General features: G+C 41.5%; 98 protein-coding genes, 1 other RNA gene, 2 pseudogenes and 1 other annotated feature (2 of these 102 only partly in view). Of the genes and pseudogenes, 84 read left to right on the forward strand and 17 right to left on the reverse strand.

Annotated elements, in window-relative coordinates:
- The 4 genes from aspS to NSS77_RS12925 form a co-directional block, all read left to right on the forward strand.
- On the forward strand, nucleotides 1-1,760 hold the 3' portion of the coding sequence (aspS, locus tag NSS77_RS12910) for an aspartate--tRNA ligase (RefSeq protein WP_342469107.1). 7 nt of this gene lie to the left of the window's left edge; the window shows 1,760 of its 1,767 coding nt (coding positions 8-1,767); the start codon falls outside the window, past its left edge; its stop codon occupies nucleotides 1,758-1,760.
- Nucleotides 1,761-2,223: 463 nt separating this feature from the next.
- A non-coding RNA gene (gene ssrS / locus NSS77_RS12915) (6S RNA) lies at nucleotides 2,224-2,427 on the forward strand.
- Nucleotides 2,428-2,599: 172 nt separating this feature from the next.
- On the forward strand, nucleotides 2,600-3,361 hold the full coding sequence (locus NSS77_RS12920; protein ID WP_342469108.1) for a tRNA threonylcarbamoyladenosine dehydratase: 762 nt from the start codon (nucleotides 2,600-2,602) through the stop codon (nucleotides 3,359-3,361).
- 228 nt (nucleotides 3,362-3,589) lie between these two features.
- Nucleotides 3,590-4,102: a hypothetical protein gene (locus NSS77_RS12925; RefSeq protein WP_342469109.1), complete on the forward strand. Its 513-nt coding sequence runs from the start codon at nucleotides 3,590-3,592 to the stop codon at nucleotides 4,100-4,102.
- A 162-nt stretch (nucleotides 4,103-4,264) separates the two neighbouring features.
- Here NSS77_RS12925 and NSS77_RS12930 read toward each other — a convergent pair whose 3' ends face one another.
- Complete coding sequence (locus NSS77_RS12930; RefSeq protein WP_342469110.1) at nucleotides 4,265-5,539, reverse strand: ISL3 family transposase; 1,275 nt, start codon at nucleotides 5,537-5,539, stop codon at nucleotides 4,265-4,267.
- Nucleotides 5,540-5,795: 256 nt separating this feature from the next.
- Entirely contained in the window at nucleotides 5,796-7,091 is a 1,296-nt protein-coding gene (locus tag NSS77_RS12935) for a replication-associated recombination protein A (protein ID WP_342469111.1), read from the reverse strand.
- A 129-nt stretch (nucleotides 7,092-7,220) separates the two neighbouring features.
- Here NSS77_RS12935 and NSS77_RS12940 point away from each other — a divergent pair, with 129 nt between their 5' ends.
- From NSS77_RS12940 to NSS77_RS12955, 4 genes are read left to right on the forward strand one after another with little or no spacing between them, the layout of a single operon-like run.
- Nucleotides 7,221-7,640: an Rrf2 family transcriptional regulator gene (locus tag NSS77_RS12940; protein ID WP_342469112.1), complete on the forward strand. Its 420-nt coding sequence runs from the start codon at nucleotides 7,221-7,223 to the stop codon at nucleotides 7,638-7,640.
- Between the two features lie 17 nt (nucleotides 7,641-7,657).
- Complete coding sequence (locus NSS77_RS12945) at nucleotides 7,658-8,809, forward strand: cysteine desulfurase family protein (RefSeq protein WP_342469113.1); 1,152 nt, start codon at nucleotides 7,658-7,660, stop codon at nucleotides 8,807-8,809.
- 17 nt (nucleotides 8,810-8,826) lie between these two features.
- Complete coding sequence (mnmA, locus tag NSS77_RS12950; protein WP_342469114.1) at nucleotides 8,827-9,948, forward strand: tRNA 2-thiouridine(34) synthase MnmA; 1,122 nt, start codon at nucleotides 8,827-8,829, stop codon at nucleotides 9,946-9,948.
- 44 nt (nucleotides 9,949-9,992) lie between these two features.
- A complete protein-coding gene (locus NSS77_RS12955; protein ID WP_342469115.1) occupies nucleotides 9,993-10,661 on the forward strand; it encodes a tetratricopeptide repeat protein in 669 nt (222 codons plus the stop codon).
- Nucleotides 10,662-10,857: 196 nt separating this feature from the next.
- Here NSS77_RS12955 and hisA read toward each other — a convergent pair whose 3' ends face one another.
- Nucleotides 10,858-11,604, reverse strand: a complete 747-nt coding sequence (gene hisA, locus NSS77_RS12960; RefSeq protein ID WP_342471280.1) for a phosphoribosylformimino-5-aminoimidazole carboxamide ribotide isomerase — start codon at nucleotides 11,602-11,604, stop codon at nucleotides 10,858-10,860.
- Between the two features lie 148 nt (nucleotides 11,605-11,752).
- On the opposite strand from hisA, the gene NSS77_RS12965 reads away from it, so the two are divergent.
- The gene (locus NSS77_RS12965; protein WP_342469116.1) at nucleotides 11,753-14,233 is read left to right on the forward strand and encodes an ATP-dependent RecD-like DNA helicase; all 2,481 of its coding nucleotides are present in this window, start codon (nucleotides 11,753-11,755) and stop codon (nucleotides 14,231-14,233) included.
- 110 nt (nucleotides 14,234-14,343) lie between these two features.
- On the opposite strand, the gene NSS77_RS12970 is transcribed toward NSS77_RS12965, so the two are convergent.
- Nucleotides 14,344-15,522 (reverse strand): MFS transporter, encoded by a 1,179-nt coding sequence (locus NSS77_RS12970; RefSeq protein WP_342469117.1) that lies wholly within the window; start codon nucleotides 15,520-15,522, stop codon nucleotides 14,344-14,346.
- Nucleotides 15,519-15,947 carry a MarR family transcriptional regulator gene (locus tag NSS77_RS12975; RefSeq protein ID WP_342469118.1) on the reverse strand — a complete coding sequence of 143 codons (429 nt, stop codon included), beginning with the start codon at nucleotides 15,945-15,947 and terminating at the stop codon, nucleotides 15,519-15,521. The genes NSS77_RS12970 and NSS77_RS12975 overlap by 4 nt, the downstream gene beginning before the upstream one ends.
- A 433-nt stretch (nucleotides 15,948-16,380) precedes the next feature.
- Here NSS77_RS12975 and asnB point away from each other — a divergent pair, with 433 nt between their 5' ends.
- From asnB to NSS77_RS13020, 9 genes are all read left to right on the forward strand, one after another.
- A complete protein-coding gene (asnB, locus tag NSS77_RS12980) occupies nucleotides 16,381-18,231 on the forward strand; it encodes an asparagine synthase (glutamine-hydrolyzing) (protein WP_342469119.1) in 1,851 nt (616 codons plus the stop codon).
- A 99-nt stretch (nucleotides 18,232-18,330) separates the two neighbouring features.
- Entirely contained in the window at nucleotides 18,331-19,191 is an 861-nt protein-coding gene (locus NSS77_RS12985; RefSeq protein WP_342469120.1) for an AraC family transcriptional regulator, read from the forward strand.
- 483 nt (nucleotides 19,192-19,674) lie between these two features.
- Nucleotides 19,675-24,153 (forward strand): glutamate synthase large subunit, encoded by a 4,479-nt coding sequence (gltB, locus tag NSS77_RS12990; RefSeq protein WP_342469121.1) that lies wholly within the window; start codon nucleotides 19,675-19,677, stop codon nucleotides 24,151-24,153.
- Nucleotides 24,154-24,169: 16 nt separating this feature from the next.
- Complete coding sequence (locus NSS77_RS12995; protein WP_342469122.1) at nucleotides 24,170-25,645, forward strand: glutamate synthase subunit beta; 1,476 nt, start codon at nucleotides 24,170-24,172, stop codon at nucleotides 25,643-25,645.
- A 10-nt stretch (nucleotides 25,646-25,655) separates the two neighbouring features.
- On the forward strand, nucleotides 25,656-26,906 hold the full coding sequence (locus NSS77_RS13000; RefSeq protein ID WP_342469123.1) for an LL-diaminopimelate aminotransferase: 1,251 nt from the start codon (nucleotides 25,656-25,658) through the stop codon (nucleotides 26,904-26,906).
- A 4-nt stretch (nucleotides 26,907-26,910) separates the two neighbouring features.
- Nucleotides 26,911-27,798: a diaminopimelate epimerase gene (dapF, locus tag NSS77_RS13005; RefSeq protein WP_342469124.1), complete on the forward strand. Its 888-nt coding sequence runs from the start codon at nucleotides 26,911-26,913 to the stop codon at nucleotides 27,796-27,798.
- Nucleotides 27,799-27,830: 32 nt separating this feature from the next.
- On the forward strand, nucleotides 27,831-29,168 hold the full coding sequence (glnA, locus tag NSS77_RS13010) for a type I glutamate--ammonia ligase (RefSeq protein ID WP_342469125.1): 1,338 nt from the start codon (nucleotides 27,831-27,833) through the stop codon (nucleotides 29,166-29,168).
- A gap of 12 nt (nucleotides 29,169-29,180) precedes the next feature.
- A complete protein-coding gene (locus tag NSS77_RS13015; RefSeq protein WP_342469126.1) occupies nucleotides 29,181-29,522 on the forward strand; it encodes a P-II family nitrogen regulator in 342 nt (113 codons plus the stop codon).
- A 21-nt stretch (nucleotides 29,523-29,543) separates the two neighbouring features.
- On the forward strand, nucleotides 29,544-30,929 hold the full coding sequence (locus NSS77_RS13020) for an ammonium transporter (RefSeq protein WP_342469127.1): 1,386 nt from the start codon (nucleotides 29,544-29,546) through the stop codon (nucleotides 30,927-30,929).
- A gap of 216 nt (nucleotides 30,930-31,145) precedes the next feature.
- Here the strand turns inward: NSS77_RS13020 and NSS77_RS13025 are convergent, their stop codons facing one another.
- Nucleotides 31,146-33,125, reverse strand: coding sequence for an acetoacetate--CoA ligase (locus tag NSS77_RS13025; protein ID WP_342469128.1), 1,980 nt, complete (start codon nucleotides 33,123-33,125; stop codon nucleotides 31,146-31,148).
- A 279-nt stretch (nucleotides 33,126-33,404) separates the two neighbouring features.
- On the opposite strand from NSS77_RS13025, the gene NSS77_RS13030 reads away from it, so the two are divergent.
- The 3 genes from NSS77_RS13030 to NSS77_RS13040 all read left to right on the forward strand — a co-directional run bounded on the left by NSS77_RS13030 (nucleotide 33,405) and on the right by NSS77_RS13040 (nucleotide 37,226).
- On the forward strand, nucleotides 33,405-34,598 hold the full coding sequence (locus tag NSS77_RS13030; protein ID WP_342469129.1) for an amidohydrolase: 1,194 nt from the start codon (nucleotides 33,405-33,407) through the stop codon (nucleotides 34,596-34,598).
- Between the two features lie 194 nt (nucleotides 34,599-34,792).
- Nucleotides 34,793-36,529 (forward strand): ABC transporter ATP-binding protein, encoded by a 1,737-nt coding sequence (locus NSS77_RS13035; protein WP_342469130.1) that lies wholly within the window; start codon nucleotides 34,793-34,795, stop codon nucleotides 36,527-36,529.
- A gap of 553 nt (nucleotides 36,530-37,082) precedes the next feature.
- Nucleotides 37,083-37,226, forward strand: a complete 144-nt coding sequence (locus tag NSS77_RS13040) for a hypothetical protein (RefSeq protein WP_342469131.1) — start codon at nucleotides 37,083-37,085, stop codon at nucleotides 37,224-37,226.
- A 411-nt stretch (nucleotides 37,227-37,637) separates the two neighbouring features.
- On the opposite strand, the gene sspO is transcribed toward NSS77_RS13040, so the two are convergent.
- Nucleotides 37,638-37,793, reverse strand: a complete 156-nt coding sequence (gene sspO / locus NSS77_RS13045) for a small acid-soluble spore protein O (RefSeq protein WP_342469132.1) — start codon at nucleotides 37,791-37,793, stop codon at nucleotides 37,638-37,640.
- 350 nt (nucleotides 37,794-38,143) lie between these two features.
- Here sspO and NSS77_RS13050 point away from each other — a divergent pair, with 350 nt between their 5' ends.
- The 12 genes from NSS77_RS13050 to NSS77_RS13105 all read left to right on the forward strand — a co-directional run bounded on the left by NSS77_RS13050 (nucleotide 38,144) and on the right by NSS77_RS13105 (nucleotide 51,086).
- A complete protein-coding gene (locus NSS77_RS13050; protein WP_342469133.1) occupies nucleotides 38,144-39,811 on the forward strand; it encodes a urocanate hydratase in 1,668 nt (555 codons plus the stop codon).
- A 14-nt stretch (nucleotides 39,812-39,825) separates the two neighbouring features.
- Nucleotides 39,826-40,926, forward strand: coding sequence for a DUF917 domain-containing protein (locus tag NSS77_RS13055; RefSeq protein WP_342469134.1), 1,101 nt, complete (start codon nucleotides 39,826-39,828; stop codon nucleotides 40,924-40,926).
- A 22-nt stretch (nucleotides 40,927-40,948) separates the two neighbouring features.
- Entirely contained in the window at nucleotides 40,949-41,692 is a 744-nt protein-coding gene (locus NSS77_RS13060) for an IclR family transcriptional regulator (RefSeq protein ID WP_342469135.1), read from the forward strand.
- 29 nt (nucleotides 41,693-41,721) lie between these two features.
- On the forward strand, nucleotides 41,722-43,080 hold the full coding sequence (locus NSS77_RS13065; protein ID WP_342469136.1) for a dihydroorotase family protein: 1,359 nt from the start codon (nucleotides 41,722-41,724) through the stop codon (nucleotides 43,078-43,080).
- A gap of 30 nt (nucleotides 43,081-43,110) precedes the next feature.
- On the forward strand, nucleotides 43,111-44,361 hold the full coding sequence (locus NSS77_RS13070; RefSeq protein ID WP_342469137.1) for a Zn-dependent hydrolase: 1,251 nt from the start codon (nucleotides 43,111-43,113) through the stop codon (nucleotides 44,359-44,361).
- Nucleotides 44,362-44,531: 170 nt separating this feature from the next.
- Nucleotides 44,532-44,834, forward strand: a complete 303-nt coding sequence (locus NSS77_RS13075; RefSeq protein ID WP_342469138.1) for a hypothetical protein — start codon at nucleotides 44,532-44,534, stop codon at nucleotides 44,832-44,834.
- A gap of 98 nt (nucleotides 44,835-44,932) precedes the next feature.
- Nucleotides 44,933-46,213 carry an IS4 family transposase gene (locus NSS77_RS13080; protein ID WP_340715701.1) on the forward strand — a complete coding sequence of 427 codons (1,281 nt, stop codon included), beginning with the start codon at nucleotides 44,933-44,935 and terminating at the stop codon, nucleotides 46,211-46,213.
- A 232-nt stretch (nucleotides 46,214-46,445) separates the two neighbouring features.
- Nucleotides 46,446-46,829: an ABC transporter permease gene (locus tag NSS77_RS13085; protein ID WP_342471281.1), complete on the forward strand. Its 384-nt coding sequence runs from the start codon at nucleotides 46,446-46,448 to the stop codon at nucleotides 46,827-46,829.
- 18 nt (nucleotides 46,830-46,847) lie between these two features.
- Nucleotides 46,848-47,774: a glycine betaine ABC transporter substrate-binding protein gene (locus tag NSS77_RS13090; RefSeq protein ID WP_342469139.1), complete on the forward strand. Its 927-nt coding sequence runs from the start codon at nucleotides 46,848-46,850 to the stop codon at nucleotides 47,772-47,774.
- 151 nt (nucleotides 47,775-47,925) lie between these two features.
- Nucleotides 47,926-48,906, forward strand: coding sequence for an ABC transporter ATP-binding protein (locus NSS77_RS13095; protein WP_342469140.1), 981 nt, complete (start codon nucleotides 47,926-47,928; stop codon nucleotides 48,904-48,906).
- Entirely contained in the window at nucleotides 48,903-49,538 is a 636-nt protein-coding gene (locus NSS77_RS13100) for an ABC transporter permease (protein ID WP_342469141.1), read from the forward strand. The genes NSS77_RS13095 and NSS77_RS13100 overlap by 4 nt, the downstream gene beginning before the upstream one ends.
- Before the next feature lie 27 nt (nucleotides 49,539-49,565).
- Nucleotides 49,566-51,086, forward strand: a complete 1,521-nt coding sequence (locus NSS77_RS13105) for an aromatic amino acid ammonia-lyase (protein ID WP_342469142.1) — start codon at nucleotides 49,566-49,568, stop codon at nucleotides 51,084-51,086.
- Here the strand turns inward: NSS77_RS13105 and NSS77_RS13110 are convergent.
- Nucleotides 51,042-51,368 (reverse strand): hypothetical protein, encoded by a 327-nt coding sequence (locus NSS77_RS13110; RefSeq protein WP_342471325.1) that lies wholly within the window; start codon nucleotides 51,366-51,368, stop codon nucleotides 51,042-51,044. The genes NSS77_RS13105 and NSS77_RS13110 overlap by 45 nt on opposite strands.
- Entirely contained in the window at nucleotides 51,307-51,669 is a 363-nt protein-coding gene (locus NSS77_RS13115; protein WP_342469143.1) for a DUF2500 domain-containing protein, read from the reverse strand. The genes NSS77_RS13110 and NSS77_RS13115 overlap by 62 nt, the downstream gene beginning before the upstream one ends.
- 405 nt (nucleotides 51,670-52,074) lie before the next feature.
- Between NSS77_RS13115 and NSS77_RS13120 the strand changes: the two genes are divergently transcribed.
- The gene (locus NSS77_RS13120; RefSeq protein WP_342469144.1) at nucleotides 52,075-54,756 is read left to right on the forward strand and encodes a cation-translocating P-type ATPase; all 2,682 of its coding nucleotides are present in this window, start codon (nucleotides 52,075-52,077) and stop codon (nucleotides 54,754-54,756) included.
- Nucleotides 54,757-55,094: 338 nt separating this feature from the next.
- Here NSS77_RS13120 and NSS77_RS13125 read toward each other — a convergent pair whose 3' ends face one another.
- Complete coding sequence (locus NSS77_RS13125) at nucleotides 55,095-56,219, reverse strand: IS4 family transposase (RefSeq protein WP_096550083.1); 1,125 nt, start codon at nucleotides 56,217-56,219, stop codon at nucleotides 55,095-55,097.
- Nucleotides 56,220-56,446: 227 nt separating this feature from the next.
- Here NSS77_RS13125 and arcA point away from each other — a divergent pair, with 227 nt between their 5' ends.
- From arcA to NSS77_RS13170, 9 genes are all read left to right on the forward strand, one after another.
- Complete coding sequence (arcA, locus tag NSS77_RS13130) at nucleotides 56,447-57,682, forward strand: arginine deiminase (protein WP_342469145.1); 1,236 nt, start codon at nucleotides 56,447-56,449, stop codon at nucleotides 57,680-57,682.
- Between the two features lie 19 nt (nucleotides 57,683-57,701).
- Nucleotides 57,702-58,718 (forward strand): ornithine carbamoyltransferase, encoded by a 1,017-nt coding sequence (argF, locus tag NSS77_RS13135; protein WP_342469146.1) that lies wholly within the window; start codon nucleotides 57,702-57,704, stop codon nucleotides 58,716-58,718.
- A 56-nt stretch (nucleotides 58,719-58,774) separates the two neighbouring features.
- On the forward strand, nucleotides 58,775-60,178 hold the full coding sequence (gene arcD / locus NSS77_RS13140) for an arginine-ornithine antiporter (RefSeq protein ID WP_342471282.1): 1,404 nt from the start codon (nucleotides 58,775-58,777) through the stop codon (nucleotides 60,176-60,178).
- A 25-nt stretch (nucleotides 60,179-60,203) separates the two neighbouring features.
- Nucleotides 60,204-61,145, forward strand: coding sequence for a carbamate kinase (gene arcC / locus NSS77_RS13145; RefSeq protein ID WP_342469147.1), 942 nt, complete (start codon nucleotides 60,204-60,206; stop codon nucleotides 61,143-61,145).
- 220 nt (nucleotides 61,146-61,365) lie between these two features.
- The gene (locus NSS77_RS13150; RefSeq protein ID WP_342469148.1) at nucleotides 61,366-61,752 is read left to right on the forward strand and encodes a MerR family transcriptional regulator; all 387 of its coding nucleotides are present in this window, start codon (nucleotides 61,366-61,368) and stop codon (nucleotides 61,750-61,752) included.
- A complete protein-coding gene (locus tag NSS77_RS13155; protein WP_342469149.1) occupies nucleotides 61,749-63,254 on the forward strand; it encodes a long-chain-fatty-acid--CoA ligase in 1,506 nt (501 codons plus the stop codon). Before NSS77_RS13150 ends, NSS77_RS13155 begins: the two co-directional genes overlap by 4 nt.
- Nucleotides 63,251-64,921, forward strand: coding sequence for an acyl-CoA dehydrogenase family protein (locus NSS77_RS13160; RefSeq protein WP_342469150.1), 1,671 nt, complete (start codon nucleotides 63,251-63,253; stop codon nucleotides 64,919-64,921). Before NSS77_RS13155 ends, NSS77_RS13160 begins: the two co-directional genes overlap by 4 nt.
- A 287-nt stretch (nucleotides 64,922-65,208) precedes the next feature.
- Entirely contained in the window at nucleotides 65,209-66,699 is a 1,491-nt protein-coding gene (locus tag NSS77_RS13165; protein ID WP_342469151.1) for a long-chain fatty acid--CoA ligase, read from the forward strand.
- 14 nt (nucleotides 66,700-66,713) lie between these two features.
- Nucleotides 66,714-67,895: an acetyl-CoA C-acetyltransferase gene (locus NSS77_RS13170; RefSeq protein ID WP_342469152.1), complete on the forward strand. Its 1,182-nt coding sequence runs from the start codon at nucleotides 66,714-66,716 to the stop codon at nucleotides 67,893-67,895.
- 134 nt (nucleotides 67,896-68,029) lie between these two features.
- Here the strand turns inward: NSS77_RS13170 and NSS77_RS13175 are convergent.
- A pseudogene (locus tag NSS77_RS13175) lies at nucleotides 68,030-69,385 on the reverse strand (transposase).
- A 399-nt stretch (nucleotides 69,386-69,784) separates the two neighbouring features.
- Here NSS77_RS13175 and NSS77_RS13180 point away from each other — a divergent pair.
- The 5 genes from NSS77_RS13180 (at nucleotide 69,785) to NSS77_RS13200 (ending at nucleotide 74,311) form a co-directional block, all read left to right on the forward strand.
- Nucleotides 69,785-71,812 carry a DUF262 domain-containing protein gene (locus tag NSS77_RS13180; RefSeq protein WP_342469153.1) on the forward strand — a complete coding sequence of 676 codons (2,028 nt, stop codon included), beginning with the start codon at nucleotides 69,785-69,787 and terminating at the stop codon, nucleotides 71,810-71,812.
- Between the two features lie 400 nt (nucleotides 71,813-72,212).
- Entirely contained in the window at nucleotides 72,213-72,776 is a 564-nt protein-coding gene (locus tag NSS77_RS13185; protein WP_208650013.1) for a GNAT family N-acetyltransferase, read from the forward strand.
- Between the two features lie 130 nt (nucleotides 72,777-72,906).
- Nucleotides 72,907-73,188: a TetR/AcrR family transcriptional regulator gene (locus NSS77_RS13190; RefSeq protein WP_342469154.1), complete on the forward strand. Its 282-nt coding sequence runs from the start codon at nucleotides 72,907-72,909 to the stop codon at nucleotides 73,186-73,188.
- Between the two features lie 162 nt (nucleotides 73,189-73,350).
- Nucleotides 73,351-73,467: a TetR-like C-terminal domain-containing protein gene (locus NSS77_RS13195; protein ID WP_342471283.1), complete on the forward strand. Its 117-nt coding sequence runs from the start codon at nucleotides 73,351-73,353 to the stop codon at nucleotides 73,465-73,467.
- Between the two features lie 73 nt (nucleotides 73,468-73,540).
- The gene (locus NSS77_RS13200; RefSeq protein WP_342469155.1) at nucleotides 73,541-74,311 is read left to right on the forward strand and encodes a sporulation protein; all 771 of its coding nucleotides are present in this window, start codon (nucleotides 73,541-73,543) and stop codon (nucleotides 74,309-74,311) included.
- A gap of 483 nt (nucleotides 74,312-74,794) precedes the next feature.
- Here NSS77_RS13200 and NSS77_RS13205 read toward each other — a convergent pair whose 3' ends face one another.
- Together NSS77_RS13205 and NSS77_RS13210 are read right to left on the reverse strand one after the other, a co-directional pair.
- On the reverse strand, nucleotides 74,795-75,190 hold the full coding sequence (locus tag NSS77_RS13205) for a retropepsin-like aspartic protease (RefSeq protein ID WP_208650011.1): 396 nt from the start codon (nucleotides 75,188-75,190) through the stop codon (nucleotides 74,795-74,797).
- A gap of 50 nt (nucleotides 75,191-75,240) precedes the next feature.
- Nucleotides 75,241-75,924 carry a TerC family protein gene (locus NSS77_RS13210; protein ID WP_342469156.1) on the reverse strand — a complete coding sequence of 228 codons (684 nt, stop codon included), beginning with the start codon at nucleotides 75,922-75,924 and terminating at the stop codon, nucleotides 75,241-75,243.
- Nucleotides 75,925-76,091: 167 nt separating this feature from the next.
- Here NSS77_RS13210 and NSS77_RS13215 point away from each other — a divergent pair, with 167 nt between their 5' ends.
- From NSS77_RS13215 to mtnN, 13 genes are all read left to right on the forward strand, one after another.
- Complete coding sequence (locus tag NSS77_RS13215) at nucleotides 76,092-77,528, forward strand: DDE-type integrase/transposase/recombinase (RefSeq protein WP_340714312.1); 1,437 nt, start codon at nucleotides 76,092-76,094, stop codon at nucleotides 77,526-77,528.
- Between the two features lie 377 nt (nucleotides 77,529-77,905).
- Nucleotides 77,906-78,151 (forward strand) — a binding site (T-box leader).
- Between the two features lie 58 nt (nucleotides 78,152-78,209).
- Nucleotides 78,210-80,870, forward strand: a complete 2,661-nt coding sequence (gene alaS, locus NSS77_RS13220; protein WP_342469157.1) for an alanine--tRNA ligase — start codon at nucleotides 78,210-78,212, stop codon at nucleotides 80,868-80,870.
- Between the two features lie 102 nt (nucleotides 80,871-80,972).
- On the forward strand, nucleotides 80,973-81,239 hold the full coding sequence (locus NSS77_RS13225; protein WP_342469158.1) for an IreB family regulatory phosphoprotein: 267 nt from the start codon (nucleotides 80,973-80,975) through the stop codon (nucleotides 81,237-81,239).
- Between the two features lie 3 nt (nucleotides 81,240-81,242).
- On the forward strand, nucleotides 81,243-81,668 hold the full coding sequence (gene ruvX / locus NSS77_RS13230; RefSeq protein ID WP_342469159.1) for a Holliday junction resolvase RuvX: 426 nt from the start codon (nucleotides 81,243-81,245) through the stop codon (nucleotides 81,666-81,668).
- Between the two features lie 107 nt (nucleotides 81,669-81,775).
- On the forward strand, nucleotides 81,776-82,084 hold the full coding sequence (locus NSS77_RS13235) for a DUF1292 domain-containing protein (RefSeq protein WP_342469160.1): 309 nt from the start codon (nucleotides 81,776-81,778) through the stop codon (nucleotides 82,082-82,084).
- Between the two features lie 128 nt (nucleotides 82,085-82,212).
- Nucleotides 82,213-82,731, forward strand: coding sequence for a DUF1292 domain-containing protein (locus tag NSS77_RS13240; RefSeq protein WP_342469161.1), 519 nt, complete (start codon nucleotides 82,213-82,215; stop codon nucleotides 82,729-82,731).
- Between the two features lie 226 nt (nucleotides 82,732-82,957).
- Nucleotides 82,958-84,085: an endolytic transglycosylase MltG gene (mltG, locus tag NSS77_RS13245; RefSeq protein ID WP_342469162.1), complete on the forward strand. Its 1,128-nt coding sequence runs from the start codon at nucleotides 82,958-82,960 to the stop codon at nucleotides 84,083-84,085.
- 246 nt (nucleotides 84,086-84,331) lie between these two features.
- On the forward strand, nucleotides 84,332-84,964 hold the full coding sequence (locus NSS77_RS13250) for an O-methyltransferase (protein WP_342469163.1): 633 nt from the start codon (nucleotides 84,332-84,334) through the stop codon (nucleotides 84,962-84,964).
- 6 nt (nucleotides 84,965-84,970) lie between these two features.
- A complete protein-coding gene (locus NSS77_RS13255) occupies nucleotides 84,971-85,903 on the forward strand; it encodes a peptidase U32 family protein (RefSeq protein ID WP_342469164.1) in 933 nt (310 codons plus the stop codon).
- A gap of 27 nt (nucleotides 85,904-85,930) precedes the next feature.
- Nucleotides 85,931-87,202: a U32 family peptidase gene (locus NSS77_RS13260; protein ID WP_342471284.1), complete on the forward strand. Its 1,272-nt coding sequence runs from the start codon at nucleotides 85,931-85,933 to the stop codon at nucleotides 87,200-87,202.
- 252 nt (nucleotides 87,203-87,454) lie between these two features.
- Nucleotides 87,455-87,943 (forward strand): transcription elongation factor GreA, encoded by a 489-nt coding sequence (gene greA / locus NSS77_RS13265; RefSeq protein WP_342469165.1) that lies wholly within the window; start codon nucleotides 87,455-87,457, stop codon nucleotides 87,941-87,943.
- A 163-nt stretch (nucleotides 87,944-88,106) separates the two neighbouring features.
- Entirely contained in the window at nucleotides 88,107-88,763 is a 657-nt protein-coding gene (locus tag NSS77_RS13270; RefSeq protein WP_342469166.1) for a YrrS family protein, read from the forward strand.
- Nucleotides 88,764-88,819: 56 nt separating this feature from the next.
- The gene (mtnN, locus tag NSS77_RS13275) at nucleotides 88,820-89,512 is read left to right on the forward strand and encodes a 5'-methylthioadenosine/S-adenosylhomocysteine nucleosidase (RefSeq protein ID WP_342469167.1); all 693 of its coding nucleotides are present in this window, start codon (nucleotides 88,820-88,822) and stop codon (nucleotides 89,510-89,512) included.
- Between the two features lie 530 nt (nucleotides 89,513-90,042).
- Here the strand turns inward: mtnN and NSS77_RS13280 are convergent.
- The gene (locus tag NSS77_RS13280) at nucleotides 90,043-91,314 is read right to left on the reverse strand and encodes an IS4 family transposase (protein ID WP_208650901.1); all 1,272 of its coding nucleotides are present in this window, start codon (nucleotides 91,312-91,314) and stop codon (nucleotides 90,043-90,045) included.
- A gap of 388 nt (nucleotides 91,315-91,702) precedes the next feature.
- On the reverse strand, nucleotides 91,703-92,437 hold the full coding sequence (gene sigK, locus NSS77_RS13285; protein WP_342469168.1) for an RNA polymerase sporulation sigma factor SigK: 735 nt from the start codon (nucleotides 92,435-92,437) through the stop codon (nucleotides 91,703-91,705).
- 267 nt (nucleotides 92,438-92,704) lie between these two features.
- Between sigK and NSS77_RS13290 the strand changes: the two genes are divergently transcribed.
- From NSS77_RS13290 to NSS77_RS13345, 12 genes and pseudogenes are all read left to right on the forward strand, one after another.
- Nucleotides 92,705-93,223, forward strand: coding sequence for a YqeG family HAD IIIA-type phosphatase (locus NSS77_RS13290; protein ID WP_342469169.1), 519 nt, complete (start codon nucleotides 92,705-92,707; stop codon nucleotides 93,221-93,223).
- Nucleotides 93,223-94,326, forward strand: a complete 1,104-nt coding sequence (gene yqeH / locus NSS77_RS13295) for a ribosome biogenesis GTPase YqeH (protein ID WP_342469170.1) — start codon at nucleotides 93,223-93,225, stop codon at nucleotides 94,324-94,326. Before NSS77_RS13290 ends, yqeH begins: the two co-directional genes overlap by 1 nt.
- Nucleotides 94,327-94,346: 20 nt before the next feature.
- Entirely contained in the window at nucleotides 94,347-95,168 is an 822-nt protein-coding gene (gene aroE, locus NSS77_RS13300) for a shikimate dehydrogenase (RefSeq protein WP_342469171.1), read from the forward strand.
- Nucleotides 95,169-95,185: 17 nt separating this feature from the next.
- Complete coding sequence (gene yhbY / locus NSS77_RS13305; protein WP_342469172.1) at nucleotides 95,186-95,479, forward strand: ribosome assembly RNA-binding protein YhbY; 294 nt, start codon at nucleotides 95,186-95,188, stop codon at nucleotides 95,477-95,479.
- Between the two features lie 23 nt (nucleotides 95,480-95,502).
- Entirely contained in the window at nucleotides 95,503-96,075 is a 573-nt protein-coding gene (locus NSS77_RS13310) for a nicotinate-nucleotide adenylyltransferase (protein WP_342469173.1), read from the forward strand.
- Nucleotides 96,062-96,616 (forward strand): bis(5'-nucleosyl)-tetraphosphatase (symmetrical) YqeK, encoded by a 555-nt coding sequence (yqeK, locus tag NSS77_RS13315; protein WP_342469174.1) that lies wholly within the window; start codon nucleotides 96,062-96,064, stop codon nucleotides 96,614-96,616. The genes NSS77_RS13310 and yqeK overlap by 14 nt, the downstream gene beginning before the upstream one ends.
- A gap of 63 nt (nucleotides 96,617-96,679) precedes the next feature.
- Entirely contained in the window at nucleotides 96,680-97,027 is a 348-nt protein-coding gene (gene rsfS, locus NSS77_RS13320) for a ribosome silencing factor (protein ID WP_342469175.1), read from the forward strand.
- Nucleotides 97,020-97,760 carry a class I SAM-dependent methyltransferase gene (locus NSS77_RS13325; protein WP_342469176.1) on the forward strand — a complete coding sequence of 247 codons (741 nt, stop codon included), beginning with the start codon at nucleotides 97,020-97,022 and terminating at the stop codon, nucleotides 97,758-97,760. Before rsfS ends, NSS77_RS13325 begins: the two co-directional genes overlap by 8 nt.
- Before the next feature lie 112 nt (nucleotides 97,761-97,872).
- On the forward strand, nucleotides 97,873-98,478 hold the full coding sequence (locus NSS77_RS13330; RefSeq protein ID WP_342469177.1) for a helix-hairpin-helix domain-containing protein: 606 nt from the start codon (nucleotides 97,873-97,875) through the stop codon (nucleotides 98,476-98,478).
- A gap of 34 nt (nucleotides 98,479-98,512) precedes the next feature.
- The gene (locus tag NSS77_RS13335; protein WP_342469178.1) at nucleotides 98,513-99,082 is read left to right on the forward strand and encodes a ComE operon protein 2; all 570 of its coding nucleotides are present in this window, start codon (nucleotides 98,513-98,515) and stop codon (nucleotides 99,080-99,082) included.
- Entirely contained in the window at nucleotides 99,066-101,351 is a 2,286-nt protein-coding gene (locus NSS77_RS13340; protein ID WP_342469179.1) for a DNA internalization-related competence protein ComEC/Rec2, read from the forward strand. The genes NSS77_RS13335 and NSS77_RS13340 overlap by 17 nt, the downstream gene beginning before the upstream one ends.
- Nucleotides 101,352-101,459: 108 nt before the next feature.
- Nucleotides 101,460-101,648, forward strand: a pseudogene (locus tag NSS77_RS13345) (hypothetical protein); the annotation flags it as partial.
- Nucleotides 101,649-101,651: 3 nt separating this feature from the next.
- Here the strand turns inward: NSS77_RS13345 and NSS77_RS13350 are convergent.
- Entirely contained in the window at nucleotides 101,652-101,816 is a 165-nt protein-coding gene (locus NSS77_RS13350; protein WP_342469180.1) for a YqzM family protein, read from the reverse strand.
- Nucleotides 101,817-101,990: 174 nt separating this feature from the next.
- On the opposite strand from NSS77_RS13350, the gene holA reads away from it, so the two are divergent.
- Nucleotides 101,991-103,001, forward strand: a complete 1,011-nt coding sequence (holA, locus tag NSS77_RS13355; RefSeq protein WP_342469181.1) for a DNA polymerase III subunit delta — start codon at nucleotides 101,991-101,993, stop codon at nucleotides 102,999-103,001.
- 105 nt (nucleotides 103,002-103,106) lie between these two features.
- Here holA and rpsT read toward each other — a convergent pair whose 3' ends face one another.
- Nucleotides 103,107-103,367 (reverse strand): 30S ribosomal protein S20, encoded by a 261-nt coding sequence (gene rpsT / locus NSS77_RS13360; RefSeq protein WP_342469183.1) that lies wholly within the window; start codon nucleotides 103,365-103,367, stop codon nucleotides 103,107-103,109.
- A 157-nt stretch (nucleotides 103,368-103,524) separates the two neighbouring features.
- Here rpsT and gpr point away from each other — a divergent pair, with 157 nt between their 5' ends.
- The 10 genes from gpr to prmA all read left to right on the forward strand — a co-directional run.
- Nucleotides 103,525-104,556 (forward strand): GPR endopeptidase, encoded by a 1,032-nt coding sequence (gene gpr, locus NSS77_RS13365; protein WP_342469185.1) that lies wholly within the window; start codon nucleotides 103,525-103,527, stop codon nucleotides 104,554-104,556.
- 51 nt (nucleotides 104,557-104,607) lie between these two features.
- Nucleotides 104,608-105,408, forward strand: coding sequence for a stage II sporulation protein P (gene spoIIP / locus NSS77_RS13370; RefSeq protein ID WP_342469186.1), 801 nt, complete (start codon nucleotides 104,608-104,610; stop codon nucleotides 105,406-105,408).
- Between the two features lie 273 nt (nucleotides 105,409-105,681).
- Nucleotides 105,682-107,511, forward strand: coding sequence for a translation elongation factor 4 (gene lepA / locus NSS77_RS13375; RefSeq protein ID WP_342469187.1), 1,830 nt, complete (start codon nucleotides 105,682-105,684; stop codon nucleotides 107,509-107,511).
- Between the two features lie 162 nt (nucleotides 107,512-107,673).
- Nucleotides 107,674-108,207: an Ltp family lipoprotein gene (locus NSS77_RS13380; protein ID WP_342469188.1), complete on the forward strand. Its 534-nt coding sequence runs from the start codon at nucleotides 107,674-107,676 to the stop codon at nucleotides 108,205-108,207.
- A 106-nt stretch (nucleotides 108,208-108,313) separates the two neighbouring features.
- Nucleotides 108,314-109,456, forward strand: coding sequence for a radical SAM family heme chaperone HemW (hemW, locus tag NSS77_RS13385; RefSeq protein ID WP_342469189.1), 1,143 nt, complete (start codon nucleotides 108,314-108,316; stop codon nucleotides 109,454-109,456).
- Nucleotides 109,457-109,546: 90 nt separating this feature from the next.
- The gene (hrcA, locus tag NSS77_RS13390) at nucleotides 109,547-110,581 is read left to right on the forward strand and encodes a heat-inducible transcriptional repressor HrcA (protein WP_342469190.1); all 1,035 of its coding nucleotides are present in this window, start codon (nucleotides 109,547-109,549) and stop codon (nucleotides 110,579-110,581) included.
- A 12-nt stretch (nucleotides 110,582-110,593) separates the two neighbouring features.
- The gene (gene grpE, locus NSS77_RS13395) at nucleotides 110,594-111,223 is read left to right on the forward strand and encodes a nucleotide exchange factor GrpE (protein ID WP_342469191.1); all 630 of its coding nucleotides are present in this window, start codon (nucleotides 110,594-110,596) and stop codon (nucleotides 111,221-111,223) included.
- A 36-nt stretch (nucleotides 111,224-111,259) separates the two neighbouring features.
- The gene (gene dnaK / locus NSS77_RS13400) at nucleotides 111,260-113,086 is read left to right on the forward strand and encodes a molecular chaperone DnaK (protein WP_342469192.1); all 1,827 of its coding nucleotides are present in this window, start codon (nucleotides 111,260-111,262) and stop codon (nucleotides 113,084-113,086) included.
- Between the two features lie 336 nt (nucleotides 113,087-113,422).
- The gene (dnaJ, locus tag NSS77_RS13405; RefSeq protein ID WP_342469193.1) at nucleotides 113,423-114,562 is read left to right on the forward strand and encodes a molecular chaperone DnaJ; all 1,140 of its coding nucleotides are present in this window, start codon (nucleotides 113,423-113,425) and stop codon (nucleotides 114,560-114,562) included.
- 34 nt (nucleotides 114,563-114,596) lie between these two features.
- On the forward strand, nucleotides 114,597-115,343 hold the 5' portion of the coding sequence (gene prmA / locus NSS77_RS13410; RefSeq protein ID WP_342469194.1) for a 50S ribosomal protein L11 methyltransferase. The gene runs 189 nt beyond the window's last position; 747 of the gene's 936 nt are visible here — the first part of the coding sequence; it begins with the start codon at nucleotides 114,597-114,599; its stop codon lies beyond the right edge, outside the window.

Below are 115,343 nucleotides of genomic sequence, written 5' to 3' on the forward strand. Positions count from 1 at the left end.
AAAGAACACATTATTGTGGAGAATTGAGAGAAGAACATCATGGACAGCAGGTGGTTTTAAAAGGTTGGGTACAACGCCGCAGAGATTTGGGAAGCCTGATTTTCGTTGATGTTCGCGACCGTACGGGCATCGTGCAAGTGGTATTTGGCGATGAAGCCCCTGAAGCCCGTGAAATTGCGGATAAAATCAGAAATGAATATGTAGTGGAAATAGAAGGACAAGTTGTGCTTCGCGACCCAAGCCAAGTCAACCCAAACATTAAAACAGGAAATATCGAAGTCGTTGCATCAAACATCCATATCATCAACACGTCAAAAACTCCTCCATTTGCCATTGAGGATTACGTGGATATCAACGAAGATGTCCGTTTAAAATACCGTTATTTGGATTTAAGAAGACCTGTGATGTACAACACATTCAAATTGCGTTCGGATGTAACCCGTACAATCCGCAACTTCTTGCAAAATGACGGATTCTTGGAAGTGGAAACACCGATTTTGACAAAATCCACTCCTGAAGGCGCACGTGACTATTTAGTTCCATCCCGTGTGCATGAAGGGGAATTTTACGCCCTTCCACAATCACCGCAATTATTCAAACAATTATTGATGGTGGCAGGATTTGAAAAATATTTCCAAATCGCCCGCTGTTTCCGTGATGAAGACTTGCGTGCAGACCGTCAACCGGAATTTACCCAAGTGGATATCGAAACTTCTTTCATGTCCATGGATGAGATTATCGATATGACGGAACGCATGCTGGCTGCGGTGATGAAAGAAGTAAAAGGCATTGAAGTGCAAACGCCATTCCCGCGCATGACTTACCAAGAAGCGATGGATCGTTTCGGTTCCGACAAACCGGATGTTCGCTTTGGCTTGGAATTAATCAACCTCACTGACATTGTAAAAGATTGCAACTTTAAAGTATTTACAAGTGCGGTTGAAAAAGGCGGCGTTGTCAAAGCCATTAACGTCAAAGGTGCAAATGACAAGTTTACCCGCAAAGATATCGATGCGTTGACTGAATTTGTTGCGATTTACGGTGCCAAAGGATTGGCTTGGATCAAAGTGACGGAAGAAGGATTTACTGGCCCTATCGCTAAATTCTTTGAAGGCCAAATTGTAGAAGATATTAAGAAAGCAACAGATGCAGAACCTGGAGACTTATTATTGTTCGGAGCAGATGATGCTTCCATCGTTGCCGCTTCTCTTGGCGCATTGCGCAACAAACTAGGAAAAGAGTTAGGCTTAATCGATGAATCCCAATTTGCCTTCCTTTGGGTGACAGATTGGCCATTGCTTGAATGGGATGAAGAGGAAAAACGTTATACAGCGGCCCACCATCCATTCACTCGTCCATTTGATGAAGATATCGAATTGATGGATACGGATCCTGGAAAAGTACGCGCCCAAGCTTACGATATCGTGTTGAACGGGTACGAATTGGGCGGAGGTTCATTGCGGATTTTCGAAAGAGACTTGCAAGAAAAAATGTTCCAACTATTAGGATTTACGAAAGAACAAGCCCAAGAACAATTCGGATTCTTGCTTGAAGCCTTTGAATACGGCGTGCCTCCTCATGGCGGAATCGCAATGGGCCTTGACCGTTTAGTGATGATTCTGGCAGGCCGCAACAACTTGAGAGATACGATTGCCTTCCCGAAAACAGCCACAGCCAGCTGCTTGTTGACGGAAGCGCCAAGCCCGGTATCGCCAAAACAATTGAAAGAATTGCACATCAAAGTCGATCTTCCAGAATAAATGAAGATAAAGAGGCTGGGACATAACTAATAAAATGAACGAGCTGCAAAAAGGTTTTTTTGTAAAAAATCGATACCATAGAAAATTGATTGAAGTGACGGGGCGAGTTTCTGTCGCGCACGCTTAGTCGCAAAGCGGAGCAAGTTCAAGGAAGTAAATTCAAAGCTTTCCTGCGACGAGCCCTCTCGAGACCCCGCAGGAGCGAAGGATTGAGCTCCGAGGAGGCTCGAGCCGGGCCCGCGGAAAGCGTCCCCGGAACGGAAATCAATTTTCTTCAATTATCAAAAAAACACCATTTTCTCACGGGAGAAAATGGTGTTTTTTATCTTTTGTCCCAGCCTCTTTTATATGGCAATAATAATCAAAAAAATAATCAGATTATTAACAATAGTAGCAAAAAAATAATGTATTCCATTTCATATTCATTGCAATATTGGTTAATGGATGTTATCATAAAATCAAACGAATCCTGAAGTGTGCGTGAATGCGCTACATTAACAGTTTTGACCGAACACCTATAAATAGGGAGCCCAAATCCTGGCTTGGCAAACATGCCCCATTTGAACGCCATACAGGGGACGTTTAAAGAGTCAGTGAGGGCACCCACCTGCCGAGCTGCGGGTTCAAAACAGTGTTAATTACGCACTACGGCACTTTCGGGATTCGTCCGTTTTTTTGGGATTCTCTTGAAAAAATCGAATCGGGAATATGACTCCTCCATGTAGATGGGGGAGTTTTTATTTTGAACAAAATCAATTGGAAATAGAAACGTATACCCTATTAACATTATGTTATGTTATAATTCCGATGAGAAAAATTAGAATGAGAGGCAGAAAGGTATGTTACATCAATTTTCAAGAAATGAATTGGCTATAGGTAAAGAAGGATTGGAAAAGTTGAAAAATACAACCGTTGCCATTTTGGGAATTGGCGGAGTAGGTTCCTTTGCTGCGGAAGCATGCGCCCGCAGCGGTATCGGCCGCATTATTCTAGTGGATAAAGATGTGGTCGACATCACCAATATTAACCGCCAGTTGGTCGCTTATTTATCGACGATTGGAAGACCGAAAGCGGAAGTGATGAAAGAACGGATTGCGGACATCAATCCGGATTGTGAAGTCATCCACCTGCATATGTTTTATAACGAAGAAACTTATGAAAAACTGTTTGAATATGACATTGATTATGTCATCGATGCTTCTGACACCATCAGTTATAAAATTCATTTAATGAAAGAATGTTTAAAACGGAATATTCCGATCATTTCCAGCATGGGAGCCGCAAATAAAACGGATCCGACAAGATTCCGTATTGCAGACATTTCAAAAACCCATACAGATCCAATGGCAAAAGTGATCCGTACGAAATTGAGAAAAGAAGGCATCAAAAAAGGGATTACGGTTGTCTTTTCCGATGAATCCCCAATTGTGATCAGATCTGATGTTGTGGAAGAAGTGGGGAATCCCGATGCGCCAATCCGAAAAGCCAAAATGCCCCCTTCATCCAATGCTTATTGTCCGTCCGTTTGTGGTCTGATTTGTGCAAGCTGGGTAATCAATTCTATTTTAAAAGATATTCCAATTAAGCGGGTAAATCAATAAGCTGCCAAAGTGCCGTTTTTTCAAGCGCAATTTTTGAATTTCAGATTCAAATCCAATGCTTCTTGATGCATTTTTTTGAAATACCCCCAAATTCCGAAAATTGTTACTAATGAAGATAAAAGACCAGACTTAATACATTTTTTTCACGTTTTATTATTTCAGCAAATAAAAGAAGAGTTTTATTGTTATATTTATAATAGCTTCAACCACAAACAAAGGGGGTATTTTATGCCAAGAATTCAGGTGACGAATGGCATCTTAAATTTATTCCAGCTTCAAGAGGAATTGGATGGGATACTTTTCAATTATATCGATACGTCACAAAAATGGGATAAAGCGTATGAGGAGTTAAAAGAACTGCTGGATGAACTCACCGCTTATTTCAAAAATTATCTTCAAGAACACGATGGAAGATTGCCGGACAATGAAATGTACTGGTCATTGTTCATAGACAATGTCAGCAGGATCTTGTATTTTAAAACCGTTGCATATATGAATCTCCAAAAAGACATGACCGAAGAACAAAAAGAACTGATCAAAAGTGCATTGCATGATGCGGCAGGCTGCCTTCCTCATGTGCAAGGGCGCAATTTCGAATTTTTGCAGGAAATCAGTCAAACTTACGATTTATTATTCAATGAAAATGCTCATTTTGAAAAATATTATTTTGATAAAAATAATGGATTGGCTGATTGTTTGGAAAATTTCAAAGCATATTGCGTTCAAAAAGTACTAAATTGATTGACGTGTAACAATGACGGTTAATGAGTTTGAAGTCTTATGAGAAGAATAGAAGATTACCCGAAAAAAATGGTTCTTTGTCAAATGGTGTTGGTGAATAAATTTTAGTGACATTATTTGGTAATATGTAATCGGATGGCTTAGGGGAAATTCGAGGTTCCCCTAAGCTGTTTTTATTTTCGCTAAGTTTTGGGTAATGAATATTCGGTTTCTAAAGTGATAGAAGGATCGATAACCGAAAGAAATGCGTTTAATCACTTTGATTTTGTTATTAATCCCCTCTAAAATGCCGTTGTTATAATCATATTTCAACGTATTCTCCACGTAATTGATGTATTTGTTGATTGTCTTGATGGCGGTTTTCATATAGCTGGAAACGATATTTTGTTTATTCTCTAATGTTTTCTTTAGGAGCTCAAAGTCTTTGATTTTTATGCAATGTTGCACGTATTGATATAACTCATAGGACGCTTTTAATTCAGAATCTAAATCAATGAGATCGTGGAGAATCTCCACCTCACACATATGCTTTTTAAAGCAACGATGATATTTATAGTTCTTATAATCAAGTTTTGTTTGATCTTTCAGAAGGAGCTTCCAGTATTTTTTTAATTTATTGTAATTCTTTTTATCCCGATTCATGACGTTGATGCGCGTTTTGTTTAAAGCTCTGCTAAATAGTTGGAGGATATGGAATTTGTCGAGTACGATTTCCGCTTTAGGGAAAACTTCGTGGATTAAGGAAATATAAGGGCTGTACATATCGATGACAATCGTTTTTACCGCATCTCTCGCCTTCTTGGAATACCGTAAGAAATACTCTTTGAGGACATGTAATCTCCGGTCCTCCACGATATCCACCATCTCCCCCGTTTCAGAGTCGCAGAAAATAAAGGACATCGCTCCAGCTGCGGATTTCACTGATTTAAACTCATCAAAACACAAATGCTTTGGAAGGTAGTGAACATTTGGTTGATAATAGCTATAAAAGCTGTCAATGACACGACTGACAGTGGCATGAGAAACATTATGTTTCATCGCAATATCTTTTTCGGATATTTTATCTTTGGCGTTTAAAGCAATCGATACTTTAGTATTGTTGGAAATACAACAGTTTTTAGCCACGACGCTCGTTTTTAAAGTAAACGTGGAATGACAATGTTTACAGAAATAACGCTGTTTACGCAATTTTAAGTAGGTATGAAAACCTGAAATGCTAGGCATTTTAATGAGAGACGTTTTAAAACCGTGTTTAATGATTTGATCATCAAAGACATGTCCACAAGCATAGCACGCTTTTGGTTGGTAAGTTAATTGGCCATAAAAGACTTTTGATTGGACCCCTTTAATGAGTTCTTCTGCACAAAAATTTTCATCAAATGTGATATTTTTGTCTTTTATATTGAGTAGGTTTCGTATAGAATGATGGTGAGACATGTGACACAACTCCTTTGGAAAATGTGTTTTGGCGATTACATTTTACCAGAGTTTTGTCACTGTCTCATTTTTTTTTGTTCAAAAAAATTGGTGCTGGTTTATACTCACCAACACCAAATATTATAGAGCCAAAAAAATTCCCCTAATTGGTAGATGAATGAGAGAAAATCCATTTACCAAATTAGGGGCTTTTTTTGTGGGGAAATAAAACCATCTTGCGGCAATGGGGCACTTTTCATCGGAATGAACGGAGGCATCACTTTTCTTCATTCGATTTTTTTAATGCCTTCAATTTTTCATAGATTGACGCCATCCGCTTCTCTTCACCGGCAATCACCGGGTGATAAAATTCCGCATTCTGAAGATTGTCAGGCAAATATTGCTGGTTGACCCATCCGCCAAAAGTGCCGATAGGGTGGTCGTGGGGATACTGATAACCGACATGGCCGAGCGTTTTCGCCCCCGCGTAATGGGCATCCCTCAAATGCATCGGAATGTCGCCGGTTTTTCCTTCATGGATTGCTTGAATGGCTGCGTCCAACGCTTTGTATGCCGAATTGGATTTTTCCGACAGGCACATTTCAATCACTGCATTGGCCAGCGGAATTCTTGCTTCAGGCAAACCGAGCACTTTTGCCGCTTCCGTTGCGGCATAGACATGGGCCCCCACGTGGGGATTTGCCAGTCCGATATCTTCATAGGCCATCACAAGCAATCTCCTGCATACTGCGATCAAATCCCCCGACTCAAGCAGATTAGCCAAATAGTATAAGCTGGCATTTACATCGCTGCCCCTGACCGATTTTTGCAAAGCGGACAATAGATTATAAAAATGGGAACCGGCTTTATCCCCATATACTCCTATGCGTTTTGACAATTGTTCAATTATGCGGTCTTCCACTTTCACCGTACCGTCCATTTCTTCGGAAGCATGAAAGACCGATTCCAATAGGGTCAGGGCTTTCCGGGCATCACCATTGGAAGCGATCGCAATGTCCGTCAATTGTTCATCCGAAATGTCGATGGAATATTTTCCTAAACCCCGCTCTTCATCTGCCAGTGCCCTTTTTAATAATTGCACCAATTCTTCAGGGGTCAGCCGTTTTAATTGAAAAATCTCCCCGCAACGGGAACGGATGGCCGGATTCACATCATGGTAAGGATTTTCCGTTGTAGCCCCAATCAAAATGATTGACCCGTTTTCTACATGGGGTAATAATGTATCTTGTTGCAGTTTATTGAACCTATGGATCTCATCTAAAAATAATAGGACTTTTCCACTGAGCCTTGCTTCTGATACAATTTGTTCGACATCCTTTTTTCCGGCAATTGTCGCGTTGAGTGGAAAAAAAGGGAGTTTTGTGCTTCCCGCAATTGCATAAGCGATGGAAGTTTTCCCGGTTCCCGGTTCACCGTATAATAACATTGATGGCACATAGCCGTTTTGAACCATTTTATATAAAACGGTATCTTTTCCGACGATATGCTGTTGTCCAACCACTTCGTCCAAATTTCTTGGTCGCATTCGGAAAGCTAAAGGTTCGTTATGCATGGTATATCCTCCGATGAACTAATAAAAAGTTTTCATATAAAATTATAATAGACCTTTTCCAAGTGGAATAAAAGGTGTTATGGTATACTTGACTAAGAATATCGGAAATAGAAATTTGAGGTGTATAAGATGAGAATATCAACAAAAGGCAGATATGGGTTAACAATTATGATTGAGTTGGCAAAACATTATGGGGATGGACCTCTTCCGCTGCGCAAAATTGCGGAAGAAAAAAATCTTTCAGAGGCATACTTGGAGCAGTTGGTATCACCTTTGCGTATCGCCGGTTTGGTGAAAAGTGTCCGCGGTGCTTATGGGGGCTATTTACTTGCCATACCGCCCAGCAAAATTTCCGCGGCGGATGTGATCCGCGTGTTGGAAGGACCAATCCAGCCGGTTGAGGGGATAGAAGATGAAGAGCCGCCTCAACAACAACTTTGGATCCGAATCCGCGACGCAGTAAAACAAGTGCTTGATACAACAACCATTGAGGATTTGGCAAATTACAGCGAAGATACCGAATATGACGGATATATGTTTTACATTTAATAAAGGAGTTTATCGGAATGCAAACCTTTTATTTAGATCACGCAGCAACTTCACCAGTGCACCCGGAAGTGATTGAAAAAATGACGGAAGCGATGACGAATGTTTACGGCAATCCATCAAGCATCCATGCGGCAGGCCGCTATGCAAGAAAGGTTTTGGATGAAGCGAGAAGCATATTGGCTCGATCCATCGGTGCGAAAGATACGGAAATCATTTTCACAAGCGGAGGAACAGAAGGGGACAACACGGCCATCTTTGGGGTGGCACAAGCTTTAAAATCGAAAGGAAAACATATTATTACGACAGCAGTGGAGCATCATGCAGTACTACACAGTTGTGAACAGCTTGAAAAAGCGGGGTTTGAAGTAACCTATTTGCCCGTGGATGAAACCGGTCGCATTTCGGTGGAATCGGTAAAAGAGGCTTTGCGTGAAGATACGATTTTAGTGACCATCATGTTTGGAAACAATGAAGTGGGTACCATTCAACCAATCAAAGAAATCGGGGAATTACTGAAAAACCATCAGGCGGTTTTCCATACGGATGCGGTACAGGCATATGGACTGGAAAAAATCGATGTGAATGAACTGCATGTTGATCTTTTAAGCGTTTCCAGCCATAAAATCAATGGGCCTAAGGGAATCGGCTTTCTATATCAACGGGAAAAAACGCCTTTCACCGCCACTTTTTACGGAGGTTCCCAGGAAAGAAAACGGAGAGCGGGAACGGAAAATGTCCATGCTGCCGTCGGTTTTGCAAAAGCCGTTGAAATTGCACAACGGGAAATGGAAACAAAACGGCAAACCTATCTCCAATTCCGAAAAATCTTTTTGGAGGTTTTGGAACAGGAACAAATTTCTTATAAAGTGAATGGACATGAGGAATATTTCCTTAAACATATCTTGAACATCAGTTTTCCAGGTATGGATGTTGAATCATTCCTTGTGAATTTGGACATGGATGGAGTTTATGCTTCCAGCGGATCTGCTTGTACGGCAGGTTCCATCGACCCGTCTCACGTGCTTGTCGCAATGTACGGAAAAGGTGCTCCGGAACTTCGCAATTCCATTCGATTCAGTTTCGGGTTGGGATTGACAGAGGCAGACATTCAACAAGCTGCGGAAAGAACAGCAAGAATAGTAAAAAGAATGACGAATTCATTGAATTAGAAAAGGTGAAGGAATAAATGACAGAAACTCGAGACCCATCACAAATTCGTGTCGTTGTTGGAATGAGCGGTGGGGTGGATTCATCTGTTGCTGCCTATTTATTGAAGCAGCAAGGTTATGATGTGATCGGCATCTTCATGAAAAACTGGGATGATACAGATGAAAACGGTGTTTGCACCGCAACGGAAGATTATGAAGATGTCATCAAAGTATGCAACCAAATCGGAATCCCTTATTATGCGGTGAATTTTGAGAAAGAATATTGGGATAAAGTGTTTACTTACTTTTTGGAAGAATACAAAGCCGGACGGACACCGAATCCGGATGTGATGTGCAACAAGGAAATCAAATTCAAAGCTTTCCTTGAACATGCATTGAAACTTGGGGCGGATTATTTGGCAACGGGGCATTATGCCCGTGTGGAAGAGCGTGACGGTGAAGTTGTTTTATTGCGTGGCGTCGATCGAAATAAAGACCAAACCTATTTTTTAAATCAATTGACGCAGGAACAATTGAAAAAGGTCATGTTTCCAATCGGCCATCTGGAGAAAAAGAAAGTCCGGGAAATTGCGGAAGAAGCGGGGCTGGCAACAGCGAAGAAAAAAGACTCAACGGGCATTTGTTTTATTGGTGAACGAAACTTCAAAGAATTCTTGAGCAATTACTTGCCGGCTCAACCCGGCAACATGGAAACGCTGGATGGAAAAGTGATGGGAAAACATGACGGATTAATGTATTATACGATTGGCCAGCGACATGGACTTGGAATTGGAGGAGCAGGGGAACCTTGGTTTGTGGTCGGAAAAGATTTAAAACGGAATGTGTTGTATGTCGGACAAGGTTTCCACAATGAAGCCCTGTACTCCACTTCTTTAAAGGCGATCAATATGAGCTTTACATCCAATAAACCGAAACCGAAGAAATTCGCTTGCACGGCAAAATTCCGTTACCGTCAGGAAGATTCGCCGGTGGAAGTGGAGTTGTTGGATGATCATCGCGCAGTCATTACGTTCCAGGTGCCACAGCGGGCCATTACGCCTGGACAAGCCGTCGTTCTATATGATGGAGAGGTATGTTTAGGCGGCGGAACGATCGACGAAGTGTTTAAAAACGGAGAAAAATTGACGTATGTAGGATAACGGGCGACTGATTTGGTCGCCTCTTTTCATGAGAGGTGAAGACGATGAACTATAATGAAGAAGGAATCAAAGCGCTGCAAGAAAAACGCTATGAAGATGCCGTAAAAGCCTTTACAGAAGCCATCGAACAAAATCCGGAAGATCCGGTCGGCTACATCAACTTTGGAAATGTATTGGCTGCCATGAATGAGATTGAACGGGCGGAACGGTTTTTCCAAAAAGCCATCACCCTTGATGAAAAAGCGGCAACGGCTTATTATGGTCTCGCCAATTTGTATTATAATTCGGAATGCTTTTTGGAGGCGGCCAAACTTTATCAGAAGTCGATCGAGTATGGAATTGAAGGTGCCGACAGCTACTACATGCTGGGAAAATGTTTTGAGAAGGAAAACCAGGTGAAATTGGCCCTTCCATATATGCAGCGGGCGGCGGAACTTGCGCCGGACGATCTGCAAATCCGTTTAAGCTACGGCATTATTTTATGCAAGTTGGAAATGTTTGATTTGGCAAAAACAGAGTTGGAATATGTATTGGCGCAAGATGAAAAGAACGCGGATGCCCATTATAATTTGGGGGTGCTTTACGCCCTTTCGACAGACGATGCGGAAAAGGCCCTCCATCATTTGGAGCAGGCCTTCACCATCCAGCCGGAGCATGATCAGGCAAGGTATATATATGATATGATAAGTCTGCGTTTAAATAATGAAAAATAGGATGAGAATGAAAAAAAGCTGTATAGAAAGCGGGGACTTTCTATACGGCTTTTTTGATCATGCAAAAATAACGATCGGCCAATAAATTGTCCGCTTTGGCCATTATGGATTATTCCATTTGCATGGGAAGGAAGATACATATAAAAAAGCGAATGGAAATTTCCCGCATTTCCATTCGCCATTTTTGCAATCCCATTTATTTGCAATATTCCACAACATCCCGATATGGCAGGCTTCCTCCAAAAATATCCAACGCACTGCCGATCGTAACGTGCAGTTTCCCTCCGGATAATTCTTTAAATCGTTCCAAATCCTCCAAGGAACGGACTCCTCCGGCATAAGTGGTCGGAATGTTTGTCCATTTCGCCAAATCTTGAACCAATTCTTCCTGCATGCCGCTTTTTTTCCCTTCCACATCGACAGCGTGGATCAAAAATTCATCGCAATATTGTTCCAGGAAGGAGATGTTTGCCTGATTCACTTCAAAATCGCTGAATTTTGTCCATTTATCTGTCACGACAAACCATTTCCCGTCGCGTTTCCGGCAGCTTAAGTCAAGGACGATATGTTCCTTTCCAATCGCTTCAACAAGACGCTCCAATCGTTCCATATCCAGTTTTCCATCGTGGAATATGTAAGAGGTCACGATGACATGGCTGGCCCCCATGTCAATCCATTTCTTTGCATTGTCCGCATGGATGCCCCCGCCGATTTGAAGGCCGCCAGGGTAGGCAGTTAAAGCAAGTTTCGCCTGCTCTTCATTACCAGGACCCAACATGATGACATGTCCGCCCTTCAAGCCATCTCGTTTAAAAAGCTCGGCATAATAGGAAGCATCTTTTTCCGAAATGAAGTTTTCAACCACGTCCTTTTGACCCAAAGTGCTTCCGACAATTTGCTTCACTTTTCCTTCGTGTAAATCAATGCAAGGTCTAAATTCCATTCCATTCACGAATCCCTTCAACTGTTCTTTTTTATTACAATGATAACATTGGTCTCTCATTTTATCGAGAAGGGGAAGTTTCTATTTTATCAAAGTCCTTAAAAATGATATGATATTAAGAGATTTTACCGGAGAGGAGCGTATGAAAATGGAGGATTACCATGCTCATCAATATTCAGAGAAAACCTTTGTTTTAGGCCGTCCCATCGTTTCCATTTTTCATAACGCCTCCAACATGTATTCCATTGTGAAAGTGAAAATTAAAGAAACAAATTTGCAATATCAGGAAAAGGAAATTATTGTAGTCGGTTATTTTCCGGCCTTGGATGAAGAGCTTCACTATCGTTTTATCGGCAATTTGACGAATCATCCAAGATACGGGTTGCAATTTCAAGTGGAAACCTTTGAAAGGGAAGTTCCTGAGACAGAACAAGGGATCATCCACTATTTATCAAGCGATTTGTTTCCTGGGGTCGGCCCCAAAACGGCTGAGCTCATTGTAAAAACATTGGGGACCGATGCATTGAAAAAAATCATGGAAAATCCGTTTGTTCTGGATGAAGTGCCAAGGCTTTCCGAAGATAAAAAAATGACGATCCGAAGCACCCTGGAGAAAAATTTGGGTTTGGACCGGATTATGATTCAATTGAACGAATGGGGATTCGGGCCTCAATTGGGAATGAAAATCTATCAAACCTATAGGGAAGAAACGATTGAGCTGTTAACTCAAAATCCTTATCGGCTGATTGAAGAAGTGGAAGGGGTCGGTTTTGCGAAAGCCGATGAATTGGGAAGAAGACTGGGCATTACAGGGGCTCACCCTGACCGCATGAAAGCGGCGGTATTGCATGTGTTGAATCAAGCGGCTTTATCGGAAGGGCACGTTTATTTGGAGGCGGAACTCCTGTTGCCGGAAGTCAAAGGGATTTTGGAACAGAGCCAACCGGAGGAAATTCCGTATGAATCTTTATCGAAAGCGGTTATTGAGTTGGAGGAAGAAGGGAAAATTTGCGGGGAAGAAACGCGGATTTATTTGCCTTCCCTCTATTACAGTGAAGTGGGCATCGCAACAAAAATTCTCCAATTTGCCAAAAACAATGATTACGCTGAAAAGTTTTCAAAGGACGAGATTCGGAAAGCGATCGGGGAAGCAGAGGAACGCTTGGAAGTGACTTATGCGGAAACTCAGGCAAAGGCCATTGAACAAGCATTAAATTCTTCCATCATGATTTTGACTGGAGGGCCGGGAACAGGGAAAACGACGGTCATTCGGGGAATTGTGGAAGTCTTTGCGGAGCTTCATGGCCTTTCATTAAATCCAATGGAATATGCGAAGAAGGAAGAGCCTTTTCCGATTGTGTTGGCAGCACCAACCGGAAGAGCCGCAAAACGCTTGTCCGAATCGACGGGTCTGCCTGCCATGACCATTCACCGTTTGTTGGGGTTTAACGGCCAGGAGAAGGAAGAGGAGTCGGAGCGTGAAATCCAAGGCCGCCTCATCATCATTGATGAAATGTCGATGGTGGATACATGGTTAAGCCACCAATTATTAAAAAGCATTTCGCCTGATGCCCAAGTGGTGCTCGTGGGGGACCAGGATCAATTGCCACCTGTGGGTCCTGGACAAGTGTTGAAGGATTTATTGGCGTCAGAAATCGTGCCGACCATCGAGCTGACGGAAGTGTACCGGCAAGCGGAAGGCTCAACGATTATCGAGATGGCCCACCAAATCAAAAAAGGGCAAATCCCCGATAATATCACGGGAAAAACTGGCGATCGCTCGTTTATTAAAGCGTCGGCCGATCAAATTGCAAGCGTCGTCACACAAGTGGTGAGAAGTGCCATTGCAAAGGGCCAATCCATCCGTGATATTCAGGTATTGGCGCCGATGTATAAAGGCCCGGCAGGCATTGATCGATTGAATAAAGAAATCCAGGAACTGGTGAATCCAAACGTGGATGGTACTCGAAAAGAAGTGAAATTTGGCGACACGGTTTTCCGCATCGGCGATAAAGTGTTGCAGCTGGTGAATCAGCCGGAGAGCAATGTGTTTAATGGCGATATTGGGGAAATCGTGTCGATTTTTCAAGCGAAAGAAACGGTGGAAAAACAGGATAAGGTCGTTGTTTCTTATGACGGCAATGAAGTGGTGTATGACAGAGGCGACTTGAATCAGATAACCCTCGCCTATTGCTGTTCCATTCATAAAGCGCAGGGTAGCGAATTCCAGACGGTGATCATGCCGATTGTCCGCAGCTATTCAAAAATGCTCCGAAGAAACCTGCTTTATACGGGAATCACCCGAGCAAAAAACTTTTTGATTTTATGCGGGGAGCCGGAAGAATTCGTCAAAGGGATCCAGCGCACGGACGATTTGAAACGTTTTACCACTTTGAGGGCCCGATTGAATCCCGCAAAGAAGAATGATGATCGAAATCAGGTAACGAAAATGGAAGGGGAGAAGCAGGATGAACAAATCGTGCCTCTTTCACCGGATGATGGCAATGAACAGCAGACGGCAGGCGATACTACTTCCCTTCCTCCAGTCCTGAATGCGGAAACAGCGCCCAAAATCCATCCGATGATAGGGATGGACGGTATCACCCCTTATGATTTTTTGGATGAATAAAAGGTGATAAAAAAACCGAACGATTGCCTGAATCTCTGATTTTGAGAGTCAGCAACGTTCGGTTTTTCTATTTATATCGATATTAAATGGCCAATTCCGGTTTCCGTTTGTTATTGAAAATTCTTCACTTTACGGCCATGAAGGAAAAAGTAAAGGATCACGGTTGCCAAAACGACAAAACTTAAACTGAAATACAATTGGCTGTAAGTCGTATACGGCTCAATAAATCCCAACAGATATGGGCCAAAGCCCAGACCCGCATCAAGGAAAATGAAGAATGTGGATGTGGCAAGTCCCATTCGATGGATGGTCGTCACTTTCACTGCAACGGCTTGAATGCAGGATTGCATGTTGCCATAACCCAGACCGATCAAAACCCCTGAAAACAGCAGTACAAAACTGTTATGTGCCGCACTTAAAACAATCAGTCCGATGGAAAAAAGAATAAACGCAGGATACATCACGTAGTTTGGGCCTTTCACATCCAACAGACGCCCGGAGAAAGGACGTGAACACAAAATAGCGATGGAGTAAACAAAGAAGAAGAAACTGGAGGCTTCCACCAAGCCAATTTCCTGCGCATAAAAATTCATGAAAGATAAAACCCCGGAATAGCATAATGCGGCAATGAGCATGATGAAAGAAATCGGGATGGCTTTCGGTTCAATAAAATTCGAAAGTTTGAATCCTTTAACGTCTTTTTCCGCCTTTTTCACCTCTTCAGGCTCTGTTACTTGGATAAAGAATGAGGTGATGAATGCGATGATTCCTAATAAAGTACATAATCCAAATACGATCAAGAAGCTTACATGCTGGCTCAAAAGCAACCCGATAAATGGACCGATGGCTGTCGCCAAAGTGGAACTCATACTGTAATACCCGATCCCTTCGCCTTTGCGGCTGTTGGGAATGACTTGGGCGACAATGGTTCCGGTTGCCGTCCCCGCAATACCGAGAGTCAAACCGTGCAAAAATCGCACAACTAAAAAGAACCAGATATTTAATTGAATAAAATATAAGAAGCTTGATAATGCAAAAAGGCAAGTGCCAATCAGCAATGTCCTTTTATAACCGATCGAATTGATGCCCCGGCCAATAAACAGTCTTCCGATTAATGTGGCGATGATGAAAATGCCTGTTGCAAGACCAGCTTGACTCGTGGTTGCGTGAAATTCCGTTTTAGCATAAACGGCTACTATGACAACTAATAGATAAAAGACAGATGTTAATAAAAAATTAATGGTTGACGTGATAATAAAATCTTTCGTCCATAGTTTTGTTTCATTCATTGATGTTTCCCTTCTTTTCTGTCAAATTGCTGCTGAATTTTCGAAAGTGTATGGAAAAAGTTTTGCAGTTCATCATCTGTAAGGTGTTCTAACATTTTTCTTTCGAAGCCCGATATTTTTTTACGGCAGGATGCATAAATTTCTTCTCCCAACGGTGTCAAATGAATCACCTTTTCTCTCCGATCCCGGCTTTCCCTTTTTTCGATTAATCGAAGTTCTTCCAAAGCGTTCACCCTGCGAGTGATGGACGGCTTTTCCACATTGTATCGTTTGGCGATTTCCACGAGTGTTGACGGACCGTTATGCTTTATGAAATAGATGACTTGCCATAAAGAATAGGACAGATTGTATTCGCCTAAAAGTTCATTCAATGCATTGATCAGTGGCCGATACAAGCGTAAATAATGTTGAAAAAATCCTTCCAAAGGATTTCACCTCCGATAAAATAGTTACCCTAGGTAACTATATCATTAAACTATTATATGTCAATAAAATGTTCCATTCCAATCATCCATTTTTCACCTTTCCGACTTAATGGCCGCTGTTCTTTCCCATTATCTGAATTGCGATGTATCTATGCCGGATCATCACCTATGTGCAATGTTATATATCAAATCGAGAATATTTATTAGCGATTTGAGAACGGAAAAGGGTTTAAATGATATAAAAATATAGATTTTGTGAAAATTTTTTGTTTTTGTTTGATATGTATTGGGGATAAAATGCTGATTTTTATATCTTTTCGAGGTTTTTCATCTGGATATTAGATAGGTTTTATATAAAAATGAAATTGTTCTTTATATACAAAAAATCATAAAATGAATTACAAGAAAAAATTATACTACGAAAGAGTGATGGATGATGTGTGGAATAACTGGCTGGATTCAATGGGATCAAGATTTGAAGCATCACGAAGTCACGGTCAAAAAAATGGCCCAAACATTATCGAAAAGAGGGCCTGATACATCAAGCAATTTTTGTGACACACATGCAGCTCTAGGTCATACAAGACTAATCGTAGTAGATCCTGTCGGAGGCGTACAGCCGATGACCAAAACAAAAGGTGCGAATTCCTATACCATCGTTTATAATGGTGAGTTATACAATACTGAAGAACTGCGGGAAGCACTGATAAAACGGGGATACCAATTTCAGTCCCACTCGGATACGGAAGTGTTGTTAACGGCATATATGGAATGGAAAGAGGATTGTGTCAACTTTCTCAATGGAATATATGCTTTCGCTGTTTGGGACGCTTCTTGTGAAAAACTGTACATGGCCCGCGACAGGCTGGGTGTGAAACCTTTATTTTATAAACATGACGGAAACAGGTTGCTTTTTGGTTCGGAGTTGAAGGCGATTTTGGCTCATCCCCAAGTAAAAGCGGAAATTGACCGGGAAGGGTTGCGGGAAATCTTTGGTTTAGGCCCATCCAGAACTCCTGGTCACGGTATATTCAAAGGAATCAATGAATTAAGACCCGCCCACTTTTTGACATTCGATCGTCACGGTCTCCGCATTCAACGATATTGGAATGTAAAGAGTGAAACCCATGAACATTCGTTGGATGAAACCATCGAACATGTCCGATTTCTCATCAAAGATGCAGTGGAAAGACAACTGGTTGCGGATGTTCCTGTTTGCACCTTTTTGTCAGGAGGGTTGGATTCCAGCGCCATAACAACCATTGCTTCAAATTACTTCAATAAGAATGGCAGAGGACCCCTTAGCACCTATTCGATAGATTATGAAGAAAACAGTGCCTACTTTCAAAAAAGTTTGTTTCAACCGGATGAAGATCGTCCATGGATTGAAAAAGTCGTTCAGCATTTGGGCGTGAAACACCACTCGATTATCCTGACCCACGAACAGCTTGCTGACACATTGGAGGAGGCGGTGATTGCCAAAGATTTGCCAGGCATGGCGGATATTGATTCTTCTTTGCTTTTATTTTCAAAGGAGATCAAAAAGCAGTTTACCGTCGCGCTTTCCGGTGAATGTGCCGATGAAATTTTCGGCGGATATCCATGGTTTTATAAAGAAGAATTGTTGCAAGGCGACAGCTTCCCTTGGATGCAATCGCAAACGTTAAGGCAAAATCTTTTATTGCCCTATTGGAAGGAAAAATTGAAATTGACGGACTACGTTCACCAAAGATATAAGGAAACCATTCAGGAAGTGCCGAAGCTTGAAGGCGAAGATCCTGTCGAAGCAAGACGCAGGGAAATGTTTTATATGAACATGGTATGGTTTATGTCGACCCTGCTGGATCGGAAAGATCGAATGAGCATGGCAGCCAGTCTTGAGGTGCGTGTCCCTTTTGCAGACCATCGGATCGTTGAATATGCATGGAATATACCTTGGGAAATGAAAATGTTGGACGGAAGGGAGAAAGGATTATTACGGAAAGCATTGGAGGGAATCCTTCCAAATGAAATCATTTACCGTAAAAAAAGCCCTTATCCAAAAACACATCATCCAAAATATACAAAGCTGGTAAAAGAGTTGTTGCAGCAAATCATTGATAAGAAAAATCCTCCAATTTTTCAGCTGCTTTCAAAGGAAAAAATAAAAGAAATACTGGCTCTCGATGGGGCGACGAAATTGCCGTGGTTCGGGCAATTGATGACAGGCCCTCAACTTCTCGCACATTTAGTGCAAGTGAATATGTGGTTTGACAAATACAATGTAAATCTCGTTGACGCATAGTTCCGTTTTAAATTTCTCCCGTCACCAAAGTGCCGACCTTTGGCAAGGGGCGGGAGAATCCCAAAAGCTTGACCAATCATGGAAAGGAAGGCGATTCAAATGTTAAATTTAAGCCCTGAACAATTCGTCATTAAACCGGCATTGGCGACAATCAATTGTGAACCGAATTGGCAATGGAAAAGAAAAGCGCCAATACCGAATTTTGATTTGTTATATATTTGGAGCGGCAAAGGCAATTTAAGATTGAACGGAAAAGATTATCCATTGCAAAGAGGCACTTGTTTTCTGTTCAGACCAGGCGATTGGACGACAGCTACCCAAGATCCGGCTAATCCGCTGGTGATTACGTATATTCACTTTGATGTCACTGGTGAACCCGAGATCATTCCAAATCATCATCGCATTTTGCAAGACCGCATCCATTTTGAATCATTATTGAGCCAATATGTCCGATTATTCCTGGTGGATACTTATGGCGCCGAAATGGAAGGAAAACTGATTCTAAAACAATTGATGATTCATTTGTTGCGGGCAGATCAACAGGAAGAGACTCAACAAAAAGAAGAAGGCGAAGAATTGCAAAGCCAAATTCTTTATACGATCAGGGAAGTGGCCAATTATGTGCAGCAGCATCCCGGAGAAAATCATACAGTCGAAAGTTTGGCTGCGCGCGCAAACTTTTCACCTCGTTATTTCTCAAAAAAATTCAAAGAAATCATGGGACAAACCATCCAATCGTATATTGTGGAAACCCGCATCAAAAGAGCAGAGCATTTATTGCATTATACAGGGATGTCAGTAACGGAAGTGGCCGATGCCCTGGGGTATAACAATATTCACTTTTTCAGCCGCCAATTCAAAGCTTATACGGGTAAAAGCCCGTCGGAAATTCGTATGATTTCAGGGATCCGAAAACCCAGTATAACGAAAATGCCATCAAAAAGGAAAAAAAATGCGTAAGTTTAACACCAATGGTTTTATATAGGAAAGCCGACATTTTCCGAAATGAAAATGTCGGTTTTTTTATTTCTTTTCAAACATTTGAAGATTTCCGCCATAATGGCCGGTTTTGTTCCGGAGATATTCCTTCTTCCGTGGCTGCCTGTCGTTCTTTGGAAGCCGGGGAAAATTCTGATTCAAAATGGGCGGTGAAAACATGTCTATTTACTGCATTCTTAAAAACGTCCGGTTTTGCCGGCAGCGCAATACGATGGTCCTTTTCTGATGGAAAGGAAGATAGGCGGTTTGTCATGGATTGGTTTAAGGGAGATAAATGCCAATTTAAGAATAATGTTTGTCCTTTTTATGGACAATGTTCGGTTTTTCTTTCAAAAAGTAGTGCAAAATAGTGCAAATATTCGACTCAATAGTCTAAATATTTTTATTTCTCCTCTTGGTAGGATGTATATATAAGAAAACAGGAAGAATTAAGGGGTGCAGAAAATGAAAGAACTACTCAACCAAGGCTTATACAATCCACAACTGGAACATGACTCGTGTGGAATCGCCTTATTAGCAAATATAAAAGGAGAAAAATCACATTCTCTTGTATCCCAAGCGCTAATTGCCCTTGAGAGGTTGACGCATCGCGGGGGACGGGATGATAAGGAAACGTTGGGTGATGGATCCGGCATTTTGACGGATATCCCTCATGAGTTATTTTCCAAAGAGTGGGAAAAGCAAGGAAAACAACTTCCTCCATCCGGACGTTACGGGGTTATGATGATTTTTCTTCCTAATGAAGAATCAAAATTGCTTGAATATAAAGCAAGAATCGAAGAAATCGTTGAAAAGAACAGTTTGGAGCTGTTTGGATGGCGTACGGTGCCAACGAACGAAGAAGCTCTGCAAAAGGAAGCAATCGAGTCAGCCCCTTCAATTCACCAATTATTTGTGTTACCTGCAACTGAGCTTGAACAAGACGATTTTGAAAGACGTTTATATGTAACTCGTCGCAGAATCGAAAAGACATTCAGCGAGTTTGAAAAGAATAAAGATGCATGTTATATCTCCAGTTTCTCATCGAGAACGATTGTATATAAAGGGCTGCTATTACCGAAACAATTAAGCAGTTTCTATTTGGATTTGCTCAATGAAAATTTCAAATCGAAAATGGCGATGGTTCATAACCGTTTCAGTACGAACACTTTCCCAAGCTGGAGCAGAGCCCAGCCGAACCGTATGATCATGCATAATGGGGAAATCAATACAATCAACGGCAATGTGAATTGGATTTTCGCCAGGGAAGCATCCATGCATTCAGATGCATTCGGTGTGGATCAAAAAGAACTTCATCCAATTGTGAACTTGGATGGCAGCGACTCGGCAATGTTTGACAATGTGCTGGAACATTTGGTGTTGTCCGGATGGTCTTTGCCACAGGCGATGATGATGATGATTCCGGAACCTTGGCAAAATAATACATTGCTTTCAAAGAAACAAAAGGCTTTCTACCAATATCATAGCTTGTTGATGGAGCCTTGGGACGGTCCTGCCGCAATGGGATTCTCTAACGGAAAACAGGTGGGCGCTTGCCTAGACCGCAACGGTTTGCGGCCAGCGAGATTTGTTTTGACAGACGACGACTTTTTCTATTTATCTTCGGAAGTGGGCGTTGTCGATATTCCAGAGGAAAAAATCATCCAAAAAGGCCGCCTAAAACCTGGCCAAATGTTATTAGTTGATTTTGAGAAAAAAGCGCTATTGTTCGATGAAGAATTGAAACATCAACTCATCAACGAACACCCATATGATCAATGGGCAGCTGAAATGATCATTCCTTTGGAGAATATTCCTTCTCTGAATCTGGAAAAATCGAGAAAGATTAATAAAAAACAATTGGTCCGCCTTCAAAAAGCGTTTGGTTATACATTTGAAGAGTGGGAGAAATATATCAAACCCCTGGCAACCCGCGGGGACGATCCGGTCGGTTCCATGGGCTACGATGGTCCACTTGCCGTTTTATCAAAAAGACCGCAATTGTTGTTCAACTACTTTAAACAACGGTTTGCGCAAGTAACCAATCCTCCGATTGATGCCATCCGGGAAGAGTACGTGACATCCATGGAAGTGTATTTGGGGGGAGAAGGCAATCTATTAAATCCGAAAAGGGAAGAATATCAAAAAATTAAACTGAAAACGCCAATCTTAACTAATAACGATTGGGTGAAACTGATCGGTTTGCATTTGAACGGATGGAGAGTAAAAAAACTGTCATCCTTATTCCCTGCAAAACAGCCGGAACTGATGGAAGAATATTTGGAGAAATTACTTAAAAAAGCTGAAAAAGCGGCAAAGGACGGATACCAGTTGCTTGTCGTAAGCGACCGCGGCACAAACAAAGAAAATGCGGCCATTCCATCATTGCTCGCCGTATCCAGCATCCATCATCATTTAATCAAGCAAGGTCTCCGCAACAAAGTGAGCATTATTGTTGAATCGGGAGAACCGAGAGAAGTTCATCATTTTGCGGCACTGCTCGGCTATGGAGCAAATGCGATATACCCTTACCTGGTATGCGCATCCCTTTCCCAATTGGAAGAAAGCGCGGAATACGATTTCATTGGAAAATACGTAAAAGGGATTACAAAAGGCATATTGAAAGTCATGTCCAAAATGGGAATTTCTACGGTCCAAAGCTATATCGGCGCTCAAATATTCGAAGCGGTCGGCATCAGCAAAGAAGTCATAGATCGTTATTTCCCGCGGACGATTTCACAAATCGGCGGTCTTGACATAGCGGACATTGCCAAGGAAACCGTTGCCCGCCACAACAAGGCCTGGGAAGATGAAAAACCTTTATTGGAAGAAGGCTCCGATTTCCAATGGCGCAAAAACGGGGAAGAACACCTCTATCGTCCGGAAACAATTCATACGTTGCAGCTTGCCTGCCGCACAGGAAAATATGAGCTTTATAAAAAATACAGCGAGATGCTGTCAAAAGAAAGCAATACGACTTTAAGGGCATTGTTTGAATTGAAAAGCGACCGGACACCGATCCCGATTGACGAAGTGGAACCAATCGAATCGATTTTTAAACGATTCAAAACGGGTGCGATGTCTTTCGGATCCATCAGCAAAGAAGCCCATGAAGCCATTGCCATTGCCATGAACCGGATCGGCGCAAAAAGCAACTCTGGTGAGGGCGGGGAAGATCCAAACCGCTATATTCCACTGCCAAACGGCGATTCAAAATTAAGCCGCATTAAACAAGTGGCTTCCGGACGATTTGGCGTCACAAGTCATTATTTAGTGAACTGCGACGAAATCCAAATCAAAATGGCACAAGGGGCAAAGCCTGGTGAAGGTGGCCAGCTTGCCGGCCATAAGGTGACGGTGGAAGTTGCAAAAACGAGAGGTTCAACTCCTGGAATCGAGCTGATTTCACCACCTCCTCACCACGATATTTATTCGATTGAAGATTTGGAACAATTGATTTACGACTTGAAAAATGCCAATCCGGAAGCACGGATCAACGTCAAACTCGTTTCCGAAAGCGGTGTAGGAACTATCGCAGCGGGTGTGGCGAAAGCGAAAGCAGACGTGATTCTCATCAGCGGTTATGACGGCGGAACAGGCGCAGCAGCCAGAACGAGCATCAAGCATGCCGGTCTTCCATGGGAATTGGGGCTGGCGGAAGCCCATCAAACGTTGATGCTGAACGGATTGAGAAACAAAGTGGTTCTTGAAACAGATGGAAAATTGATGAACGGAAAAGATGTCATCATCGGTGCATTATTGGGTGCGGAAGAGTTCGGTTTCTCCACGTTGCCGCTTGTCTCACTTGGTTGTGTAATGATGAGGGTTTGCCATTTGGATACATGCCCTGTAGGAGTTGCGACTCAAAATCCGGAACTCAGAAAGAAAATGACCGGTACTGCCGATCACGTGGTGCATTTGATGCACTTCATCGCCCAGGAAGTTCGCGAATTAATGGCAGAGCTGGGCTTTAGAACATTGGATGAGTTGATTGGAAGAACAGACATCATTCAGGTCAAAGATGATGTGGATTGGAAAGAACGGAAACTGGACTTTTCTCCTCTATTCGTCAGATACGAAGGAGATCGAACAGCAACCGAAAGCCAAAATCATCAATTGGAAGAAACGTTGGATTATCAAAAATTGATTCCATTAAGTCAAAAGGCTATAACAAGCAAACAGCCTGTTCAAATTTCGCTTCCAATCCGGAATACAAACCGTTCAGTCGGTACAATGCTCGGATATGAAGTTTCGAAAAAGTACGGAAACGAAGGGTTAAAAGAAGATACGATCCAAGTCCATTTCCAAGGTTCAGCCGGCCAAAGCTTTGGTGCATTCATTCCAAAAGGCATCACATTAAAGCTTGAAGGAGAAGCCAACGACTATGTCGGAAAAGGATTATCCGGCGGAAAAATCATCGTTGCTCCTCCAACGGATACAAAGCGGTTGGCGGAAGAAAATGTGATTATCGGCAACGCCGCTTTCTACGGTGCAACAAGCGGTAAAGCATTTATCCGCGGCAAAGCGGGAGAAAGGTTCTGTGTCAGAAACAGCGGAGCGCATGTTGTAGTGGAAGGAACAGGAGATCACGGTTGTGAATACATGACAGGCGGCCGGGTAGTGATTTTGGGAGAAGTCGGAAAGAACTTTGCAGCCGGCATGTCCGGGGGTATCGCATATATTTATTCTCCAGCCAATGAACATTTCACTGAAGTTTATAACGATGAACTTGTCATGCTGGAAGAGATTAATGACCAACAAGAATTGAGCTTTGTCAATGCTCTGATCAAAGAACATTACCAACAAACAAAAAGTACTGTGGCGAAACGAATCCTTCAAAATTGGGAGTTTGAAGCAGCGAATTTTATTCGCGTCATTCCATACAAATACAAAGAAATTTTGGAAAAAGAAGAACAGTACTTGGCAAAAAGTTATTTAGCGTAAGAGGGCGGTGAAGAAAATGGGAAAACCTACTGGATTTTTAGAATATAAACGGCAAAATGCCCAGTATCGGGATCCGTTGGAGAGAATTCAAGACTGGAAGGAAATTTCAAACCTTCCACAGGAAAGCGACTTGGTCAAACAGGCAGCTCGATGCATGGATTGCGGTGTTCCATTTTGTCAAAACGGCTCTCTTGTTGGAGGCATGTCAACGGGATGTCCAATATTCAACTTGATCCCTGAATGGAATGAACTTGTTTATAGAGGGAATTGGAAAGAAGCTTATGATCGATTGAGCATTACGAACCCTTTCCCAGAGTTTACAGGAAGGGCATGTCCAGCTCCTTGTGAGGCTGGATGTGTCGCTTCCCTCTATGAAAGTTCGGTAACCATTAAAAATATTGAATTGGCCATCATCGAAAAAGCTTTTGAAGAAGGATGGGTAAAACCGCAAATACCTAAGGAGAGAACAGGAGTCAAAATTGCGGTGGTCGGCTCCGGTCCAGCCGGTCTGGCTTGCGCGCATGAATTGAACAATTACGGACATTCGGTAACCGTTTTTGAAAGAAGCGACCGGATTGGAGGCCTCCTTACTTACGGGATTCCGAAAATGAAAATTGAACAGCTTGCCGTAGACCGCAGAATCCGTGTCATGGAAGAATCGGGCATCACCTTCTTGACGAATGTGGAAGTGGGAAAAGATTATTCCTTGGAAAAACTGCAAAAAGAATTTGATGCAGTGATTCTTTGCACGGGTGCCACAAAACCGCGGGATCTGCAAGTAAATGGAAGAAACTTGGGCGGTATCCATTTTGCGATGGATTTCCTGCACGCCAATACAAAAAGCATGTTGGATTCCAATTTTAAAAATGGCCAATATATTTCTGCCGAAGGAAAAGATGTAGTGGTCATCGGCGGTGGTGACACGGCAGTCGATTGTATCGCTACATCACTCAGACAAAATTGCAAAAGTGTGATTCAATTCGATATTTATCCGAAACGTCCAACGGAAAGAGAGGCAGATAATCCATGGCCGCAATATCCAATGGTTTATAAGCTGGATTACGGCCAGGAAGAAGCCAAAGCAAAATTTGGCGATGATCCAAGATTATTTGCCACTACCGCTTTGGAATTCATCGGGAATGAGGAAGGTCAACTCACTGCAGTCAAATGCGTGGGGATCAGAACCATATTCAATGAAAATGGTGAAAAGATCCGGGAACCGATCCCAAATACCGAAAAAATCATTCCGGCCCAACTGGTTCTACTGGCCATTGGATTTGAAGGGCCTGAACGGGAACTCTTTGATCAATTAAACATCGATTGGAAAGAGATAAAAAACAGCCGTTCTTATCAGACAAAAGTGGAAAACGTCTTTGTGGCGGGTGATGCAAGACGCGGCCAAAGTTTAATCGTTTGGGCGATCCAGGAAGGCAAAGAAGCCGCAAAAAGCTGCCATGAATATGTAACAAGTAAAGTAAACTTATCAATTTAGGAGGGATACGGTGCAAGCAGTTGATTATATCCAACAGTTATTTGCAGATCGAATTGGAGGTCCCTCTTTCGGTCTAAAGGAAGAAATATTCAAATTCGAAAAAATTAAAAGAGCCAAAAGATTGGCGGTGAAAGAAAAGCCTGACGTGCCATTGATTGATTTGGGCGTTGGCGAGCCGGATGCAATGGCAGACAAGAGGGTCGTTGACAAGCTTTATGAGGAGGCGGCAAAACCTGAAAACCGGTTTTATTCAGATAACGGAATCCAGGAATTTAAAGAAGCGGCTGCCCGCTATATGGAGGAAGTGTTTGGTGTTCCGGACCTGGATCCGGAGACGGAAATCAACCACGTCATCGGTTCAAAAACAGGCTTGAGCTTGCTGCCCGCTGCTTTCATCAATCCCGGAGATATTACATTGATGCCATCACCTTGTTATCCGGTGCTCGCCACTTATACGAAATATTTCGGTGGAGAAGTTGTCCATCTTCCGCTATTAAAAGAAAATGGATTTTTACCCCAACTGGATCAAATCGATCCGGAAGTGCTGAAAAAAGCCAAACTGCTCTATTTAAATTATCCAAACAACCCTACTGGCGCAGTGGCAACCAAAGAGTTTTTCGAAGAAGTTGTCGAATTTGCCAGAACCCATCAAATCATTGTTGTCCACGACGCAGCTTATGCCGCATTGATGTTTGACGGCGAAAAACCGCTTAGCTTTTTATCCGTACCTGGAGCAAAAGAAGTCGGCGTAGAGCTTCATTCATTATCCAAGTCTTTCAATATGACCGGTTGGAGAATAGGGTTTATTGCCGGAAATCCGAAATTGATCAAAGCATTCCAAACGGTAAAAGATAACAGCGATTCCGGTCAATTCATCCCTATTCAAAAGGCCGCAAGTTTTGCGTTATCCCATCCGGAAATAACGGAGGAAACGGCGAAAAAATATTCCCGCCGCCATGAATTGCTGGTGCAAATCCTTCAAGGATGCGGTTTTGAAGTGGAAAAACCGAAAGGCTCCTTTTACTTATATGCCGAAGCTCCAATCGGGGTGGCAGGAGGGCCAACATTCCAAACAGCGGAGGAATTTTCACAATACCTTATCCGGGAACATCTCATTTCAACCGTTCCGTGGGATGATGCGGGAAGTTTCATCAGATTTTCCGTCACCTTTGAAGCTGATTCAGAAGAAGAAGAGTTGCAAGTGATGAAGGAAATTGAAAGGCGCCTGAAAGGGGAAAAGTTCATTTTTAAAAGAAGGTGATGTAATGCTATTTACAAAAATGCATGGGTTAGGAAACAACTATATTTTTATCAATCTTTTGGAACACTCATTACAAGAAGAATTCCTTCCAACATTGGCAAGAAATCTTTCCAATGTGAGATTTGGCATTGGTTCTGATGGAATGATCCTTATCTGCGATTCCAAAGTTGCCGACTTCCGGATGCGAATTTTCAACGCGGACGGATCGGAAGGGAAAAATTGCGGCAACGGATTAAGATGTGTAGCGAAATATTTATATGATCATCAATTTGTGGATTCCGAGAGTTTTACAATTGAAACCCTCGGCGGAATTGTAGAAGTTCATATATCCGAAAAGAAAAAAGAAGTGGAATTTGTCACGGTTGATATGGGTGAACCAAAATTGCTGAAAGGAATGGTTCCAATGATTGGTGAACCCATGACGGTGACCATCGATGAACCGTTCACCATCGGCGGAGAACTCTATCATCTGACTTGCGTTTCAATGGGCAACCCCCACGCCATCATGTTTGTGGATAATGTCCATGATGTGCCCCTTGAAAAAATAGGTCCAATCATCGAACATTCCGACATCTTCCCGGAGAGGGTGAATGTAGGAATTGTAACAGTGAAGAAACCGAATGAACTCGACTATCGGGTTTGGGAAAGAGGATCAGGCATCACAATGGCTTGCGGTACAGGTGCTTGTGCAGCGGTTGTCGCAGCCACATTAAATAAAAAAATTGAGAAGAACCAAATTATTACTGTCCACCTGCCGGGAGGTGATTTAGAGATTCGTTGGGACGAAAATAACCATGTTTGGATGAAAGGAAGAGCAGAGTACATCTGCCATGGTGAAATCAAATTGGAAGATTTCATCAAAGAAAAGATGCCAAAAGCGTCTGGTCAATAAATTTGGATTTTAAATATGAGGAGGAATTATTCATGAGCAAAAATTATACAAAAGAAGACATTTTAAAAATGGCAGAACAGGAAAACGTACGCTATATCCGTTTACAATTCACGGATTTATTCGGAATCATTAAAAACGTTGAAGTTCCTTTAAGCCAATTGCCTAAAGCTTTGGATAACAAAATCATGTTTGACGGTTCTTCCATCGAAGGATTTGTAAGAATCGAAGAATCCGATATGTATCTGTATCCTGATTTAAACACATGGCTCATCTTCCCTTGGGAAACTGAACATGGGAAAGTTGCCCGTTTGATTTGTGACGTATATTTACCGGACGGCAATCCATTCCCTGGCGATCCTCGAAGCGTTCTGAAAAAAGTGCTAAAAGAAGCGAACGAACTTGGATTTACAGCAATGAACGTAGGTCCGGAACCGGAATTCTTCCTATTTAAAACAGATGCGAACGGCAATCCGACAATGGAATTGAACGACCAAGGCGGTTATTTCGATTTGGCGCCAACGGATCTTGGTGAAAACTGCCGACGCGACATCGTGCTAACATTGGAAGAAATGGGATTTGAAATCGAAGCCTCCCATCACGAAGTTGCCCCTGGTCAGCATGAAATTGATTTCAAATATGCCAATGCAGTAGAAGCGGCTGACCAAATTCAAACATTCAAATTAGTCGTGAAAAACATCGCGAGAAAACATGGATTACATGCCACATTCATGCCAAAACCTCTCTACGGAGTAAACGGTTCAGGAATGCACTGCCACCAATCTCTATTCCGCGGAAAAGAAAATGCCTTCTACGATGAAAACGATGAACTTGGTTTAAGTGAAACAGCGAAACAATATTTGGCAGGAATTTTGAAACATGCTTACAGTTTCGCAGCGATTACGAATCCAACAGTGAACTCATACAAACGTCTAGTTCCAGGTTATGAAGCACCATGTTATATTGCATGGTCCGGCAAAAACCGAAGCCCTCTTGTACGTGTTCCGGCAAGCCGTGGATTAAGTACCCGTATTGAATTGAGAAACCCGGATCCATCCGCAAACCCATATCTTGCATTAGCTGTAATGCTCGCAGCAGGTTTGGATGGCATCAAAAACAAATTGACTCTTTGCGATCCGGTAAACTCCAACATTTACACAATGGATGAACAACAATTGGATGACTTGAACATCAAAAGCCTTCCATCCAACTTGGAAGAAGCGATCAATGCATTGGAACAAAACGAAGTCATCAAAGCGGCACTTGGCGAACATATTACAACCCACTTCATTGAAGCAAAACGGATCGAGTGGGATGAATTCAGAATCAATGTGCATCCATGGGAACGTGAACGTTATATCACTCTATATTAAGGGGGACGATTTATGAAAAAAGTTGAAGTGATTACCCGTCCAGAAGTGTTCAAAGAATTAAGGGATAACTTGTTTTCCATTGGAATCGGCGGCATGACCGTAACGGAAGCTGCCGGTTCCGGCAAACAAAAGGGAGTGGAAGGCTTATTCCGGGGTACTACCTTTGAAATAAGAGTTCTTCCAAAGTTGAAAATTGAATTGGTCATCGACGATGAGAAAGTGGAAGAAGTTGTGGAAGTGATTCAAAGAACTTGCAATACCGGATCGGTAGGTGATGGAAAAATCTTTATTATCCCTGTTGAAGAAGCGATCCGCATCCGTACAGGTGAACATGGAAAAGAAGCCATTATATAAGATGAGAGGAGTCGAGTTGAGATGAAGAAAAAAGTATTATCTATTTCGCCGTTATTATTGTTCGCTGCATTGCCAGCTTATGCGCAAGCGCCAACTGTCGAATCATTGGAATTGTCCATCAATCTCGTTTGGGTCATGTTAGGTGCAGTGTTGGTATTCTTCATGCATGCAGGTTTTACGTTGGTTGAAACCGGCTTTACGAGAGCGAAAAACTCATTGAACATCATCATGAAAAACTTCATAACAATCAGTATTGTTTCCATTTTATACTATTTTGTCGGATTTGGTTTCATGTTTGGCGATTCGGCGAACGGCATCATTGGAACAAATGGATTTTTATTATCCGGAAGGGAAGATATCGACTTTTTCGTCTTCCAGGCAATGTTTGCAGCAACTTCCATCACAATCATTTCGGGAGCGGTTGCTGAACGGATCAGAATCTCAAGCTATATCTTGATTGCTGTTGCAATGAGCGTCATCGTTTACCCGGTCATCGGCCATTGGATCTGGTCAGGTGATGGATGGCTTGCTCAACTTGGCTTTACAGATTTCGCCGGTTCAACAGTGGTGCATTTGACTGGTGCGATTGCGGCATTGACCGTTGTCATTTTCCTTGGACCACGTATCGGAAAATATACAGGCAAAAAAGTCAATGTGATTCCAGGCCACAACATTCCATTGGGAGCACTGGGTGTATTCGTACTTTGGTTAGGTTGGTTCGGTTTTAACGGTGCCAGCACCCTTGCGGCAGATACAACTTTGGTTCCACACGTGATTGCAACAACATTACTTTCGACTTCAGCCGCTTTTGTTACATCTGCCCTTTATACAAAAATCCGATTCGGAAAAATTGATCCTTCCATTTCATTAAACGGTGTTTTGGGCGGTTTGGTTGGGATCACGGCAGGTGCGGCGGATATCTCCATACTTGGATCCATTATTGTCGGATTCGTCTCAGGGATTTTATTGGTAGAAGGTGTCCGTTTCTTGGATACAAAAGTTCGAGTGGATGATCCGGTAGGTGCAATTGCGGTCCATGGTATTTGCGGTATTTGGGGAACACTTGCAATCGGTTTATTCTCGACTTCCAGCGGACTTTTCTACGGAGCAGGCGCTTCTCAATTGGGCATTCAGGCAATTGGTGTTTTAGCAGTCATTATCTATACAATGTTAATTGTCAGTGTAGTGACGGTCGTAATCAACTTCATTCTCCCAATCCGTGTATCAAGCCAAGATGAAATCGCAGGTCTCGATTATTCCGAACACGGCTCTTATGCATACGAATGGAGCCAAACATTGTTGGAAAGAGTGATCAATGACAGTGAAGAAAAACCTGAACACGGTTTAGGATTGGCAGATCGATTGAACAACTTGACTCATGGAACGGTGAAAAGTAAAACTTCGTAAGAAATAGTGTAGTAAAAAACTTCCAAATAAGATGGCAAACCATCTTATTGGAAGTTTTTTTAATTTATCATTTTGTTTTTTGGGGTGAAAGTGTCAAGACAGTTTGATTGAATAACGATCACATGGTCGAATACAGCAATAAGTTTTTTTACATTTGTAAAGTTTTGCAGATAAAGTATTTAGGCACTACCACCAATGGATAGTGCCTGAATTTGCTTAAATGGCGTTAAACGATTTGCTTAATTCAATGAAATAATCCAACGATTTCGGGTTGGCCATTGCACCCGGATTAATGGCTTTTCCGACCGGCATGCCAAGCAGAATTTTGCGGATTGGCACTTCTAATTTCTTTCCATTCAAAGTCTTTGGCACTTCCTCGACGACATGGATTTGATCCGGAACAAACCGGGGTGATAAGTTTTGCCGAATGGCATCCTTGATTTTTTGTGCAAATGCATCGTTGAATTGAGCCGGATCTTGCAAAACAATAAATAAGGCCAGGCAGGAAGGACGATCTCTATACTCCAGATCCACAACCAAACTGTCCAAAATTTCCGGGAAGGATTCTACAATTTTATAAATCTCGCTTGTCCCCATCCGTACACCGGAGCGGTTGATAGTTGCATCCGAACGGCCAAAAATGATGCAGCTTCCGTCTTCATTGATTTGAATCCAGTCCCCATGTCTCCAAACCTTTGGATAGGTGCTGAAGTAACTGTCCAAATAACGGCTGTAGTCCTCATCCCCCCAAAAATAGATCGGCATGGATGGCATCGGCTTTGTCACAACCAGTTCCCCCACAGAACCGATGATCGGATTGCCTTCCTCATCGTAGCTTTCCACTTTGGCCCCCAATGAGCGGGAAGGAATGATGCCTGCCCTTACCGGCAGCGTGATATTTCCTCCGACGAATCCGGTGCAAACGTCGGTTCCTCCGCTGATGGAAACAAGCAAGATGTCATCTTTAACAGATTCATAAACCCATTTGAAGCTGTTGGCTGATAATGGCGAAGCGGTTGATAAAACGGCGCGCAATTTTGGGAACTTAAAATGGCTGTTTGGTTTAAAGTTATGTTTGATGCAAACATCGATAAATGGAGCGCTTGTCCCAAATACGGTGATTCCCGCTTCTTCCGCAAACGCCCACAAGGCGGAGAGATCCGGATAGCTTGGGCTGCCATCATATAAAACAATGGTGCTGCCCACAATCAATCCGCTGACGAGCATGTTCCACATCATCCAGCCGGTTGTCGTAAACCAGAAGAAACGATCCTCTTTCCCTAAATCCGCTTCGATTTGCAGGGTTTTGATATGCTCGATTATAATGCCGCCATGGGAATGGACGATCGGTTTCGGCAATCCTGTCGTCCCGGAAGAATATAAAATCCAAAGAGGATGGTTGAATTCCACTTGTTCATATTCCAGTTCAGAAGATTTCTCTTTCACTGCATCCATCCAATGAACGGTTTTTGGGGACTTGAGTTCAGGTTGTTCCCCGACATGGTGGATGATGATGGAATGTTCGATGGATGGGATTTCATCCAATAAATGATGGATGGTATCCAGCTTGTCATATACCTTTCCGTTATATTGATAACCATTCACGGCGATGAGGAGCTTCGGTTCAATTTGTTTAAAACGGTCAACGACGCTGTTTAGACCAAAATCCGGCGATGCCACCGACCAGATGGCCCCGATGCTAGCACAAGCCAAAAAGCTGACAACCGTTTCAGGGATGTTTGGAGAATAGGCAACGACCCGATCGCCTTTTTGGATTCCGATTTTTTTCATATAGTCCGCCAGAGCTGCCACATCTTCGTAAAGCTGATTCCAGGAGATGGATCGGGCTGGTTGGTTTTCGGATTTATAAATGATGGCCGGACCCGGCAGTTCCTTATGTCGAAAAACTTGTTCCGTATAGTTCAAATGGGCATTTCGAAACCATTTGTAATAAGGCATTTGATCGCCTGTCAAAATGGAATCGTAAGGTTTGCTGTGGACAATGTTCCCATATTCCCAAATGGATTTCCAAAAAGCTTCTGTTTCGGTTGTGGACCATTCCCATAATGCTTGATGGGAATCAAATTGAAGCCCGTAATTTTCTTTCAGCCACCGTTTGTAGCGGCTGATTTCACTGTTTTGAACGGTATTTTCATCCGCCTTGTAAAGCAGTGTTCCTTCCAATATTGCGACCATACGTACCATCCTTTCAAGAAACTCATAAATTTATTTTATAGAAAAACATGATGGGGCCAAACTGATAGATTTTAATATATTAAAGTAAATATGAAAGGTGAAAATGAATAATTCTCATTTGCGAAGGATTTTTATGCATGATTTCAAGTCAGTTTTGAAGGAAAATCATCCTTAAGAAAGTATTTCTATAAAAGGGTTTGTATTTTCCGGATTTAGGGAATATACTCCATATATAAATTTTAGTTTTCTAATAGGAATAGTTTAATAGGGGTGATGGGATTGAAAAGCGATTTTAAACAATTAATTCATGATATAGAAGAATCCTACAGTGAAACAGTCGAATGGCGCCGCCACTTGCACCAACATCCGGAGTTGTCATTTGAAGAATATGAGACGAGCAAATTTATTGCGGAAAAGTTGGAGGAATTCGGTTTGACCGTTCATAGAAATGTCGGGGGTACCGGGGTAATCGCCAAAATCGAGGGGGCAGAGCCTGGAAAAACCATTGCCTTCCGGGCAGATTTTGATGCATTGCCGATCCAAGACTTAAAATCTGTAAGTTATGCTTCCAAAATTGAAGGGGTCTCCCATGCTTGCGGACATGACGGCCATACAGCGGCTCTTTTGGGCTTTGCCAAAAACATTTTGAAGTACAAACATCTTTTAAAAGGCAACATTCTTTTTGTTTTCCAACATGCAGAGGAAAAACCGCCAGGCGGTGCGAAAGACATGATTGCTCAAAATATATTGGAGGATGTTGATTATGTATTTGCCGCCCATTTGGATTCTTCATTGGATGTCGGCAAGGTTGCCATAGGCTCAGGATACAAAATGGCTGCCGTGGATCAATTTAAAATCCATCTGAAAGGTCTTGGTGGCCATGGAGGACGTCCAAATGAAGCCAATGATGCATTGGTGGCCGGTGCGGAATTGGTGGGAAGTCTACAAAAAATAGTGAGCCGCAATGTCGATCCATTGCAACCCGCCGTGGTAACAGTGGGCAGATTCCATTCAGGAACAGCTTTCAATGTGATTGCGGAAAGGGCATATTTGGAAGGCACTGTCCGAACATATGATGCAACCGTGCGCAGTTATGTGGAGGAACGGATTGAACAAATTACAAAGGGCATTTCTTTAGCCCATCAAATTCAATATGAAATCGAGTACTTGCATGGCTATCCGGCCCTTTACAATGACGAAAAGCAAACTGAAAAGGTGAAACATTCATTGATAAGCGGACTTGGGATGGATGCCGTTGTGGACCTGAAAGCTTCCATGGGTGCCGAGGATTTTGCTTATTTCCTGTTGGAAAGACCGGGGACTTACTTTAAAGTAGGGGCAAGAAATGAACGAAAAGAAACCCAATTTCCCCATCATCACGGCAACTTTGATATTGATGAAAGGGCGTTGACGATCATACAAAAGGCGTTCGCTTATATTGCTCGTGAATATATAATGGATATAAATGGTTGATGCGGTTTCAAGTGAATCAAATATAAAAGGGGAAATCCATTCAATGCATATTTTTTAGAACAATTTATGGTAGGCAGGAGATTCAATTCTTCTGCTTTTTTTTGAGATCTTTGTTCCAAATGAAAAATATTATCAATTTGTGGCGATTTTTTGTATAATTCAAGGTATGACTATGACATAGAAAGGAAAAGCGGATGTTAAAGCAATTTTTTTCCTATTATAAACCCCATAAACGATTGTTTATCATCGACTTTTCATGTGCCGTATTGGTCGCCGTTTTAGATTTGTTTTTCCCGATTGCGGTGCAGTGGTTCATCGATATCTTATTGCCTGAAGGCGACTGGGGAAAAATCGTGCAGGTGAGCGCACTTTTGCTCCTTGTATATCTTTTGAGCACCTTCATGAACTTTGTGGTCAACTATTTGGGGCATAAACTGGGGATCAATATCGAAACCGACATGCGCCGGGATTTGTTCAATCATATCCAAAAACAAAGCTTCAAGTTTTTTGACAATACAAAAACCGGCCACATCATGAGCCGCATCACGAACGATTTGTTTGACATCGGGGAATTTGCCCACCACGGGCCTGAAGATTTCTTCATTGCCATCATGACTTTCATCGGCGCCTTTGTGATCATGTTCCAGATCAATCCGACGTTGGCGTTGATTGCGCTGATCTTCATGCCGTTTTTGATTTGGCTCGTTACATACTGCAACACGAAAATGAACAACGCATGGAAAGAAATGTACAGCAAAATTGCCGATGTCAATGCCAGAGTGGAAGACAGCGTTTCAGGCATCCGTGTGGTGAAGGCATTTACAAATGAAGAATTCGAAATGAAGCGCTTCCGTAAGCAAAACAGCTTTTTCCGTTCAGCGAAACTTTATGCCTATAAAGTCATGGCCGGAACCCACTCCAGCATTTACTTTATGACGCGGCTGCTCACATTGGTCATTTTGGTGGTCGGCGCCTGGTTAAGCTACAACGGCACATTATCCTACGGTGAATTGGTAAGTTTCGTCTTATACACAAACGTATTAATCAAACCGGTGGATAAAATCAGTGCGCTGTTGGAACTTTATCCAAAAGGAATGGCGGGCTTCAAACGTTTCCGGGAATTGCTCATGCAGGAACCTGAAATCAGGGACCGGGAAAATGCCATTGCCGTCCCTCATTTGGAAGGGAATATTTCATTTAAGAAGGTATCCTTCCAATATGATGAGACAAAACCCGTATTGAGCAATGTTTCCTTTGATATTAAGGCAGGGCAGACCATCGCCTTTGTCGGCCCATCAGGAGCAGGGAAGACTACGATTTGTTCACTGATTCCCCGCTTCTATGACGTAAATGGAGGGGCGATTACCATTGACGGAATCGATGTGCGGGACATGACGCAAAAATCATTGCGGGAACAAATCGGCATTGTGCAGCAGGATGTGTTTCTGTTTACCGGAACAATCCGGGAAAATATCGAATATGGCCGATTGGGGGCAAGCTTTGAGGAGATCAAAGCGGCTGCAGAAAAGGCCCATTTGAAGGAATTCATTGAATCGCTTCCGGACGGGTATGACACGCAAATCGGCGAGCGCGGCTTGAAATTGTCGGGTGGACAAAAGCAGCGTCTTGCCATTGCGCGGATGTTTTTGAAAAATCCGCCCATCCTGATTTTGGATGAGGCCACTTCTGCGCTCGATACGGAAACGGAAATGATGATTCAAAAATCGTTGAACGAGCTGTCCAAAAACCGTACCACATTGGTCATTGCCCATCGCCTCGCAACGATTCGCAATGCGGATAAAATATTCGTTGTAACGGACAACGGCATTGAAGAACAGGGAACGTATGAGGAGCTCTTGGCTTTAAACGGCGTCTTTGCCAACCTGCACAACGCGCAATTCAAGAAAGTCGAAGAAATGTTTTCACTATGATTTGTAATCGCAAGCCATTTTAATGAACTTGGCTGAAAAAAATGAAGTAAAACCAAATTGTTATAGCAATCAAAGAGGCTGGGACAAAAGATAAAAAACACCATTTTCTCCCGTGAGAAAATGGTGTTTTTTGTGCGCCCGGCATGTACATGAACTATAGGGTGTAAGTCCCGAACCCCGAAGACAGAAGTAGAGGTTAGCTCAACGAAGGGTGTCCGTGGTGACGCGGAATCTGAAGGAAGCTGGAGGCAAAACACCGGTCCGAGGAACACGAACCTCATATAAGGCTAGGTATGATTGAGTGAGTTTGCAAAACAAAACAAAGCTCTTTCTGTCGAAGGTCATATCGAGTAGATGAGGCGGATAGATGGTGTGAAAGTGCATGTACTTACCCGGGGAGGTCTGGCGGATAGGTGAAGTACGCTTCATAACCTATTTAGTGATCAGTAGCTGAACCGTCAGAAGTCAGCAGAGGTCATAGTATTAGTTGGTTTAGAACTACTAAGAAGGACCGAACAATGAAGAGAGAATAGCCCTTGGCATTCAGTGAGTCATGATGAACACAGAAAACGTAGTACCTCACTTGAGGAAGGAAGCGGTGAATCCCGTGGGGGACCTCTTGGAGGGTGGAGTGACCACTGGCATAAAGAGAACAGCTATTCACGGAAGTTATAAAAACTTGCGTCAATTATCTTAATTGAACCGCCGTATACGGAACCGTACGTACGGTGGTGTGAGAGGACGGGAGTTAATCGCTCCCTCCTACTCGATTAATAATTGAAGAAAATTGATTTCCGTTCCGGGGACGCTTTCCGCGGGCCCGGCTCGAGCCTCATCGGAGCTCACACCTTCGCTCATGCGGGGTCTCGAGAGGGCTCGTCGCAGGAAAGCTTTTGCTTTGCGACTAAGCGTGCGCGACAGAAACTCGCCCCGTCACTTCAATCAATTTTCTGTGATATCGATTTTTTACAAAAAAACCTTTTTGCAGCTCGTTCATTTTATTAGTTATGTCCCAGCCTCTTTGTTTTAGGGAAAGTCATTCATGCAGAATATTGAAAATAATCCTATCTGCTCATTTCAGTTATGGATCATGTCAATAGTCTATGGCTCACTGACGCTTCTTCGTTTTCTTATTGTTATATCTTTCTTCCGGCGTCAAAGGTTCATTGGCCAATTCATGATCAAATTCCCTTGATAAATTTTTTCTTACCGCTTGTTCGTCGCTAAAGTTTCCGCTTAAATTTTTCTTTTCCCTGTTGCTCATTTTTTACACCTCCGTGAAATTAGTTTGCCTCGGGTTGCCCTCAATATGTATCATTATCGGTTCTTTGTTTTGATGTTTTTTTTAGCGACATTTACTTGGTTAAAATCCTATATATGATTTTTGATGTTGATAATGCCTTCTAAAAATCCATTACTGAGTGTATAAAGGAACTTTGGTTTTCTTTTATACACTCTGTTTTTGATTTGTTCGTTCAACCATCATTGGTAGTTAAAATAATACATTTTTTATTATTTTCTTAATTTTAAAAATATATTGACAACGTTTGTGGGAATTGATAATCTATTAATCAAATAATCAAATAGTGATAATTTATTATCATTATTTGATAAATGGAGGTGTATGTATTGGGGAAAATAGTTGCAAAACGGGGCAGTGAGCTGCGCTGTAAAAGTTGGAGACAGGAAGCTCTGCTGCGGTTATTGGAAAATGTTCTAGAAAATGGTGAAAATCAAGACGAATTGATCGTATATGCTTCATTGGGAAAAGCAGCAAGAAATTGGCCATCTTATCATGCCATTGTGGATACCTTACAAAATCTTGAGGAAGATGAGACATTAGTCATCCAATCCGGTAAACCGATTGGTGTATTTAAAACTCATCCATACGCCCCGATTGTTGTGATGGCCAACTGCAACATAGTCGGCAAATGGGCAACGAGTGAGAATTTTTATGATTTGCAAGACAAAGGGTTAATCTGCTGGGGAGGTTTAACGGCAGGGGCTTGGCAATATATCGGTTCCCAGGGTGTGATTCAAGGTACATACGAAATATTCCAAACCATTGCCAGAAAACACTTTGATGGCAGTTTGAAAGGCCGTTTCATCTTAACAGCCGGTCTGGGGGGAATGGGAGGTGCCCAACCTCTGGCGGGAGTAATGGCTGATGCGGCGATATTAGTTGTCGAAGTGGATGAAGAACGGATCAATAAACGAATCGAACACGGATACCTTCAAAAGAAAACGGATAATTTGGATCAAGCATTACAGTGGATTGACGAAGCGAAATCATCAGGAGAAAGCATATCCGTGGGATTGCTTGGAAATGCAGCGGATATTTATCCTGAAATTTTGAGCCGTGGCATTGTACCGGATATTGTTTCAGATCAAACAGCCGCCCATGACCTCGTCTATGGATATATTCCACAAGGATATACAGTTGAAGAAGTTAAACAGTTAAGAAAAACAAATCCTGAACAATTGGCGGAAGATTCGTTGGCATCCATTGCAACGGAAGTTCGCGCGATGCTGGAATTCAAAAACCGCGGTTCTATTGTATTTGATAATGGGAATAACATTCGCTCACAAGCTTTTAAAGCGGGAGTGGAGGAAGCATTTGAGATTGATATTTTCACAGAAGCGTTTTTGCGGCCATTATTCGCGAAAGCCATCGGTCCTTTCCGTTGGATTGCATTATCGGGAAATCCGGAAGATATTCGAACAATCGATCAATACATATTGGAGAATTTTGCAGATAATCAGATCGCTTCAAACTGGATTAAACTGGCCAATCAATATGTTCCATTTGAAGGGCTCCCCGCCAGAATCGGTTGGTTTGGCCATGGTGAACGCACAGAACTTGCATTGGCAGTAAATAAGATGGTGAGAGAAGGAAAACTTTCTGGACCAATCGCATTTTCAAGAGACCATCTGGATGCAGGTGCAATGGCCCATCCGAACATTATGACGGAACGGATGAAAGACGGCAGTGACGCAATTTCAGATTGGCCCCTAATCAATGCAATGCTGAATTGTTCATCTATGGCGGATTTAGTCGTTATTCATTCCGGCGGTGGAGGGTATGCCGGCTATATGACAAGTGCCGGAGTGACACTGGTTGCCGATGGAACGGAAGCGGCGGATATGAGATTGAAATATACATTGGATAACGATACAGGATTGGGAGTGCTTCGCTACGCGGATGCAGGTTATGAGGAAGCGTTGGAAGAAGTGGAGAAAAAGAATATTAGAAGAATTAATCTGGAACATTACAAAAAATAAAGGAAGTGGATACTGTGAGAGAATTAACTTATGATGATGTAATCGCAGCGGTAAAAGGAGGTTCGGTCTATGCTTCCGGCGGTGGGGGCTGGGTGGACCATGGATTAGAAATCGGAAGGGCTGCAATCACCATTGGAAAACCGAAATTAGTCTCTGTAGATGAAATTCCCGATGACGCAATCATTGTTACGGCGACAGCAATTGGCGCTCCGGCAGGGACGACGGATTGGCAAATGCTTGGAAAAGATTACATTAAAGCTGTCCAACTTCTTCAAGAAACACTCGGGAAAAAAATCTATGGATTAATGACACCGCAAAACGGGATGTCAAGCAGCATCAATGGTTGGCTGCCTGCTGCTGCATTAGACATGGTGGTGGTGGATGCAACGGGCGATATTCGTGCACATCCAACAGGGAAAATGGGATCATTAGGATTGGGAAATTCAACAGATTATGAAACGATTCAAGTGGTGGTTGGAGGCAAAGCGGAAACTGGTTCATATATTGAGCTCGTTGTGAAAGGCACTCCTGCAAAGACTTCCAAAATATTGAGAACTGCTTCAGATATGTCGGGAGGATTTATTGCGGCTGCAAGACATCCATTACCAGCCAAGTATATTAAGGAGAATGCAGCAATTGGCGGTATCAGCAAAGCGTTGGAATTGGGCTATGCAATAATGGAAGCCGAACCAAATGGCGCTGGTGCGGTCATTGAAGCGATTTGCAATAAAACAAATGGCACAATTTTAGGAAGTGGAAAAGTATTGAAGAAGACGGTTCAATATTCGGGAGCATTTGATATAGGGACAATCACCGTTGAATCCGAGGAACATGGGGAACTGATTCTTCATGTAATGAATGAGTATATGGCTGTGGATACAAAATCAGGTCAACGTTTAGCGACATTCCCGGATGTAATTACCACTTTATCTGTAGAAACCGGCGCGCCTATCAGTGTAGGAAATGTAGTCGAAGGAATGGAAATAGCTGTATTCAGCATCAATAAACAATTTATCCCGCTAAGTGCAAGTGTGAAAGATCCGACCGTATATCCTGAAGTTGAAGAGGCGCTGGGAATTAATTTAGTAGATTATGTTTTTGATAAAGTCAAATAAAAATGGGCAACAGGGGATGAAAATGAGTAATAGTACACAAACATTAAAACGCGGACTAGATATTTTATTTGTACTCGCAGAGGCGGGGACAACATTATCTGTCAGTGAAATTGCTGAAAAAGTGAACATTCCGGAAAGTACAGCATATCGGCTATTACAAACATTGGAAAAACTTGGGGTTGTTGAAAGAAGAGAAAAAGGACGGATCGGTTTGGGAATGAAAATCCTTTACTTGGCGAATAGTTTAGCGAAGCAAATTGATCTTCGTTTAAACGAAATCGCTAAACCGATTATGAAAAAATTGACGGAAGAGACAAATGAAACAACGGTATTAACGATTCGTTCCGGATTCGAAGTGATATGCATAGAGAGTTGCTCAAGTACCCGGTTGATTCGTTTTGTAGTGGAGAATGGCAAATTATTGCCACTCCACCAAGGAGCCTCAGGCAAAGCCATCCTCGCTTTTGAAAGCGAACAAATTATAAATGAAGTCATGAAGAACATAGAAGATGAAAATCATAGGATAACGCTGCTTGAGGAATTAAATAAGATCCGAATGGATGGATATTGTACAACTTTTAGTGAGGTAGATAAAGATATATTCGGCGTTGGGGCACCAATCTTCGATAACAATGGAAAAGTGATTGCCAGTTTAACCGTTGCCGGACCGATCGACCGTTGGGAAGAACATTCAAAGACCGGTGTGATTAAAGCGGTTGTAGACAGTGCAGATGAAATTACAAAGTTGTTAATCGATTTGATTTAAAAATTAATAAAGTCAGTAGGTTGATAAATATGAGTGAATATTTTGATCTTATTATACAAGGGAATATCGTTCAGGAAGACACGGTTGTCCATAACGGTGTTGTAGCAATCCGGGATGGAAAAATTGTGGATATATTTGACCGCATCGGGAATTTAAATGCAAAAGAAGTGATTCAAGCAAATGACTGTTATGTTTTACCTGGTGCAATAGATGCCCATGTCCATTGTTATAGTTCAGTTGACGAAGGTTTTACGACGGCGAGTGAGTCTGCGGCGGCAGGAGGGGTTACAACCATCATTGAAATGCCCTATGATGCACCGGGTTTAATTGGGACAGAAGAACTTTTCGTAAAGAAAAAGGAACAACTCGAATCCCAATCCATTGTGGACATGGCACTTTTGGCTACCATAAAACCTGAAAATGGGTTGGATCAAATACCGCTTTTGGCAAAACAAGGCGCTTGCGGGTTTAAATTGTCTATGTTCAATACCGACCCCAATAGATTTCCAAGAATCAATGATGCATTGTTATATGATGTATTTTCGGAAGTTGCGAAAACCGGATTACCGGTGGGGGTCCATGCGGAAAATGATGAAATTGTTCGCGGTTTTATAAAAAAATATGAAATTTTGGGAGAGAAAGATCCGCGATCCCATGCTTGGAGCCGTCCAAAATTTGCGGAATCGATTGCCGTACTGACAGCGATGGAACTGGCGTATTGGACAGGTGTTCATTTGCACATTTATCACTGCACATTTCCTCGCATTTTTGAACTGGTTGAATACTTCAAGGGTATGGGAACGAATATAACGGCGGAAACTTGCACCCATTATTTGACTTTAACGGAAGAGGATATGCTTACTTTAAAGGCAAAAGCGAAAATCAATCCGCCCCTCCGTTCAAAAGAGGATGCAGACGGTCTCTGGAAACAGCTTAAAAACGGAATGATTGACATTGTCACGTCCGATCATGCTCCATGGACAATTGATAAAAAGAATCGTTCGAATATTTTTGAAAATGCATCAGGTGCTCCAGGAGTGGAAGTGTTATTGCCCATTTTATATGGGGAAGGGGTAGCCAAAGGCAAAATTTCAATCATCGATTTGGTGAATCTTTTAAGCAAAAAACCTGCCGAGATTTTTGGTTTATCTTCACAAAAAGGCAAACTTGAAAAAGGAATGGATGCAGATATTGTCGTTCTTGACCCGAATCAATCTTGGATATTGGATGAGACAAAACAGCATTCAAGTGCAGGATGGAGCCCATATCATCATAAACGGATGCAAGGAAAAATTACCCATACGTTTGTCAGAGGAAACTTGGTCTATGACGATGAGGATGTAGTTGGAAAACCTGGTGATGGGCAATTTATATTTGCAAAACATTAATCTATTTTTTTGAACTGAAGGGGTGAGAATTTGATAGATTCAGATTTGCAACAAAGCATACAAAGAATTGAACAAGACATTCTGACAGTCGCTACTTTTGTGGATAAAACCCAACCAGGTTGGACAAGAAGACCTTTCACGACTTGGTATTTTGAGGCAAGAGAATGGCTGATGGAACAAATGCGTTCCTTAAACATGGAAGTTTCCATTGACTCAGCTTCCAATGTCATTGGAGTGTTAAAGGGAAAAAATCCATCCTTGCCACCCATTATGATCGGATCCCATTTGGATACTGTATCTGGAGGCGGACGATTTGATGGAATCATTGGCGTCTTGGGAGGATTGGAAGTTGTTCGCCTGTTGAAAGAACAGGGGATAGAACTCCAACATACTTTGGAGATTGTTGATTTTACAGCGGAAGAACCTAGTGAATTTGGAATTTCAACAATCGGAAGCCGGGGAATGGTTGGCAATCTCACAAAGGAAATGCTGGCAAGACGTGATCCAAATGGATGTACTTTAGCGGAAGCCATCGAAAAAGCGGGTGGAAATCCAGAAGAAATCGATAAAAAAGCAAGAAAAAAGGGTGAGGTCGCCCTGTATTTGGAAATGCATATTGAACAGGGACCCGTTCTCGAAGAAACGGATCATAAGCTCGGGATTGTCACAGGAATTGTGGGCATTCATCGTTATCGGATAACGGTGGAGGGAAAACCGAATCACGCGGGGACTACCCCTATGAATATGCGGCAAGATGCTCTCACAAGTTCTTCCGAATTGATATTGAAATTGGAAGAGCTTTGCAAGAAACCATACGATGAAGCGGTAGTAGGCACAGTTGGGAAGTTATTCGTTCTACCTAATGCGGCAAACGTGATTCCTGGAAAAGTGATTTTTGAATTCGAAGTAAGGTCCATTGAAACCCTATTAATAGAACAAATAATCTCAGAATTAATTAGTTTTTCCAATATTGTTTCCAATGAAAGAAATGTAAACATTGCATTTGATTGTTTATCGAAATCAGAACCGATAAGAGTGGAACCTTTTATCCAAAAAGTCATTGAAGAGTCGTGCCAAGAGGTGGGTCCATCAATAAAATTGCCGAGTGGTGCAGGACATGATGCTAATCAGTTGGCGACAATTGCGCCCATTGGAATGATTTTTGTTCCGAGCCGTGATGGCAGAAGCCATTGTCCGGAGGAATGGACCGATTTTCAGGATATCGCTTTAGGCGTACAAGCGCTGTTGCGATCAGTGATTGAGTTCGATTTATCACTATAACCACGATTGAAATGCTTCTTGATTTGGAATTATCGTGATTCTCTGGAACCATACGGACGAGTATCTAAAGGAATAATGGGTTTGTCATGGCGAATGTTTTTTAATGTTAAATATAAGTAATCCAATTAGAAAAATTAATTAATTTGAGTTTAAGAAATGAGTGACAGTTTATGGAAACAGTCCAAAAAGCATGGAACTACATTCAACAAAATCCGGAAAAATTTATGGAAGCTTTTCAAGAGCATTTAATTTTAAGCATCATTGCATTGTTGATTGCCATGATTATCGGTATTACAATCGGCATCATCTGTGCAAAAAATGAAAAAATCTCAAGTATCATCATGGGGATTTTTAACTCATTGCGGGTGATTCCAAGTCTGGCCATCTTAATTATTGTATTACCGATCATGGGAACCGGTTTTTATCCCAATGTCATCAACTTAACGTTACATTTAATGGAAAATAATATTTAATTTAACTTTTATAAAATTAGGTAATAAGCCTCTTGTAATTTTAAAAAGTCCACCAAAATCGTTTTAGAATCCAATTTTTGGTTAATAAAACGAGGATGGTGGTTTTTTTGAAAACAAAAAGTACTTTTTTAGGGGCAATTGAGATTACTCGAAAGTTGCTGAATGATGTGATGTTTATGCTTGAATCTCGGACAAAAGAAACGTATTTTACACGAAAAGAAAAGAAGTTAAATTTTAAAAATACTATTCTATTTAGCTTAAACTTTGTTAAAAAGAGCCTCCAAATTGAACTTGACGACTTTTTCGACAAATTTAATTTATCAGAAATTAGTATTTCCAAACAAGGCTATTCAGCCGCACGAAAAAAGATTTCTCCTCTCGCTTTTGTAAAACTTACAAAAGCGATTGTGAATTGGTATTATGAAGAAAATTCCTTTAAAACTTATCGTGGATTTAGACTTTGCGCAATCGATGGAAGTGTGCTCCAAATTCCTGATACTGAGGAGCTTCGAAATTATTTTGGGTATGGAAAAAATCATAAGACAAGTTATGCAAGAGCTAGTGCCTCTTGTATTTACGATCTTGAGAATGGAATCATTATTACTTCTAGAATCAATCCATATAAGGTAGCTGAGCGAGATAGTGCAAAGGATATGATTGAAGAACTCGTACAAATTGGATTAAAAAATGATCTTTTTTTATTTGATCGAGGGTATCCATCGAGAGATTTTATTGCCTATTTAGATGCCCTTGGTATCAAATATGTGATGCGATGTCAAAAAAATACGATAAAGGAAATTGTCGAAGCGAAAGATGCTGATCAAAACATTCATATAATACATAGGAAACAAGTGATTACTGCTCGTGTAGTTAGATTCCCACTGGATTCTGGCACGGAAGAAATACTTGTCACAAATTTAACCGAGGAAGAGTTTGATATCTCTGAGTTTAAATCTCTTTATTTTAAACGCTGGGGAATTGAAACAGAATATAATGATGTGAAAAATAAAATCGAAATAGAAAATTTCACGGGTAGTTCGAAAATCGCAATTGAACAAGATTTCTATGCATCAATATATTTATCGAATATGGTCAGTTTATTGAGAAATGATGCCAATGAAACAATTAATGAGGAGAGTAAGAAAAAAAGACGAAAACATGATTATCAAGTAAACACAAATATCTTAATAGGAAAATTAAAAGATAGGATGGTTCACTTATTATTAGAAGATTGTCCAATCAAAAGAGAGAGAATGTTTACAAAAATCATGAAAGTGATTATAAGAAATAAGACACCTATTCGGTTTGGGAGAAGTTACCCACGAAGGAATGGTCTGTCCTCAACAAAGTATCCCCTAAACCAAAAAAGGTGTCTATAAACAATACGTAGGATAAATATAACCTATTTGTTTATTAAATGTAAATAAATTAGGGGCTTAAAAAAATAAAAATTTAAGCCCCGGGCATCCTATTGCCTTTTTTAGCCGATTTTAGAAAATTATCAACACTTTGTAGGTTGAATAGTATTTTTAAAAGTAGACAACCAGATGGTTGCCTACTAACTGTAAATTATTGGTTGTATAAGTTTCTGACATTGGTTTTTATCCGGCGCTGGTAGCTTTAACCGTTTTGGCTTGTCCACCGATCATCATCAATACTTTTACCGGATTTCGGGAGATTGATCGTTCGGTTATTGAAGCGGCATCTGGAATGGGGATGAATGAAAAGCAAATTTTAAGGAAAATTGAATTTCCTCTGGCATTGCCGATCATCATAGCCGGTTGCAGAACAGCCGCTGTCGAAGTAGTAGCAAGTGCAACCCTTGCAGCCTTTATTGGAGGAGGTGGTTTAGGTACATTTATCATCAATGGACTTGGAATGTATAATATCCCATTACTGTTAGTAGGTGCTATTCCGGTTGCATTATTGGCGATTCTTTCCGAAGTATCCTTTGCAACCACAGAAAAATTCTTTACACGTTATTTAAGAGATTAAATGAAGGGATGTTAAAAAATGAAAAAATATTTAAAATTATTGGGCTTATTAGTGTTGGTAATAGCGATGTTGGCAGCTTGCGGTGATGAATCTTCAGATGGTTCAAATGCTTCGACAGATGAGGAAAAACCTTTGATCAAAGTCGGCTCGAAAAACTTTACGGAATCGCTGATTTTAGGTGAAATGTACTCACTTGCTCTGGAAAATGCCGGATATAAAGTGGAAAGAAAATTAAATCTCGGCGGAACAATGGTTGCCCACGAAAGTTTAAAAAACGGAGATATCGATATGTATCCTGAGTACACAGGAACGGGTTTAATCAACATTTTGGAACAGGAACCAAAATCAGACCCGCAGGAAGTATATGATATTGTTTCCAAAGAATATAAAGATAAATTTAATTTGGTATGGCTTGAACCAACAGATGCAAATGACTCCCAAGGATTAGTGACAACAAAGAAAGTTGCAGAAAAATATGATCTTTATACAATCTCCAAACTTGCGGAATTGGCACCTAAATTAAGAATGGCGGCTGTTCCGGAGTTTACTGAAAGGGAAGACGGGCTCATCGGTTTACAGAAACATTATGGCGGCATGGAATTTAAATCCCTTGAACTATATGATTACGGTATTAAATATCGTGTGATTTTGAATGATGAAGCGGATGTAACAGTTGGTTTCACAACAGATGGAGATTTAACGAATCCGGATTTGGTTCTGCTCGAAGATGACAAAAGCTTCTGGCCTCCATATTATGTTGCACCAGTCATTCGCAATGAAATCTTGGAAAAAGATTCGAAAGTTGCTGATGTATTAAATGAAGTATCCAAACTTTTAAATGATGAAGTTGTTCAAAAATTAAATGCAGAGGTTGATATCGACAAACGGGAATACGCTGAAGTGGCCAAAGATTTTCTGGTTGAACAAGGAATCATTAAAAAGTAAGGAAATATCGTAAATCGCCCCTCAAAAAATATCATTTGGGCTGTGTTCATACAAAGTGTCTGGTCCTAGCAGGAAAATACATAGAGTGAATATACACCGACAGCTATTTGATAAACACAGCCTATTTTTTATTAAAGGAGTTGTTCCGTATATGTCTGGTTCAATTATCGAATTTCAACAAGTCAGCAAAACCTTTCCAAATGCAAAAAGACCTGCTGTTTATGAAACAGATCTAAAGATAGAAGAAGGAACTTTTGTAACGATTTTAGGAACTTCCGGATCCGGGAAAACAACACTTTTGAAAATGGTAAATCGAATTCATGAACCTTCAACGGGGAATATTTTTGTGCAAGGCGAAAACACCTCAAAAGTGTCAGTTACAGAATTAAGAAGAAAAATCGGTTATGTCATTCAACAGATCGGATTGTTTCCGCATATGACCATTGAAGAAAATATTGCGACGGTACCAAAAATTTTAAAATGGGACCCTAAGAAAATCAGTGAGCGGATTGATTTTCTTCTTGAACTGGTTCACTTGCCGCCAAATGAGTACCGAAAAAGATATCCCCGGCAATTATCAGGTGGCCAGCAACAACGGGTGGGAATCGCACGGGCAATGGCTAGTGACCCGGAAATCTTATTAATGGATGAACCGTTCGGCGCCATTGATGCCATTACTCGTTCAAAGCTTCAAGATGAATTAATTTCAATCCAAAAAAAATTAAAGAAAACCGTTCTTTTCGTTACCCATGATATTAATGAAGCCTTAAAGCTTGGAGATAAAATCATTGTAATGGATCAAGGGCGTGTTCAACAGTATGATACACCTTTAAATATTTTATTGAATCCTGCAAATGAATTTGTCAGCCGTTTGGTTCAGTCGGAAGATATTATTCAATTATTCAGCATGCTTCAAGCGGAAAATGTCATGGTTCCACTGGACAAAGTGAAATTAAATAATCCCAAAGTTGTTAAGCGCCATGATGATTTGAAGGGAATCTTGACGTTATTTTTAAATTCCGATATTGACGGTATCATTGTGGAGAATGAAAATCATCAGCCGGTTGGTGCGATTACTTTTGAACAATTAAAGTTAAATAAATCTATAAAGCAAGTGGTGGTTCCGTCATGATAATAGAGTATATTACTAAATATTACGATCATATTTTTTCACTATTTTTAGATCATTTGACAATCATGGTCATTTCGTTAGGCATCGCTTTAGCCATCGCTTTGCCGGTCGGATTTTTTCTAACAAAATTCAAATGGCTATCCGTACCGATTTTATCTGTTTTAGGAATAATTTATGCAATACCGAGCATGGCACTGTTTGCCTTGTTAATTCCAATTGCAGGGCTTGGAATGAAGCCGGCCATCATCGCCTTGGTCGCATATAACCAAATCATTTTGGTACGAAATGTGATGGTCGGGTTTCAGTCCATCAATCCATCGATTGTTGAAGCAGGTAAAGGAATGGGGCTTAATTCGATGCAACTTTTTTGGAAAATCCAGCTTCCGTTAGCCCTCCCGGTGATTATCGCTGGAATCCGAATTGCCACAATTTCCACTATTGCGATTGCGACAATCGCTGCCTGGATCAATGCTGGCGGTTTAGGTGTACTGTTGTTTGAAGGGCTTTACCAAAATGCATCACATAAAATTATTATAGGGACCGTCTTAGTGGCTGCACTTGCATTAGCAATGAACTATTTGTTATTGAAAATTGAAAATAAAGCGGCTTTAAAAGCGCGTGGGGAATCATAACCTTGGCATTGATAGGAGATTGACAAGATGTACAAAACATTAGTGCTGGATGGAAAATCATTGACAATTGAAGAGATTGTCCAAGTTGCCCGGAATGAAAGGAAAGTGGCCATCAGCGATGAAGCGTTGGAAAAATTAAAAAAGGGCAGGAAAATGGTTCAACAATGGATCGATAATGATGCGCCGGTTTATGGATTGAACCGTGGGGTCGGTTTGAATAAAGACCGATTGGTGGAAAAAGAAAGATTTTCCCAATATAACCGGAATTTATTGTTGTCCCATTCGATCGGAGTTGGACCGGAAACAACCATTGAAGATGTACGGGCAGCCATGCTTGCCCGATTAAATACATTACTTGTTGGCTGTACGGGCATACAGCCGGAAATAGCGCAAATGTATGAAACCTTTCTGAATTGCGGAATCACCCCGGTCATTCCCAGCCGTGGAACCGTTGGGGCAGCGGATATCGGAATCCTATCCCATATCGGCTTGGCAATGATTGGGGAAGGTGAAGTATATTATAAAGGGAATCGGGTCCCTGTGATGGAGGCGTTTAAGGAAGAGAAACTGTCTCCAATGATTCTCGGACCCAAAGATGGCTTGGCCATTGTCAGCTCCAATGCATATTCGGCCGGGATGGCAGCGATTCTTTTGCAAGATTTAGATGATTTCATTGAAATGGCAGACGCCATTTATAGTTTATCGTTGGAAGGATTAGATGGAAATTTGGATCCCCTTGATGAATCCGTATTAAAATTCCGTCCTTTTAATGGTCAAATGAAAAGTGCCGATCGGGTCCGAAAGTTTTTGCGGAACAGTTATTTATGGAATCGGAAAGAAAAAACTTCCATTCAAGATCCACTCAGTTTTCGTGGCGGATTTACCGTGCATGGTGCTGCATTGGACAGTTTGGAATATGTGAAAGGATTATTGACCATTCAGTTAAATTCATCGGATGATAATCCTTGTTTAATAGTGGAAGAAGAACGTATTGTACATACTGCAAATTTTGAGGTCATCACACTTGTATTCGCTTTGGAAATGGTTGGACTCGCATTAACCCATGTATCAAGAAACAGCTGTTTTAGAACCATTAAGTTGGCAAACCCTGCGTTTACAAATTTAACAAGATTTTTATCACCAGATGAAGAGCAGGTGATTGCTTTCAGTACGATTCAGAAAACCTTTTCAGCGTTGGATGCGGAAATCCGGCATTTATCAAATCCGGTTGTTTCGGATTATTTCCCATTGGCAGGCGACATTGAAGATCACGCCACAAATTCGGCTTTAGTCATTCAAAAGTTAAGAAAAATGCTCGACAACCTTTATTACATCGTTGGGATTGAGGCGATTCATGCTGCTCAAGCCGTTGATTTAAGGAAAGGTGCAAAATTGGGTGTCGGAACGGGTGCGGTATATGAAATGATTCGTGAGCAAATTCCATTTTTGGACAAAGACCGAAACTTATCCATAGATATAGAGTGGGCTTACCAATTAGTAAAGTCAAAAAGACTGCTTAAACATATTCAAAAAGCGATTGAAAGTTAAATAGGCTTTTTGCCGAGCCCACTGCCACCTTTCATTATTATATTTTTCTTCCGGCGTCAAAGGTTCGTTTGCCAGACCTTGGTCAAACTCCCTTGGCCATTTTTTCTGCCCTCTCGTTTTCCGCCATAGTTGCCGCTTATATTTTTCCATTCCCTGTTCGCCATTAAAAAACACCTCTTGGCTTGATTGCATTGAGGTGTTCTTAATATGTAGAAATCTTTTATGATTTTTGCCGTTCGAAAGAAACATATCGCGTTCCTTGAAATGATAGTAACCCCACATCATTTTCCACCAGCATTCCATACTCTTGGCCATTCACTTTTAATTCCATCCGGTCTCCGCTTTGCACTTCGAAGGTGACGTAATAGGTGGTATGGGAATGGTCACCCCGTACCTGGATTCTTTTTGTAATCACTTTTGCCGGGACAGTCAACAGGGGAGATTGATTATTTTTTATGCCCTGTTTAATATTTGAGAATATGCTGAAAATGATAATGGCAAAAACAACTAAAAAGATGAAAGGAAAAAGGGAAAACATCAAATTATAAAACATCGAATCAAATTGCACCGAATCAAAAAACATCAGACCACTTCCTTTTCCACCAGTCTTTAAAAAATGATGTAAACTATAAAAATTTCCCAACTTTGTTATAAAATAAGAATTTGCAATTATTATACGAAATATAAAAAGGAAATGTTTCAGAATTTTAGCCCAAGTGAACAGAAAAAAAGGATTATGCCCAATGATTGTTTCGACTTCAATTGGACAGCCAAAACTCCTATAACCCAAATCCCATGGCAATGAAGAAACTTTTTGACAATCCTATTAAAATTTGCCGATTCGTAAGAAATATTCCAAAATGAATACATCCTCTTTGTCAATTAAATGGTAAGCTATAATAAAAGGAAGAGATGATCCTTTCCACTCAACACTTTAGAAATGCTACCTTTTCGTAACTGCAGCTGGGAATAGGGAGTGAAAATACATATGAAATACCATGCCATGAACATGGGCGAAGTTGAAAAAGAATTTAACACCAGTATTCTGGACGGATTGACGGACAGCGAAGCGAAAAAGCGGCTGGAGCAATATGGCTACAATGAACTGGAAAAACATAAAAAACAATCGGATCTATTGCTTTTTCTCAGTCAATTCAAAGATTTCCTCGTGATTGTATTGCTGGTGGCTGTCATCTTATCGCTGCTTTTAGGTGAATATGCGGATGCCATCACGATTTTGGCGATTGTGATACTCAATGCGTTTCTTGGATTTTTTCAAGAAAGAAAAGCTGAAAAAGCCTTGGAAGCATTGCAAAAATTATCGGCCCCCCACGCGAACGTTTTAAGGGATGGGGAATGGATCAAGGTCGATTCAAGGGAGCTCGTACCCGGTGATGTGATCCGTTTTTCAAGTGGCGACCGGATTGGGGCTGACGTTCGGATTTTTGAATCGATCAGCCTTGAAATAGAAGAATCCCCGTTGACCGGGGAGTCCATTCCTGTGGAGAAAACGACGGAACCGCTCAAAGAACCGGAACCCGGAATTGGCGATATGAAAAATATGGCCTTTATGGGAACGCTCGTTACAAGAGGCAGCGGGAAGGGCATTGTCGTTGGAACCGGTATGAAAACAGAGATGGGAAAAATTTCGGGACTAATGCAAGGAACCCAAAAAATTGAAACCCCATTGCAACGGCGCCTTCAGCAATTGGGGAAAATCTTGATTGTTGTGGCCGCCGCATTGACAATCCTTGTAGTGCTGATTGGCATTATTCAAGACCGGGATTTCTATACGATGTTATTGACTGGCGTTTCATTGGCCGTTGCGGTCATTCCGGAAGGCCTTCCAGCCATTGTGACGGTCGTACTTTCCCTTGGTGTGACCCGAATGATCAAAAAGAATGCCATTGTACGGAAACTGCCAGCCGTTGAGACACTTGGCACAGCGACGGTCATTTGTTCAGATAAAACCGGAACGATGACCCAAAATAAAATGACGGTGACCCATTTATGGATTGGCGGAAAAACGTGGACGGTTGACGGGACAGGTTATTCCCCTGAAGGCGCTTTTTATCATGAAGGGTCACCGGTTGAAGTGCGGAAAGAAAAAATGCTTCTTCAAATGCTAACGTATGGGATGATTTGCAACCATGCCAAAATAAAGAAAAAAGACAATGAATACATGCTTGTCGGCAGTCCGACAGAAGGAGCATTGCTCGTTGCGGCAATGAAGGCCGGCTTTGATCGGAATGAATTATTGAAAGAATATCAAATTGTAAAAGAATACCCGTTTGATTCGACGAGAAAAATGATGTCAATGATCATCGAAGATTCCGCCGGAAAACAATTTGTCATTGCCAAGGGGGCGCCGGATGTTCTGACACAAGTGAGCAGCAAAATGATTTGGGACGGAAAGGAAGAAGCGCTGACAGATAAGCTGAAAAACGCTCTCCATTCAGCCATCGAAGAATTGGCTTCCCAGGCTTTGAGAACGATGGCCATTGCGTTTAAAGAGATTCCGGCAAATAAAACGGTCACAGATGTGCATGAGGTGGAAAACGGACTCACATTGATCGGTTTGCAAGGCATCATCGATCCGCCAAGACCGGAAGTGAAATCAGCGGTGGAAAAATGTAAGGACGCCGGCATAAAAACGGTGATGATTACCGGAGACCATTTGATTACGGCAAAAGCCATCGCTTCCCAGCTTGGCATCCATCAAGAAAACAGCAAGATTATTGACGGAAAAACATTGGCAAAAATGTCTGTCAAGGAATTGGAAGAAATCGTGGATGAAGTGGCCGTGTTTGCCCGCGTCTCTCCTGAACATAAACTGAAAATTGTGCAGGCTCTGCAAGGGAAAGGACATGTTGTGGCAATGACGGGAGATGGAGTCAACGACGCCCCAGCCATTAAAGCGGCGGATATCGGCATTTCAATGGGGATTACAGGAAGCGATGTGGCAAAAGAGTCTTCATCCCTGATTCTTTTGGATGATAATTTTGCCACGATTGAATCGGCCATTGAAGAAGGGCGGAATATTTACGAGAACATCCGCAAATTCATCCGCTATTTGCTCGCTTCCAATGTAGGTGAAATGCTTGTCATGATTTTTGCCATCATCCTTGCGTTGCCATTGCCATTGGTTCCGATCCATATTTTGTGGGTGAACTTGATCACGGATGGTTTGCCTGCCATGGCGTTAGGGGTTGACCAACCGGAAGGCGACGTCATGAAAAGCAAGCCTCGGGATCCAAAAGAGGGGATTTTCGCAAGAGGACTTGGTTGGAAGATCATTTCACGGGGGCTTGCGATTGGTATCGTCACCCTCGCCGCTTTCATGGTGACCCTTCATAATCATCCAAACGAACTGGAATATGCCCAAACGGTCGCTTTTACAACCCTTGTAATGGCCCAGCTCATTCATGTGTTTGATTGCCGTTGCGAAAAGAACATTTTCTCAAGAAATCCTTTTAAAAATCAATTTCTTGTATGGGCGGTTTTATCTTCCATCGCATTGATGTTAATCGTGATCTACATTCCGCCATTACAGCCGATATTCAAAACAGTTCCAATTCAATTCGCGGACTGGGCCCTCATCATGTTGATGGCCGCCATTCCTACATTCCTGCTTGGCGGAATTGACGCATTCATCAAAAAAAATAGGTAACATAATCAGAGCGGATAGGAAAAATCTCCAATCCGCTCAATTTTTTGGAATTTCAAGCAAGTTTTTCTGAAAAAATGTCATGAAATTGATAGAAATTGTATAACAAAATATTACATTAGTTTCACTAATAATTCACTATTTTTGAATAATTTACATTATATACTAGAGTTATAGAATAAAAATCATTTTTTATCACTAGCGTCGCATAAATAAGTTTTGAAATTTCAGATTTTATTTTTCTGGAAAATTAGCGAAAAACGAAAACACCTAAATAAAGGTAGTAAACATCCATTTTTTACCTATAGCTTAAGACGAGTGCAACAACGACAAATCAACCTTTAAGGAACGCTCATCCCTTCGATTTTCCGTAACCAAATGTGTGCAGATTTCCATAAAGCTGCTTTCAAATATCGACTTATTTGTAACGTACTTCGGTCACTATTAGTGTTCAACTGAGCTAACACATTTAAACAGTATACAATCATCGCTACGTATACTTGGTTGTGTACGGCTTGTTCACTGTGGCCGTAGAACTTCTTGATATTCAAGTGTTGTTTCATCCATTTGAAAAAGAGTTCAATGGCCCAACGTGACTTATAGATTTCAGCGATTTCATCTGCATCCATATCAAAACGATTCGTCAGTAAATGAAGTTCATTTCCTTTTGTATCCAACAATTTGATGAGACGGAACGCGTTTTCAGAACGATTTTGCGTGGTTCCAATAACCACCATTTCATCGGAGAATACAGGCGAATCTTCAGGTAACGAAAATCGTTCTAACACACGGACGACAGCGTTTTTTCGTAAACGTGAAACAAAGAAATACCCATCATCCGTCATACGGTCAAATCGCTCATAATCTAAGTATCCACGATCGAACACGTACAGGCATTCTTGATCATCAATGAATACCTCTAATTGACCACGATCATGTTCGATTGCGTTTGTCAGTACGGCCTTGTCGGGATAAGAAAGTCTTTTTTCCATGAATACAAGACGCAAGTGAAGCTTCACGCCCGATTTTGTTTTTCGGAACTCTGCCCATTTGTGGTTCGTCAAATTCAGTGGCAACGTACTCGAATCAATGATTTTTAGTGGCGTTGTCAGCTTTCTTCGCTTTTGAAAATGTGTTTTCTCATGAATTTGAGCCACTAAATCAAGAAAAATCGATTGAAAGAAAACCGTTGGAATGGCATTGATTCGTCTTCCTAATTGGGAAAAGCTAATCGATGGAAGACCTGTTGCACGTTGTAATTCTTCAGAAAAAACAGCGTCACTTAAAGCTCGCAAACTCTCGGTTTCATGTAATTGAGCGTACAACAGTAATTTCAGAAATGAAGCCATATAAAGCTTCTTTGTATAGTAATCTAAATGATAGGCTTTCACCATATCGTCAAATAAGTTGAAATTAATTGGTGAAAACCATTGTTCAAATGATGTTTTTCGTGTAAACTTATCCATAATCGTGATTCCTTTATATTGGATTTGGATAGGTTTACTACCACCAAACCATTATAAAGGATTTTTTTATGGAAAAATATAGTTACAGAAAATTCAGATTTATTATGTCTATTGATATTTTTTATGCGACACTAGTGATTTTTTATACAACTTTTATTTTCCATCACTTTGTAAGCGCTTTAATAAAGTTTACCATCATTTTTTTGAAACGTTAGGAGGTTATCCCTATGAATCATGTATTGAATGTCACTTCGGAAATCGGAAAACTTCGAACCGTATTGCTTCACCGTCCTGGTCAAGAGGTGGAAAATTTGACGCCGGAATATTTACAAAAACTGCTTTTTGATGATATTCCGTATTTGCCCATCGTCCAAAAAGAACACGACTATTTTGCGCAAACTTTGCGCGACAACGGTATTGAAGTGCTATACTTATCGACATTGTTATCTGAAGCCTTACATACGGAAGAAATAAAAAAACAGTTTGTCTATGATATTTTGACGGAATCAAAAATCTCAGTGGATGATTCATTTTACGTCATAGCCGACTATTTATTGTCTTTCGACACATCAAAAATGGTCGAGAAAATCATGGCCGGTGTGCGCAAAGACGAAATTGAACATATGAAGAAAAAACATCTGTATGAAATCCTTACAAGCCACTATCCTTTCTATTTGGATCCAATGCCAAATCTTTACTTCACCAGAGACCCCTCAGCTGTCGTCGGCAATGGTTTGACCATCAATAAAATGCGGGAACCTGCCAGACAGCGTGAATCTCTTTTCATGCAATATATTGTGAAATATCATCCCCGCTTTGCCAACAAGGATATTCCCATTTGGTTCAATCGTGATTTCGAATATCCGATGGAAGGTGGCGACGAGCTCGTACTGTCCAAAGATACCATCGCCATCGGAATCAGTGCCCGCACTGCCGCAAAATCCATTGAACGTTTTACATTGAATCTTTTTCATTCCCAAAGTGACATCAAACGGGTCCTCGCCGTTGAAATCCCGAAAAGCCGGGCATTTATGCACCTGGATACTGTATTCACCATGATCGATTACGACAAATTCACGATTCATTCCGCGATACAAGACGCTGACGGAAAAATGGACATTTATGTTCTTGAAAAAGGTCCGGACAACGAAACTTTAAACATTACACATAAAACCAATTTGTTGGAAACGTTGAAAGAAGTTTTGGGATTAAAAGAAATTTTATTGATTCCATGCGGGGGAGGGGACATGATAGCAGGCCCCCGTGAGCAATGGAATGACGGTTCCAATACATTGGCCATCGCCCCGGGGAAAGTGGTGACCTATGATCGGAACTACGTGACAAACGAGCTGTTAAGAACAAACGGCGTTGAAGTGATTGAAGTGTTGAGTTCGGAATTATCACGGGGTCGGGGCGGCCCACGCTGCATGAGCATGCCGTTGGTCCGGGAAGCTTTGGATTAACTTAAGGAGGATGGTAATTGTGGACAACCCCCATTTATTGAACGATCTTTTAGTTGGCAAAAGTTTTCTCACTTTAAAAAATCATTCAGAAGAAGAAATCCATTATTTGATTGATTTGGCGGCCGAGTTAAAGGCAATGAAAAAGAAAAGAATTCCGCACCGCTATTTGGAAGGACAAAATATTGCCCTTTTATTTGAAAAACCTTCCACAAGAACGAGATGCGCCTTTACGGTCGCTTGTGTGGATTTGGGGGCACACCCTGAATATTTGGGAAAGCAGGATGTTCAGTTTGGTAAAAAAGAATCCACCCGTGATACGGCCATCGTTCTTGGCCGCATGTTTGATGGAATCGGGTTTAGGGGATTCAAACAATCGGTTGTGGAGACCCTTGCAGAATATGCGGGAGTCCCGGTGTGGAATGGATTGACCGATGAGTTCCATCCAACACAAGTATTGGCTGACTTTCTGACGATCAAAGAGCAAAAGGGCAGATTAAAAGGCGTGAATTTGGTGTATGTGGGAGACGGAAGAAACAACGTCGCAACCAGTCTCCTTGTGGGAGCGGCAAAAGTGGGCATGAACTTCCGAATCTGTTCCCCGAAAGAATTATTCCCTTCCGAGGAAATGGTTGCTTATGCCCAAAAGCTGGCGGAAGAATCAAAAAGCGACATTGTAATTTCAGATAATATTGATGAAACGGTAAAAGGCGCGGATGCCATTTACACGGATGTCTGGGTTTCAATGGGGGAAGAAGACAAGTTTAAAGAAAGAATCGAACTGTTGCTGCCTTATCAGGTGAACAGGAAGATGATTGAAAAAACGGGAAATGAACAGGTAATGTTCCTGCATTGCCTCCCGAGTTTTCACGATTTGGAAACGGAAATTGGGCGGAAAGTGTATGAAGAATACGGCATCAAAGAAATGGAAGTGACCGATGAAGTTTTCCAAAGCAAGCATTCCTTTGTGTTTGACCAAGCGGAAAACCGTTTACACACAATCAAAGCAGTAATGGCAGCGACGAATCACCGGCAATAAAAAAATGGACGGTAAGCGGAAGGTTCTTCCCTTGCTGTTAAGGTGAGGTGCTAATGATGAAGGAAACAAAACAATTAGGGTTATTTGCATTGATCGCACTGGTTGTAGGTTCAATGATTGGCAGCGGCGCATTCAACATGGCAGGAGACATGGCTCTCGGTGCCAATGCAGGTGCCATGTTGATCGGTTGGGTTATCACAGGGATTGGGATTATCGCCCTTGGGCTTGTATTCCAAAATCTATCCATTAAAAAGCCTGATTTGGACAGCGGTATTTATAGCTATGCAAAAGAAGGATTCGGTCCGTTTTTGGGATTTAGCAGCGCTTGGGGGTACTGGGTATCAGCCTGGCTCGGAAATATCGCTTATGCAACGCTTGTCATGTCTTCCATCGGTTATTTTATTCCGGCTTTTGAAGGCGGACAAAATGTGGCATCGATCATCGGGGCATCCGTATTATTGTGGCTGGTCCATTACCTTGTCCTTCGAGGAGTTCACTCAGCAGCATTCATCAATACAATCACAACCATCTGTAAAGTGATTCCGATTTTCCTATTTATTTTAATTACTATTTTCTTCTTTAATATCGATAAATTCACCTTCGATTTTTGGGGCAGCGGCGGCTTTTCCTGGTCGGAAGTCGCTTCCCAAGTGAAAAGCACCATGCTTGTGACATTATGGGTGTTTATTGGCGTTGAAGGTGCCGTCGTCATGTCTGGACGGGCAAAAAGTAAGTCGGATGTCGGAAAGGCGACTGTCATTGGATTAGTGAGCGTTCTTTTGATCTATGTGTTGATCACCGTGTTATCAATGGGTGTCATGACCCGGGAGGAACTGGCAGCTTTGCCGACTCCGACAATGGCCTATGTATTTGAAGCGGTTGTCGGGAAATGGGGCGCCGTCTTAATCAATATAGGATTAATCATTTCCATAATGGGAGCCTGGTTGAGTTGGACGCTCTTTGCAGCAGAGTTGCCATACGAAGCGGCAAAGGATAAAGTGTTCCCGAAATGGTTGGCCAAAGAGAATAAAAATAAAGCGCCAGTGAATTCCCTATGGTTGACGAACGGTTTAGTGCAAGTTTTCTTAATCACTTTATTATTTACCGATAAAGCCTACAATTTTATGTTCAGTTTGGCATCATCCGCCATTCTCATTCCTTACATGCTATCAGCCTTTTATCAAGTGAAACTGATACCTTTCAGGGAAAATAAAAAGCAATTCATCATCGGGATTATCGCCAGCATTTATACCGTTTGGCTCGTGTATGCCGCCGGATTGGACTATCTGCTGTTGACAATGCTGTTGTATGCCCCAGGGATCATCATTTACAAGTATACCCAAAAGGATTATGGCATCACCCGCAAAGATGCGAAATTTGAGATTGCATTAATGGGCATTTTCGTTATCCTTGCTGTCATTGCATTCGTTGGCATCATTACAGGAAAAATTGATTTTTAATCTTTGGACATAGGGTGTGAAGATAATGGAGAAAAAGAAAGTTGTCATCGCCTTGGGGGGCAATGCCATCCAAACGGGGGATGGCTCGGAAGAAGCGCAACAAAAAGCCATCAGAAAAACGGTTGCACTGTTGGTTGAAATTGTGAAACTTGGTTGTCAGATTGTGATCACCCATGGCAATGGCCCACAAGTCGGCAACATTTTATTGCAGCAAAAGATTGCAGGAACACAAGGGATTCCACCGATGTCACTGGATACGTGCGGCGCCATGAGCCAAGGGATGATCGGCTACTGGATTGAAAAGGAGCTGGATGATGCATTAAGGGAGCAAGGAATTGAAAAAAACGTGGCATCAATCATCACAAGAACGGAAGTGGATTTAAATGATCCGGCGTTTGAGAATCCGACAAAACCGATCGGCCCCTATTACTCAAGGGAAGAAGCAACGCAAATCATGCAACAGACCGGCGCAAAATATGCAGAGTTTCCTGGAAGAGGATGGCGTCAAGTCGTTCCGTCTCCTCAACCAATGAATATTATCGAACATAGTGTCATTGAAAAGCTTGTGAGTTTGGATTTTATCGTCATTTGCGCCGGTGGAGGGGGAATTCCGGTTTATAAGGAAAACCATAAGTATATTGGGGTGGATGCGGTCATCGATAAAGATTTGGGTTCCGAAAAACTGGCTGAATTGATCAATGCCGATGTCCTGCTCATATTGACGGATGTCGATCATGTGTATCTTCATTTCCATCAGCCAAATGAACGGCCTTTGAAAAAGGTTTCAACCGCTGAGTTGAAAAGGCATATTGAGGAAGGCCATTTCGAAAAAGGAAGCATGCTGCCAAAGGTTGAAGCAGCCATCAAATTTGTGGAATCCAGACCGGATCGGGTGGCCATCATCACCTCTTTGGACAAAGCGCTCGATGCACTGTTGGGACAAGCCGGAACCATTGTTGAAAAATGATGATGATTTGAACCCTTCCATGCGAATCGAAATCTAAATGCGGGAAAAAAATAGAGGCGGTGGCTCATTGCTGCCGCTTATTTTTTGTCTATCAAACTGAAAAAAAGGTAATATATTAATTGAAATGCAAGATTATAAATATTCAAAAAATTTCACAAACTCTCTTGAAGTTTACGTTAACGTCAATGATAAAATATAGCCAAATTCGGGGGTGAAAGGGATGAAAACGATTCAGGAAGTGGCAAAAGAATTCAATATCACACCAAGAACCCTGAGATATTATGAAGAAATTGGATTGCTTTCACCGAATCGTACCCAATCCAATTTACGCACCTTTTCAAAAAAAGAAATTGCCAAATTGAAACTCATCATGCGCGGCAAAAGATACGGCTTTTCACTGGACGAAATAAAGGAGATGATATTGCTCTTTGATCGTGACCGTACAGGGATTAAACAACTGGAAAGAACCGTGGAGTACGGGGAACAGAAAATCAAAGAAATCGAAGAAAAAATAGAGGAGTTGACCCAATTGAAAAGGGAATTGGTGGAATTGCATTCGTCATTCAGCGAAAAACTGGCAAAAATTAAGGGGGAGGATGTCACATGAATAGTTCGATGCTATTAGCCAGAAATGCCCGCAAGTATCCAAAAAACGAGGCGGTGATTTGCCAAGGACGGCGGGTGACGTACAAAGAATTGGATGAACAGGTTACCCGATTGGGCAATGCTTTGCTCGGACTGGGCATTCAACAAGGGGATAAAGTCATCATCTTTATGCCGAATGTATTGGAATTTGTCGTTAGTTATTTTGCCATTCAACGTATTGGCGCCATTGTCGTGCCGGTGAACGCCAAATTCACCCTATCGGAAGTGGAATATGTGGCGGATCATGCACAGGCAAAAGCCATCATTGCCCATGAAGCGATTTTTGCATCCGTAGAAAATCTCCAAAATGTCGGGATCAAAATCAAAACCGGCCCAAAAAAGGAAGGGTGGCTAGACTATGACGGGCTCATTGAAAAGTCGGATAACGCGGAAATCAGATGTCTGTTAAAAGAAGACGATTATTCCACGATTCTTTACACCTCCGGAACAACAGGGAAGCCAAAAGGCGTTTTATTCAGCTATCGCAATATTTTGGCGGTTGCCCATATGATTGCCATCGAAATGGAAGTGAAGCCGGAAAGCCGGATGTTGCTGATGATGCCGCTGACACACTCGGCTCCACTGCATTTATTCTTGATGTCCGCTGTGCTGGTTGGGGCAACCAACGTACTTACACCTACTTTCACGCCAGATTTACTTATTGACACGGTGGAAAAGGAAAAAACCACCCACTTCTTTGGGGCGCCGGTTGCCTATTTGGTTACTGCATCCCATCCCCGATTGCAAACAGCGGATCTGTCTTCCATGAAATGGTGGGTATATGGAGGGGCGCCGTTATCCGAAAAAGAAGTGCGCCATATCCAACAGGCTTTCAAAACGGACAATTTAACTTGCGTATATGGTTTAACGGAAGCAGGGCCAAGCGGGACACTTCTATTCGGCTATGAACATGAAATTAAAGCGGGCAGCATCGGAAAGCGGGCGGCCTTCGGAACGGAAATCCGCATTGTGAATGAGAACGGAGAAGATGTCCAGACCGGCGAGATTGGAGAGATTGTGCTTTATGGCGAAGGGAACATGGTTGGTTACTATCGGGATGAAGAAGCAACGAAACAAGCGTTTCTCGGCGAATGGCTGAAATCAGGCGATTTGGCCCGATTCGATGAAGACGGTTATATTTGGGTGGTTGATCGGAAAAAAGACCTCATTATTTCTGGCGGTGTCAATATTTATCCGAAAGAAATCGAAGACCGGATTTTACAGTTTGGAGGAATTCATGAAGTGGCGGTCATCGGGGTACCTCATCCGGAGTGGGGGGAAACTGTGAAGGCGGTGTTCGCCGCTAAAACGCCAATTGACGTGGAAGCGTTGAAGGCGTACTTATCCGAGCATCTTGCCAAATATAAAGTGCCGCGGCTGTACGAACAAGTGGAAGCGCTTCCGAGAAATGCATCCGGAAAAATTTTAAAACAACAATTGAAAGTGCAGGCGATTGTGGAATGAAAGTGCTGCAAAATGTGGTGGCAGAAAAAGAGACAAACTTTTTCTCAAGCGATGATACATTGCAAAAAATATTGGAGCAAATGCTGGATCAAGAGTTTTATGAATTTGCATTTAGAGAACTGACAGACTTCGGGGCTTTGGTATGCGGCGAGATTGATGCGCGGGCAAAGCATACGGACCGGGAAGGGGAGCCCCGTCTCATCCGCTATGATCGATACGGGGAAGAAGTATCGGAAATTTGGGTGAATGAAGGCTACAAAAAGACGGTTGAACAAACATACAATACCGGGATTGTCGGATACGTGCATAAAGAGATACCGGAGCTGGGGAGAAAAGGGAATTATGTTTACAGTTTTGCCCAAGGTTACTTGTTGTCCCACGCGGAACCGGGGTTTTATTGCCCCGTCACATTGACAATGGCCACGGCATACTTGCTGGACCATTATGCGGATGAAGAACTGAAGGCGAAATTTTTGCCGCATGTTTGTTCAACCGGTGAAGTGGAGCTGTATGAAGGAGCCACTTTCTTGACCGAGCGGCAAGGGGGTTCGGATGTCGGGGCAAATATCCTTGAAGCAAGATTTGACGGCACCCATTACCGGTTATATGGCGAGAAATATTTTGCCTCCAATGCGGGAATGTGCGGTGTTGCCATGGTGTTGGCCCGCATGCCGGGGGCTCCGGAAGGCACTAAAGGGCTCACTTTGTTTGCGGTGCCATGGAAAAAGGAAGACGGTTCGCTCAATCATCTGCGCATTCGGCGCTTGAAAGATAAATTGGGCGTCCGCGCCGTGCCATCCGGTGAAGTTGAATTTGACGGATCCATCGCCTATGTGGTGGGCGATCCGAAAAAAGGCATCTACTACATGCTGGAGGCGTTGAATTTATCGAGAATCTGTAATGCGGTCGCCTCAGTCGGAATCATGAGAAGAGCATTATTGGAATCCAAATTTTATGTTTCCAATCGCGAGGCATTCGGCCAACGATTGACGAATTACCCAATGATACAGGATACTTTGGCAAAAATGGCGTCCAAGCTCCACGTTGAAGTGGCGACGCTGTTTGACATGATCCAATTGTATGATCGGGTGACAATTGGCGAAGGAACTGAGCGGGATGTGATTTTGAACCGGCTGAACATCGCAATCATGAAGAAAGAAACGGCTGAGCAGGCCATCCATTTTGCCCACGAAGCGATTGAACTTCATGGCGGCAATGGGTACATTGAAGATTTTGTAACGCCTAGACTATTGAGGGATGCCCAGGTGCTCACCGTTTGGGAAGGTACGGCAAATATCCTGGCATTGGAAGTGATCCGCCTATTTAAAAAATACAATGCCCATAAATTGTTCATCGATGAAATGAACCGGCGTTTGCAAAAAGTGAAGGATTCGAAGCTGAAGCAAATCGTGATGGAAAAGCTTTCAGATGTCGCGGAGGATTTGGAAACATTCGCGTCCTTGGATGAAGAGACACAAACTTATGAGGGCAAAGGCATCGCCCAAAGATTGGCATGGCTGTATGAGAGTGTCGTAGCTGTCGAATGGGCCGGCCGTTACGGTGGAAAATATGAAAAGCTGGCAGACATCTATTTGGAAGATACTTGGAAGTTGCGCAAATTAGGAGATCCAATGAAGACGGTCTTGTATTTTCATGATGTGATATAAGTGCAAATTCAAGATGAGCGGAAGGGGAAATTGGATGAATTTCCCTTCCGCTCTATTATCATTGGCACTGAATTTCATTTTTTTCAAAAGCAGCTTGTAGTCCCTGCACATGATTTCAGGTTGTTAAGAGAATGAAACCCTCTTTCTATTAATTTTAATATTTCTCTAATAAACACATATTTTCTCGTTTACGCAAATATATTTCATTGATACAATAATCCTGAATCTAATTGTTGGAAGATTCAAAAAATAAAAGTGTTCCAGCACTGAAATGGGGGATTGGGGATATGTTTATTACAAATATTGTGGAAGAACATGCAATAAAACAGCCTTCCAAAAAAGCGGTTATTTTTGAAAACACAACAATGACTTATGGGGAATTATTTGAAAATGCGAAGAAGATAGCCGCCTATCTTCAAAACAGGGGCTATCAAAAAGGGGATATTGTCGCCCAATTTATGCTGAATTCAGATCTGTTTTTACCTGTCTATTTAGGTGCCAAATTGGCCGGTTTGACGATCATGCCGGTGAATACGAAACTTGCACCTCCGGAAGTGGATTACATTTTCCAGCATTCTGAAGCAAAAGCTTTATTTTTTGATGAAAAAATTGAAGAGACCATCAGGCAAACGGCCCACCGTTTTGACCACGTCATTTCCACTGCCGGAATAAAAGAAATTTTAAAAGGGAACGATACCGATTTTATTCGCGTTCCAAATGAAGGTGAAGAAACAGCCGTTGTCATGTATACATCCGGAACAACGGGAAAACCAAAAGGGGTAATGCTCACACACAACAATGTGATTGAAACGGCGGAAATTTGGTCCGATTCGATGAAGATGACGGAAAAGGATCGGACTTATATTTGTACGCCGCTCTTCCATTGTGCGGGCCTTCATGTGTTTGCCGTGCCGACTTTGTACAAGGGTGGAACCGTTGTCATAGAAGAAGCCTTCTCACCTGATCGGACATTAAAAAATCTTGTGGAAACGGAAGCGACCATCTTTTTCGGTGTGCCGGCAATGTACACCATCATCTTAAATAAACCGGAAATCGGGGAATTCAATTTCGGACATTTACGTTTGTTCTGTTACGGTGCCGCGCCGATGCCATATGAGCTCGTAAAAAAATTGAAAGACACCTTCCCAAATGTGAAAGTGCAGAATCTGTACGGACAAACGGAAAATACCCCTGCCGCGTCTTCATTGACAGATGAATATGCTCTGCAAAAAATCGGTTCGGTCGGAAAGCCGTTGAAAAAAACGCAAATCAAGCTTGTTGATCCGAATGGCGAAGAAGTGCCGACAGGGGAAGTGGGCGAAATTTGCGTGAAGGGGCCGCAGGTGATGAAAGGCTATTTGAAAAATCCTGAAGAAACAGCCAAAACAATCCAGGATGGCTGGCTGTATTCGGGGGATTTGGGGAAATTCGATGAGGAAGGATTTTTATATATCGTCGATCGGAAAAAAGACATGATCATCCGCGGTGGTGAAAATATTTACCCGGTTGAAGTGGAAGAAGTGTTGTATCAAATTCCTGAAATATTGGAAGCGGCTGTGGTCGGCGTTCCTCATGAAGTGTACGGTGAAGTGCCTAAAGCGTACGTGGTATTTAAAGAAGGAAAATCTCTCACATCAGAAGAAATCATCAATTACTGTTTGACCAAACTCGCCAAATATAAAGTGCCGGCAGAAATTGAAGAACTGGCCCAACTTCCACGGAATGCCTCCGGAAAAGTGTTGAAGCATACGTTGCGTCCAAAGAAAGAAATTGTATAGAAAGAAGGGGAAACATGAGTAATGTCTATTTGGTGAATGGTGCGAGAACGGCTTTTACTGCTTATGGCGGCTCATTTGTGAATACAGGGGCGGTCACTTTGGGAGCGGTCACTGCAAAAGAGGCCATGAAACGGGCGAAAGTTTCGCCTGAACAGATTGACCATGTCATTTACGGCAATGTCATTGCGACAAGTACAAACGCGGCGTACCTGGCGCGCCATATTGGACTTCATGCAGGTGTGCCAAAGGAAGTGCCGGCCATCACTTTGAACCGTCTTTGCGGTTCCGGACTGCAATCCATCATTACGGCGGCCCAGAATATTTTACTCGGTGAAGGGGATTTTATTTTGGCTGGCGGAGCGGAAAATATGTCCCAATCCCCTTTCTCGAACTTTGATGTCCGTTTTAAAGGGATGAAATCAGGAAACTTGCAATTTGCGGATATGTTGCAAGCAACCCTTTTCGATGAATATACGGGTACCGGAATGGGCATTACGGCGGAAAATCTGGCGGAACAATATCAGATTTCAAGGGAAGAACAGGATCAATTTGCCCTGCTTTCCCAACAGCGTGCAGCCAGAGCCCGTGAAAACGGCATTTTCAAAGAAGAAATTGTGCCTGTGAACATTCAAACGAGAAAAGAAGAATTGGCGATTGAAGAGGATGAACATATTAAAGAAAATACAACCCTTGATGCTTTAAGCAGATTAAAACCTGTGTTCAAGAAAGATGGTACAGTGACGGCAGGAAATGCATCAGGCATCAATGATGGTGCAGCTTCTGTCATTGTGGCAAGTGAAAAAGCGGTGGAGAAAAACGGTTTATCCCCGCTTGCAAGAATTGTCTCCTGGGGCATCAAGGGGGTGGATCCATCCATCATGGGAATCGGCCCGGTGCCAGCCATCAAGCAGGCATTGGAACGGGCGAATCTGACGTTGGAGGACATCGATTTGATTGAAATCAACGAGGCTTTTGCCGCCCAATATTTGGCTGTTGAAAAAGAGTTGGGATTAAATCGGGAAATTGTGAATGTCAATGGTGGCGCGATTGCATTGGGCCATCCGGTGGGGGCAAGCGGTACGCGGCTTGCGTTGACATGCGCATACGAACTGAAACGCCGCGGCGGAAAATATGGACTGGTCAGCTTATGTATTGGCGGCGGACAGGGCATTGCGATGGTGATTGAAAGCGTGTGAAGGGCATCTTGGAAATTCCGCTCTCTATATTTAAATTGGAATTCTTAATAATTTTGTTAAATGAATCAATTTCATAAATCATAGTATTTCTGAAGTATAGAGTACCCCTATACTAAAAACTTTGTTTTTTTTAATTATGCAACTTGGTTTTGTTGCTGTAATAAAGCATTAATTCGATCAACTGCTAGTTTGCAGGTATTATAAATTAACGTCACCAGATTGAAATGCATTTTTGCTTTCTTTCCTGTACGATGACGGACATTGTTTAATTGAAAGTATTCCTTTAAATAAGCGTTAACGCGTTCGACTGCTGTACGTTCTTGATAAAGCTGTTTCCATCGTTCTGTCCCACGTGCTGGATAGGTAAATTTACGGATATCTATATCACATTTGATTTTGAAAACTTTTTGGCAAAGGGTGTCTTCTCGTAATGGGCAAGTTGCACATTCCTTTGGACGTGTGAATTTTAATGTATTGTACTTAGCGTCAAAGCTGTCATATTGGTAACTATGTTCACGCACACAGGTTGGACGAAAATGTTCATCGAATCCTATATATTCTCCTTCTCGGCGAACGTTGTAAGGAATCACGACTCGCATGGACTGTGATACGGCTTGACGGTAAATAGGTTCAACATCATAACCAGCATCAAATATAGCGATTGTAAATTGACCGTTTCCTAAGTGATGAAGTTTTTTCAATAATGGAATCGCAGCTTTACAATCACTTAAATTACCTGAGGACATCAAACGAGTGATGATATATTGACTTTTCGTCGAAACAGCTAAATGTGCTTTATAACCAAACCAGAATGTATTTTTTCCTTTACTATTCTTTTTCACACCCCATTTTGGCTCAATCGGTACATCCTTCCAAAGGGTTTCTAATGGGATATCCAGCTGTTCTTTCAGTTCTTTTTCATAGGTTGATTGATTTCCTTTTTTCTCTACTTGTTCGGCTAACCAAACAGCTCGTTCAGCTTTCGTTTTACGACCACGTTTTTTAGGAGTTTTAGGTGCTTTCTTTTCTGATGGTGTGAAAGCATCACGAGCTTCAAAGTGACTCGCATCGATGGCGACATGTTCATCATTTAGAAAGCCTTCCAACATCGCTGTTTTGATGAGTGTATCGTTCATTTTATCTAGCACATCTGATTCACTAATGACTTGAATCATGCGTGAATAAGAGCTTTCAGATGGTACGACATCAGACACAAGGAATCCACAGTCGAAACGAAATAAAGGATCATGAACCAAACGTTTGACTAAATCCTTGATAGTTGGAATACGTTCGACAATACGTATAATCAGCGATTGAATCATTGCACCATAATTCAATTCACGTGGTGCACCTTTCAATGTCTTTTTAGAAAACTATTGAAATATAGGCTGAATGTCGATCACACTAAAAATGGCTTCATAACGATGGGAACTTTCCATTTCTAATAATTGATGGATGTCAAAAAGAGAAATTTGTTTTACAATAGTCATAGGGTACTCACCTCTTTCGTATGGTTTGTTTGGTTACCTACCATTATAACGAAATTTGGGGAGGTACCCATTTTTTATTGTCTTGAATCCCTTGAAAATCGAGGGGTGAGAATTATGAAATCAACTCAAATAAAAATACAATATAAAGTTTATTCGTAATTTATTAGCAAATGGTTAATGGTAGAAAATATATTAAGTTTCTGGATCATAAATATCAAGAAGTTTATTTTGGAAATAAAACAGTTTTTAGTAAAGTAATAAGGCTTTACTTAAGGAAAATATTCTCAATTTAGTAGTACAAATTTAGGTTTAATTTGTGCTACTATTTTTTTAGATAATATACATAGTAAAATTTTTCTGAATCAAAAGTGCTTATTTAGATTATAGGGAGGAATTAAGGTGAATACCCCTCAATTAACTGAATCTATAAAAAGTCTTGTAGATAACATAGATAGAGAATATATACTCTTGCCTGAATTTCAACGGGATTTTGTATGGGAAATAAGAAAAACTTGTGATTTATTTGATTCATTAGTAAGAAATATTTTCATTGGTTCTATTATTTATGGAAAACCTACTTTTGAAATTACAGTCAGAGAGATTGATAGAAGACCGAGAAAAGGTGAAGGAAGTCGAAGAAAATTAAAAGTTATTTCTTTAGAGAAAAATGAAATAAATCATAAATTACAAATATCCAACTTTCGATTAATATTGGACGGTCAACAGCGTGTAACATCGATTTATAGAGCTTTGAAAGGAATAGATGAAATTTGGTATGTTGCAAAAAATGAGGATGAATTAAGTGATGAAATTAAAAGTAAAGAATTAAGAGATAGAACTCTCGAAGAAATGCTATATGAATTTTCGCTTCAAGAAGATCCAGATAGACTATCAATTAAATTAGCTGATGCTTTTGAAATATCGAAAGGTATTATACCGGATGATATAAGAGAGCAGTATTTTGAGAAGCTGTCATTTATTGCTGGAATGGACGAAGCAGAAATTAAAGAAAATTTTAAAAGATATTATACAATTTGCATAAAATTAGGTGAATTATTTAATAGTGAAGTTCTTATATCATATTATCTTTTGAATATGGATAATGAAAAATTTGCATTATTTTTTGAACGTAGTAATAGCAAGGGAATTCAATTGAATTTTATTGATATCTTAGCAGCTAAATTATATAAAGGATTTAATCTGCGTGATAAAATAGATGAATTAAAAGATAAGTATCATCCTAATAATTTAGATCGGGAAATTATTGTACGTACTATTGCGTATTTAGTTAGTGACGGAAAGGATATTGATAGAAATTACATATTGACGAATTTAAATTATAATCATTTTAATCGATATTGGGATGAAGTATGTGAACTTTATAATAAGGTATTAAATTTTTTATTTAATGAAAATTTTATAATTTCCCAATCTTGGATGCCTTACGAGAATATGGTAATCCCTTTAATTATTTATTTAAGAGAATCTGAGCAAAAAGATTTTTCACAAATGACCGAATGGCAATATGAATTCATCAAATATTGGTATTGGGCAACGATATTTTCTCAAAGATATTCTTCAGGCTCCAATGAAGCAATCATACAAGATGCAAACGTTTTAAAAAGCATAACAAAAGGAGAAAAAATAACTGACCGGGTGTTTTTTTCAAGATTAAAATCTCAAATTGATTCATATGAGGATATATATTCATATTCGAAAAAAGTAAACGTAATTTATAAAGGAATTCTAAATTTAATTAACTACGATGCTAAAGGACTATCAGACTGGAATAATTCTAGTAAATTAACACCTGATAAAAAGTTAGAAGACCATCATATTTTTCCAAAAGATTATATTAAACAACAATTTAAAAATGATGATCAAGCATTGTCATTGATGGATTGTGTTGCAAACAGAACATTGATACCAAAAATTACAAACATTAAAGTAGGAAAGAAACCTCCTTCCCAGTATTTAACTGAATTAAAGAATTCTAATTCAAAGTTGGATATTACTCTAAAAGAACATTTAATCCCAAATGAGATTATTGAAGGTTTGTATGACGAGTTTTTCACTGATTTTCTTGAAGAAAGATCTAAACTTTTATTTGAATTAATTAAAAGAAATGTAATTGATAAAGAGAAAAGTATTATTAAAGAATATTATCAAGCACCTAAGGTTAAAGGAAATATAAAAATTTTTGCAACTTATTATAGTAAAAAGGTTGAAGCTACATTTGATATCGAATCACAGAAGATACTATTTTTAGGTGAAAGTCATTCAGTGCCATCTGCTACTAATAAAGCGAAATTTTATTTAACCGGAAGAAATAATACATCTACAAACGGGTGGAGATTTTGGAAGTTTATAGATGAAAACGGGGAAGAAAAGTATATAGATGAACTAAGAAAATTAAGTAGAAAATAAATTTTCCTTTAGCAAAGATAATAAAGAGCCTGGGACATAAACAAAAAATTAAAGGGACAGTTGAAAGAGTTTTGATAACAAATTGATATAACTAAAAAATGATTAGAGTGACGTGGCGACTCCTGCGGGAACAGCTCGTGTCTAGAGAACCCGCAGGAGCGAAGGAGTGAGATCCAAGGAGGCTCGTTCCGGGCCCGCGGAAAGCGTCCCCGGAACGGAAATCAATTATTAATAACAAATCAAAAAAACATCATTTTTTCCAAGAAGAAAATGATGTTTTTTTGATTTGTCCCAACCTCTTTTCCTTTGAAGATAATGTTTAATTGGATTATATGGAATCTTGAAATTTTTACATTATATAGTAAAATGCCATTAAACTTTGAAATGTTGGAGTGGTTCTATGAAAAAAGTTTTGCTAATGCCTCATGATAAAAAATATGCAAAATCTATTTCATCTCTTTCATCACAGCCCCAAGTACGTGAACCATTAGGGCTGTCTGAAGAACAAACTTCTGTTGAAGGCACAATTCAATTTATTGAATTTATAAAAGAGCAAGAAAAACTAGGAAAACAATATTCAAGAGTCATCTTCAACGAAAATAAAGAGTTGATTGGAATCATCACATTGAAAGATATTGATAAAAACTCGAAAACTTGTGAAATTGGTACTTGGATAGGTTATCCATATTGGGGGAAAGGATACAACGAATTGGCAAAAAAGGAAATGCTCTACAAGGCTTTTACAGAGTTGGATTTACAATATGTGTTTGTGGCAGTGAAAAAATCAAATATTCGTTCTCAAAAAGCTCAAGCAAAATTGCCGTATATTCGAATGAATGTTCAACATGAGTTTCCGGAAAAATACAAGAAAGTGCAAGAACAATTAAAAGTTCCATGTCTTTTAAATGTAATAGAAAGAAATACATTTTTAAAATGGTATTCAGAACAAAAGAAAATTTCATAGAACATAAAAAGGATAGATGCAAACAGGTAATTTCCTGTTGGTCTATCTTTTTTATTTTTAATATGATTAATGACCTGCAATATGTTGGCTGGGATAGTCAAAGTGGGAAATTTACCATCAAGATTTATATGTGGAAAAGAATCGAAAAACGAAACAGCTAATTCAAAATTCCTTTTTGAAGTTATTGGAGAAAAAATCTTTTGAAACTATTACAGTAGGGAAAATTGCAAAAAAAGCCGATATCAATCGAGGTACTTTTTATTTGCATTATAAAGATAAATATGATTTGCAAGAGAAAATGGAAGAAGAGCTGTTTTCAAAATTAGGTGATTATATCGATCAGTTGCAAGCACGCTATACATCCACCATTACTTTTGAAAAAGAGCAAGAGATGTTATTTCGCTTTTTTTGAAGACTATTCCAATGTTTTAAAAATCTTTTTAAGTGTTCATGGAAGTACGGAGTTTCATTTTCGCATGCAGGATGCCTTTATTAAAAAATTACAGAAGAACTTGGAAAAAATGAACATTTCACTAAAAATCTAAAAGTGCCTATTGATTATTTTTGATCCTTCATTACGGCGGTCTTTTTAGGGTTGATAGAACAATGGATTCAAAACGGCATGGATAAAACACCTGAAGAAATGACGGCTATGTATGTGGAGATTATTTCATTTATTATAAATCCATAATTCCCCTAATTGAAACTTTTTGGACATTGAATCGTATGATTAAGAGGAAATTTGCAAATAAGGAGGAGTTTAAATGTCATTTTTTAATAAAATGCTTGCATCTTTAGGAATTGGTTCTGCCAAAGTAGATACACAGCTGGAGAAATCTTCTTACAGTGCCGGCGAGACAGTTCGCGGCGAAGTGGAAGTGTATGGGGGAAATGTTGAGCAACGGATTCATACAATTTACTTTACTTTATACACGACGTATATTAAAGAAATCGATGACCGGAAAGTGACAGTTCCATATGCTTTCTATAAATTTAAAATCAGCGATCCGTTTACAATTCAAGCAAATGAAGTAAAAATCATCCCATTTTCTTTTAAACTGCCTGTAGATACGCCTCTTACAATTGGAAGCACAAGAGTATGGGTGAAAACGGAATTAGATATACAAAGCGGCGTTGATTCAACGGATAAAGACTATATGGAAGTGCGCCCGTCAAGGTTGGCATCCAGAGTTTTGGAAGCTGTACAAAATTTAGGTTTCCGTCTTCGAAAAGCGGAAAATGAGCAAGTGTCTTTACGTTATCGAAGAAATTATCCATTTATTCAAGAGTTTGAATTTGTGCCGATTTCCGGTCCTTTCCGCGGCCGATTGGATGAGTTGGAAATCGCCTTTTTAACTCAACAGGAAGGAGCAGTGGAGTTATTATTGGAAGTGGATCGGAAAGCTCGGGGGCTTGGCGGTTTGTTTGCGGAAATGTTGGATATCGATGAAAGCCTCGTTCGTGTGACGATCACTGAAGCGGATTATAACCGGGTAGAAGATAAACTTCAGCAAATCATTTCAAGATATGTGTAAGAAACCGTGAAAAGGGTGAATGGAAAAACTCATTCGCTCTTTTTGTATGGATTTTAGCTATTCGCTGATGTCCTCTGAGAATATCGGAAAATCGCCAGTTTAGGGAAAATAATCGCCTTAAAGGGAAACATAATCGCCAGAATGGATAAAATAGTCGCCAAGCAATAAATGGCGCCAATTAAGAAAAAGCAGGGGCTGGGACATAAACAAAAAATTATAGGGGTAGCTGAAAGAGTTTTGATAACTAAAAATTGATTGGAATGACGGGGCGAATTCCTGTCACGCACGCTTAGTGGCAAAGCAAAGTTTTCCTTCGACGAGCCCTCTCGAGACCACGAGGAGCGAAGGAATGACTCAGAGGAGGGCCTGCGGAAAGCGTCCCCGGAACGGAAATCAATTTTTAATTACATATCCAAAAAACATCATTTTCTCTTTGGAGAAAGTGATGTTTTTTAAATAGAGCATGTCCTGCTTGCGATTCCATTAAGCTAATTTTTTCTCATCTATTGCAATGAGTTGCAAATTTTTTAAATCTAATAGAAACTCTCCGGATTTTAATATATCTAGCCCAATCAATCCCTGAATATTAAATCCCCTTAAAGTGCCAAAATCAATGGGTACTTCTCGGAAGATTTTTTCTCCGATTTTTATATAATCGATATTTTTTGAAAAACTATATTCCGCCCCGCCGATTCCTGAATGGCAAATTAAAGGGTCTCCATTTTCAAAGGCAATTCCTAAGTCTTCAACTGAATCGATATCGATGAAAGAATGGGAGGCCCCTGAATCGATGGCAACACGATTCAAATATTTTCTTTTTCCTTTATAGCAAATTTCAATAGTTGAAAGCAGCAAACCGTCTTCGAAAATTAATTGCATATTAAGCCCCCATACCCTTTTTATCCCATCTTATTTCAGAAATTGATAAATTATTCAAATTGGTGGGATTTTCCTTTATCTCTGCTGCGCAATAGATACCCAATAAAAACAACAATAAAAATTAATAATAATTGGAATAACATGATAGGCAATGGATTTGTTAAATAAGGCTGCACATAAGCATCTTTTATAATCATTTTTGAAGCAGTCCATGCAAGTACGGCTGCGCCTAAATAAATGAAGAGCGGAAATCTTTCGATGATGCCAATGACAATGGTGCTTCCCCACACAATAATTGGAATGGAGATGAAAAGACCAACTGCCACCAACAGCATGTTTCCGGAAGAAGCGCCAGCAACGGCCATAATATTGTCAATGCCCATTAAAAAATCTGCAAGCATGATTGTCCAAACGGCACCCAAAAAAGATTTTGCAGATGGTCGGATATCGTTGCTTTCTTCTGTCGCCAGCAGTTTCAAAGCGATATAGACCAATAAAACGCCGCCAATGAAGAGTAAACCATCAATTTCCAATAATTTTACCGCCATTATTGTAAAGAGAATGCGCATGAAAATGGCAGCAAGCGTTCCAACCACAATAACCTTTTTTTGTTGCTTAGTTGGCAAATTTTTTGCTACCATTCCGATTAATAAAGCATTATCTCCTGCAAGAACAAGATCGATAAAAATGATGGACAAAAGTGCTGTAAAAAATTCGAAAGACATCATTTCCATATATCCTTCTCCTATTCTTTCTGCGTATTGTCAAAAATTACTTAATAAAACTTACGTTTTTGTTGATATAACTAGTTTTATATAAAAAAAACTTGCCACCCCCTTAAAATTAGGGTATTTATGAGGTAACCACACACTCAAAAATCCCTAATAAAGGAAGTGACAAGTTGTTACCTCAATTATTAACCTATTTGCTTGAATATATCAAGTACCAAGATCAAATGATTCGAACATTACTTACCCTTCTGATTGGAAAAAACATGTTTGATAAGCCAACTGAAAAGCCTGTCAATAAGCCTTATCAAAAACTCCAGGTGGATGAGCTGCCAATCATTGAAACTCTACAAAAGCTCGATTATCAAATTCTTCTCAAAGAATATTTGGAGAAGAACGGGAAACCTCTCAAACCTGTTCAGAGGCGTTCCAATTCAAAAGGTAAAGTACCTTCATCCATGAAATGTCCAAGGTGTGGTGCTCCGTCAGATTATCTTTATGCCAATAACGGAGGTAAAGGACAGTATCAATGCAAGGTGTGTGCGTGTCTGTTTAATAAAAAGAATCAATATGCCAAGGAGGCTATACTAAAATGTCCACACTGTTCGAAAACACTCGAGAAGATCAAGGAAAGAAAAGATTTTCTCGTATTTAAGTGCAAAAACAATGACTGTCCGTATTACAAAAAGAAACTGCAAGGAATGTCTAAAAAAGAGAAAAAGCAGTTCGAAAAGGATTCTCCGTCTTTTAAAGTTCGATACATATTTCGTCAGTTTCAAATTGATTATCAGCCGTTAGCCAAACATTCACCTAAGAAGCCAAAAGTGGATTTGTCCAGGCTTCATGTGTCACCGCACACATTGGGGCTCATTTTAACCTACCATGTAAACTATGGCTTATCGGCTCGGAAAACAGCTGCACTGATGAAGGATGTTCATGGCGTACCCATCTCTCACCAGAGTATATTGAATTACGAAAACAGCGTAGCACTTCTTCTCAAACCTTATGTGGATCATTATCCTTACGAGCTTTCTGATCAATTCTGCGGAGACGAAACATACATTAAGGTGAATGGTCGTTGGCATTATCTTTTTTTCTTTTTTGATGCGGTAAAGAAAATTATTCTGTCCTACCCTGTTTCTCCAAATCGTGATACGGTATCAGCCATTCGTGCGATTGATGAGGCCTTATGGAAGATGAAAGAGATCCCGGAAGACCTCACCTTTGTCGTAGATGGCAATCCGATTTACCTTTTAGCACAACACTTTTTTGCCCAGCACGGTATTACGTTTGATGTGAAGCAGGTCATTGGACTAACCAACGAAGACCAGGTTTCAACGGAATACAGACCGCTAAAACAAATTATTGAAAGACTGAATCGAACATTTAAGGGCAATTACAGATCGACACACGGATTTGGATCCGATCACGGATCCGTTTCTTATGTGACTTTGTTTGTGGCTTATTTTAATTTCTTGCGGCCACATTCAGCCCTGGAAGGCAAAGTGCCTGTAGTTATTCCAGAGCTAAAAGGACTGCCGAATATGCCTGCACGTTGGACAAAACTGATTGGTTTAGCTCAACAATGGCTAGTAGAGCAAACTGCCTAACTTTTTGTTTAGCAGAGCCCTTACCAGCATCGGCGAAGCGAACTCTTGACAAACCGAACCAGTCAATGGTTTAAAATGGGAATTGGCAAGGGCTTCTTTGGTGTGCCTTCTTTTTGTTCCCTTCGCCCTTGTTGGTTCGAAATCAAACCATTGACGTGTTTGTCAAGAGCGATTGCGGCGGCATTTCCTCTAGTTTCGCTAGATCACATCCCTCCAAAACTAAGTTTTCATAGATTTTTTGACACTACCTCTTTCTGTTTTTTTGGAAAGTATATGAACGAGTTTCCATATTAAGAAATAAAGCGGCTGCTATTTTTATTGACATGACTTAGCGCATTTCATATAATTTACAGAGAAAATGTCAAAATGGATAAAATTTGAACACGATGAAGGAGAAAGTACGTTTTTGCTGAGTGTAAAGAGAGAGATTCCCTGGGCTGAAAGAATCTCCACTGCGGCAATTGCGGAAAGCTACTCCTGAGTGCAGCTAATCCCTGCCGTTCACTAACGTTACAGTGGCTAAAGTGACAGTTTCTAATGGCTAATAGACAAATTCCTTTTGCCGAAACTTACGGAAACTGTAACGAGGGTGGTACCGCGAATAGTACGTCTTCGTCCCTTACTGGGATGAAGACTTTTTTCATTTTGTCAAACAAAAAATTAATAGGAGGTTAAGCAAAAATGAAAGCAGCAGAAATTCGTCGCAAATTTTTAGATTTCTTTGTAGAAAAAGGCCATTCAGTTGAACCGTCAGCTTCGTTGATTCCAATCAACGACCCATCCCTTTTATGGATCAACTCAGGGGTGGCGACATTAAAGAAATATTTTGATGGCCGTGAAATTCCGGATAATCCAAGAATCACAAATGCACAAAAATCCATCCGGACAAACGATATCGAGAACGTGGGTAAAACAGCCCGCCACCATACATTCTTTGAAATGTTGGGGAACTTCTCCATCGGCGATTACTTCAAAAGAGAAGCGATCCACTTCGCTTGGGAATTTTTGACAGATCCCAAATGGATGGGATTCGATCCGGAATTGCTCTCAGTCACAATCCATCCGGAAGATGAAGAAGCTTATCAAATTTGGAGAAACGAAATCGGCTTGCCGGAAGAACGCATTATCCGCATCGAAGGAAACTTCTGGGATATCGGGGAAGGTCCATCCGGTCCAAACTCGGAAATTTTCTATGACCGCGGTCCGGAATACGGCAACGACCCGAATGATCCAGAGCTGTTCCCAGGCGGGGAGAATGAACGTTACTTGGAAATTTGGAACCTGGTGTTCTCCCAATTCAACCATAATCCTGATGGAACATATACTCCACTTCCAAAGAAAAACATCGATACAGGTATGGGTCTTGAACGGATGGCTTCCGTTGTGCAAAATGTTCCGACAAACTTTGATACGGACCTGTTCATGCCGATTATTGAAAAAATCGAAGAATTTGCAAACCGCCGATACAAACGGCCTGGCGAAATCGAGTTGAAAGAAATCTTTAATAATAAAGAAGATATCAATACACCATTCAAAGTGATTGCAGACCATATCCGTACAGTGGCATTCGCCATTGGTGACGGCGCGCTTCCATCCAACGAAGGACGGGGCTATGTCATCCGCCGCTTGTTACGCCGTGCTGTCCGCTATGCAAAACAAATCGGCATTGAAAAACCGTTCATGTTTGAGCTTGTTCCAACAGTCGGGGAAATCATGAAAGACTTCTATCCGGAAGTGAGCGAAAAATGCGAATTTATCCAACGGGTAGTAAAAAATGAAGAAATTCGCTTCTTGGAAACGTTGGATGCAGGTCTTGAAATCTTGAATGAAGTGGTTGAACGGGAGAAAAAATTGGGGCTCACTGAAATTCCGGGCGAAGATGTATTCCGTTTATATGATACGTACGGTTTCCCAATCGAATTAACGGAAGAATATGCGGAAGAACATGGAATGACTGTGGATCATGAGGGCTTCGAAAGAGAGATGGAAAAACAACGGGAACGTGCAAGAAACGCGCGTGCTGACGTTGACTCCATGCAAGTTCAAAATGAAGTGCTGACGAACTTGAAACAACCTTCCGTCTTCGTTGGATATGAAGTGGCGGAATGTGACACAACCGTTGTTGCCATGGTGGCAAATGGACAGGAAGTGGACATGGCTTCCGAAGGGGAAGAAGTGTTGGTGATCTTGGCTGAAACGCCATTCTATGCAGAAATGGGTGGTCAAATTGCCGATACGGGAATCCTTGAAGGCGATACATTCAAAGCGGTGGTCAAAGACGTTCAACTTGCGCCAAACGGGCAACATCTTCATACAGTGATTGTGGAATCCGGTGAAATGCACTTGAACGACCAATTAAAAGCGACAGTCAATAAAGAAGAACGTAAACTGATCGTGAAAAACCATACAGCCACTCACCTGTTGCACCGTGCATTGAAAGATGTGTTGGGCGAACATGTAAACCAAGCGGGATCCTATGTGGGACCAGACCGTTTGCGTTTCGACTTTACTCACTTTGGCCAAGCTTCAAAAGAAGAACTTGAACAAATTGAGCGCATCGTGAACGAAAAAATTTGGGATGATATTGAAGTGGCCATTGAAGAAATGCCGATTGAAGAAGCGAAAGCGATGGGTGCGATGGCGCTGTTCGGGGAAAAATACGGCGATATTGTGCGGGTTGTCCAAGTCAGCGATTATTCCATCGAACTTTGCGGTGGTTTGCATGTAAACCGCACATCTGAAATAGGATATTTTAAAATCGTTTCTGAAGGTGGAATTGGTGCCGGTGTCAGACGTATTGAAGCTGTGACGGGCAAAGGCGCATATCTTGCAGTGAAAGAGGAAGAAAGAATCTTGCAAGAGGCGGCAGCACAATTCAAAGCGAATCCAAAAGATTTGGTGATGAGAATACAAGGTCTCCAAGGAGAATATAAAGAATTGCAACGTGAAAATGAATCGTTGTCGCAAAAATTGGCAAACCTTGAAGCGGCAAGTGTTCTTGACGCAGCGCAAAAAATCGGCGATATCACGGTATTATCCACACGGGTGGAAGCAAAAGATAATAATCAACTCCGTCAAATGATGGACGACTTGAAAGCGAAACTGGATAAAGCGGTCATCGTGCTTGGTGCCGTAAGTGACGGAAAAGTGATGCTTTGTGCAGGGGTGACAAAAGATATCGCAGGCAAAGAATATCATGCCGGCAACATTGTAAAATCCGTCGCCGAGAAATGCGGAGGAAAAGGCGGAGGCCGTCCTGATATGGCCATGGCGGGTGCTAAAGAGGCATCCAAACTTGAAGAAGCTCTTCAATCTGTTTATGATTTCGTTAAATCTCTGTAAACTGGGGAACAAATCTATTTCGCTGACCCGTTGAATCAGTTATAATAGAGAAAATGGAGCAAGAATTTCCAACTCCTGATTTCTGAAAGCGAGGTGCTGGTCTTGAATTCGTTCGATCAAACGATGAAATTTAGTTTTCCAGAAGAATCGATGGAAGAAGAAGTCAAGCAAGTAATGTTGAAAGTGTACTCTGCACTGGAAGAGAAAGGATATAATCCAACGAATCAGATTGTGGGGTACCTGTTATCTGGTGATCCGGCATATATTCCTCGCCATCAAGATGCACGAAATTTGATCCGCAAACTTGAACGCGATGAAATTTTAGAAGAGCTTGTGAAATTCTATATCAGACACCATAAAGAGGAATAATCGATGAGAGTAATGGGATTAGATGTCGGTACAAAAACGGTTGGCATTGCAATCAGCGATCCATTGGGGCTGACTGCTCAAGGGATCGAGACGATTCACATAGATGAAGAGGCTGGAGAGTTTGGCATTGAACGAATCAAAGAGCTGGTAAAAGCGTATGGGGTCACCGAATTTGTGGTGGGGTATCCGAAAAACATGAACAATACCGTTGGGCCCCGTGGTGAAGCGTCCGAACGATATAAAAAGCTTTTGGAAGAAACGTTCAAATTGCCGGTCATTCTCTGGGATGAACGGTTGACGACGATGGCCGCCGAACGGATGCTGATTGAAGCGGATGTCAGCAGAAAGAAAAGAAAGAAAGTGATTGATAAAATGGCGGCAGTCATGATACTGCAGGGCTATTTGGACAGCAAATCGTTTCATAAATAACCCGAATTGGGTGAATAATAAAGTTGAAATTGGTTTATATGCCCCTCTAGACATTTTGTCGAGGATGATATAAATTGTTGCTTATCTTATAGGAAGAGGTGACCAATATGGCACATGATCATGAGTTTGATGAAAATGTAATTACCGTTGTCGATGAAGAAGGAAATGAACATTTGTGTGAAGTCATTCACACATTTGATTCAGAGAAGTTTGGAAAGTCCTATGTTCTGTATTCCCTAGTCGGCGCCGAAGAAGATGAAGATGGTCAAATCGAAATTTTCGCTTCCGCCTTCATCCCTGCAGAGGATGGAAAAGACGGGGAATTGCTTCCGATTGAAACGGATGAAGAATGGGATTTGATTGAAGAAGTATTAAATTCTTTGGAAGAAGAATTTGATATAGAGGACGAAGAATAAAAGGATAAAGTAGGCATTCCGGTGCCTACTTTTTTCTTGCTCAAGATGCCGATGCCTTGTGAAAATGTGTGGTTATTTTTGATTTTGCGGCCCACACTATGAAATAATCATAATTTCGGGAGGAAAATATGGATCAACAACTTTTCAAATTGGAAACGGAAAATGGAATCAAGACATGTAAAGTGCTTTTCACCTTTGACACGGACGATCATTCCTATTGCATTTATTCCATTGTTGATGAAGAGGGAAATGAAAGTGATGAAATTTCCGCTGTCCGCTACGAACTGGATGAAAATTTGGAAATGACCAATTTCCAGGAACTCGAAACTGAAGAAGAATGGGATATGGTGGAAGAAGTCTATAACACATTAATTGACACCTTTTCAGAAGATAAAACCTTTACAGCCGTTGATGAAGAGGGAAATGAAGTCGAATGCAAAATCGTTCATCAATTTGCAATTGAAGATTTCGGGAAATCATATGTGATTTATTCAATCGAAAATGAAGAAGAAAACAGCGGTCTTTACGCCGCCAGCTATGTATCATCGGAAGACGGTGCAATCCAGGAAATCTTCCCGATTGAATCCGAAGAGGAATGGAAAAAGGTTGAGCAAACCTTTGAGCTTTTAAATCAATCGAATCGATAAATCACTATTGGGAAATTTTCCTGCGGCGGCAAATCGAAGGGCCGCAGGAAAACAAGGTCTGCCATAGAATAGGACCTGTTACTTATAACCCATACATAACGGGACAAAAAATGAAGTTCAAAAAGAACTTTTTTCATACAAAAACGTAAAAATACATAAAAGGGGAACGGGAAACCGTGTTTGAATATTGTTAATTTTTACGGATTTTTATATCATATGTTATGAAATGTTAGGGGGGACATATGTGGACCAGGAGATGATGGAAAAAATAAAGCAACGAAAGCAGGAAGGAAAAGTGGTCCGCCGAATTGTTGCAAGGGTCACGGTAATTGTCATCGCATGTATCTTATTCATTGGCATTTTCGGAACATTATATGTAAAAAGCGCTTTGAAGCCGGTTGATCCGGAATCAGAAGAGCAAATTCAAGTGGAAATCCCTATGGGGTCAGGAATATCCACCATTTCGAAGATTTTAGAAAAAAGCGGAATTATTAAAGACGCAACGATTTTTAAATATTATGCAAAATTTAAAAACCAATCCAATTTCCAGGCGGGAAATTATACGATGACGCCAAGCATGACGCTGGATGAAATCCTTGAAAGCTTGAAAACGGGCAAAGTGTATCGGGAGCCTGTCATGACCATTACGGTTCCAGAAGGAATGACGTTGGAACAAATAGGAAAAATTGTGGAAAAACGTACGAAATATACAAAAGAGCAATTCATGGAGCGGGTCAACAGCAAAGAATTCATTGAAAATGTCATGTCCACCTATCCGGAACTCTTTACGGATGAAATTTTAAATGGCAACATCCGGTATCCGTTGGAAGGATATTTATTTCCGGCAACCTATTCTTTTTATGACGAAAATGTTTCATTGGACGACATCATTCTGCCGATGATTGACAAAACCAACAGTGTGATCGGTGAATATAAATCCTTGCTTGCGGAAAAAGAAATGACGGTGCATGAACTGTTGACGTTCGCCTCTTTATTGGAAGAGGAAGCAACGGAAAAAACGGATCGCGAAACGATTGCGAGCGTCTTTTATAACCGTTTGGAAATCGGCATGCCTCTTCAAACGGACCCTAGTGTATTATATGCATTGGGGGGACATAAAGAACGGGTATTGTACGAAGATTTGAAAGTGCAAAATCCATACAATACGTATGTGAATCCGGGGTTGCCTCCGGGACCGATCGCCAATGCGGGTGTCGTTTCCATTGAAGCGGCTTTGAATCCGACAGATACAGAATATCTTTATTTCTTGGCGGATAAAGAAGGAAACAATCACTTTGCCAAATCGTTTGAAGAACACTTGCAAAATAAAAACCAATATATAAATAATGAATAGCCTCCATCCATAAAATAGCAGGTTCAATCTTTACCGGATTGAACTGCTATTTTTATGGTGTATTGAATTAAACGGTTTTCAGTCAAAGGTCGGAAATCGGATTTTTTTGAAGGAAAATCGGTTAAGAATGTTCGCTTTCCGGTCATTTTCATGTTATGATTAAATTTGATTTTTCCATAATGGTCATCGATATAAGCCAACTTGTTTGGTTTTTCTTTTTTTATATACAATCGAAGGAGCGAAAACATGGAGTTTTCAGAGGAATTTATAAAGTCCTTCATTCATCCGAGGAATGACTTGTTACTAAAAATGGAACAATATGCACAAACTCACCATGTTCCCATCATGCAGCTTCCAGCCATTGAAGTGTTGACGCAAATATTGCGGATTCAACGGCCAAAAACGCTGCTTGAAATCGGTACGGCCATCGGGTATTCGGCCATTCGGATAGCGGAAGCTTTACCGGATTGCCAGGTCGTGACGATCGAGAGGGATGAAGAACGGATCCGGCTCGCTAAAGAATTTATCAAAGAGTCGGATGCAGGAAGTCGCATTACGGTGATTGAAGGAGATGCGTTAGAAGTGGATGTAACGGAATTTCCATCTGCTTTTGATGCTGTTTTTATAGATGCGGCAAAAGGCCAAAATATGCGCTTTTTTGAAAAATATTCTCCCCTGGTTCCTTCCGGTGGGGTCATTTATATCGACAATATCTTTATGCATGGGTTATCGGACATTCCGATCGAAGAAGTGCCAAGAGGAAAACGCTCGATGATTCGGAAATTAAAAGAATTCACTGAGTGGATCAAAAACCATCCCGGCTACCACACGACTTTTGTTCCGGTTGGGGATGGTTTGCTAATTTGTTTAAAGAGGTGAACGTATTTGAAAAAACCAGAATTGCTTGTGACGCCGAAGTCACTGCCACATATAAAGGAATTGATTGATGCGGGTGCCGATGCATTTGTCATCGGAGAACAAAAATTCGGCTTGCGTCTTGCGGGTGAATTTTCCGTTGATGAAGTGAGAGAAGCGACGGAAATGATTCATCAGGCGGGCAAGAAAGTGTATGTCGCTTGCAACGCTTTATTCCACAACGACCGCATTGAAGCGTTGGATGAATATTTGCAAGAGATGAAGAAAATCGGTCCGGATGCCATTTTGTTTGGAGATCCCGCAGTTGTTGTGTCTGTCCGGGAATTTGGCATCGACATTCCATTGCATTGGAATCCTGAAACGACGGCAACAAACTGGTTCCAAGTGAATTATTGGGGAGACAGAGGAGCGAAACGTGCAGTGTTGGCCCGCGAACTCTCATTGGATGAAATCTTGGAAATCAAAGAAAACTCAAAATACGAAATTGAAGTGCAAGTGCACGGGATGACCTGCATTTTCCAATCCAAACGGAAATTGTTGGGCAATTACTTCCTGTATCGCGGCGAAGTGATGGAAGTGGAAAACCGCAAAGAAAATAAAAATATGTTCCTGCATGACAAAGAGCGGAACAATCGTTACCCTATTTATGAAGATATGAATGGCACACATATTTTCTCGCCAAACGACATTTGTTTGATTGATGAATTGACGGAGTTTTTTGAAGCGGGTATCGATGCATTGAAGATTGATGGAATTTTGCAAACGGAAGAATACATTACAACGGTGACGAAGCTTTACCGCCAGGCCATCGATGCGTATTTCGATGAAGGGGAAGACGCGTACGATGAAATCAAAGATGGATTGTATGAACAAATCAAAGCCATTCAACCGCCATTGCGTCCATTGGATACTGGATTTATTTATAAAGAAACCGTGTATTAAGAAAGGAGGGGTATGATGGCTTTACAAATGATCCAAAACGAAAACATCCGAGAAACGATTGAAGGAAAACGCGTCATTACAAAAAAACCGGAATTGCTTGCTCCTGCGGGAAGCCTGGAAAAATTGAAAGTGGCTGTCCATTACGGGGCAGATGCGGTATTTATCGGCGGCCAGGAATTCGGCTTGCGTTCCAACGCGGATAACTTTACGATTGAAGAGATGCGCGAAGGTGTGGAATTCGCGAAAAAATATGGGGCGGTCATTTATGTGACGACGAATATTTACGCCCATAACGAAAATATGGCGGGACTCGAAGAATATTTGCGCGCGATCGCTGATGTCGGCGTCAAAGGCATCATCGTTGCAGACCCGCTGATTATCGAGACTTGTAAAAAAGTGGCTCCGGAATTGGAAATCCATCTTTCCACACAGCAATCATTGACGAACTGGAAAGCGGTAAAATTCTGGAAATCTGAAGGGTTGGACCGGGTGGTTTTAGCCCGTGAGGTAGGTGCGGAAGAAATCCGCCTTATCAAAGAAAAAGTGGATATTGAGATTGAAACGTTTATTCATGGAGCCATGTGTATCGCCTATTCAGGCCGATGTGTATTATCTAACCATATGACGGCACGGGACTCCAACCGGGGCGGCTGCTGTCAAAGTTGCCGTTGGGATTACGACTTGTATGAAAACGTGGATGGCAAACAAGTGCCTTTATTCAATGAAGGCGATGCTCCATTTGCGATGAGCCCGAAAGATTTGAAACTGATCGAATCCATCCCGCATATGATTGAATTGGGAATCGATTCATTAAAAGTGGAAGGGCGCATGAAATCCATCCACTACGTTGCAACCGTTATTTCAGTTTATCGCAAAGTGATCGACAGCTATTGCGCCGATCCTGACAATTTCAAAATCAAGCGGGAATGGCTGGAAGAATTGGATCGTTGTGCGAACCGCGCAACAGCTTCCGCTTTCTTTGAAGGCGAACCAAGCTACAAACAGCAAATGTTCGGTTTCCATGCGAAAAAACCGGATTGGGATTTCGCAGGATTTGTGCTTGATTATGATGAAAATACACAAATGGTCACATTGCAGCAACGCAACTACTTCAAGACGGGCGACACGGTTGAATTTTTCGGACCGGAAATTGACACTTTCACAATGACGGTCGGCCAAATGTGGAATGAAGACGGCGAGCCGATCGAGGTGGCAAACCATCCGTTGCAAATCGTGAAATTCAAAGTGGATCAGCCATTACATCGTTATAATATGATGAGAAGAAGAAATAAAAAATAGCGAATTGACTTGAAACTAAATGCAATGTGTACTATGATGAATATTGTATTATTTGCATGATTTTAACAATTCGAAACAATTTTATATATTGCGATATAAAATTCGGTTATTAGAGGGCATCCGTTGGTTCTTCATGGTTCCAACACAACATATGCTTTTCTAATAACCGGGTTTTATCATATATAAGAAAAATTTTGCAATAAGCGAAAATGATTGCATTACAAAAGTGATGTTGCTTAAGGAGTGAGTGAGTTGTCAAACGAAAAACAATACCCAATGACATTAGCGGGTAAAGAAAAGCTTGAAAAAGAATTGGAATATTTGAAAACAGAAAAACGTAAAGAAGTGGTGGAACGCATCAAAGTGGCTCGCGGTTTTGGCGATTTGTCAGAGAACTCCGAGTATGATTCCGCCAAAGAGGAACAAGCTTTTGTGGAAGGCCGTATCTCTGCGATCGAAAATATGTTGCGCAACGCTGTCATTATTGAAGAAAATGAAAATGAGGCTGATATCGTCACTTTAGGTAAAGCGGTTACATTTGTTGAATTGCCTGATGGAGAAGAAGAAGAATATTTCATCGTCGGTTCTGCCGAAGCGGATCCGTTTGAAGGTAAAATCTCCAACGATTCTCCAATCGCAAAAGCCCTTCTTGGCCATAAAGTGGGAGATGTAGTGAAATTCACAACTCCTGGTGGAGAAATGGAAGTAAAAATCGTAAAAATCCGTTCTTCCAACGAGTAACTATATAACCAGTCATCAATATGGTCGACAAATTTTGGTTCAAGAAATTTGTCGACTTTTTCATTTGTAATATTTTTTTAACAACTATATTAAAAATTTATTGGAAGTCGTCGTTTTTCTCATTTTATTGGTAAGATGGAAAGTAGTAGTAAGGAGGAATTGCATGGAAATGGAAGACCAAGAAATGAAAAGCCGTAGAATGAAACGACATTCTGACAATAAACGAAAAATGAACCGAATCCTGAATGTGCTGATTGCCATCGTCTTTGCTTTGATTGTGATCAATGTTTATTTTATCGTAAAAGATGATGGGGATCATGAAGTGGCTGAAGATACAAAGTCGGTCCAAGAAAAAAATGACCATGGAGAACACAAGGAAAATCCATCGGAGGAAAAGGATACAAATGATTTTATAGATGACAATGAACAAAATAACCATGAAGAGGGCGATGTTGAATCCGGAGCGGATGAAGATGAAATCATCGTTTCCGCTTCGACGGATGCAAATGTGGAAAAAGTCATCGTCAATAATAACTGGAAAGTGACGCCGACAAGACAAACAGGTGAACACGTTTCCGCATTTGAAGAAGGACATGTCGACTATGAGGAAAAATTGATCACCATCCGCAATGCCGTTGAGTTGCCGGAAGATGATATCATTTATTGGTCCGTACGAAATGACGGAACGGGGAAAGGGGCCGTTGCCGTTGTTTCATCGAAAGATTTGACCGAAAAATTCCGGGTTCATATCAAATGGATCGATAATTCCGGCTGGATTCCAATCAAAGTGGAAGTGCTGAAACAAATTCCAAAGAATTGACCTTTTCCATCTTTTCCGGTAATTTGGAATAGATGTTATTCAGAGGAGGAAAATGAATGAAAATAGCAGTCATCGGAGCAATGGAGGAAGAAGTGGAACTGTTGAGGGAAGCGCTGGAAAATAAACAGGTGACGACCATTGCCAACTGCGAATATACGACGGGTACATATAAAGGCAAAGATGTCGTGCTGTTAAAAAGCGGAATCGGAAAAGTGAATGCGGCGATGTCCACAACGATTTTGCTGCATCAATTTCAACCGGATGCGGTGATCAACACCGGTTCTGCTGGAGGATATGATCCGGAGCTGGAAGTGGGTTCCGTCGTCATTTCGGATGAAGTGCGCCACCATGATGTGGATTGCACCGTTTTTGGATACGAAATGGGGCAAGTGCCAAGAATGCCTGCCGCTTTTAAAGCCGATGAACAATTAATGAAATTGGCGGTCGAAGCGGTGGAAGAAATCGGAGATCATAAATACGGTGTAGGATTGATTTGTTCCGGCGATTCCTTTATGAGCGATCCGGAGCGGGTGGAAGCGGTGCGGAACCATTTCCCGCAAATGAAAGCGTGCGAAATGGAAGCGGCTGCCGTGGCGCAAGTATGCCACCATTTCGGAACGCCTTTCGTTGTGATTCGCGCATTATCGGATATAGCAGGAAAGGAATCCAATATCAGTTTCGATGAATTTCTGCCTTTGGCGGCGAAACATTCAACGGAGATCGTATTAAAAACCATCGAGAAATTATAAGGTCTCGAGAAGGTCTTGACGGTATCATTTTGGAAAAAGTAATATATAGGTAAGCGGTTATATTGATGAGGAGGTTAAATTATGGAATTAACATTGATGTTAGTTTCTGTTACGATTACTGCACTTGTAGGGCTTATCGCTTATTACGGTGCAAACAGCGATTTGGCTAAATTTAAAAAATAATGATTCAACGGAGGCTGGGACAAAAGATAAAAAACACCATTTTCTCCCGGGAGAAAATGGTGTTTTTTTGATAATTGAAGAAAATTGATTTCCGTTCCGGGGACGCTTTCCGCAGGCCCGGCTCGAGCCCAATGTCAGAAACTTATACAACCAATAATTTACAGTTAGTAGGCAACCATCTGGTTGTCTACTTTTAAAAATACTATTCAACCTACAAAGTGTTGATAATTTTCTAAAATCGGCTAAAAAAGGCAATAGGATGCCCGGGGCTTAAATTTTTATTTTTTTAAGCCCCTAATTTATTTACATTTAATAAACAAATAGGTTATATTTATCCTACGTATTGTTTATAGACACCTTTTTTGGTTTAGGGGATACTTTGTTGAGGACAGACCATTCCTTCGTGGGTAACTTCTCCCAAACCGAATAGGTGTCTTATTTCTTATAATCACTTTCATGATTTTTGTAAACATTCTCTCTCTTTTGATTGGACAATCTTCTAATAATAAGTGAACCATCCTATCTTTTAATTTTCCTATTAAGATATTTGTGTTTACTTGATAATCATGTTTTCGTCTTTTTTTCTTACTCTCCTCATTAATTGTTTCATTGGCATCATTTCTCAATAAACTGACCATATTCGATAAATATATTGATGCATAGAAATCTTGTTCAATTGCGATTTTCGAACTACCCGTGAAATTTTCTATTTCGATTTTATTTTTCACATCATTATATTCTGTTTCAATTCCCCAGCGTTTAAAATAAAGAGATTTAAACTCAGAGATATCAAACTCTTCCTCGGTTAAATTTGTGACAAGTATTTCTTCCGTGCCAGAATCCAGTGGGAATCTAACTACACGAGCAGTAATCACTTGTTTCCTATGTATTATATGAATGTTTTGATCAGCATCTTTCGCTTCGACAATTTCCTTTATCGTATTTTTTTGACATCGCATCACATATTTGATACCAAGGGCATCTAAATAGGCAATAAAATCTCTCGATGGATACCCTCGATCAAATAAAAAAAGATCATTTTTTAATCCAATTTGTACGAGTTCTTCAATCATATCCTTTGCACTATCTCGCTCAGCTACCTTATATGGATTGATTCTAGAAGTAATAATGATTCCATTCTCAAGATCGTAAATACAAGAGGCACTAGCTCTTGCATAACTTGTCTTATGATTTTTTCCATACCCAAAATAATTTCGAAGCTCCTCAGTATCAGGAATTTGGAGCACACTTCCATCGATTGCGCAAAGTCTAAATCCACGATAAGTTTTAAAGGAATTTTCTTCATAATACCAATTCACAATCGCTTTTGTAAGTTTTACAAAAGCGAGAGGAGAAATCTTTTTTCGTGCGGCTGAATAGCCTTGTTTGGAAATACTAATTTCTGATAAATTAAATTTGTCGAAAAAGTCGTCAAGTTCAATTTGGAGGCTCTTTTTAACAAAGTTTAAGCTAAATAGAATAGTATTTTTAAAATTTAACTTCTTTTCTTTTCGTGTAAAATACGTTTCTTTTGTCCGAGATTCAAGCATAAACATCACATCATTCAGCAACTTTCGAGTAATCTCAATTGCCCCTAAAAAAGTACTTTTTGTTTTCAAAAAAACCACCATCCTCGTTTTATTAACCAAAAATTGGATTCTAAAACGATTTTGGTGGCCTTTTTAAAATTACAAGAGGCTTATTACCTAATTTTATAAAAGTTAAATTAAATATTATTTTCCATTAAATGTAACGTTAAGTTGATGACATTGGGCTCGAGCCTCCTCGGAGCTCAATCCTTCGCTCCTGCGGGGTCTCGAGACTCGGGCTGTTCCCGCAGGAAAGCTTTTGCTTTGCGACTAAGCGTGCGCGACAGGAGCACTCGCCCCGTCACTCCAATCAATTTTTTACAAAAAATCTTTTTGCAGCTCATTCACTTTATTAGTTATGTCCCAGCCTCTTTTTCTTTTGAAAAAAAGAACTGAGCGGCCCTGCCGAAGAGCCGGCTCAGTCTTTTAATTTTTTCTCCCGTTCCCTCTCTCTTTCATTTTGATTATGTTTAAATTGCTGGTACAATTTCACAAGAGCTCTCTTTTCGATGCGGGATACATAGCTCCTGGAAATATTTAATTTTTTGGCGATTTCTTTTTGCGTCAACGGTTCTTCATTGTTCAGGCCGTAACGGTAAATGATAATCTCCAATTCTCTTGGATCCAATGTGTTCAGATAAGAATACAATTGTTCGAAGCTTTCTTTTTGTTCGATTTTCTCTATGGCCGGCTTTTCATCCAGCTGCAATATATCCCGGATTTGCAAAGATTGTCCTTCTTTGTCGACACCGATCGGTTCAAACAAAGACACGTCCTTTTGCACCTTTTTTTGGGCTCTCAAATGCATGAGTATTTCGTTTTCGATGCAACGTGCCGCATAAGTGGCAAGGCGGGTCTTTTTATCCGGGGTGTAACTGCTGACCGCTTTCATTAATCCGATGGTTCCAATGGAAATATAATCGTCCAATTGTTCGTGGGGTGGGTGGAATTTCTTTACAACGTGGGCAACGAGCCTCATATTGCGTTCGATCAGATCCAGTCTTGCTTGTTCATCGCCTGCCAGAAACCGTTCAATCGCTTCGGCTTCTTCTTCTGATGTGAATGGTTTGTGGAATGCCTGGCCTTTGAGGTATCCGAGGAATGCGGGGATGTCTAGCCACAGCTGAATCAGTGATGCAAATATACCGCCCAAGGAGCACATCCTTTCCGCTTTTTTCGACATTATATGAAATAGTTTATGCAAAAATGCGCAATTAGGCTCATTTTGTAGAAAAAAGGGAAATGGGATGGGGTATTGATAGAAATGCTGATTATTTGATAGTTTAGAAAATGTTTCAAATGTTGTACTATTATTTGGGGATGGCGGCCGGCGATGGAATGCATCCGCTACATAGGTTTCAAATCGAAGGTTATGCTATAATGGAATATAAAAAATTTTGTGAAGGGGAAGGAAAGGGATTTGTACAAGTTATTTTTGCCAAACGAATTTGTAACATCCGTGTTTGAAATTACGCCCGAGAAATTGAAACGGTTGGGAATTCGCGGCTTGATTACCGATTTAGATAATACATTAATCGAATGGAATCGAAAGGACGCAACGGAGGAAGTTGCGAAGTGGATGCGGATGATGCAGGAAGCGGGCATACAGATTGTCATCGCTTCCAACAACAGCGAAGCAAGGGTAAAACGGTTTGCGGAGCCGTTAAATCTCCCTTACGTTTACCGTGCGAAAAAACCGCTTGGACAGGCTTACAAAGCGGCGCTAAAAAAATTGCAATTAAATAAAAAAGAGGTTGCCATGATTGGCGATCAATTGCTCACGGATATTTTGGGGGCAAAGCGGCTAAATCTCTATACGTTTTTAGTCCGTCCAGTTGCGGAGTCGGACGGCTTTGTTACGCGCTTTAACCGATTTTTTGAACGGCGCTTGTTTAATGTATTAAGACGAAAAGGAATAACGATGTGGGAGGAAAGATAATGACGGAAATGCCAACTTGCATTGGCTGCGGTGTAAGAATACAGACGGAAAATCCGGAAGAACCGGGCTATGCACCGCCAAAAACATTGGAAAAGGAACAAATCATTTGCCAAAGATGTTTCCGGTTGAAGCATTACAACGAGATTCAGCCGGTCCGGTTGACGGATGATGATTTCTTGAGAATTTTGAACGGCTTAAGTGAACACGACGGCCTCATCGTGAAAATTGTCGATATCTTTGACTTCAACGGCAGTTTCATACCGGGTATACATCGTTTTGTGGGCAACAATCCGGTTCTGCTCGTCGCAAATAAATCCGATTTGTTGCCGAAGTCCGTCAAACGGGAAAAAGTGATCCGTTGGCTGAAACGGGCCTGCCGCGATTTCGGTCTATTCCCGGTTGATGTGAAGCTGGTGAGCGCCCATAAAGGGTATGGCATGGATGAAGTCATTGAAACGATAGAACAGTACCGCGACGGAAAAGACGTGTTTGTTGTGGGCTGTACAAATGTCGGTAAATCCACGTTCATTAATCAAATCATCAAACGGGTGACAGGGGAAGGCAATTTGATTACCACTTCCCATTTCCCTGGCACAACATTGGATATGATTGAAATTCCATTGGATGATGGAAAAGCCATTTATGATACGCCCGGGATTATCAACCATCATCAAATGGCCCACCATATTCATGAGAGCGAATTGAAGTACATCACGCCGAAAAAGGAAATAAAGCCGAAAGTGTATCAATTGAATTCCAACCAGACATTATTCATTGGCGGGCTTGCTCGATTTGATTTTCTGAAAGGGAACCGCAATTCATTCACCATTTATGTTTCGAACGATTTGCCGATCCACCGCACGAAGCTGGAAAAAGCGGATGCGTTGTATGAAGAACATAAAGGGGAGCTTTTATCGCCTCCTTCCAAAGAGTATTTGGAGTATTTGCCGGAGTTTGTCCGCCATGAGTTTTCCATCAAGGAAGGGAAGACGGACATTGTCATTTCCGGTCTGGGATGGATTACGGTGCAGCAGCCGAATGCGGTTGTAGCTTGCCATGCTCCTAAAGGGGTGGAAGTGTTTATCCGTCCTTCGTTAATTTAATAGAGAAGAGGGTTGGGAAAATGAAGAAATGGTTTGCTGTCATTGGCGATCCGATCGCCCATTCAAAATCGCCGTTTATGCATAATGCCTGGTTCCAGGAAATGGGGATTGATGCGGCATACATCCCCATTCATGTAAAAAGCGAGCATTTGAAAGAAGCGGTTTCGGCCTTGAAATTGCTAGGTGCAAGCGGATGGAATGTGACGGTTCCCCATAAAGAAGCCATCATTCCCTTTTTGGATGAAATTGATCCCATGGCGGTAAAAATGGGGGCGGTGAATACCGTTGTCCGGACAAAGGACGGCAAGTTAAAAGGGTATAATACCGATGGCGCCGGTTTCGTCCATTCATTGGAAGAAGCCGTTGGAAAGAACCGGGAGAAAAAAGTGCTCCTCATTGGCGCAGGAGGGGCAAGCAGGGGAATCGCTTTTGCGCTAAAGGAATATGGCTATCAACAGGTGGACATCGCCAACCGGACGGTCTCAAAAGCACAGGCAATCATAGAAGAACTTGGGGAAGGGACAAGTCTATCTCTTGACGAAGCGGAAAAACGACTGGATCAATATGGCATTGTCATTCAAGCCACTTCTTTGGGCCTATCAACTGGAGAAAAAAAGCTGCCGTTTTCTTTGGACCGTTTGCAAAAGGAGACAATTGTCGCGGATATTGTGTATAATCCTTTAATGACGCCTTTCTTGACAGAAGCGGAAAAACGGGGAGCTATAATTGTCACCGGATTGGGCATGTTTGTCCATCAAGGGGCAATCGCGTTTCATCATTGGCTGGGCCAATATCCGGATACAGAGAACATGATGCAAAAATTGATGGAACAATTAAAATAGACTACTAGGAGGAAATTATGCTTACTGGAAAACAAAAAAGATTTTTGCGGGCAGAGGCCCATCATTTGACCCCGATTTTTCAGGTAGGAAAGGGTGGGGTTAATGAACAGATGCTTCGTCAAATAGAAGATGCCCTTGAGGCGAGAGAATTGATCAAAGTCCGCATTTTGGATAATTGCGAGATGGACAAACATGAAGTGGCGGAAACCTTGGCGGAAGGAACGAATTCCGAGCTTGTGCAATTGATCGGGCTTACGGTCGTTTTATATAAAGAATCCAAGAAGCATAAAAGAATTCAATTACCTAAATAAACGATAAAGTCGGGTGTTCATGTATGAAAAAGGTCGGCATATTAGGGGGTACTTTCAATCCGCCTCACATCGGACATTTGATTATGGCAAATGAAGTTTACCATGCCTTGCAGCTTGACGAAGTCCGCTTTATGCCCAATGCCATTGCTCCACATAAAAAAAAGGATGATGAATCGACGAATGAAAATCGGCTGCGCATGGTGGAACTGCTCGTAAAACCTTATAAAGAATTTAAAGTGGAAACGATTGAGCTGGAACGGGGCGGAGTTTCTTATACGTATGAAACGATGGTCGCTTTAAAAGAACGGGAGCCGGATGTGGAGTTCTATTTCATCATCGGAGGAGATATGATCGACACGCTCCACACTTGGCATGAAATTGAGAAACTTGCAGAACTTGTCCGGTTTGTTGGAATCAAAAGACCAGGGACGAAATCCGAGTCGCCGTATAACATCATCATGGTGGAGGCTCCTGAAATCTCTTTATCTTCCACTCTCATCCGCAAGCGGTTTGCGATGGGCGGAACATTGAGATTCCTGTTGCCGCCGGAAGTGGAAGCTTACATACGAAAGGAAGGTCTGTATGGAGCGAAGTGAATATTTGGAACGAATCAAATCCCGAATGCCAGAAAAAAGATTTATTCATACAATAGGAGTAATGGAAACTGCAATCCAATTGGCTGAAAAGTACGGAGCGGATATGAAGGCGGCAGAAACCGCTGCCATTTTGCACGATGTGGCCAAATATGCCGATGAAGAATGGATGAAAACCATCGTGAAAGAACATGGCCTGGATCCAAGATTATTGGATTGGGGACCTGAGATTTTACACGGTCCTGTAGGTGCCTGGATTGCGGAAAATGAATTCCAAATTGACAATGAAGATATATTGAATGCCATCCGTTACCATACGACAGGTCGGGCAAATATGTCGACTTTGGAAAAAATTATTTATATCGCGGATATGATTGAGCCAAACCGCAAATTTGATGGAGTTGAAAAATTGCGGGCGAAAGCGCAGGAAGACTTGGATAAAGCAATGCGTGCATGTATCCGCCATTCCCTTGCTTTTTTGGTGGAAACAAAGCAGCCCATTTATCCTGTTTCCATTGAATGTTACAACGATTATTATAAATAGTTTGTTTAACTTTTCGATTGTTTCGCAAAATATGTTTAAAAAAAGGAGAGGAAATTTTACTCGATGGCAGATCTTTTACAGCTAGTTTATAAAGCATTGGACGATAAGCATGCAGAAGATATCGTCGTATTAAATATGAAAAATATTTCCTTATTGGCGGATTATTTCATTATTTGCCACGGAAATTCAGACCGGCAAATCCAGGCGATTGCGAGAGAAGTGAAGGAAAAAGCCGAGGAACATGGATTTGATGTGAAAAGGGTGGAAGGTTACGATAACGCCCGCTGGGTATTGATCGATTTGGGTGATGTTGTTGTCCATATCTTCAACAAAGACGAGCGCCAGTTCTATAATTTGGAACGATTATGGGGAGACGCGCCGCAAATCGAAGTGGAGGCAGCAGGTGAATAGTTACGAGCGGTTCGCTGAAGTATATGATGTGCTCATGGAAGATATTCCATATGAAAAGTACGTGGAATGGGTGACAAATCATGCGCCATGTTCCGAATATCCAACCTTGTTGGATGTGGGCTGTGGAACAGGGACATTATCCATTCTGTTCGCTCGGGCAGGTTATCAGGTAAGCGGCATTGATTTATCGGAATCAATGCTTGCGATGGCAGAGGAGCGGGCCCAGGAAGCGGGCTTGTCCATCCCTTTCTATCAAATGTCCATGGATGAATTGGAAGGGTTTTCTGAAGTCGATGTTGCCGTCATTCCGATCGATTCTATCAATTATTTGCAAGAAGAACAGCAAGTGAAAGAAACCTTCAAAAGAATATATGAATCGTTGCGCATCGGAGGACAGCTGTTTTTTGACGTGCACTCCCTTTATAAAATGGATCACATCTTTTTACAGAGCCCATTTACGTATGATGATGGGGAAATCGTCTATATTTGGTATACAGAAAAAGGGGATGCGGAACATTCCGTTTATCATGACATCACTTTTTTTGTATTGGATGATGACGCCAATTTATATGAACGTTTTGATGAAGAACATTATCAGAGAACCTTTCCGATCGAAACGTATAAGGGCTGGCTGGAAGAAGCGGGGTTCTCCCAGGTATACATTACGGCCGATTGGGAAGAACAAACGCCATCGGCAACGAGTGAACGGATTTTTATCCGCGCCGTGAAGTGACCTCTTTTCAAACAGAAGGTAAATCCGGTATGATATTGGTAGCTCCATATGATTTACCTTCTGGAAGGGGTGCGCAATAATTTTCCAGGAAATTTTCAAAAAGTACGGAAAAATGATGGCCGCACCCGGAATCCTTTGCATCATCATGGTCATTTATTTTCTTCAGCAAGACCGTGCAGATGATACTGAACTCATTTCAACCATTCCTCAACAACAAACTCTCGCTGACAATGAAACCCTTCAATCGGAAGAGCCCGCTTCCGCAAAAGCCGTCGTGGATGTAAAAGGGGCTGTAAAATTTCCCGGAGTATATGAACTGACAACCGAAGACAGGATTATCGATGCCATTCAAATGGCAGGCGGTTATTCGGAAGAAGCCGATTCCAACTATATCAATCACGCACAAAAATTGCAGGATGAAATGGTGATTTACATACCGAAAAAAGGGGAGTCCCTTGAGGGGGAAGGACCATCATCCGTTGGTCCGGTTTTTGTGCAAAGCCAGAAAACAGCAGGCCAAAAAGATCCGTTGGTCAATATCAACACGGCCGATGAGTCGCAATTGACGACTTTGCCGGGAATCGGTCCTTCCAAGGCAAAAGCCATTATCCAATATCGTGAAGAAAATGGGAAATTTAAACAGATTGATGAACTCAAAAATGTTTCCGGCATTGGAGAAAAGACCTTTGAAAAACTGAAGGATCTCATTACGATATAATAGAATTTCAATTTTACAATACGGAGGGAATCATATGGAGCGAATTACTTGGGATCAATATTTTATGGCGCAAAGCCATCTATTGGCATTGCGAAGTACTTGTCCAAGACTGAGTGTAGGTGCGACGATTGTGCGCGAAAAGCGGATCATTGCGGGGGGCTACAACGGTTCCATCTCCGGTGCGGAACATTGCATTGATAAAGGTTGTTATATCAGGGACAACCATTGTGTGCGCACGATTCATGCGGAAATTAACGCATTGCTCCAGTGTGCAAAATACGGTATTCCTACCGATGGAGCAGATATCTATATCACCCATTTCCCATGTCTGCAATGCACAAAGGCAATTATCCAATCCGGCATCAAAAACGTTTATTATGCCAGCGATTATAAAAACGACCCTTATGCCATGCAATTGTTGGAACAGGCTGGGGTGGGCGTTGTTCAAGTGCCTTTCGACAAGTCGAAAATTGATTTTTTAAAGGATGAAAAATTCCAACTGGCGGTGGATTTATTGAACAAATTGCGGGAAATGGGAGCCGATGAAAAAGAATTATCCCTTTTTGAAGAGCAGGTGAAGAAATTATTTGATCCTGAAACATAAATGGATTTATTTCGCTTTGGCGGTGCTCATCGCTTCCGTCAGCGCCCATGAGACCGTATGGCTTTTGCTTTTGCTACTTCCCTTAGGGTTTCATGCCTATTTTAAAAAGTTCCATCCCTTTCATCTTGTTTTCTTATTTATGTGTGGGTTTGCCACGTTTTGTTATGTTTCATTTCAATTGAACGAAATTGAAAAGCCGATTCTTTTGCCAGGGTTTTATACATGGACGGATGAATATAAAATCCGTGGTGATACGTTAAGAGGGCTGATGAAAGACGCAGATGGAAGAAAAGTGTATGTAACGTATGTGCTGAATTCCGAAGAGGAAAAGCGCCGATTTGAATCCACTTCTTTGGCCGGCAAGCGGTTTTATGTGGAAGGGGAAGTGGTGGAGCCAAAAAGACCTTACCATGAATACAGTTTTCATATGCAAAGCTATTTGAAAAGCAAAGGTGCTGGTGGCATCGCGGAAATCTCACATTTGCAATATGCCGGCACGGAAAGATCCTTGCTTCAAAAAATCAGCCTGATGAGGTTTCATTTGAAAAAACATATTGAAAAAACCTTTCCATCCACATTGGCTCCCGAAGCGGAAGCGCTGCTCATCGGATGGCAGGAGGATGTGGATGATGAAACGAAAAGGGCATATCAAAAATTAGGTATTACCCATTTGTTTGCCATCTCCGGATTGCATATTGCCATTCTTGCCTTTCTTTTTTATGAATGTCTCATCCGTTTACATATAAGAAGGGAAATGGCGACGGTTCTTCTTATGGTGTCCTTGCCGGTTTACGCAGTTCTTGCCGGTGGTGCCCCATCTGTATGGAGGGCGGTGGCGGTAGTGGAACTTGTCATGCTTTCCCGATTAAAAGGCCGGCTTGCAGTGGATGATGCCCTTGCCATCAGTTTCATCGGATTTGTTTGGATGGGGCCATGGGTGATTTATCAGATTGGTTTCCAACTTTCTTATTTGGCTACGGCAAGTTTGGTTTATTCCAGCCGTTTTTTGCAATCCGAACACATTTGGTGGAAGAAGTCTTTTTATGTTACTTTCCTTTGCCAGCTAATGGTTTATCCTCTTTTGCTTTATCATTTTTATGAACTCAGTCTTTCCTCGTTTATTGTCAACCTGTTTTACGTGCCTCTTTTTTCCTTTCTTATCTTGCCCATCAATATCGGGTTACTGCTCCTTACCTTCATTCCATTGCCTTTATCCGATCTCATTTTTGCATGTTATGAGCCATTCCGGCTTCTGATCACAAACCTGACGTTCTTTCTGGAATCTCTGCCTTACCAAATGTGGATTCCGGGCAAGCCTCCCTTATGGCTGATAACCATTGCTTATATCGGCGTATTTATGGCTTTTTATTTAATCGATTGCCGGGCGAAACTGAAATACATAGTTCCTGTTTTATTTATTCCGGTTCTCCTTCTTCATTTTCACGGAAGACTGAATCCGCATCTGGTGATCACCTTCGTGGATGTGGGGCAGGGGGATTGCATCGTGATTGAACTCCCTTATCGGAAGAAAGTGTATATGATTGATTCAGGAGGGGTTTTGCGGTTTCAACAGGAAAAGTGGAAGGAAGGGATTCCCTTTGAAGTAGGCAAGCGGATTGTCGTTCCTTTTTTGAAAGGGAAGGGCATTTCGAAAATTGATGCGTTCATTTTAACCCATGCCGACAGCGATCATGTGGAAGGGGCGGAAGAAATTTTAAGGGAAATCCGGATAGGTGAAATTCATATCACTCCTTCTTCGTTGTCCAAGCCGGTGATGAATGATTTGGTTGCGGAGGCGAAGAAACAAAAAGTGCCAATCAAAGAGCAAATGGCGGGATTTGGATGGAAAGAAGGGGATGTGACCTTTCAATATCTTTGGCCCCATGATCTTAAGTATGAAGGAAACAACGATTCCCTCGTTCTATATTTGGAGAAGGGGGATTTTCAAGGCTTGTTTACAGGAGATTTGGAGGCGGAGGGGGAACGGAAGCTGATTGCAACCTACCCAAAGCTTTCCGCAATCGATTTGTTGAAGGCCGGCCATCATGGCAGCAGAACTTCCAGCAGCGATGAATTTATACAACGATTGATGCCCGTATTGACCGTTTTCTGTGCAGGGGAAAACAACCGGTTTGGCCACCCGCATAAAGAAGTGGTGGAACGGTATCAACGGAACGGTCTGAAAACGCTCACGACAGGGGAAGTGGGGACTATTGAAATCGTCGTGAAAGACCGGCAAATGGAAGTTAAAGCGGGCGCAGACTACTAAAATGAAGGATAAAAAAGAGGCTGGGACATAACTAATAAAGTGAACGAGCTGCAAAAAAATTTTTTGTAAAAAATTGATACCACAGAAAAATGATTGGAGTGACGGGGCGACTCCTGCGGGAACAGCCCGAGTCTCGAGACCCCGCAGGAGCGAAGGTTTGAGCTCCGAGGAGGCTCGAGCCGGGCCCGCGGAAAGCGTCCCCGGAACGGAAATCAATTTTCTTCAATTATCAAAAAAACACCATTTTTCTCCCGTGAGAAAATGGTGTTTTTTATCTTTTGTCCCAGCCTCTATTGAAAATTAAGCTACAGCATCAAAAATAATTGCAATAACAAACATTAATGTGAAGAATAAGAATGATACCAAGAAGCCTACTCCAGCGTCAATTGCGTCATTGCGTTTGCAAGAAGCATTTTCGCCTTCAAATGGGTTATGTGTAACGAAATTTTCATTATGATTTGCCATATGATAACCTCCTACTCAAAGTCCATTATAAGTCAATAGTTTATAAAAAGCTATATAAGATTGTTGAAATTCTCTTACTTTTCTCTTTCATTTTGACACAATTTATACAAAAAATACAGTTCTTTATTTGAATCGTGTATACTATTGTTACCGAAAGTTTTGGAGGTTCAAGAAATGTTTGCAAAAGTTTGGAAAGACATCGACAGTGGAAAAATCGCCCCCGTTTATTGCATCTATGGGGAAGAGACTTATTTCATAGATGAAACGATCCAACGGTTAAAAAAGGTTTTAAGCCAAACGGAAGAAGTGGAAATGACCACCTTCGATCTGGAAGAAACGCCGGTCGATTTTGTCATCGATGAAGCGGATACGTTCCCTTTTTTATCTGAACGGAAATTGATCGTTGCCAGAAATGCCACGTTTTTGAAAGCGGCCGAGAAAGGGGCGGAAAAAATTGAACATGATTTGAAGCGCCTTGAAAATTGGTTGAACCACCCTTCCGATTTCGCCGTTACGATTTTTACCGCCCCGTATGAAAAATTGGATGAACGCAAAAAAATTACAAAGCTCATGAAAGAAACGAGTGTCATGCTTCACGCGGAAGCGCTGGGGGAAAAAGATTTGGCCGTTTGGATCCAAAGCGAGGCGGCCAGATGGGGCAAAAAAATAGAAGACGATGCGTTGGATAAACTGGTGGAAATGGTCGGGGAAAATATGAATCAGCTTCAAATGGAAATTGAAAAAATGGCTCTCTATTTGGGGGAAGACGTTGTAATTACAAAAGAGCTGGTGGAGGATCTTGTTGCGAAAACCCTCGAACATGATGCATTTAAAATGTTGAACGCCTATTTTGCCCACAACACCCCTGAAGCTCTCCGGATTTATCATGATTTATTGCGCCAAAAGGAAGAGCCGATCAAATTGGTGGGGCTGCTTGCAAACAACATAAGAACAATGAACAGCGTCTATTATTTACATAAAAAGGGCTATCCGCCAACGCAAATCTCAAAGCAATTAAAAATCCATCCCTACAGGGTGAAACTGATGCTGGATCGAAAAGACCGCCCTACGGAAGAAAGATTGTTGAAGGCGTTGAACGACCTGGCCGAAATCGATTTGCAGCTGAAAACGACCGGGGGCAACAGGGAAAGATATTTGGAGATGTTTTTACTGAAAAGTTTATAGAAAGAAAAAGGCTATTAAAAAGTTTTTCCGCTTTTTAATAGCCTGATTTTTTGTTTCCGTATGAAAAAAGATCAATTGTCTGGGAAAACAATTGATCTTTTTATTTTAGTTCGCTTGAGCTAATTTTTTTGCAAGACGAGATTTTTTGCGGCTCGCTGCATTTTTATGAATGAGTCCTTTGCTTGCTGCTTTGTCAAGAGCTTTAGTTGCTTGGATCACTAATTCTTGAGCGTTGTCAGCACCGCTTGCGATTGCTTGCTCAGCTTTTTTCACAGCTGTACGCATAGCTGATTTTGCTGAAGAGTTTGCAACGTTTGCTTTTTTGTTTGTTTTTACGCGTTTGATTGCTGATTTAATATTTGGCATGTTTTCACCTCCTAATAAGAATACGAGATGATAAATTCTCTAATCAATTGTTAATACAACAGAAAACATTATACAAAAGGAAATCTTTAATTGCAACACATAAATGCAAAGAATATTTACTTGACAGAATGAACATGATAGAAAAGAGGTGATCATCATGCAAGAAATCAATTGGAACAGAACAGACCTGATAGATGAAACGGAAGAGGTCGTACAGCATCAGACGAGACAACAAAAAGAGCAATTAGATGACTCGGAAGGCGTCCGATTTGAAGAATTCAACGAAAAACGTGTCAAAGTGACAAAAGTGACCGTCAATAGTGAAGGAGCCGAAGAAATCGGGAAAAAAGAAGGGCAATACATCACGTTGACGGTTCCCACTTTAAATATTGATGACCATGACAGAATCGAGCAATTGGCAGAATCTTTTCTGAAATATATTGATGAAATTCATAAAGACATTGAGCTCACAAAAGACAGCAAAGTGTTGGTCATTGGTCTCGGAAACAAGACGATTACACCCGACGCCATTGGACCCTTTACCATTGATGCAATGCAGGCGAGACAGTTGGAAAACCATGTGGAACAATTTGTTTTGTATGCGCCGGGGGTTACTGGGCAGACGGGATTTGAAACGAGCGATTTTGTCCATGCATTGACAGAAAAAATTCAACCGGATTTGGTGCTCGCCATAGATGCCCTGGCGACAAGGGGGACATCCCGATTATGCAAAACCATCCAAATCACAAATACGGGTATTCATCCCGGTTCCGGCGTCGGGAATCAGCGGGCGGAAATTTCAAAAGAAGTGTTGGGGGTTCCGGTAACCGCCATTGGTGTTCCCACGGTGGTGGATGCAACGGTGATCATTGCCGATGCGGTGGATAAAGTATTCCGTTCCATTGCGAAAAAAATTCAAGAGAAAGATAAACCTTCCGGAAAACTGGCTGTCACAGCCTGGACTTCCGATACTTCCGAGGAGGATGTCGACTTTAATGTCATTCGTCCGATTTTTGGCGAATGGTCCACCTGGTCGAAAGCGGAAAGGAGACAATTATTCGAAGAAGTGCTCCTGTCCAATTCCCAACGATTGATTGTGACACCAAAAGAAGTCGATATTTGGATGACGAAATACTCGACACTGATCAGCAATTGTCTGTTTAGATGGATTGAGGAAAAAGTGAACTAGTTCTAAAAATTCTCTCTCTTCCATATCGTAGAGGAAGGAGAGGATGCTGAAATGAAAAATTTTAAAAGATTTGTACTGACGATACTTTTCTTTTTCTCGTTACCGATCGTGATAGGAATGATGCCTTTCCCAAACAACGAGAAATTTGTGCCTGCTACACCAGAAGAGAAGATACTCTATGCGGCGAATGATTTGGTAGTTTCTGATGTGGCGCCTCCAAAAGATCCGTTTAAAGTGTTGCTGTTGTTCACCCATTCCCATGAAACCTATAAACCGTTTCTGGAAAATGAAAAGGGAATGGTCGCCGTTTATGACGATCAAGCCAATTTATATTCCATGCATCAGCTGTTTGAAGATTATTTCCGGTTGAACGGGATCACAGCCAGCACCCTTGATGTGGATGTGATGTCCGTTTTGAAGGAAAACGGAAAAACGATCGTTGATGCATATAAAACGGTAAGGCCATATGTTGCCGAAGAATTGAAGACAAATCAATATGACCTGATTTTGGATATTCATCGGGATTCCACTTCCCGCAATAAGACGACCGTTGTCCATAAAAATGTTTCCTATGCGAAAGTGTCCTTTGTCATTGGTGCGGAAAACCCGAATTACAAATCCAATAAGGCCATCGCCCAAACCATCAGCAATTCCATGAATGAAATTATTCCGAATATTTCCAAGGGAATTATTGAAAAGAAGGGGACGGGCGTAGATGGAGTGTATAATCAAGATTTGGCGAAGGAATTTATTTTAATTGAAATCGGCGGCATCGATAACACGGAGGATGAAGTGTACCGGACGGTGGCGGTGTTGGCACAAGCGGTGGCAAACAGTCTGGTTGAAAAATGATCGCGTTTGTAAGCGTTTAAAGGGTCCTCTTTTAAACGCTGTTTTTTTGCACGAACCGAATCGTGTATGCCCCTTATTTTGCTATACTTGTTTATTATTGTGCTTTCGTCCCGGTTCATAGTATAATTCAACTTAGTTTATATTTTATGAAGAACAAAAGAATGAAAGAATACGCTATAAATCAGAACAGTATATACGGAAAGTTTAAGCCTCCTGCGAAAGCGAGTGTAGACGGACAACGATCGCATGGAGGCATTTGTTAGGAGTGGAGATATGAATCGCGAAGAACGATTAGAACGTCAAAAACGCATCAGAAACTTTTCAATTATTGCCCATATTGACCATGGCAAATCCACATTGGCCGACCGCATTTTGGAAAAAACGAAAGCGTTGACTGAACGGGAAATGAAGGAACAGCTGCTGGATTCCATGGACATTGAACGGGAACGGGGCATTACGATCAAATTGAATGCCGTTCAGTTAAAATATCAGGCAAAAGATGGACAAATTTATATTTTCCATTTAATCGACACCCCTGGACACGTCGATTTTACATATGAAGTGTCAAGAAGTTTGGCCGCATGTGAAGGGGCCATTCTGGTGGTGGATGCGGCGCAGGGAATCGAGGCGCAAACGCTTGCCAACGTATATTTGGCCCTGGATAATGATTTGGAAATATTGCCGGTCATCAATAAAATCGATTTGCCTGCAGCCGATCCCGAAAAGGTGCGCAGAGAAATCGAAGACGTGATTGGCTTGGATGCGGAAGACGCCGTGTTGGCGAGTGCAAAAGCCGGCATCGGTATTGATGAACTTCTGGAACAAATCGTCGAAAAAATCCCTGCCCCATCGGGAGATCCTGACGCACCGTTGCAAGCCTTGATTTTCGACTCTTACTATGATTCCTATAAAGGCGTCGTTGTATTGGTCAGAATCGTCAACGGTACCGTAAAACCGGGGGATAAAATCCGCTTTATGGCGACAGGCGCCGAATATGAAGTGGTGGAAGTCGGGGTACATACGCCAAAAATCAATCCGGTCGAAGAGTTGACGGTGGGAGATGTAGGTTACATCACGGCCTCGATCAAAAATATCAGCGATACGAATGTCGGTGATACCATCACCCTTGCCGACCGTCCGGCGAAGGAGCCTCTGCCGGGTTACCGGAAATTGAATCCGATGGTGTTCTGCGGACTTTACCCAATCGATACGGCAAAATATAACGATTTGCGGGAAGCCCTTGAGAAACTCGCATTGAATGATTCGGCTCTGCAATTTGAACCGGAAACATCCCAGGCATTGGGCTTTGGATTCCGATGCGGCTTCCTGGGATTGTTGCATATGGAAATCGTCCAAGAGCGTCTGGAGAGAGAGTTTAATTTGGATCTTATTACAACAGCGCCATCGGTTATTTATGAAGTGGAAATGACGGACGGTTCCAAAGTGAGAGTGGACAATCCGTCCATGATGCCAGCGCCTCAAAAAATCGACCAAGTGCTGGAACCGTATGTGAAAGCGACCATCATGGTGCCGAATGATTATGTCGGTGCCGTAATGGAACTTTGCCAAAGAAAACGCGGCACATTCATCAATATGGATTATATTGATTCAACGCGCGTAACAATCATTTATGAAATGCCGTTATCTGAAATCGTTTATGATTTCTTCGACCATTTAAAATCAAGCACGAAAGGATACGCTTCCTTCGATTATGAGTTGATTGGATATAAACCATCCAAATTGGTGAAAATGGATATATTAATCAATGGCGAGAAAGTCGATGCATTAAGCTTTATCGTCCATCGGGATTTCGCTTATGAACGGGGCAAAGTGATTGTGGAAAAACTGAAAGACATCATCCCTCGCCAACAATTCGAAGTGCCGATTCAGGCGGCGATCGGAACAAAAATCATCGCCCGTTCGAACATCAAAGCGATGCGCAAAAACGTGCTGGCCAAATGTTACGGGGGAGACATTTCCCGGAAACGCAAATTGCTTGAAAAACAAAAAGAAGGTAAAAAGCGCATGAAACAGGTCGGTTCTGTCGAAATCCCGCAGGAAGCATTCATGGCCGTATTGCGAATGGATGAAGAAAATAAATAAAGTGCTTGCCGAATTTGGACATAGCCACGTTGCTATGTCTTTTTTTCATTTCCAACAGCTTTCAATCCCTTCCATATTTTTTGCCGTTTAATGACTGAAACGATGGAAAACAATAAGTGAAAAGAATCAACCGTGATTCAGTGACTGGGAGGGATTTGAAAATTGAAAAAACCGTTTTATAAACGTTGGTGGTTTATTGCGCTTGTCATCGTTTTTGTGATCGCTCTTATCGGTTCTTTATCCGGAGGCGACGAAAAGGAAGTGGCGGATGATGCGGATAACGCTTCAGCCCCTGCGGAAGATAAGAATGCCGTTGAGGAGGAGAATAAGGAAACGGATGTAGCTGATGAGGAAGCGGCCGATACAGCTCCTGAAACGGCAAAAGAAGAAGTGCCAAGGGAGTATAAGGCTGCATTGAAGAAAGCCGAAACCTATGCCAAAACGATGCACATGTCAAAGGCGGCCATTTATGATCAATTGGTTTCTGAATACGGGGAAGGTTTCCCGGCGGAAGCCGCCCAATATGCCGTCGATCATCTGGAATGGGATTGGAAAGAAAATGCATTGAAAAAAGCCAAATCTTATGCGGAATCGATGAACATGTCCAACTCGGCGATTTATGATCAGCTCGTTCCCGAATATGGGGAAAAATTCACTCCGGAAGAAGCGCAATATGCAATCGATCATTTACAATGACAGAAAGCCATTCGGTCATCGGGTGGCTTTTTTCTGTGCCTTCAACATTGAATTTTCGGATTGAAAATGTACAATAGTAAGATAAATAGTAGAAAGAAGGGTTTCCATGGTCCGAGGGGTTTACATCCATATCCCGTTCTGTCATCAAATATGCAATTACTGTGATTTTAACAAAGTGTATTTCCACAAACAGCCGGTGGATGAATATATCGAAGCGGTCGGGAAAGAGATGGCGATGGCCGTTTTAAACTCGCCTGAGCAATTTGCAAATCTGGAAACGATCTATTTGGGAGGGGGCACGCCAACAGCCCTTTCCCCAAGGCAGCTTGACCGCCTGTTGGAGCTCATTGCCCAACATTTATCAACCGATGTGTTGGAGTTCACAGCCGAAGCCAATCCGGATGAACTGACCGTCGATAAATTGAAAGTGTTAAGAAGCGGAGGGGTCAACCGTTTAAGTTTAGGGGTCCAATCTTTTGATGGACAACTTCTAAAAAAACTGGGGAGAACCCATACAAATGACGAAGTATATCGCGCCATTGAAAACGCGATGGAAGCCGGCTTTGAAAATATCAGCATCGATCTGATGTACGGTTTGCCGGGACAGTCGATGGAGCAATGGGAGGACACCCTTGAAAAGGCGCTTGCATTGAATTTGCCGCATTATTCGGCTTATTCATTGATCGTGGAACCGAAAACGGTTTTTTATATTCAATATTCAAAAGGAAAACTGCAATTGCCGGAAGAAGAGCTGGAGGCAAAAATGTATGAACGTTTGATGGAGAAAATGGAACAGGGCGGTTTACATCAGTACGAAATCAGCAATTTCGCCAAGGAAGGTTTTGAATCCGTCCACAATAAAATTTACTGGGACAACGATGAATATGCGGGATTTGGCGCCGGTGCCCACGGATATATCAAGGGCGTCCGCTATTCCAACCATGGTCCCATCAAAAAGTATCTGCAGTCCATCGGGATGGGACAACTTCCTGTTCTTCACAGCCATCAAGTGACATTGATGGAAAAATGCGAGGAAGAAATGTTTTTGGGATTGCGGAAAAATGAAGGGGTATCCTTCAAACAATTTGAAATGAAAATGGGTTTTTCCATGAAAGAAAAATACGGTGAAATTATCAACGAACTGAAGAATGAAGGGTTGGTCACGGAAGAGGAAGAACGATTGAAGTTGACAAAAAAAGGCCGCTTCTTGGGCAATGAAGTGTTTCAACAATTTTTGTTGAGCGAGTAGGGGTATTTCGTTGACACTGATTCATTGTTTTGTTAATTTAATTATAGTATTAGCACTCTCGCTTCTTGAGTGCTAACAGAGGTGGTTTTCATGTTAACTGATCGTCAATTACAAATCTTGCAAGTTATCGTTGATGATTTTGTTACGTCAGCTCAGCCTGTAGGATCCCGTCAGATTTCCAAGAAGAAGGGAATCAATTATTCTCCCGCCACAATCCGGAATGAAATGGCGGATTTGGAAGAGCTGGGATATTTGGAAAAAACGCATGTATCATCCGGGCGCATCCCTTCTGAAAAAGGGTACCGTTATTATGTTGATCACCTATTGCAGCCAAAGCGCATGTCTGTAGAGGAAATAAATTTGATTCAATCCATTTTTGAGAAGCAAAAAGTCGAAGTTGAACAAATTATCCGGGAGTCTGCCAGCATTTTGTCTGAATTGACTTCCTATACTGCGATTTTGCTCGGCCCGAATGTGACGGAACACAGGGTCAAACGTTTTCAAATCATTCCGCTATCCAAACAAACTGCTGTTGCGATCATTGTGACAGATATGGGTCATGTCGAAAACCAAGTCATTTTATTGCCTGAGGGCTTTTATTCATCGGATATTGAAAAAACGGTGAATATTTTAAATGAACGTTTGATTGGGGTTCCATTGATCCATCTTCAAAGCAAATTGGAAAAAGAAACGTATGAAGTGTTGAAACAACATGTCCATATGGCGGATTCCATCATTCAATCATTGCTAAAAGTTGCATCTGTGGAAAATGATAGTAAAATTTACTTTGGCGGCAAAACCAATATGTTAAACCAGCCGGAGTTCCACGATATCAATAAAATCCGTCAACTGTTGGATTTAATGGACAAAAAGAGCCAAGTCATTTCTCTGTTCCAGCCGGTGAAACAGGGAATTACGATCCGCATCGGATCCGAAAACAATCATATCGCTGTGGAACACTGCAGTGTGATCACAGCGTCTTACAGTGCCGGAGAAGATCAGAACGGGGCGATTGCCATCATTGGTCCAACCCGGATGGATTATAAGCGGGTCGTAACATTGCTTGACATTGTAAGAAGAGGGTTATCCAGAACTTTATCCGAAAAATTGAACGATGGACAGTAAGGAGGATTTTAGGTGTCCGAAACGGCAGAAAACAAGAACAAACAGGAAGAAACGATAGAGAAAGAAGAACAAATCGAGAAAGCGGAAAACGCAACCATTGAAGAAGCTTCCGTAAACGATGAAGCGGCAAACAATGAAGAAGCGGACAAATCGGCTGAGGAAAGTTCAGAAGAAGTTTCCGTGGATGCTTATAAAGCGAAAATCGCCGAGTTGGAAGCGAAATTGGCGGAAGAAGAAAATCGGTATTTAAGATTGAGAGCGGATTTTGAGAATTTGCGCCGTCGCAGCCAGCTTGACCTGCAAGCCGCTGAAAAATACCGCGCTCAAAGCCTATTGACAGATTTATTGCCGGTCATTGATAACTTTGAAAGGGCATTGCAGGTGAAAGTTGCTTCTGAGGACGCAAATTCTTTATATAAAGGCATTGAAATGGTCTACAATGCCCTTATCGAAGCGGCCAAAAAAGAAGGGCTTGAAGTGATTCCGGCTGTCGGTCAACCATTTGACCCGAATGTTCATCAGGCCATAATGCAAGAATCAGACCCTGAAAAAGAGTCTGGCATCGTATTGAAGGAATTGCAGAAAGGCTATAAATTGAAAGATCGCGTATTAAGACCTTCCATGGTTTCTGTAAATGAATAATGAAATTTGTGTGTGAAATAGGAGGCAAAATTGAATATGAGTAAAATTATTGGTATTGACTTAGGAACAACAAACTCTGTTGTAGCTGTATTAGAAGGCGGGGAGCCAAAAATCATTCCAAACCCGGAAGGCAACCGTACAACTCCTTCTGCGGTAGCGTTCAAAAATGGCGAACGTCTTGTGGGGGAAGTGGCAAAACGCCAAGCAATCACAAATCCGAACACAATTCTTTCCATCAAATCCCACATGGGAACTGACTATAAAGTGAAGGTGGAAGATAAAGAATATACTCCTCAAGAAATTTCAGCAATGATTTTACAATATTTGAAAAGCTATGCCGAAGACTACTTGGGCGAAAAAGTGACAAAAGCGGTCATCACAGTTCCTGCATATTTCAATGACGCCCAACGCCAAGCGACAAAAGATGCAGGCCGCATTGCGGGCTTGGAAGTGGAACGTATCATCAACGAGCCTACTGCCGCAGCGCTTGCCTACGGTTTGGATAAATTGAAAGAAGACCAAAAAATCCTGGTTTTCGACCTTGGCGGCGGAACATTCGACGTTTCCATCCTTGAACTCGGCGACGGCGTATTTGAGGTGCTTGCGACTGCCGGTGACAACAAACTTGGCGGTGACGATTTCGACAAAAAAATCATTGACTACTTGGTGGAAGAATTCAAAAAAGAACATGGCATTGATCTATCGAAAGATAAAATGGCCATGCAGCGCTTGAAAGATGCAGCGGAAAAAGCGAAAAAAGATTTATCCAGCGCCACTACAACACAAATTTCATTGCCATTCATCACTGCGGGTCCAGAGGGTCCATTACACTTGGAAACATCTTTAACTCGCGCAAAATTTGAAGAATTAACAAAAGACCTAATTGAACGTACGATGGGACCTGTACGCCAAGCGCTTTCCGATGCTGGTCTATCCGCTTCCGAAATCGATAAAGTGATCCTTGTGGGCGGTTCTACACGCATTCCTGCTGTTCAAGAAGCGGTGAAACGCGAAACTGGCCATGAGCCGCATAAAGGGGTAAACCCGGATGAAGTGGTGGCCATGGGTGCAGCCATTCAAGCAGGGGTTATCTCCGGAGACGTGAAAGATATCGTTCTATTGGACGTAACTCCGCTTTCATTGGGTATCGAAACAATGGGCGGCGTGTTCACAAAATTGATTGAACGCAACACAACAATCCCAACATCTAAATCTCAAATTTTCACAACAGCGGCAGATAACCAACCTGCAGTGGATATTCACGTATTGCAAGGTGAACGTCCAATGGCAGCGGACAACAAAACGTTGGGCCGATTCCAATTGACGGATATTCCACCGGCTCCTCGCGGTGTACCGCAAATCGAAGTGACTTTCGATATCGACAAAAACGGTATCGTGTCTGTTAAAGCGAAAGACCTTGGCACTGGAAAAGAGCAAAAAATCGTGATTCAATCGAACTCAGGTTTATCTGATGAAGAAATTCAACGCATGATTAAAGAAGCGGAAGAAAACGCTGAAGCGGACAAAAAACGCAAAGAAGAAGCCGATCTCCGCAACGAAGCGGACCAATTGGTATTCCAAGTGGATAAAACAATCAACGAATTGGGCGACAAAATCACGGAAGATGAAAAGAAATCCGTGACGGAAGCGAAAGAAGCTTTATCAAAAGCGTTAAAAGATGGTAAAATTGACGAAATCAAATCTGCGAAAGAAAAACTTGAAGGTGTGCTTCAACCTTTGATCATGAAAGTATATCAAGAAGCTGCACAACAGGCACAAGCAAACCAGCCTGATGGAGAAGGCAAAAAAGATGACGGTGTAGTGGATGCGGATTTTGAAGAAGTGAAAGACGACGATAAATAATAAAACTGCCATGTTGGTGAAAGCGAAAGGCGGCTTGATTTGAATCACCCTCCTTCGCGCCGCCTTTTCGCCTCTTTTATCAACATGGCTGTACTATTCATCAGCGATTGGTTGTTGAATACATGGGTTGGATGAAGTCAAAGCCGTTTCTGGTCTTTGACTTTTTCCATGAATATAGACGAATTAAAACGTAACTATCGCACACGCTTGCATTAAAAATCCGATAATTTGATGAAGCGTTTGCGGCAGGTACAACATTTGGCGGTTATAACGTAAACAAAACTTTAGCATATATGATAAAATAGACGTTATGTTAAAGAGAGCGAGTGTGAGGTAATGAAACGCGACTATTACGAAGTCCTTGGCGTCAGCAAAAACGCGACAAAGGATGAAATCAAAAAAGCTTACCGGAAATTATCGAAAAAATATCACCCGGACTTGAACAAAGAACCGGATGCAGCGGAAAAATTCAAAGAAATCAATGAAGCCTATGAAGTGTTGAGCGATGATCAAAAAAGGGCACAATACGATCAATTCGGTCACGCCGGAGTCAATGGCCAAGGCGGCGGCTTCAGCGGCGGCGGATTCGGCGATTTCGGCGGCTTTGGCGGCTTTGAAGATATATTTGATACGTTTTTTGGCGGCGGTTCAAGACGAAGAAGAGATCCGAATGCTCCAAGAAAAGGGGACGATTTGCAATATCGCATGAACATTTCTTTTGAAGATGCGGTGTTTGGGAAACAAACAGAAATCGAAATTCCAAGGGAAGAAGAGTGCGATACTTGCCACGGTTCCGGCGCAAAACCTGGCACAAGTCCAAAAACGTGCGATAAATGTAACGGAACAGGGCAAATCAGCCAAGCGATTGAAACGCCTTTGGGCCGAATTGTCAATCGACGCACTTGTGGTTCCTGTCATGGAACTGGTAAAATAATCGTTGAAAAATGTCCGACTTGTGCTGGAAAAGGCAGAGTCCAAAAACGGAAAAAAATCAAAATCACCATTCCTGAAGGGATCGATGACGGACAACAATTGCGCGTGGCTGGCCAAGGGGAACCTGGCATCAATGGAGGACCTCCTGGTGATTTATACATCGTCTTCAAAGTTGGAAAACATCCTTACTTTGTACGGGAAGGAGACGATATATACTACGATTTGAAAATCACGTTCCCGCAAGCGGCTTTGGGGGATGAGATTGAAGTTCCGACCATTCATGGCAAAGTGAAATTCAGAATTCCGCCTGGCACTCAATCCGGCGCCCAATTCCGTATCAAAGACAAAGGTGTCAAAAATGTCCATGGTTACGGCAGAGGACACCAATACGTAAACGTGAAAGTCATCACGCCAACGAAATTGACAGAACGGCAAAAACAATTGCTTCGTGAATTTGCGGAAATCAGCGGCGATATTCCGGAAGAACAAAGCAGTTCATTATTTGATAAAATCAAAAAAACGTTCAAAGGTGAGTCAAAATAAGGAATCATAAGTAAAAATTGGAGTGTGATTGCAAGTGAAATGGACTGAATTATCTGTGCTGACAACTGATGAAGCGGTTGAAGCCGTTTCAAATATTTTTCATGAAGCTGGAGCCAGCGGAGTGGTGATTGAAGATTCATCAGAATATCTAAAAGAGCGTGAAAATAAATTCGGTGAAATTTACGCCCTGAATCCGGACGATTATCCTGAAGAAGGGGTGATTGTCAAAGCATACCTTCCCGCTTCCAGCTTCTTGGCTGAAACCATCGAAGAGATAAAACTTGCAATCGCAAACTTGAAAAATTTCAATATCAACGTGGGACAAAACATCCTGACAACTTGCGAAGTGAACGAAGATGATTGGGCGACTTCCTGGAAGCAATATTACCATCCGATCAAAGTATCCGAACATTTCACGATTGTTCCAACTTGGGAAGAATATGAACGGAAAAATTCCGATGAACTGATCATTGAGCTCGATCCCGGGATGGCCTTCGGTACGGGTACCCATCCGACGACGGTGATGTGTCTGCAAGCGTTGGAGAAAGTCGTGAAACCGGGAGATGTGGTCATCGATGTCGGCACCGGCTCCGGGGTTCTTTCGATTGCTTCAGCCCTTTTAAAGGCAGGCAAGGTGATTGCTTTGGATTTGGATCCCGTTGCTGTAAAATCAGCAAAAGAGAATGTAGAGCTAAATCATGTCGATTCAATCGTCGAAGTGCATCAAGGAAATCTTTTGGAGACGGTTCAAACGGAAGCGGATATCGTGGTGGCCAATATT

The organism is Ureibacillus sp. FSL K6-3587 (assembly GCF_038593165.1).
GTDB lineage: Bacteria > Bacillota > Bacilli > Bacillales_A > Planococcaceae > Ureibacillus > Ureibacillus suwonensis.

Coding starts and splice junctions, on each gene's coding strand:
- NSS77_RS13310 (WP_342469173.1), top strand. CDS start 95,503: ATGAAAAAGGTCGGCATATTAGGGGGTACTTTCAATCCGCCTCACATC.
- rpsT (WP_342469183.1), bottom strand. CDS start 103,367: ATGCCAAATATTAAATCAGCAATCAAACGCGTAAAAACAAACAAAAAA.
- NSS77_RS13250 (WP_342469163.1), top strand. CDS start 84,332: ATGGAGTTTTCAGAGGAATTTATAAAGTCCTTCATTCATCCGAGGAAT.
- ruvX (WP_342469159.1), top strand. CDS start 81,243: ATGAGAGTAATGGGATTAGATGTCGGTACAAAAACGGTTGGCATTGCA.
- mnmA (WP_342469114.1), top strand. CDS start 8,827: ATGACAGAAACTCGAGACCCATCACAAATTCGTGTCGTTGTTGGAATG.
- rsfS (WP_342469175.1), top strand. CDS start 96,680: ATGGCAGATCTTTTACAGCTAGTTTATAAAGCATTGGACGATAAGCAT.
- dnaK (WP_342469192.1), top strand. CDS start 111,260: ATGAGTAAAATTATTGGTATTGACTTAGGAACAACAAACTCTGTTGTA.
- NSS77_RS13335 (WP_342469178.1), top strand. CDS start 98,513: ATGGAGCGAATTACTTGGGATCAATATTTTATGGCGCAAAGCCATCTA.
- glnA (WP_342469125.1), top strand. CDS start 27,831: ATGAGCAAAAATTATACAAAAGAAGACATTTTAAAAATGGCAGAACAG.
- NSS77_RS13205 (WP_208650011.1), bottom strand. CDS start 75,190: ATGCAATTAATTTTCGAAGACGGTTTGCTGCTTTCAACTATTGAAATT.
- sspO (WP_342469132.1), bottom strand. CDS start 37,793: ATGAGCAACAGGGAAAAGAAAAATTTAAGCGGAAACTTTAGCGACGAA.
- mltG (WP_342469162.1), top strand. CDS start 82,958: ATGTTAGGGGGGACATATGTGGACCAGGAGATGATGGAAAAAATAAAG.
- NSS77_RS13105 (WP_342469142.1), top strand. CDS start 49,566: ATGTACAAAACATTAGTGCTGGATGGAAAATCATTGACAATTGAAGAG.
- NSS77_RS13035 (WP_342469130.1), top strand. CDS start 34,793: ATGTTAAAGCAATTTTTTTCCTATTATAAACCCCATAAACGATTGTTT.
- NSS77_RS13060 (WP_342469135.1), top strand. CDS start 40,949: ATGAGTAATAGTACACAAACATTAAAACGCGGACTAGATATTTTATTT.
- NSS77_RS13100 (WP_342469141.1), top strand. CDS start 48,903: ATGATAATAGAGTATATTACTAAATATTACGATCATATTTTTTCACTA.
- NSS77_RS13015 (WP_342469126.1), top strand. CDS start 29,181: ATGAAAAAAGTTGAAGTGATTACCCGTCCAGAAGTGTTCAAAGAATTA.
- NSS77_RS12940 (WP_342469112.1), top strand. CDS start 7,221: ATGAGAATATCAACAAAAGGCAGATATGGGTTAACAATTATGATTGAG.
- NSS77_RS13110 (WP_342471325.1), bottom strand. CDS start 51,368: ATGTGGGGTTACTATCATTTCAAGGAACGCGATATGTTTCTTTCGAAC.
- NSS77_RS13050 (WP_342469133.1), top strand. CDS start 38,144: ATGGAGGTGTATGTATTGGGGAAAATAGTTGCAAAACGGGGCAGTGAG.
- NSS77_RS13150 (WP_342469148.1), top strand. CDS start 61,366: ATGAAAACGATTCAGGAAGTGGCAAAAGAATTCAATATCACACCAAGA.
- asnB (WP_342469119.1), top strand. CDS start 16,381: ATGATGTGTGGAATAACTGGCTGGATTCAATGGGATCAAGATTTGAAG.
- NSS77_RS12970 (WP_342469117.1), bottom strand. CDS start 15,522: ATGAATGAAACAAAACTATGGACGAAAGATTTTATTATCACGTCAACC.
- arcA (WP_342469145.1), top strand. CDS start 56,447: ATGAATCATGTATTGAATGTCACTTCGGAAATCGGAAAACTTCGAACC.
- aroE (WP_342469171.1), top strand. CDS start 94,347: ATGAAGAAATGGTTTGCTGTCATTGGCGATCCGATCGCCCATTCAAAA.
- NSS77_RS12985 (WP_342469120.1), top strand. CDS start 18,331: ATGTTAAATTTAAGCCCTGAACAATTCGTCATTAAACCGGCATTGGCG.
- arcD (WP_342471282.1), top strand. CDS start 58,775: ATGAAGGAAACAAAACAATTAGGGTTATTTGCATTGATCGCACTGGTT.
- NSS77_RS13090 (WP_342469139.1), top strand. CDS start 46,848: ATGAAAAAATATTTAAAATTATTGGGCTTATTAGTGTTGGTAATAGCG.
- NSS77_RS13165 (WP_342469151.1), top strand. CDS start 65,209: ATGTTTATTACAAATATTGTGGAAGAACATGCAATAAAACAGCCTTCC.
- NSS77_RS12955 (WP_342469115.1), top strand. CDS start 9,993: ATGAACTATAATGAAGAAGGAATCAAAGCGCTGCAAGAAAAACGCTAT.
- NSS77_RS13025 (WP_342469128.1), bottom strand. CDS start 33,125: ATGGTCGCAATATTGGAAGGAACACTGCTTTACAAGGCGGATGAAAAT.
- NSS77_RS13125 (WP_096550083.1), bottom strand. CDS start 56,219: ATGGATAAGTTTACACGAAAAACATCATTTGAACAATGGTTTTCACCA.
- NSS77_RS13115 (WP_342469143.1), bottom strand. CDS start 51,669: ATGTTTTTTGATTCGGTGCAATTTGATTCGATGTTTTATAATTTGATG.
- dnaJ (WP_342469193.1), top strand. CDS start 113,423: ATGAAACGCGACTATTACGAAGTCCTTGGCGTCAGCAAAAACGCGACA.
- holA (WP_342469181.1), top strand. CDS start 101,991: ATGTTTGCAAAAGTTTGGAAAGACATCGACAGTGGAAAAATCGCCCCC.
- hemW (WP_342469189.1), top strand. CDS start 108,314: ATGGTCCGAGGGGTTTACATCCATATCCCGTTCTGTCATCAAATATGC.
- NSS77_RS13260 (WP_342471284.1), top strand. CDS start 85,931: ATGATCCAAAACGAAAACATCCGAGAAACGATTGAAGGAAAACGCGTC.
- NSS77_RS13065 (WP_342469136.1), top strand. CDS start 41,722: ATGAGTGAATATTTTGATCTTATTATACAAGGGAATATCGTTCAGGAA.
- spoIIP (WP_342469186.1), top strand. CDS start 104,608: ATGAAAAATTTTAAAAGATTTGTACTGACGATACTTTTCTTTTTCTCG.
- NSS77_RS13075 (WP_342469138.1), top strand. CDS start 44,532: ATGGAAACAGTCCAAAAAGCATGGAACTACATTCAACAAAATCCGGAA.
- NSS77_RS12930 (WP_342469110.1), bottom strand. CDS start 5,539: ATGTCTCACCATCATTCTATACGAAACCTACTCAATATAAAAGACAAA.
- NSS77_RS13350 (WP_342469180.1), bottom strand. CDS start 101,816: ATGGCAAATCATAATGAAAATTTCGTTACACATAACCCATTTGAAGGC.
- NSS77_RS13270 (WP_342469166.1), top strand. CDS start 88,107: ATGGAAATGGAAGACCAAGAAATGAAAAGCCGTAGAATGAAACGACAT.
- NSS77_RS13330 (WP_342469177.1), top strand. CDS start 97,873: ATGATGGCCGCACCCGGAATCCTTTGCATCATCATGGTCATTTATTTT.
- yqeK (WP_342469174.1), top strand. CDS start 96,062: ATGGAGCGAAGTGAATATTTGGAACGAATCAAATCCCGAATGCCAGAA.
- NSS77_RS13095 (WP_342469140.1), top strand. CDS start 47,926: ATGTCTGGTTCAATTATCGAATTTCAACAAGTCAGCAAAACCTTTCCA.
- NSS77_RS13170 (WP_342469152.1), top strand. CDS start 66,714: ATGAGTAATGTCTATTTGGTGAATGGTGCGAGAACGGCTTTTACTGCT.
- yqeH (WP_342469170.1), top strand. CDS start 93,223: ATGACGGAAATGCCAACTTGCATTGGCTGCGGTGTAAGAATACAGACG.
- NSS77_RS13200 (WP_342469155.1), top strand. CDS start 73,541: ATGTCATTTTTTAATAAAATGCTTGCATCTTTAGGAATTGGTTCTGCC.
- NSS77_RS12965 (WP_342469116.1), top strand. CDS start 11,753: ATGGAGGATTACCATGCTCATCAATATTCAGAGAAAACCTTTGTTTTA.
- NSS77_RS13020 (WP_342469127.1), top strand. CDS start 29,544: ATGAAGAAAAAAGTATTATCTATTTCGCCGTTATTATTGTTCGCTGCA.
- NSS77_RS13155 (WP_342469149.1), top strand. CDS start 61,749: ATGAATAGTTCGATGCTATTAGCCAGAAATGCCCGCAAGTATCCAAAA.
- NSS77_RS12920 (WP_342469108.1), top strand. CDS start 2,600: ATGTTACATCAATTTTCAAGAAATGAATTGGCTATAGGTAAAGAAGGA.
- NSS77_RS13160 (WP_342469150.1), top strand. CDS start 63,251: ATGAAAGTGCTGCAAAATGTGGTGGCAGAAAAAGAGACAAACTTTTTC.
- hrcA (WP_342469190.1), top strand. CDS start 109,547: ATGTTAACTGATCGTCAATTACAAATCTTGCAAGTTATCGTTGATGAT.
- NSS77_RS12935 (WP_342469111.1), bottom strand. CDS start 7,091: ATGCATAACGAACCTTTAGCTTTCCGAATGCGACCAAGAAATTTGGAC.
- yhbY (WP_342469172.1), top strand. CDS start 95,186: ATGCTTACTGGAAAACAAAAAAGATTTTTGCGGGCAGAGGCCCATCAT.
- NSS77_RS13040 (WP_342469131.1), top strand. CDS start 37,083: ATGATGAACACAGAAAACGTAGTACCTCACTTGAGGAAGGAAGCGGTG.
- NSS77_RS12925 (WP_342469109.1), top strand. CDS start 3,590: ATGCCAAGAATTCAGGTGACGAATGGCATCTTAAATTTATTCCAGCTT.
- arcC (WP_342469147.1), top strand. CDS start 60,204: ATGGAGAAAAAGAAAGTTGTCATCGCCTTGGGGGGCAATGCCATCCAA.
- alaS (WP_342469157.1), top strand. CDS start 78,210: ATGAAAGCAGCAGAAATTCGTCGCAAATTTTTAGATTTCTTTGTAGAA.
- NSS77_RS13240 (WP_342469161.1), top strand. CDS start 82,213: ATGGATCAACAACTTTTCAAATTGGAAACGGAAAATGGAATCAAGACA.
- NSS77_RS13120 (WP_342469144.1), top strand. CDS start 52,075: ATGAAATACCATGCCATGAACATGGGCGAAGTTGAAAAAGAATTTAAC.
- gpr (WP_342469185.1), top strand. CDS start 103,525: ATGCAAGAAATCAATTGGAACAGAACAGACCTGATAGATGAAACGGAA.
- NSS77_RS13235 (WP_342469160.1), top strand. CDS start 81,776: ATGGCACATGATCATGAGTTTGATGAAAATGTAATTACCGTTGTCGAT.
- lepA (WP_342469187.1), top strand. CDS start 105,682: ATGAATCGCGAAGAACGATTAGAACGTCAAAAACGCATCAGAAACTTT.
- NSS77_RS13185 (WP_208650013.1), top strand. CDS start 72,213: ATGAAAAAAGTTTTGCTAATGCCTCATGATAAAAAATATGCAAAATCT.
- hisA (WP_342471280.1), bottom strand. CDS start 11,604: ATGGAATTTAGACCTTGCATTGATTTACACGAAGGAAAAGTGAAGCAA.
- NSS77_RS13210 (WP_342469156.1), bottom strand. CDS start 75,924: ATGGAAATGATGTCTTTCGAATTTTTTACAGCACTTTTGTCCATCATT.
- NSS77_RS12995 (WP_342469122.1), top strand. CDS start 24,170: ATGGGAAAACCTACTGGATTTTTAGAATATAAACGGCAAAATGCCCAG.
- dapF (WP_342469124.1), top strand. CDS start 26,911: ATGCTATTTACAAAAATGCATGGGTTAGGAAACAACTATATTTTTATC.
- NSS77_RS12945 (WP_342469113.1), top strand. CDS start 7,658: ATGCAAACCTTTTATTTAGATCACGCAGCAACTTCACCAGTGCACCCG.
- gltB (WP_342469121.1), top strand. CDS start 19,675: ATGAAAGAACTACTCAACCAAGGCTTATACAATCCACAACTGGAACAT.
- mtnN (WP_342469167.1), top strand. CDS start 88,820: ATGAAAATAGCAGTCATCGGAGCAATGGAGGAAGAAGTGGAACTGTTG.